The 115,343-nt window shown below is 52.5% G+C and carries 105 protein-coding genes and 1 pseudogene (2 of these 106 cut by a window edge); 49 read left to right on the top strand and 57 right to left on the bottom strand.

What is annotated here, in order from left to right; genetic code table 11:
* Window positions 1–445, bottom strand: the 5' end (the start) of a protein-coding gene (locus IPM52_11310) for a dicarboxylate/amino acid:cation symporter (protein MBK9292198.1). Its footprint begins 848 nt before the window's first position; the window shows 445 of its 1,293 coding nt (coding positions 1–445); the start codon lies at window positions 443–445; its stop codon lies off the left edge, out of view.
* A 145-nt stretch (window positions 446–590) separates the two neighbouring features.
* On the opposite strand from IPM52_11310, the gene IPM52_11305 reads away from it, so the two are divergent.
* Window positions 591–1,133 (top strand): ECF transporter S component, encoded by a 543-nt coding sequence (locus IPM52_11305; protein MBK9292197.1) that lies wholly within the window; start codon window positions 591–593, stop codon window positions 1,131–1,133.
* A 5-nt stretch (window positions 1,134–1,138) separates the two neighbouring features.
* Complete coding sequence (locus tag IPM52_11300; GenBank protein MBK9292196.1) at window positions 1,139–1,462, top strand: cupin domain-containing protein; 324 nt, start codon at window positions 1,139–1,141, stop codon at window positions 1,460–1,462.
* 166 nt (window positions 1,463–1,628) lie between these two features.
* Here IPM52_11300 and zupT read toward each other — a convergent pair whose 3' ends face one another.
* From zupT to IPM52_11280, 4 genes are read right to left on the bottom strand one after another with little or no spacing between them, the layout of a single operon-like run.
* A complete protein-coding gene (gene zupT, locus IPM52_11295) occupies window positions 1,629–2,432 on the bottom strand; it encodes a zinc transporter ZupT (GenBank protein MBK9292195.1) in 804 nt (267 codons plus the stop codon).
* Window positions 2,422–2,736: a hypothetical protein gene (locus IPM52_11290; protein MBK9292194.1), complete on the bottom strand. Its 315-nt coding sequence runs from the start codon at window positions 2,734–2,736 to the stop codon at window positions 2,422–2,424. Before IPM52_11290 ends, zupT begins: the two co-directional genes overlap by 11 nt.
* 43 nt (window positions 2,737–2,779) lie before the next feature.
* Window positions 2,780–3,202, bottom strand: coding sequence for a DUF3995 domain-containing protein (locus tag IPM52_11285; GenBank protein MBK9292193.1), 423 nt, complete (start codon window positions 3,200–3,202; stop codon window positions 2,780–2,782).
* Window positions 3,203–3,226: 24 nt separating this feature from the next.
* The gene (locus IPM52_11280) at window positions 3,227–4,264 is read right to left on the bottom strand and encodes a 6-phosphofructokinase (GenBank protein MBK9292192.1); all 1,038 of its coding nucleotides are present in this window, start codon (window positions 4,262–4,264) and stop codon (window positions 3,227–3,229) included.
* 240 nt (window positions 4,265–4,504) lie between these two features.
* Between IPM52_11280 and IPM52_11275 the strand changes: the two genes are divergently transcribed.
* From IPM52_11275 to IPM52_11255, 5 genes are all read left to right on the top strand, one after another.
* On the top strand, window positions 4,505–5,833 hold the full coding sequence (locus IPM52_11275; protein ID MBK9292191.1) for a hydroxymethylglutaryl-CoA reductase, degradative: 1,329 nt from the start codon (window positions 4,505–4,507) through the stop codon (window positions 5,831–5,833).
* A 6-nt stretch (window positions 5,834–5,839) separates the two neighbouring features.
* Window positions 5,840–6,775, top strand: coding sequence for a GHMP kinase (locus IPM52_11270; GenBank protein ID MBK9292190.1), 936 nt, complete (start codon window positions 5,840–5,842; stop codon window positions 6,773–6,775).
* 61 nt (window positions 6,776–6,836) lie between these two features.
* Window positions 6,837–7,874: a diphosphomevalonate decarboxylase gene (locus IPM52_11265; GenBank protein ID MBK9292189.1), complete on the top strand. Its 1,038-nt coding sequence runs from the start codon at window positions 6,837–6,839 to the stop codon at window positions 7,872–7,874.
* Window positions 7,871–8,719 (top strand): hypothetical protein, encoded by an 849-nt coding sequence (locus tag IPM52_11260; GenBank protein MBK9292188.1) that lies wholly within the window; start codon window positions 7,871–7,873, stop codon window positions 8,717–8,719. Before IPM52_11265 ends, IPM52_11260 begins: the two co-directional genes overlap by 4 nt.
* An 872-nt stretch (window positions 8,720–9,591) precedes the next feature.
* The gene (locus tag IPM52_11255; GenBank protein MBK9292187.1) at window positions 9,592–10,773 is read left to right on the top strand and encodes an RtcB family protein; all 1,182 of its coding nucleotides are present in this window, start codon (window positions 9,592–9,594) and stop codon (window positions 10,771–10,773) included.
* A gap of 27 nt (window positions 10,774–10,800) precedes the next feature.
* Here IPM52_11255 and IPM52_11250 read toward each other — a convergent pair whose 3' ends face one another.
* Window positions 10,801–12,765, bottom strand: coding sequence for a tetratricopeptide repeat protein (locus IPM52_11250; protein MBK9292186.1), 1,965 nt, complete (start codon window positions 12,763–12,765; stop codon window positions 10,801–10,803).
* A 4-nt stretch (window positions 12,766–12,769) separates the two neighbouring features.
* Complete coding sequence (locus tag IPM52_11245; GenBank protein MBK9292185.1) at window positions 12,770–13,837, bottom strand: DUF2891 domain-containing protein; 1,068 nt, start codon at window positions 13,835–13,837, stop codon at window positions 12,770–12,772.
* A 311-nt stretch (window positions 13,838–14,148) separates the two neighbouring features.
* Between IPM52_11245 and IPM52_11240 the strand changes: the two genes are divergently transcribed.
* Window positions 14,149–14,511: a YbaN family protein gene (locus tag IPM52_11240; protein ID MBK9292184.1), complete on the top strand. Its 363-nt coding sequence runs from the start codon at window positions 14,149–14,151 to the stop codon at window positions 14,509–14,511.
* 63 nt (window positions 14,512–14,574) lie between these two features.
* Entirely contained in the window at window positions 14,575–14,763 is a 189-nt protein-coding gene (locus IPM52_11235) for a hypothetical protein (protein ID MBK9292183.1), read from the top strand.
* Window positions 14,764–14,791: 28 nt separating this feature from the next.
* Here the strand turns inward: IPM52_11235 and IPM52_11230 are convergent, their stop codons facing one another.
* The 3 genes from IPM52_11230 to IPM52_11220 form a co-directional block, all read right to left on the bottom strand.
* Entirely contained in the window at window positions 14,792–15,748 is a 957-nt protein-coding gene (locus IPM52_11230; protein MBK9292182.1) for a rhodanese-related sulfurtransferase, read from the bottom strand.
* Between the two features lie 561 nt (window positions 15,749–16,309).
* Window positions 16,310–16,693, bottom strand: a complete 384-nt coding sequence (locus IPM52_11225; GenBank protein ID MBK9292181.1) for a hypothetical protein — start codon at window positions 16,691–16,693, stop codon at window positions 16,310–16,312.
* Window positions 16,694–16,697: 4 nt separating this feature from the next.
* Window positions 16,698–17,795: a hypothetical protein gene (locus IPM52_11220; GenBank protein MBK9292180.1), complete on the bottom strand. Its 1,098-nt coding sequence runs from the start codon at window positions 17,793–17,795 to the stop codon at window positions 16,698–16,700.
* Between the two features lie 148 nt (window positions 17,796–17,943).
* Here IPM52_11220 and mfd point away from each other — a divergent pair, with 148 nt between their 5' ends.
* The 3 genes from mfd to radA all read left to right on the top strand — a co-directional run bounded on the left by mfd (window position 17,944) and on the right by radA (window position 25,659).
* Window positions 17,944–21,315 (top strand): transcription-repair coupling factor, encoded by a 3,372-nt coding sequence (gene mfd, locus IPM52_11215; protein MBK9292179.1) that lies wholly within the window; start codon window positions 17,944–17,946, stop codon window positions 21,313–21,315.
* Window positions 21,316–22,132: 817 nt separating this feature from the next.
* The gene (locus IPM52_11210; GenBank protein MBK9292178.1) at window positions 22,133–24,289 is read left to right on the top strand and encodes a S46 family peptidase; all 2,157 of its coding nucleotides are present in this window, start codon (window positions 22,133–22,135) and stop codon (window positions 24,287–24,289) included.
* Between the two features lie 5 nt (window positions 24,290–24,294).
* Window positions 24,295–25,659 carry a DNA repair protein RadA gene (gene radA / locus IPM52_11205; GenBank protein MBK9292177.1) on the top strand — a complete coding sequence of 455 codons (1,365 nt, stop codon included), beginning with the start codon at window positions 24,295–24,297 and terminating at the stop codon, window positions 25,657–25,659.
* Window positions 25,660–25,665: 6 nt separating this feature from the next.
* On the opposite strand, the gene IPM52_11200 is transcribed toward radA, so the two are convergent.
* The 12 genes from IPM52_11200 to IPM52_11145 form a co-directional block, all read right to left on the bottom strand.
* Window positions 25,666–26,004, bottom strand: a complete 339-nt coding sequence (locus tag IPM52_11200) for an FUSC family protein (GenBank protein MBK9292176.1) — start codon at window positions 26,002–26,004, stop codon at window positions 25,666–25,668.
* A gap of 91 nt (window positions 26,005–26,095) precedes the next feature.
* Window positions 26,096–26,416, bottom strand: coding sequence for an SUF system Fe-S cluster assembly protein (locus IPM52_11195; GenBank protein MBK9292175.1), 321 nt, complete (start codon window positions 26,414–26,416; stop codon window positions 26,096–26,098).
* Between the two features lie 6 nt (window positions 26,417–26,422).
* Window positions 26,423–26,851 carry a SufE family protein gene (locus IPM52_11190; GenBank protein MBK9292174.1) on the bottom strand — a complete coding sequence of 143 codons (429 nt, stop codon included), beginning with the start codon at window positions 26,849–26,851 and terminating at the stop codon, window positions 26,423–26,425.
* Window positions 26,852–26,909: 58 nt separating this feature from the next.
* On the bottom strand, window positions 26,910–28,136 hold the full coding sequence (sufS, locus tag IPM52_11185; protein ID MBK9292173.1) for a SufS family cysteine desulfurase: 1,227 nt from the start codon (window positions 28,134–28,136) through the stop codon (window positions 26,910–26,912).
* Window positions 28,137–28,139: 3 nt separating this feature from the next.
* A complete protein-coding gene (gene sufD / locus IPM52_11180) occupies window positions 28,140–29,561 on the bottom strand; it encodes a Fe-S cluster assembly protein SufD (GenBank protein MBK9292172.1) in 1,422 nt (473 codons plus the stop codon).
* A 19-nt stretch (window positions 29,562–29,580) separates the two neighbouring features.
* On the bottom strand, window positions 29,581–30,333 hold the full coding sequence (gene sufC / locus IPM52_11175; protein ID MBK9292171.1) for a Fe-S cluster assembly ATPase SufC: 753 nt from the start codon (window positions 30,331–30,333) through the stop codon (window positions 29,581–29,583).
* A 54-nt stretch (window positions 30,334–30,387) separates the two neighbouring features.
* A complete protein-coding gene (sufB, locus tag IPM52_11170; protein MBK9292170.1) occupies window positions 30,388–31,836 on the bottom strand; it encodes a Fe-S cluster assembly protein SufB in 1,449 nt (482 codons plus the stop codon).
* A gap of 151 nt (window positions 31,837–31,987) precedes the next feature.
* Complete coding sequence (locus IPM52_11165; GenBank protein ID MBK9292169.1) at window positions 31,988–33,256, bottom strand: U32 family peptidase; 1,269 nt, start codon at window positions 33,254–33,256, stop codon at window positions 31,988–31,990.
* 127 nt (window positions 33,257–33,383) lie between these two features.
* Window positions 33,384–34,565, bottom strand: a complete 1,182-nt coding sequence (locus tag IPM52_11160) for an RtcB family protein (protein MBK9292168.1) — start codon at window positions 34,563–34,565, stop codon at window positions 33,384–33,386.
* Window positions 34,566–34,713: 148 nt separating this feature from the next.
* Window positions 34,714–35,277: a nitroreductase family protein gene (locus tag IPM52_11155; protein ID MBK9292167.1), complete on the bottom strand. Its 564-nt coding sequence runs from the start codon at window positions 35,275–35,277 to the stop codon at window positions 34,714–34,716.
* A gap of 24 nt (window positions 35,278–35,301) precedes the next feature.
* The gene (locus tag IPM52_11150; GenBank protein MBK9292166.1) at window positions 35,302–35,703 is read right to left on the bottom strand and encodes a hypothetical protein; all 402 of its coding nucleotides are present in this window, start codon (window positions 35,701–35,703) and stop codon (window positions 35,302–35,304) included.
* A 95-nt stretch (window positions 35,704–35,798) separates the two neighbouring features.
* Window positions 35,799–37,148, bottom strand: a complete 1,350-nt coding sequence (locus tag IPM52_11145) for a glucose-6-phosphate isomerase (protein ID MBK9292165.1) — start codon at window positions 37,146–37,148, stop codon at window positions 35,799–35,801.
* Between the two features lie 308 nt (window positions 37,149–37,456).
* Between IPM52_11145 and IPM52_11140 the strand changes: the two genes are divergently transcribed.
* Both IPM52_11140 and IPM52_11135 read left to right on the top strand, forming a co-directional pair.
* On the top strand, window positions 37,457–38,881 hold the full coding sequence (locus IPM52_11140) for a HAMP domain-containing histidine kinase (protein MBK9292164.1): 1,425 nt from the start codon (window positions 37,457–37,459) through the stop codon (window positions 38,879–38,881).
* 11 nt (window positions 38,882–38,892) lie between these two features.
* Entirely contained in the window at window positions 38,893–39,585 is a 693-nt protein-coding gene (locus tag IPM52_11135; protein ID MBK9292163.1) for a response regulator transcription factor, read from the top strand.
* A 264-nt stretch (window positions 39,586–39,849) separates the two neighbouring features.
* Here IPM52_11135 and IPM52_11130 read toward each other — a convergent pair whose 3' ends face one another.
* The 13 genes from IPM52_11130 to IPM52_11070 form a co-directional block, all read right to left on the bottom strand.
* Window positions 39,850–41,070 (bottom strand): beta-lactamase family protein, encoded by a 1,221-nt coding sequence (locus tag IPM52_11130; GenBank protein MBK9292162.1) that lies wholly within the window; start codon window positions 41,068–41,070, stop codon window positions 39,850–39,852.
* Window positions 41,071–41,235: 165 nt separating this feature from the next.
* Window positions 41,236–41,763 carry a GNAT family N-acetyltransferase gene (locus IPM52_11125; protein MBK9292161.1) on the bottom strand — a complete coding sequence of 176 codons (528 nt, stop codon included), beginning with the start codon at window positions 41,761–41,763 and terminating at the stop codon, window positions 41,236–41,238.
* A 24-nt stretch (window positions 41,764–41,787) separates the two neighbouring features.
* The gene (locus IPM52_11120) at window positions 41,788–42,705 is read right to left on the bottom strand and encodes a nitroreductase family protein (protein MBK9292160.1); all 918 of its coding nucleotides are present in this window, start codon (window positions 42,703–42,705) and stop codon (window positions 41,788–41,790) included.
* 81 nt (window positions 42,706–42,786) lie between these two features.
* Window positions 42,787–43,161 (bottom strand): hypothetical protein, encoded by a 375-nt coding sequence (locus tag IPM52_11115; GenBank protein ID MBK9292159.1) that lies wholly within the window; start codon window positions 43,159–43,161, stop codon window positions 42,787–42,789.
* A 184-nt stretch (window positions 43,162–43,345) separates the two neighbouring features.
* A complete protein-coding gene (locus IPM52_11110) occupies window positions 43,346–44,410 on the bottom strand; it encodes a low specificity L-threonine aldolase (protein ID MBK9292158.1) in 1,065 nt (354 codons plus the stop codon).
* Between the two features lie 50 nt (window positions 44,411–44,460).
* A complete protein-coding gene (locus tag IPM52_11105; GenBank protein ID MBK9292157.1) occupies window positions 44,461–44,715 on the bottom strand; it encodes a hypothetical protein in 255 nt (84 codons plus the stop codon).
* Window positions 44,715–45,284 carry a cytochrome c oxidase subunit 3 gene (locus IPM52_11100; protein ID MBK9292156.1) on the bottom strand — a complete coding sequence of 190 codons (570 nt, stop codon included), beginning with the start codon at window positions 45,282–45,284 and terminating at the stop codon, window positions 44,715–44,717. The genes IPM52_11105 and IPM52_11100 overlap by 1 nt, the downstream gene beginning before the upstream one ends.
* A complete protein-coding gene (locus IPM52_11095; GenBank protein MBK9292155.1) occupies window positions 45,281–47,044 on the bottom strand; it encodes a VWA domain-containing protein in 1,764 nt (587 codons plus the stop codon). The genes IPM52_11100 and IPM52_11095 overlap by 4 nt, the downstream gene beginning before the upstream one ends.
* 25 nt (window positions 47,045–47,069) lie before the next feature.
* A complete protein-coding gene (locus IPM52_11090; GenBank protein MBK9292154.1) occupies window positions 47,070–47,852 on the bottom strand; it encodes a CbbQ/NirQ/NorQ/GpvN family protein in 783 nt (260 codons plus the stop codon).
* A gap of 73 nt (window positions 47,853–47,925) precedes the next feature.
* Window positions 47,926–49,281 (bottom strand): cbb3-type cytochrome c oxidase subunit I, encoded by a 1,356-nt coding sequence (locus IPM52_11085; GenBank protein ID MBK9292153.1) that lies wholly within the window; start codon window positions 49,279–49,281, stop codon window positions 47,926–47,928.
* Between the two features lie 22 nt (window positions 49,282–49,303).
* Window positions 49,304–49,729: a cytochrome c gene (locus IPM52_11080; protein MBK9292152.1), complete on the bottom strand. Its 426-nt coding sequence runs from the start codon at window positions 49,727–49,729 to the stop codon at window positions 49,304–49,306.
* Window positions 49,730–49,904: 175 nt separating this feature from the next.
* The gene (rlmN, locus tag IPM52_11075; protein ID MBK9292151.1) at window positions 49,905–50,951 is read right to left on the bottom strand and encodes a 23S rRNA (adenine(2503)-C(2))-methyltransferase RlmN; all 1,047 of its coding nucleotides are present in this window, start codon (window positions 50,949–50,951) and stop codon (window positions 49,905–49,907) included.
* Window positions 50,952–50,962: 11 nt separating this feature from the next.
* Complete coding sequence (locus tag IPM52_11070; GenBank protein MBK9292150.1) at window positions 50,963–51,640, bottom strand: oxidoreductase; 678 nt, start codon at window positions 51,638–51,640, stop codon at window positions 50,963–50,965.
* A 120-nt stretch (window positions 51,641–51,760) separates the two neighbouring features.
* On the opposite strand from IPM52_11070, the gene IPM52_11065 reads away from it, so the two are divergent.
* From IPM52_11065 to hydE, 11 genes are all read left to right on the top strand, one after another.
* Window positions 51,761–52,420 (top strand): response regulator transcription factor, encoded by a 660-nt coding sequence (locus IPM52_11065; protein MBK9292149.1) that lies wholly within the window; start codon window positions 51,761–51,763, stop codon window positions 52,418–52,420.
* 187 nt (window positions 52,421–52,607) lie between these two features.
* Window positions 52,608–53,126: a response regulator gene (locus IPM52_11060; GenBank protein ID MBK9292148.1), complete on the top strand. Its 519-nt coding sequence runs from the start codon at window positions 52,608–52,610 to the stop codon at window positions 53,124–53,126.
* Window positions 53,127–53,169: 43 nt separating this feature from the next.
* On the top strand, window positions 53,170–53,634 hold the full coding sequence (nuoE, locus tag IPM52_11055) for an NADH-quinone oxidoreductase subunit NuoE (protein MBK9292147.1): 465 nt from the start codon (window positions 53,170–53,172) through the stop codon (window positions 53,632–53,634).
* Window positions 53,635–53,636: 2 nt separating this feature from the next.
* Window positions 53,637–55,577, top strand: coding sequence for an NADH-quinone oxidoreductase subunit NuoF (locus IPM52_11050; protein MBK9292146.1), 1,941 nt, complete (start codon window positions 53,637–53,639; stop codon window positions 55,575–55,577).
* Between the two features lie 34 nt (window positions 55,578–55,611).
* Entirely contained in the window at window positions 55,612–57,333 is a 1,722-nt protein-coding gene (locus IPM52_11045; protein ID MBK9292145.1) for an iron hydrogenase small subunit, read from the top strand.
* Between the two features lie 27 nt (window positions 57,334–57,360).
* Window positions 57,361–59,349: a 4Fe-4S binding protein gene (locus IPM52_11040; protein MBK9292144.1), complete on the top strand. Its 1,989-nt coding sequence runs from the start codon at window positions 57,361–57,363 to the stop codon at window positions 59,347–59,349.
* A gap of 29 nt (window positions 59,350–59,378) precedes the next feature.
* Window positions 59,379–59,774 (top strand): response regulator, encoded by a 396-nt coding sequence (locus IPM52_11035; protein ID MBK9292143.1) that lies wholly within the window; start codon window positions 59,379–59,381, stop codon window positions 59,772–59,774.
* A 75-nt stretch (window positions 59,775–59,849) separates the two neighbouring features.
* Complete coding sequence (locus IPM52_11030) at window positions 59,850–60,971, top strand: response regulator (protein ID MBK9292142.1); 1,122 nt, start codon at window positions 59,850–59,852, stop codon at window positions 60,969–60,971.
* A 100-nt stretch (window positions 60,972–61,071) separates the two neighbouring features.
* Window positions 61,072–62,499 carry a [FeFe] hydrogenase H-cluster radical SAM maturase HydG gene (gene hydG, locus IPM52_11025; protein ID MBK9292141.1) on the top strand — a complete coding sequence of 476 codons (1,428 nt, stop codon included), beginning with the start codon at window positions 61,072–61,074 and terminating at the stop codon, window positions 62,497–62,499.
* A gap of 37 nt (window positions 62,500–62,536) precedes the next feature.
* Window positions 62,537–63,745, top strand: coding sequence for a [FeFe] hydrogenase H-cluster maturation GTPase HydF (hydF, locus tag IPM52_11020; protein MBK9292140.1), 1,209 nt, complete (start codon window positions 62,537–62,539; stop codon window positions 63,743–63,745).
* A complete protein-coding gene (gene hydE / locus IPM52_11015; GenBank protein MBK9292139.1) occupies window positions 63,742–64,833 on the top strand; it encodes a [FeFe] hydrogenase H-cluster radical SAM maturase HydE in 1,092 nt (363 codons plus the stop codon). Before hydF ends, hydE begins: the two co-directional genes overlap by 4 nt.
* 82 nt (window positions 64,834–64,915) lie before the next feature.
* Here hydE and IPM52_11010 read toward each other — a convergent pair whose 3' ends face one another.
* Genes IPM52_11010 through accC form a run of 3 tightly spaced genes read right to left on the bottom strand, consistent with a single transcriptional unit; the run spans window position 64,916 to window position 68,499 of the window.
* Window positions 64,916–66,454, bottom strand: coding sequence for an acyl-CoA carboxylase subunit beta (locus IPM52_11010; protein MBK9292138.1), 1,539 nt, complete (start codon window positions 66,452–66,454; stop codon window positions 64,916–64,918).
* A 14-nt stretch (window positions 66,455–66,468) separates the two neighbouring features.
* A complete protein-coding gene (locus IPM52_11005; protein ID MBK9292137.1) occupies window positions 66,469–66,930 on the bottom strand; it encodes an acetyl-CoA carboxylase biotin carboxyl carrier protein subunit in 462 nt (153 codons plus the stop codon).
* A 60-nt stretch (window positions 66,931–66,990) separates the two neighbouring features.
* Window positions 66,991–68,499: an acetyl-CoA carboxylase biotin carboxylase subunit gene (gene accC / locus IPM52_11000; protein ID MBK9292136.1), complete on the bottom strand. Its 1,509-nt coding sequence runs from the start codon at window positions 68,497–68,499 to the stop codon at window positions 66,991–66,993.
* A 200-nt stretch (window positions 68,500–68,699) separates the two neighbouring features.
* Here accC and IPM52_10995 point away from each other — a divergent pair, with 200 nt between their 5' ends.
* The 3 genes from IPM52_10995 to fbaA all read left to right on the top strand — a co-directional run bounded on the left by IPM52_10995 (window position 68,700) and on the right by fbaA (window position 71,720).
* Entirely contained in the window at window positions 68,700–70,250 is a 1,551-nt protein-coding gene (locus IPM52_10995; GenBank protein ID MBK9292135.1) for a hypothetical protein, read from the top strand.
* A gap of 15 nt (window positions 70,251–70,265) precedes the next feature.
* On the top strand, window positions 70,266–70,559 hold the full coding sequence (locus IPM52_10990) for a response regulator (GenBank protein MBK9292134.1): 294 nt from the start codon (window positions 70,266–70,268) through the stop codon (window positions 70,557–70,559).
* A gap of 81 nt (window positions 70,560–70,640) precedes the next feature.
* The gene (gene fbaA, locus IPM52_10985; GenBank protein ID MBK9292133.1) at window positions 70,641–71,720 is read left to right on the top strand and encodes a class II fructose-bisphosphate aldolase; all 1,080 of its coding nucleotides are present in this window, start codon (window positions 70,641–70,643) and stop codon (window positions 71,718–71,720) included.
* 105 nt (window positions 71,721–71,825) lie between these two features.
* Here the strand turns inward: fbaA and IPM52_10980 are convergent, their stop codons facing one another.
* From IPM52_10980 to ruvA, 5 genes are all read right to left on the bottom strand, one after another.
* Window positions 71,826–72,500 (bottom strand): energy transducer TonB, encoded by a 675-nt coding sequence (locus IPM52_10980; protein ID MBK9292132.1) that lies wholly within the window; start codon window positions 72,498–72,500, stop codon window positions 71,826–71,828.
* 69 nt (window positions 72,501–72,569) lie between these two features.
* Window positions 72,570–72,950: a VanZ family protein gene (locus IPM52_10975; protein ID MBK9292131.1), complete on the bottom strand. Its 381-nt coding sequence runs from the start codon at window positions 72,948–72,950 to the stop codon at window positions 72,570–72,572.
* 32 nt (window positions 72,951–72,982) lie between these two features.
* Window positions 72,983–73,363: a glycine cleavage system protein GcvH gene (gene gcvH / locus IPM52_10970; GenBank protein MBK9292130.1), complete on the bottom strand. Its 381-nt coding sequence runs from the start codon at window positions 73,361–73,363 to the stop codon at window positions 72,983–72,985.
* Between the two features lie 90 nt (window positions 73,364–73,453).
* A complete protein-coding gene (sprA, locus tag IPM52_10965; protein ID MBK9292129.1) occupies window positions 73,454–80,791 on the bottom strand; it encodes a cell surface protein SprA in 7,338 nt (2,445 codons plus the stop codon).
* Between the two features lie 49 nt (window positions 80,792–80,840).
* A complete protein-coding gene (gene ruvA, locus IPM52_10960) occupies window positions 80,841–81,425 on the bottom strand; it encodes a Holliday junction branch migration protein RuvA (protein ID MBK9292128.1) in 585 nt (194 codons plus the stop codon).
* A 173-nt stretch (window positions 81,426–81,598) separates the two neighbouring features.
* Between ruvA and IPM52_10955 the strand changes: the two genes are divergently transcribed.
* Together IPM52_10955 and IPM52_10950 are read left to right on the top strand one after the other, a co-directional pair.
* Window positions 81,599–83,890 carry an NADP-dependent malic enzyme gene (locus IPM52_10955; GenBank protein ID MBK9292127.1) on the top strand — a complete coding sequence of 764 codons (2,292 nt, stop codon included), beginning with the start codon at window positions 81,599–81,601 and terminating at the stop codon, window positions 83,888–83,890.
* A 21-nt stretch (window positions 83,891–83,911) separates the two neighbouring features.
* The gene (locus IPM52_10950; protein MBK9292126.1) at window positions 83,912–84,511 is read left to right on the top strand and encodes a class I SAM-dependent methyltransferase; all 600 of its coding nucleotides are present in this window, start codon (window positions 83,912–83,914) and stop codon (window positions 84,509–84,511) included.
* 24 nt (window positions 84,512–84,535) lie between these two features.
* On the opposite strand, the gene IPM52_10945 is transcribed toward IPM52_10950, so the two are convergent.
* Window positions 84,536–86,233 (bottom strand): DEAD/DEAH box helicase, encoded by a 1,698-nt coding sequence (locus tag IPM52_10945; protein ID MBK9292125.1) that lies wholly within the window; start codon window positions 86,231–86,233, stop codon window positions 84,536–84,538.
* 172 nt (window positions 86,234–86,405) lie between these two features.
* Between IPM52_10945 and IPM52_10940 the strand changes: the two genes are divergently transcribed.
* The 5 genes and pseudogenes from IPM52_10940 to IPM52_10920 all read left to right on the top strand — a co-directional run bounded on the left by IPM52_10940 (window position 86,406) and on the right by IPM52_10920 (window position 89,611).
* A complete protein-coding gene (locus IPM52_10940; protein MBK9292124.1) occupies window positions 86,406–86,792 on the top strand; it encodes a DUF302 domain-containing protein in 387 nt (128 codons plus the stop codon).
* 99 nt (window positions 86,793–86,891) lie between these two features.
* Entirely contained in the window at window positions 86,892–87,653 is a 762-nt protein-coding gene (locus IPM52_10935; protein MBK9292123.1) for a CPBP family intramembrane metalloprotease, read from the top strand.
* A gap of 113 nt (window positions 87,654–87,766) precedes the next feature.
* Entirely contained in the window at window positions 87,767–88,549 is a 783-nt protein-coding gene (locus IPM52_10930) for a hypothetical protein (GenBank protein ID MBK9292122.1), read from the top strand.
* Window positions 88,542–89,024, top strand: a pseudogene (locus tag IPM52_10925) (hypothetical protein). Before IPM52_10930 ends, IPM52_10925 begins: the two are co-directional and overlap by 8 nt.
* A 146-nt stretch (window positions 89,025–89,170) precedes the next feature.
* Window positions 89,171–89,611: a DUF1801 domain-containing protein gene (locus IPM52_10920; protein ID MBK9292121.1), complete on the top strand. Its 441-nt coding sequence runs from the start codon at window positions 89,171–89,173 to the stop codon at window positions 89,609–89,611.
* A 1-nt stretch (window position 89,612) separates the two neighbouring features.
* On the opposite strand, the gene IPM52_10915 is transcribed toward IPM52_10920, so the two are convergent.
* From IPM52_10915 to IPM52_10905, 3 genes are all read right to left on the bottom strand, one after another.
* A complete protein-coding gene (locus tag IPM52_10915; GenBank protein ID MBK9292120.1) occupies window positions 89,613–89,843 on the bottom strand; it encodes a 4a-hydroxytetrahydrobiopterin dehydratase in 231 nt (76 codons plus the stop codon).
* 91 nt (window positions 89,844–89,934) lie between these two features.
* Window positions 89,935–90,219: a cupin domain-containing protein gene (locus IPM52_10910; GenBank protein MBK9292119.1), complete on the bottom strand. Its 285-nt coding sequence runs from the start codon at window positions 90,217–90,219 to the stop codon at window positions 89,935–89,937.
* Window positions 90,220–90,229: 10 nt separating this feature from the next.
* Entirely contained in the window at window positions 90,230–91,186 is a 957-nt protein-coding gene (locus IPM52_10905) for an NAD-dependent epimerase/dehydratase family protein (GenBank protein MBK9292118.1), read from the bottom strand.
* A 119-nt stretch (window positions 91,187–91,305) separates the two neighbouring features.
* On the opposite strand from IPM52_10905, the gene IPM52_10900 reads away from it, so the two are divergent.
* From IPM52_10900 to IPM52_10875, 6 genes are all read left to right on the top strand, one after another.
* Complete coding sequence (locus tag IPM52_10900; GenBank protein MBK9292117.1) at window positions 91,306–92,796, top strand: cysteine--tRNA ligase; 1,491 nt, start codon at window positions 91,306–91,308, stop codon at window positions 92,794–92,796.
* Between the two features lie 112 nt (window positions 92,797–92,908).
* Window positions 92,909–94,522 (top strand): response regulator, encoded by a 1,614-nt coding sequence (locus IPM52_10895; protein MBK9292116.1) that lies wholly within the window; start codon window positions 92,909–92,911, stop codon window positions 94,520–94,522.
* A gap of 269 nt (window positions 94,523–94,791) precedes the next feature.
* Window positions 94,792–95,400, top strand: a complete 609-nt coding sequence (locus IPM52_10890) for a transposase (protein ID MBK9292115.1) — start codon at window positions 94,792–94,794, stop codon at window positions 95,398–95,400.
* A gap of 541 nt (window positions 95,401–95,941) precedes the next feature.
* Window positions 95,942–97,786 carry a Na+:solute symporter gene (locus IPM52_10885; GenBank protein ID MBK9292114.1) on the top strand — a complete coding sequence of 615 codons (1,845 nt, stop codon included), beginning with the start codon at window positions 95,942–95,944 and terminating at the stop codon, window positions 97,784–97,786.
* A gap of 39 nt (window positions 97,787–97,825) precedes the next feature.
* The gene (locus IPM52_10880; GenBank protein MBK9292113.1) at window positions 97,826–98,731 is read left to right on the top strand and encodes an NTP transferase domain-containing protein; all 906 of its coding nucleotides are present in this window, start codon (window positions 97,826–97,828) and stop codon (window positions 98,729–98,731) included.
* Window positions 98,732–98,737: 6 nt separating this feature from the next.
* Window positions 98,738–99,838, top strand: a complete 1,101-nt coding sequence (locus IPM52_10875) for an aminoglycoside phosphotransferase family protein (GenBank protein MBK9292112.1) — start codon at window positions 98,738–98,740, stop codon at window positions 99,836–99,838.
* A gap of 76 nt (window positions 99,839–99,914) precedes the next feature.
* On the opposite strand, the gene IPM52_10870 is transcribed toward IPM52_10875, so the two are convergent.
* From IPM52_10870 to IPM52_10860, 3 genes are all read right to left on the bottom strand, one after another.
* The gene (locus IPM52_10870; protein ID MBK9292111.1) at window positions 99,915–100,649 is read right to left on the bottom strand and encodes a DUF2807 domain-containing protein; all 735 of its coding nucleotides are present in this window, start codon (window positions 100,647–100,649) and stop codon (window positions 99,915–99,917) included.
* Between the two features lie 83 nt (window positions 100,650–100,732).
* Entirely contained in the window at window positions 100,733–100,918 is a 186-nt protein-coding gene (locus tag IPM52_10865) for a hypothetical protein (GenBank protein MBK9292110.1), read from the bottom strand.
* Window positions 100,908–101,537 carry an RNA polymerase sigma factor gene (locus IPM52_10860; GenBank protein ID MBK9292109.1) on the bottom strand — a complete coding sequence of 210 codons (630 nt, stop codon included), beginning with the start codon at window positions 101,535–101,537 and terminating at the stop codon, window positions 100,908–100,910. Before IPM52_10860 ends, IPM52_10865 begins: the two co-directional genes overlap by 11 nt.
* A gap of 311 nt (window positions 101,538–101,848) precedes the next feature.
* On the opposite strand from IPM52_10860, the gene IPM52_10855 reads away from it, so the two are divergent.
* Window positions 101,849–103,228 (top strand): tryptophanase, encoded by a 1,380-nt coding sequence (locus IPM52_10855; GenBank protein MBK9292108.1) that lies wholly within the window; start codon window positions 101,849–101,851, stop codon window positions 103,226–103,228.
* Window positions 103,229–103,277: 49 nt separating this feature from the next.
* Here the strand turns inward: IPM52_10855 and IPM52_10850 are convergent, their stop codons facing one another.
* Window positions 103,278–103,583, bottom strand: coding sequence for an isoamylase early set domain-containing protein (locus IPM52_10850; GenBank protein MBK9292107.1), 306 nt, complete (start codon window positions 103,581–103,583; stop codon window positions 103,278–103,280).
* Between the two features lie 276 nt (window positions 103,584–103,859).
* Between IPM52_10850 and IPM52_10845 the strand changes: the two genes are divergently transcribed.
* The 4 genes from IPM52_10845 to IPM52_10830 are packed head-to-tail and all read left to right on the top strand — an operon-like array spanning window position 103,860 to window position 106,484.
* Entirely contained in the window at window positions 103,860–104,348 is a 489-nt protein-coding gene (locus IPM52_10845) for a GAF domain-containing protein (GenBank protein ID MBK9292106.1), read from the top strand.
* Between the two features lie 24 nt (window positions 104,349–104,372).
* Window positions 104,373–104,936, top strand: coding sequence for a manganese efflux pump (locus tag IPM52_10840; protein ID MBK9292105.1), 564 nt, complete (start codon window positions 104,373–104,375; stop codon window positions 104,934–104,936).
* Entirely contained in the window at window positions 104,933–106,015 is a 1,083-nt protein-coding gene (locus IPM52_10835) for an endonuclease (protein ID MBK9292104.1), read from the top strand. The genes IPM52_10840 and IPM52_10835 overlap by 4 nt, the downstream gene beginning before the upstream one ends.
* Window positions 106,016–106,025: 10 nt before the next feature.
* Window positions 106,026–106,484 carry a 6-carboxytetrahydropterin synthase gene (locus IPM52_10830; GenBank protein ID MBK9292103.1) on the top strand — a complete coding sequence of 153 codons (459 nt, stop codon included), beginning with the start codon at window positions 106,026–106,028 and terminating at the stop codon, window positions 106,482–106,484.
* 125 nt (window positions 106,485–106,609) lie between these two features.
* Here IPM52_10830 and IPM52_10825 read toward each other — a convergent pair whose 3' ends face one another.
* Window positions 106,610–108,388: a chloride channel protein gene (locus tag IPM52_10825; GenBank protein MBK9292102.1), complete on the bottom strand. Its 1,779-nt coding sequence runs from the start codon at window positions 108,386–108,388 to the stop codon at window positions 106,610–106,612.
* A 102-nt stretch (window positions 108,389–108,490) separates the two neighbouring features.
* Here IPM52_10825 and xth point away from each other — a divergent pair, with 102 nt between their 5' ends.
* The 3 genes from xth (at window position 108,491) to IPM52_10810 (ending at window position 111,050) form a co-directional block, all read left to right on the top strand.
* Window positions 108,491–109,255 (top strand): exodeoxyribonuclease III, encoded by a 765-nt coding sequence (gene xth / locus IPM52_10820; protein MBK9292101.1) that lies wholly within the window; start codon window positions 108,491–108,493, stop codon window positions 109,253–109,255.
* 194 nt (window positions 109,256–109,449) lie between these two features.
* Complete coding sequence (locus tag IPM52_10815) at window positions 109,450–110,445, top strand: aminodeoxychorismate synthase component I (GenBank protein MBK9292100.1); 996 nt, start codon at window positions 109,450–109,452, stop codon at window positions 110,443–110,445.
* Entirely contained in the window at window positions 110,442–111,050 is a 609-nt protein-coding gene (locus tag IPM52_10810; protein ID MBK9292099.1) for an aminotransferase class IV, read from the top strand. Before IPM52_10815 ends, IPM52_10810 begins: the two co-directional genes overlap by 4 nt.
* 163 nt (window positions 111,051–111,213) lie before the next feature.
* Here the strand turns inward: IPM52_10810 and IPM52_10805 are convergent, their stop codons facing one another.
* The 5 genes from IPM52_10805 to IPM52_10785 form a co-directional block, all read right to left on the bottom strand.
* Window positions 111,214–112,179, bottom strand: coding sequence for an electron transfer flavoprotein subunit alpha/FixB family protein (locus IPM52_10805; protein MBK9292098.1), 966 nt, complete (start codon window positions 112,177–112,179; stop codon window positions 111,214–111,216).
* A gap of 21 nt (window positions 112,180–112,200) precedes the next feature.
* Entirely contained in the window at window positions 112,201–112,944 is a 744-nt protein-coding gene (locus IPM52_10800; GenBank protein ID MBK9292097.1) for an electron transfer flavoprotein subunit beta/FixA family protein, read from the bottom strand.
* 72 nt (window positions 112,945–113,016) lie between these two features.
* Window positions 113,017–114,156: an acyl-CoA dehydrogenase family protein gene (locus IPM52_10795; GenBank protein MBK9292096.1), complete on the bottom strand. Its 1,140-nt coding sequence runs from the start codon at window positions 114,154–114,156 to the stop codon at window positions 113,017–113,019.
* A gap of 41 nt (window positions 114,157–114,197) precedes the next feature.
* Complete coding sequence (locus tag IPM52_10790) at window positions 114,198–115,166, bottom strand: nitronate monooxygenase (protein ID MBK9292095.1); 969 nt, start codon at window positions 115,164–115,166, stop codon at window positions 114,198–114,200.
* Window positions 115,167–115,234: 68 nt separating this feature from the next.
* Window positions 115,235–115,343, bottom strand: partial view of a long-chain fatty acid--CoA ligase gene (locus IPM52_10785; protein ID MBK9292094.1) — the final stretch only. It continues 1,712 nt past the right edge of the window; 109 of the gene's 1,821 nt are visible here — the last part of the coding sequence; its start codon lies off the right edge, out of view; its stop codon occupies window positions 115,235–115,237.

The following is a 115,343-nucleotide window of genomic DNA, read 5'->3' as shown; positions in this document are numbered from 1 at the left end:
TATTGTCGGGCACCAGGTCGACCACAAATTGCAGAGGCCCCCGGCTGACTTCAGGTTGCAATGCACTGCGTTCGGCAAAACGCGCCTGGAACTCAGCCGATTTCTCGGGGCTGAGAAAATTTCCCGGACCAATCAGGTTGGCCACCAACAATCCCACTGTGACTGCAACCACTGTCGTAATCAGATACAATGCGATTGTTTTCAGCCCGATTCGCGACAGGCTGCCCACATCGCCCAGTCCGGCAATCCCGCTGATGAGCGAAACCACAATAAGGGGTATAGCGATGACCTTGAGCAGGTTAATAAAGATGGTTCCCCAGGGTTTGATCCAGTCGGTGGTGAACTGATGCCATCCTGCAGCAACGGCAAGCAGGCCAAACAATATGCCCGCCAGCATCCCAAGCAGGATAAGCCAGTGCAGCGGCAAAGCGGTTAGTTTTTTCATATGCGGCAGGCTGAGCGTGCAGGTTCCAAAAGTAAGGAAATCCAATCAGAGAAATCCGGCTTTTTCAGGCTTCGGAATAAACAAAAAGGGTGTTAAGTGCGGACTAAAACACTAATTTTACGACTTGAATTTCTGAACCAAAGCCATGCAGAACTTTTCTGTGTCCAAAAATTTCACGCTTCCCTTTGCAGGAAGCAGGGCGGTTGTATTTCTGTTTGTGTTCATCCTCTCGGCTGTGGCGCTGCCGCAAATTGCCCATCTTGCTGCGCTGCCTGTCAGGTATATCCTGCCCATGCATTGGCCGGTTTTGCTTGCCGGACTTGTTTACGGCTGGAGGGCCGGACTCATTGTTGGCGCAATGTCGCCTGTAGCCAGTTTTATGTTTTCGGGCATGCCCCCCGTGGCTTTTCTTCCGGTCATGGTGCCCGAGCTTGCTGTTTACGGACTTTTAAGCGGTCTGTTCAGGGAAGTGTTCAAGTTGGGCAGCCACCTGGCTCTGGTTTTGGCCTTGATTGCCGGCAGGTTGGCATTTTCCGCTGCATTTGTGCTTTCCGGCATTGCAGCCGAAGGGACAATGAGTGCCCTATCAGCAAGTCTTTTGCCCGGATTGCCCGCAGCCATGCTCCAGTTGATACTGCTTCCGCCATTGGCCTCGTGGTGGATTGAATCGGAGACCAACCAAAACTGAACCACATGGCCGATACCAGGCGTCCGTTTTTTCTGGAACTTCCCAAAGGCACCGCATATTTCGAAATCCTCAGCAGTAGCCAAAGCCATGCCATGCGGTCGGGATTGGTTTGCCTCGAGCCTGGCCAGAGTTGCGGTTTGCATACCACCGGAGCACACGAGGAAGTTCTGGTATTTCTGGAAGGGTCGGGTGAAACCCTGATCGAAGGCCAGCACCCCATCGCTGTGCAGGAGGGCGGCATTGCCTACATCCCGCCACATACCCCACACAACGTACAGAACACCGGCCAGCACAGGTTGTGCTACATTTACGTTGTTTCCACGGTATGATGTTTTTTGCCTGCCCAATCAGGACTGAACGGGACAAAAGCCCAAGCGCCGGACAGTTTATTTGCAACTGTTTCCAAACCAGGATGCATGGCTGTGCTGTGAAACAAGGCTTCCACCAAAAAATATCTTAAAGCCTTGATAAACCGGTCTTTCGCCGGGTGGCAGATCAGGCCATCATCAGCAGGCTGAGGGCCATCACGGCCATTCCCCCGATGAGGCCGTAAATGGCCAGGTGGTGCTCGCCGAAGGTTTCGGCTGCAGGCAGCAGTTCGTCGAGCGAAATAAAGACCATAATTCCGGCAATGACCGCAAAAAGCAAGCCGAATACAAGCGGGTTCATGAAAGGCATCAGCAGGGCAAAGCCAACAATGGCGCCCACCGGCTCGGCAAGGCCGCTGCTGAACGAGAGCCAAAAGGCTTTTTTGCGGCTGTTGGTGGCGTAGTAGATGGGCACGGCCACGGCTATGCCTTCGGGGATGTTGTGGATGGCAATGGCGATGGCAATGGCCACACCCAGGGCGGGATCGTTGAGTGCAGCTGTGAAAGTGGCAAGACCTTCGGGAAAGTTGTGTATGCCAATGACCAGGGCCGTGAGCAGCCCTACACGGCTCATGCGGTTTCTTTTGCTTTCGTCGTCCATTTCCTCCACCTTGCGCACTTCGTGTGGGTTGTCGGGGATAAACTTATCAATGAGGGCAATGAGGGCAATGCCGGCAAAAAAACCGCCTATGGCATACCAGTCGCCCATGCCTGAACCGTATTCTGCGATAAGCAGTTCGCGTGCTTTCTGAAGAATTTCGACAAATGACACATAGATCATCACACCTGCCGAAAAGCCCAGAGCTACGGTAAGAAAACGGGTGTTGGTTCGCTTGGAGAGCAGAGAAATCGCGCTCCCGATGCCAGTCGAAAGTCCGGCAAACAAGGTCAGCGCAAAAGCAAACACGATCTGTCCGCTGCTAATCTCCATGCTCCTGTTCAAGTTGCGACCCGGCCTTCCATCTGGCGTAGGCCGCTCTGGTTTTCATTTTGAGCAATTCCCTGTCCACCACCAGGCGGGCAATCTCCCGCGATCGCTGCGCATCGTCGGGCAGCTGAAGCGCTGCATTGAATTTTCGCTCGTCCACATCGTGACGGTACATGAGCTGACAGAGCCGCCCGAAGTCGTTTTTCAGCAATCCGGCCACAAAATCAGCAATGAGCTGCTCCATGGTCTCGCGGTCCATCTCCGGACGGAGCACTGGCATGGTATCGGAAGGCTGCTGGGGTATCATGGCTTTGTTTTTTGCAAATTTAGTGCTACTCGTTGCGGTGAGCTCAGAACAGCAGAAAAACACTCAGGGCAAACCAGAACAAAAACAAGGGCGTCAGGGCTTTTTTGTCCAAAACCGAAAAAGGATCGGAAGACCGTGGCGCAAAAAAACCAATATACCTGAAGTCGCCTATCACCCTGAAAAACAGCAGGCTGCTGATGCCATAGGTGATATTGTCCATCACGTTATCGCGATGGCCTTGCTGGAGCTGGGTGATGCGCACATACACCAGCAGTGCGGCAACGATGAGCAAAACTGCCTGAATGGCAAACCAGCGACGGCTCTGCCCGGGCCTTAGTCCTGCACTTTCGGGCAGCAGCATGCCTGGCCTGAAGCGGCCGGATGCAAGCAGAAATAATGATCCCAATCCGGCCAGGGCCATCATGGATGCCAGAATATACGCGGCAAGTGGAGCAAAAGGGTTCATCGCTATGTTTTTGATGCAAGTTCGTTAAAAACTGCATTCATCCCCCATACAAATATCCAATGCACGGGCTTTATTGATCAGGCTGTGTTTTTTTGGCACCAGGTTGAGCTTGCCTGCCACTTCTTTAAGCGGAATGCTATCGGTGCTGTTGTTGACGATATTGACCATACGGCCGTATTTTTCCTGTGCGATGAGGTCAACAGCCTTGGTGCCAAAGCGTGTGGCCAGGATGCGATCCATAGGCGAGGGCGATCCGCCGCGTTGCACATATCCCAGAATGGTGGTACGGGTTTCGATGCGGGTTCCATTTTCGATCATTCTGGCCACATAGGCTGCGGCAGAAGTTTCTGTTTCAGGCTTTTCGATACCCTCGGCCACCACCACAATCGAGTAAGGTTTCTTTTTGTAGGCCCTGTCGAGCAGATAGCGGTTGACCACCTGCGGGTCGTAGCCCAGCTCGGGCAGAAGGATCACATCGCCTCCGCCGGCCATTCCGGCGTAGAGTGCCAGCCAGCCCGCGGTGTGCCCCATGAGCTCAATGACCATGATGCGCTTGTGCGAGTTGGCTGTGGTGTGCAACCTGTCGATAGCCTCGGTGGCAATCCATACCGCCGAGTCGAAGCCAAAGGTGAAATCCGTCCCAAAAACATCATTATCAATCGTTTTTGGAATTCCTACCACATTAAGGCCCTCTTCGGCCAGCAATGCAGCCGTTTTTTGGGTGCCATTGCCCCCAATGCACACCAGGCAATCCAGCCCAAGCTCTTTGTAATGCTTTTTGATGCGGTCGGGCTTATCAGTACCCTTGTTGCCGTTTTTCTTGAAAGGCTTCTCGCGCGAAGTCCCCAGGATGGTGCCTCCAAGCGTCAGAATTCCTGAGAGCTTGGCTTCGTCGAGCACTTCATACTCTTTGTTGATGATGCCCGAAAAACCCGAGGAAAATCCGATGACCTCCATCCCATATTTGGTGATGGCCGTTTTGCCCACCCCGCGTATGGCGGCATTGATGCCCGGGCAATCGCCTCCGGCTGTGAGAATTCCTATTCTTTGTGGTTTTCCCATTTGAAAAATTTTGGTGCAAAGTAAGCTACATTCGCCGATCATGCACTACGAAGTTTTCAACACATCGTCAACATTATCAGTATCTTGAAGAAAGAGGGCCTGATAAATTGCGGGAAAAACAGGTTTTCAAACGTTTGCAGGCATCCATGTTTTGTTTGGCGGCATTTGGGTTGCGGATAAAACTTTTATTGCGTTACTTTGTTTCAGATTCGCAGAGCCGTATAAACCAAAAGGTTAACCATGAAAAGAAGACGCGACCGAATCATCAGCGGTTTTTCGAAACTCCTCAAGGAGGAAAAGCTCAAACTTGTGGCCGAGTACTTCGAAAACCCCGGCGAGGTGATCAGTTTGCTCAAGAGTTTCTGGCATTCTGACGAAGAAAAACAGAAGCTGTTCGACGAATTCAGCGAAAACACCCTCACCAATTTCGTCATACCATATGGCGTTGCGCCCAATGTGATGATCAACGGGCAAACCTATCTTGTGCCCATGGTGATTGAGGAAAGCTCGGTTGTGGCTGCTGCTTCGGCTGCTGCCAAATTCTGGAGCGAGCGCGGAGGATTCCGTTCGGAGGTAGTAGATACCAAAAAAGTGGGTCAGGTGCATTTCAGCTGGAGCGGCCAAGCGGCCACCCTGCATGCCCTGATGCCCGAACTGCGCAGCCACCTTGTGAGCGCAGTGAAGCACATCACTGCCAATATGGAAAAGCGTGGCGGCGGTGTGCTCGATATTGAACTGAAAGACTTTACCCGCGAAATAGACAACTACTTTCAGCTGCTGGTGACCTTTGAGACCAAAGACAGCATGGGGGCCAACTTCATCAACTCGGTGCTCGAAGAGTTTGCCCAGGCGCTCAAGGTGTTCATGGCCAATCGCCTGGAACTGCCGGATGAGCAGCGACAGGTGGAGATCATCATGTCCATCCTTTCGAACTATACTCCGGAATGTCTGGTACGCACCTGGGTTGAGTGTCCGCTCAGCCAGCTCGACAATGTGGACGAAAGTCTTGATGGCGAGGCCTTTGCCCGCAAATTTGAAAAAGCGGTGCGCATTGCGCAGGTGGATGTGTACCGGGCAACCACACACAACAAAGGCATTTACAACGGCATCGACGCCGTGGCCATAGCCACTGGCAACGACTTCCGAGCCATCGAAGCTGCCGGTCATGCCTATGCCAGCCGCGATGGACAATACCGCAGCCTCTCGCGCGTGGAGATTGCCGACGGCATGTTCCGTTTCATCCTAGAAGTGCCCATGGCAGTGGGCACAGTTGGCGGGCTCACCAGCCTGCACCCGCTGGCGAAATATTCGCTCGAGATGCTGGGCAACCCCACAGCCCGTGAGCTGATGATGATTGCTTCGGCCATGGGACTGGCCAACAACTGGTCGGCAGTGCGTTCGCTCACCACCAAAGGCATCCAGGCCGGACATATGAAGATGCACCTCTTTAACATTCTCAATCACTTCAAAGCCACAGACGAAGAAAAAGCTGCCGCAGCTGAGTATTTCAAAGACCAGAAAGTTTCGTTTGCCGGGGTAGCCCAATACCTCAGCTCGATCCGCAAATAATTTTTCATGGCCATTGTGTTTCGCAGCAACGGCAAGTTGCTCATTTCGGGCGAATATGTGGTACTGCGCGGCGCGCTGGCATTGGCCATACCCCTGCGTCTGGGCCAAACCCTCGAAGTGCAGCGCGACGAAGCCCATGGTCACCCGCACATCCTATGGAATGCCTTTTCGCCCGGCAACAAACTGTGGTTCAGGGCCAGCTACGAGCTTCCCACATTCGATATCATCGGCACCAGCGACCGCGACAAGAGCGTACGGCTGCAAACCATCCTGCTCACCCTGAACAGCCTCAAACCCGAGGCCTTCGATGCGCAATACAGCTACCGGGTGATCACCCGGCTTGAGTTTGAACCCCAGTGGGGCTTTGGCTCGAGCAGCACCCTGCTGGCCTCGCTGGCACGCTGGGCCAAATGCGACCCCTACACCCTGCTCAACCTCTCCATCGGTGGATCAGGCTACGACATCGCCTGCGCCTCATCCTCAAAACCCATCCTCTACCGCCGCGAGGGCATCAGGCCGGTAATCCGGCAGGCGGCTTTTTTCCCGCCATTTCACGACAAGCTGTATTTTGTGTACCAGGGCCAGAAACAGGACTCCAACCACCAGATTGTCAACTTCAACCGCCTCACCGAAAACCTCGACCTGGCCGAAATCATCGGCAAAGTGAGCGCCATCAGCCAAAAAATGGCCGAAACATCCAGTCAGGCCGAATTTGGCTCACTCATGCATGCGCACGAACAGCTGCTCTCTGGCTTGCTCAAAATTCCGCCCGTGAAAACCTTCTTCCCCGACTTCGAAGGCGAACTCAAATCGCTGGGCGCATGGGGGGGCGACTTTATGCTTGCCCTGTGCGACAAAGGCGACGACTATGTGCAGGAATACTTTGCCGGACAGCAACTCGACACTATATTTAAATACAGCGAATTAGCCCTAAATGGATAAATCAGCCCAAAGCCTCTGGCAACGCTACACCACCATTGCCCGACAAACCTTTCCCGGCCCCATGGACACCGGCACCACGGCATGGCGAAGCCCTTCGAACATCGCCATCGTGAAATACTGGGGTAAACATGGCAACCAGTTGCCCAACAACCCCTCGGTGAGCTTCACCCTCGACAAGGCCCATACCGAAACACGGGTGACCTGGCAATATGCCCCGGCCGGCCCCGAGCTTGATTTCCGTTTCGAAGGCGCCGAAAACACGGCGTTTGCTGACAAAATCCGGAAACTGCTCCAAAGCTTTCTGCCGGCTTTTCCGTTTCTGGCAAACATGAAACTTACCATCGACAGCCACAACAGCTTTCCGCACTCTTCGGGCATTGCCTCCTCGGCCTCCTCGATGAGTGCCCTGGTCATGTGCCTGCTCGATATTGAACAACAGCTCGCCGGAGAAGATGCTCCCACCGGGGAATGGTTCCGAAAAGCCTCCTTTTTTGCCCGACTGGCCTCCGGCAGCGCTTCCAGATCGGTATTCGGACCTGCCGCACTTTGGGGCAAAACACCGTTTCACAGCGAAAGCCATGACGAATACGCCATCCCACTGGAGGATGTTGACCCGGTATTCCGGAGTTATCACGATACCATCCTGATCATCAGCGCCGGCACCAAAGCTGTTTCGAGCCGGGCAGGACATGCACTGATGGACGACAACCCCTTTGCCGGCGAGCGCTACCGTCAGGCCAACCGCAACACCGGAGAACTTTTGCGTGCATTGCACACCGCTGATCTTGAGGCTTTTGTAAACATCGCAGAAGCCGAGGCCCTTCAGCTCCATGCCCTGATGATGACCTCCCACCCCTCGTTTATCCTCATGCAACCCGGCACACTCGAAGCCATAGCCCGCATCCGGGCTTTCAGAAGCGACACCGGCATACCACTCTGTTTCACCCTTGATGCCGGACCCAACGTACACCTGCTCTACCCTGACGCACACAAGCAACAGGTCATGGACTTTGTGCTGCACAGCCTAAAACCCCTCTGCCAGGAAGGCCGCATCATCGAAGACCAGGTGGGCAGAGGACCAGCCCGTATCGGACAATGAATGCCGGACGCATATTTCACGGCAAACTGCTGCTGTTTGGCGAATATACCGTAGTGCTTGGCGATCAGGCACTTGTGGTGCCCAGCACAGAAGTCTCGGGCCGGTGGTCGTTTGCTCACCTTATGGCCGACAAGGCACTTGCAGCCCACAGCAACCAGGCCCTGAGATCGTATGTGAACTGGCTCAGGCAACAAGCCGAAGCCCGGATCATCGACCTGGACCGTTTTGCAAGTGATATCGAAGCCGGCCTCGCCTTCGATTCCGACATCCCCAACGGCTACGGAGTGGGCAGCTCCGGCGCACTGGTAGCAGCCCTTTTCGATGGCTACAGATGCGTTGAAGTGCCTGAAAACCTGTCGGAATTGCGCGTGATGCTGGGAAAACTCGAAAACTATTTCCACGGCAACAGCTCCGGCCTCGATCCCCTGGCCTGCTATGTGGGCAAACCATTGAAAATCAATGACCGGGAAATAGAAATCATCCCGCATTGTCCTGTGCCTCCGCAGCTGCGCCTGCACCTGCACGACACAGGCATCACTTCGCCTACCGGGCCGCTGGTCGAGTATTTCAGGGAACAAATGAAGACTTACTCGTTTTACAAAAAAATCGACCGGCAACTCATCCCGGCCAACCATAAAGCCATTGCAGCATGGATCAATGGCGATACCGACACCGTCTGGATGGCCCTCCGCGAAATCTCTGCATTTCAGCTTCGACACTTCCGGCCAATGATTCCCGAAAACATCCGGCAGATGTGGCAGGACAGCCTGGCTGGCGAACGGCAATGCCTCAAACTCTGCGGCTCGGGCGGTGGTGGGTATGTGATGGTGTTTGAGAGGAGATAAACGGTGACGGGGCGACTTCGGCGAGGGGGTGACTTGGCGAGGGGGAGAGAGGGAGACGGGGCGACAGGGAGACGGGGAGACGGGGAGACAGGGCGAGGGGGCGAGGGGGCGGGGGGTGACTTGGCGAGGGGGCGAGGGGCGAAGGGTTACGGGATGCGTGTTCCGAGTTGCGGGATTGGGATGTGGGAATTCAAAGATTTTGATATTCAAGGATTTAAAGATTAGGGAGGCGACCTTAGTGAAGGGGCGAGAGGGCGAGGCCGTGTCTCGGCGGCGACGATAGGAGCTGACGAGAGGGAGACAGGGTGACGGGTGACGGGTGACTTCGGCGAGGGGGTGACTTGGCGAGGGGGCGAGGGGCGAAGGGTTACGGGATGCGTGTTCCGAGTTGCGGGATTGGGATGTGGAAATTCAAAGATTTTGATATTCAGAGATTTAAAGATTAGGGAGGCGACCTTAGCGAAGGGGCGAGAGGGCGAGGCCGTGTCTCGGCGGTAAGATAGGAGCTGACGAGAGGGAGACAGGGTGACGGGGTGACTTCGGCGAGGGGGTGACTTGGCGAGGGGGCGAGGGGCGAAGGGTTACGGGATGCGTGTTCCGAGTTGCGGGATTGGGATGTGGGAATTCAAAGATTTTGATATTCACGGATTTAAAGATTAGGGAGGCGACCTTAGCGAAGGGGCGAGAGGGCGAGGCCGTGTCTCGGCGGTAAGATGGGAGCTGACGAGAGGGAGAGGGGGTGACGGGGCGACTGGGCGAGGGGGAGACTTCGGCGAGGGGGCGAGGGGGAGACGGGGAGACAGGGCGATGTGGAGAATTGCGGTATTAGTTACGGCGATGGGGTTGTATTTTTGCAGAAAGCACTTTGGCTGATGAGCAGAAAAATTCTCAGCGGTGGTCGTATTCCCGTCAGGCTGTGGATCGACGAGATGGAAGAGGGCGCCATGAAACAGGCCCGCAACCTGTCGAATCTGCCTTTTGCCTTCCGTCATGTGGCCATCATGCCCGATTGCCACGAAGGCTACGGCATGCCCATTGGTGGGGTGCTGGCCACCACAGGCGTCATCATCCCCAACGCAGTGGGTGTGGACATAGGCTGCGGCATGTGCGCGGTGAAAACCAGCCTCCACCACATCGAACGCAGCACATTGCAAAAATTGGTAGGCACACTGAAACAGGTGATTCCTCTGGGATTCTCGCATCACAAAAGTCCTCAGGATGAATCGCTTATGCCTCAGCACCACGATGTGGACAAGCTGCCCGTTGCCTCGCGCGAATACTACAGCGCCCGCCATCAGGTTGGCACCCTGGGCGGCGGCAATCACTTTATCGAGTTTCAGCGGGGCAACGACGGCCATATCTGGATTATGATACATTCGGGCAGCCGCAACATTGGCAAGCAGGTGGCCGACCATTACAACCGCCTGGCCGGCAAACTGAACGAAAAATGGGGCTTCCCGCAGTTCAAACAACAGCAGCTGGCCTACCTGCCGGCGGATTCGGAGGAGGGGCAGACCTACATTGGCGAAATGAACTACTGCATCGATTTCGCTTTTGCCAACCGCAGCCTCATGATGAAACGCAGCCTCGAAGTGCTTGCCGACATGGCCGGAGCAGATGTTGTGCCTTTCTGGGGACACGAAATGATCAATATTGCACATAATTACGCCGCGCTGGAGCGTCATTTCGGCAAGGAAGTGTGGGTGCACCGCAAAGGCGCCACCCGTGCAGGACACGGACAGCTCGGCATCATCCCGGGGAGCCAGGGTACCAAAAGCTATATCGTGCGCGGCAAAGGCAACAGCGAGAGCTTCGAAAGCTGCAGCCACGGCGCCGGAAGGGTGATGGGACGCAACGAAGCAGTGCGCAGACTCAGCCTCGAGGAAGAGCGCAGAAAACTGGAAGCAAGGGGCATATTGCACAGCCTGCATAGCCCACGCGACCTGGATGAGGCCGCAAGCTGCTACAAAGACATCGACCGTGTGATGGAATTGCAAAGCGACCTGGTGGACATAGTGATCAGCCTCGAACCACTGGCCGTGATCAAAGGCTGAAGCAGTTTCGGTAAAGCACGCTGCCCGCTATCCCCCGATCTGATCGAGGAGATTGCGAATGTCCTGCCGCGCGGGGGCAAGATGCATCGCCCGCCTCAACAAAGGCCGGGCCAGGCCGGGCATACCGGTCGAAAGGTGATAACCGGCCAGATTGAGCAAAGCCTGAAGGTTGTCGGGATTGAGCTGCAAGGCTTTGGTATAGCTTTCGTGCGCAGCAAACATCCTCCCCTGCTGCTGCAAACACCAGCCCAGATTCACATGCGCCATATCGTTGAGGGGGTTCTCGGCAATCACCCCGGCAAACACCTCCGCAGCTTCGGCATACCTCTCAAGCCTGGCCAGCAGGCTGCCATAGCGATTCAGAAAGTCGAGCTGGTAGGGTGCCAGTTCAATCGTCTTACCAAAGAAAACCAGGGCATCGGCGGTTAGCCCTTCGTTTTCGAACGACTGCCCGATGCGGTAGGCCGTCCAGGCATGCAGGTTGTCGTACGATGCCCGGTGAAGCATCCGCGCCACTGCCTCGCTGCCTCCGTTTCGTTCGACCAGCCGGATAACGTTTTTGAACTCCTTGCGCAGGAAAAAATATTGCACAAAAGCAATCAGGCTGGCGGTGTCGGTCCTTTTGGGCGAGGGACGAAGCAGGCGGGCAGCAGAATCAAGATAGGCCGGATTGGCATGGTAGGTTTCATATTCGCGCAGGTAGCCAAGCCCTTTGGTAAAGGCGTCCACCCGCGGATTGTTGATGGCCTTGAGGCCTTTGAATGCACGCGGCCGTTTGTCTTCCCTTTCGGGATTGATAATCTTGTGGTCGGTGATCATCACGTGGGGGATATCGCGGCTTTTTCGCACGGGCATATGGCACAAGGCACAGTCGTTGTTTTTGGCCAGGCGCGATGCTTCGTCTTTGCTGCACACCGAATTGGTGGCGGCATGATGACAACTGATGCAGGCCTTGTTGAACCGGCTTCGGGGCGTTTCCTTTACACTTAAATGCGGATTGTGGCACTGCATGCACGAGAGGTCGCCGCCGGAGGCCATAAAACAGCGGCTCTCCATCATGCGTTCCACATGCGATGCCATGATCAGATCCTCCGTACCTCCTTCAAATACAGGTAGAAAAACATCCATTACCGTGGTGAGCGGAATACCCGGACGGTAATCGTAAAACGAGCGGTTGTTCTTGAGCACTATCGTGCCCTGCAGATGACAACGCGCACAAACGTCGTTTTGCAGTTGCTTGGGCAGCCATTTGGGATTGACGATGGAATAGTCGGCAAATCGGGCAGTATCCACCAGAATTCCCTTTTTCTTCAGGGCCACATGGATGCTGCCCGGACCATGACAGCGCTCGCAGTCGATGCCCTCTGGCATGTGCACGTATTTGTTTTCGGAACCCGGAACAAGCTGAGGAAGCCCGTTGTGGCACGAGATACACTCCAGCCCGAGGCTGCGGCCAAAACGGCTGTTGTGTCCGCCTTCGAAGCCGGGCGGCAGGTCGAAACGGTGCACCTGGGTGTAGTAGGTAAATGGTATCTGATAGGCATATCCATTTACCACATAGATATGCGAATTGGTGTGATGGCCCGAACCTACAATGTAATCGACCTGCTGCAGGCGGCGATGGACTGTATCCCCGTTTTCGATGCGGAACTCCTCGAGCATCAGGACATCGCCCTGCCAGAAAGGCCTGTACCAAAGGTTGCTGTACTGGTCATAGATGAGGCTGTCGGGACCAATAATGCTGGCACTTTTCGATGGCGTGGCCCGGCCAAACGACCTGCCCATGCCGGTGCGCATGTAGCTGTCGTAAATGAGCGGATGGCACTCTCGACATTGTTGCATGCCCACATACCGGGCGCTGTCGTGGTGGTTCATGAAAGCTTCCCAGACAAGGGGTTCCTGAACGGCTTTTTCAGGCCGCGTGCAGGAGAACGCAATGGCCAGAACGGCCAGAAAACAACTCAGTATTTTGAAGTTCGTTTTGCAGCCCATCATTTTAAAAATCTGCCATCTCAAGCTTGATGAGCGCCATAGTGGCAAACGAAGCCAGCCAGTGTGCGCCGGCATATTCGCCCTTATCCATCTTGCTGAAAGAGTGATCGAAATGGTCGTGGGCCAGTTTCAGCAAATCCGGATTGTTGGTTGCCGTGGCGAGTTCGGCCAGGCACCAGGCCCTGTTGAAGTTGAGTCCGTCGAGGTGGGCCATCTTGCCATCGCTGCGGTCGGGTGTTTCAGCTGGGGCAATGGCAGCATTCGGGCAGGAAAGCATCCCCGGCAGGAAGTCCGAAAACCATTGGTCGAACTCGCTGCTTTCCAGAACTTTGGACATAAGAGCAGCTTCCTGCAGGCAGGGCGAAATGAAATCGAATCCACCGGGTTCCCAGGTGATGGGGCAATTTTTGTCGTTCAGAAAATAGTCGCGGGCGCGCTGGCGGATGGCGTTTGCAAGATCCTGATCATACTTATCGGCCCAGTCGAGCGAGAGCGACATGGCAAAAGCGATGTTGGTGTGCTCGCCTACCCTGATGGGATGGTTAAGCTTGCGCAGAAATTCGTTCATCTTACCGGCAATCAGTGCAGTGAGGGGTTGCAGGTTGGTGTGAAGCGGTTTTGTCCAGGCCTGCGTGCTTTCGGCCAGGGCTTCGTCGAGCTTGAGCAGCCATGCCCAGCCATAGGGCCGTTCGAAATCGCGGTTGTGGGGGTCGTCGAAATAGGCCACCTCCTGCAGGATATTTTCGCGACTAAGCAGTTGGCCGAGCATGGCCTGAATTTCGCCCGCATCCGACTGACCGGGATAGCGGCTCAGCAGGGTGACCAGGGTCCAATGCCCGTGCACCGCCGAGTGCCAGTCGAAACAACCATAAAAAGCAGGATGCATGATGCGCGGAGGCAGGAGCGAGCTGTCGGAACCCAGCACATGTCCGGGCTTGTTCGGATATTCTTTGGTGATGCATCCGGCTGCAAAGCTGCTCAGGTAAGCGGCCCGCTCTGGCGTGAGCCTTGATTGTGCACTGAGGGACGCAAGTTGCAAAACACACAAAAGGAAGCAAAAGCTGTGTTTCATCTTCGTCGCAGTTTGGCACCGAAAATAATGTAATTTATTACAATGCTTACCGACAAAACCCCTGGGATTTCGCTCCGCCTCAGGCAAACCGGAATCCCAACCCTATTTTTTCTGCCATCTCCAGATTTTAGTCGGATACTATTAAATTATCACATTACCCGACCTGCGGCATACATTGGCGCAATTTCAGACAGGAAGATGCAGAGGCAAGTCTTAAAAAAATGAAAAAAGCGCGCGTTTTGCCCGGTTAGTGCTTACGGCAATTGTTTCGTGTGCTGGTTATATACCCGTTTTCCGGATTTTTGCACCGCATGCTCAAAAAATGGCTTTTTATTGCACTGGGATTTGTTTCCCTTTTTCTTGGGATCCTGGGCATTTTTGTGCCCGGATTGCCCACTACCATCTTTCTCATCATTACTGCCTTTTTTTGGCTCAGGAGTTCTCCGGATTTGCACAGCCGGCTTCTTAACCATAAAATTCTTGGTGGCTACCTCAAGCAGGTGCAAAACGGCATGAGCCGTCGGCTGAAAATCAAAGCCATTGGCACCATGTGGACGATGATTATCCTTTCGTCCTACTTTTTTATTGAGAGCTGGACGTGGCGTGGGGTGCTGATTGTTGTCGGAATCATCGGCACCATCAGCATGGGCATGCAGCCCGAACCGGAGGAGTGATGGGCTGAAACACCCGCTCACAGTGAGCTATTGTTGCATTTCTGATTAACACTGATTACGAACATGCCATCCGTCTGGCCATCTCCATGGGTGGAAGAAAATGATACCATTGCCTGCATCACCGGAGGCTTGGCCTTTGCTTGCTACAAAACCATGCCCGAAAAGTTGGAACACTTTGTGGCCGGAAAGCTGCCTCAGGAGTTTCAGGAGCTCATCAGCGCATTCGACCAAAAGTTTAAGCCATTGGGATAAAACTACTTATCAAGGGCCTTTCGTCAGCTCACCCTGCTGTTTGTTGTGACAACACTTTCAGGTTTTTGGCGCAATCCTCGCTGCAACATCCCTCAAACTTTTCGCGGCAGGCATCGCACTGAATGAACAATTTATGGCAAGGGTCCCAGGCACAGTTCACATGCGTATCGGCAGGCTGTCCGCATTGGTGGCATCTGGCTATGATGTGCGGGGTGATGCGCTCGCCCATGCGCTCGTCGAACACGAAGTTCTTGCCGATGAACCTGCTTTCGAGGCCTTGCTCCCTGACCTGGCGGGCGTAATTGATCACTCCGCCTTTGAGCTGATACACGTTTTTGAATCCTTTGTGCCTGAGGTAGGCCGAAAACTTCTCGCAGCGGATGCCACCGGTGCAATACAGCATGATGTTTTGGGGCTGCTGCTGTTCGATCATCGCGACGATCACCGGCACCGATTCCTTGTAAGTTGAGACTACGGGAAGCACAGCCCCCTCGAAATGTCCCACCTCATGTTCGTAACAGTTGCGCAGGTCGATGAGCATGGTGCCGGGTTCGTTCAGCTTCCGGTTGTAAGCCACAGCATCGAGGTGCTCGCCCACATCGTAGATGTTGAAGGTGCTGTTGTCGAGCCCATCGGACAGGATCTTGTGCTTTACCATCACCTTGAGCATAAAAAACGACATTCCGTTGTCGTCTATGGCCCGGTTGAGCAACACATTGCCAATGTAGGGATGTTGGCGCACATACGATTCAAATTCCTCAAGGCGATGCTCAGGCACACTCAGCTGCGCATTGATGCCTTCGTGGGCCACATAGATGCGGCCAAGCACCTGCAACTGGCTGAACCTGAGGTATAACTCATCGCGAAAAGCCTGAGGATCGTCCACTTCCACAAAGCGGTAAAACGACATGGTGATGCGCCTGAAATGCTCTTGCCTGAGCCTCAGCCGCAACTCCTTACGGTTGACACGATTGTGTAGAATCATTCTAAATAGTTTTGGCCGGCAAAGATAGTGATTTGGGTGCTGGGGGCTGGGTACTTGTTACTGGGTACTTGTTACTGGGTACTTGTTACTGGGTACTTGTTACTGGGTACTTGTTACTGGGTGATGGGGGCTGGGTGCTTGTTACGGGTTGCGGGTTACGGGTTGTGCGATTCAAAAATTCAAAAATTCAAGGATTCAAAAATTCAAGGATTTTGGGATTGTCTTGTCTTGAGATAGGTTCAGTAAGCTGGGATGGGTTGGACTTCCACAGGCTCAGCGGAGGAAAATTCACGCCAGCAAGGTTTTGATTAATCCTTTATTTGATAAGCTGTTGGCATGACACACCGAATTTACGGTTTATAATTGAATTGCAAATTCATTGGTGTTTCGGGTGGCATTGCAAATGCCGCGCAGCCGGGAAAATAAACACCCTGATTTTAATCATTAACTCCATGCTCAACAAAAAACGCATGAAGGATTTATTAGACGGTAAAGTAAAACTGTATTAAAACATAAAAGCCACCGTGCAGGTGGCTTTTAAGTTTTAGATTTATATAAAATTTACAACTTTCCCTGATTTTGAAGCATCTTTAAAATCCAACCTGCGTTAAACAAAATAAACGCTATCAAAGGGAATAAAATAGCTCCCAAGCTGCTTTTGTTTGTTGCATCACTCCTTTTCAATACTTCCTTGTATTTTCCTTTGTGGACTAATAAAAAATAGAACACTACCAACATGAAACAAAATACCACAAGATAAACTGCCGCATTCACTTTTGGAACATGTATTCCGAACATAAAGTTTAAAAGCATAAATAAGGATATTATATAAAGGAAGGTGCTAAAAACTATAATGAGCATGGCACTAAACGGTGCAATATCACGATGCCCGATTCGGGCCTGAAATGCATAATACTTGCAATATAAATATTCCAATGTTCTCATAAGCCTATGGTTTAGTACTGCCAAATCCTCCAAAACCTCTCGTGGCATTGTCAAGCATAAAATAGGTGGCACTGATGCCAAAGCCTATCGGTCCAAAGAACGCTGCTCCTCCCATTATTATGTCAAGTGTTGCTTTTGCTCCTACTTGCCAATCGCTGCCATTCTGATTGAAATAATAATCATATGCAGTATATCCAGAATATCCTGCACCTGCAACAAAACCAGCCGTACCTAATCCTTTTGCAAATTTCAAATACGAAGCACCTGTTTTTCCTAAAGTGTTGGTGGTTCTCCAAGCCTGTTGAGTAGGTCGTAGCTTATTAAACTCGCCCCAGGTTTGTGCAGACTTGTAATTGCTTCTTATTGCATAATCCATTAGCTCCGTTTTTAAACCATTTGCAACTCCAAATGCTCCTACTCCGGTATTAACATCACCCATCCATCCGGGAGCACCCCCATTACCTTGATCATTCCCCTTCCTAAAAAACGTTCCAATTCCATCAATTGTATGGCTTAGGATGTTACCATCCTTATCCGTAACATAATAGCCCGAAAAGCCAGGCTCGCTTAGTTGTTGGGGCGACATTGAAAGAACAGACAGCACCTGCCTTTGTTGGTGCTCCTGCGCTCTGTTTTGTGCAATGTATTTCTTCTTAAGTGCAGGATCTGCCCCCGGCCTGGATGCCTCCAACCATTGATCATGTGTTAAGCCGTCTGCCCCTACCGGGTTCATTCCCAGAAAATCAATATATCTTATTGGGTTATTGGCAGCATAAGTATATGGAGACTGGAAAGAATATGTTTCTGCCAGCGGGTCAACAGTATGAAACCTGGCCATCTGCGCATCATAAAACCTCGCCCCGTAATCCAGCCACTTCCCCGGCATGGGTTGTTCTTCCTTGCCGTTGTAGAGGTAGGGGTTGTTGCGCGTGAGGGTTGGGCTGTCGTCTTCAACGGCGCGCTCGTCAATGCGCAGCATTTGCAGCTGGTTTTCGTGGCGGTGCAGGCTGAAATCTGTGGTGTAGGCCATGGGGCGTTGGGGCATTATCCGTTGCTGCCAATAATGATGTGCTTGGGCCAAATGTAGGAAAAAGTGCGGCATGGCACGCGCTTCCAACGGCTTTGCCGGGGGGGGATTCGGGCAAGGGGGGGGGTACTTAGATGTATGCTGTCGGGTCATGCTGTCCTCATTCCTTTTCAAACAGGCAGCACAACGCAAACATGCCAAAGTTGTAACTTTGCCACACTTTATGAGTGCACCCCAACATTCGGTTTTGCTGCAGCTTTATCGCGCTTTGCCTCATATCGGGCAACTTGCCGGCAAGCTTGCGCTCAGCCGGCGTGCAAAGCTCATCGGGCTGCACGGCTCCTCATCGGCGCTCTACATGGCCGCCATAGCCGAGCTCAACGGCGGTCAGCACCTGGTGGTATGTGCCGACAAAGAATCGGCAGCCTATTTCTACAACGACCTCGAGAATCTGCTGGGCGACCGCGACAAAGACTACAGCCGCAAGCTGGTGCTTTTTTATCCCACCTCGTATAAGCGCCCCTATCAGCCCGAAAAAGCCGACAATACCTACATCCTCTCGCGTGCCGAAGTGCTTGGCCGCACGAGCAACAGCAGCCGGAAAACATTGGTGGTGAGCTATCCCGAAGCACTGGCCGAAAGGGTTGTTACGCGTAAGTTTCTTAAAACCAACACCCTGAGCCTTAAGGCCGGCGAAAAAGTTTCGCTCGACTTTGTGGCCGATGTGCTCAGCACCTACAACTTCGAAAGGGTGGAGTTTGTGGTCGAGCCGGGTCAGTTCACCATACGCGGCGGCATTGTGGACGTGTTTTCCTATGCCAACGACCTGCCTTACCGCATCGAGTTTTTTGGCGACGAGGTGGAAAGCATCCGCAGCTTCGATCCGGCCACACAGCGTTCGGTGCAGAAGCTCAGCCAGCTCAACATCCTGCCCAATGTGCAGGACCGCAGCAGCCAAACCGAACGCGAAAACTTTATCAACTACCTGCCTCAGGGCGTTGTGGTCTGGCTTCACGAAGCCGATGCCCTGCACGAACGCATCACCGCCGAATACGAAAGAGCCTCGGAAATCTTCGGCCGGATGGACGAACAGCTCGACAATCAACGCCCTGAAATGCTGTTTGCCGGCGGAGCCGAGATCCTCAGTGCGCTGGAAAAGCGTCAGCTGGTGGTTTTTGGCAAAGCAGACAGCATCGACTGCTCCTTTGAACAATCATTCGGCATCGCACCTCAACCCTCATTCAACAAGAACTTCGAGCTGCTCATCGCCCACTGGCGCGAAAATCAGGAAAAAGAATACCAAAACATTCTTTGCGCCGACCAGCCCAAACAGCTCGAACGCATACAGACCATCATCCACGACCTGCAGGCCGGCCTGCCGCAAACACAACGGGCAGGTTTTACCCCCATCAGTCACAGTCTTCATGCCGGATTTACCGACCACCTGGCGCGCCTAAGCATCTTTACCGACCATCAGATTTTCGAGCGCTACCATAAGTTTCAGCTGCGCGAAGGCTATGCGGCCAAAGAGTCGCTCACCATCAAAGACCTGTATGCGCTCAAGCCCGGCGACTATGTGACGCATATCAACCATGGCATCGGCCGCTTCGACGGGCTGGAGATCATCGACAACAATGGCCGAAAGCAGGAAGCCATAAGATTGATCTACAAAAACGACGACATCCTCTACGTCAGCATCCACTCGTTGCATCGCATTGCCAAATACAGCGGACGCGATGGCGCCCAGCCCGAGCTGAGCAAACTCGGCAGCAACGCCTGGAACAAACTGAAAAACAAAACCAAGAGCAAGGTCAAAGATATTGCCCGCGACCTGATCCGACTCTACGCCAAACGCAAGGCCAGCAAAGGCTTCGCCTTTATGCCCGACACCTACCTGCAGGCCGAGCTCGAGGCCTCGTTCATCTACGAAGACACTCCCGACCAGCTCAAAGCCACCCAGGATGTGAAAGCCGACATGGAGCAGGAAATGCCCATGGACCGCCTGATATGCGGCGACGTGGGTTTTGGCAAAACCGAAGTGGCCATTCGGGCTGCATTCAAAGCCGCCGCCGACAACAAACAAACCGCAGTGCTGGTGCCTACCACCATCCTGGCCATGCAGCACTATAAAACATTCAGCAACAGACTTAAGGATTTTCCTGTCAAGGTAGAATATATCAACCGCTTCCGGTCGGCCGCCGATCAAAAACGCATTCTGCAGGAAGTGAAAGAAGGCAAGGTGGACATCCTCATCGGCACCCATCGCATCATCAGCAAAGATGTGGAATTCAAAGACCTGGGACTGATCATCGTGGACGAAGAGCAAAAATTCGGTGTGGCGGCCAAAGAGCGCCTCAAAGAGCTCAAAGCCAATGTGGACACGCTTACGCTCACGGCCACACCCATCCCGCGCACCCTGCAATTTTCGATGATGGGCGCCCGCGACCTGAGTATCATCAATACGCCCCCACCCAACCGCTACCCGGTACAAACCGAAATCAGACCCTTTTCGGAAGAGGTGATCCGCGAAGCCATCAAATTCGAAATTGCGCGCGGCGGACAGGTGTTCTTCGTACACAACCGCGTGCAGAACATCCTCGATGTGTACGAGATGCTCAGGCGTTTTGTGCCAGGCGTAAGGATTGGCGTGGGCCACGGACAGATGGAAGGCCACAAACTGGAAGAGGTGATGCTCGGATTTATCGAAGGCGAGTTCGATGTGCTGCTCTCGACCACCATCATCGAGTCGGGCCTCGACATCCCCAATGCCAACACCATCATCATCAACGATGCGCAAAACTTTGGCCTGAGCGACCTGCATCAGCTGCGCGGCCGTGTGGGCCGGTCGAACAAAAAAGCCTTCTGCTACCTGCTCACCCCGCCCATCGCCACCCTCACCACCGAAGCCCGCAAACGGCTCAAAGCACTCGAAGAATTCTCGGATCTGGGCAGCGGATTCAACATCGCCCTGCGCGACCTCGACATCCGCGGCGCCGGAAACCTCCTGGGTGCCGAACAAAGCGGTTTTATCAGCGATATCGGCTTCGAAATGTTTCACAAAATACTCGACGAAGCCATCGAAGAACTCAAAGAGGAAGAGTTTGAGGATGTTTTCGACAAAAAGGAAGACGACAAACCCTTTGTGCGCGAATGCGTTATCGAGTCGGACCTCGAGCTGCTCATCCCGCCATATTATGTGGACTCGTCCACCGAGCGCATCGCACTCTACAACCAGCTCGACCACGCCAACACCGAAGCCCAGCTCGAAGCCTTTACCGAGCAGCTTATCGACCGTTTTGGCCCCATCCCGCCCCAAACCCTCGAGCTCATCAACACCATCCGCATGCGATGGCTCGCCCGCAGCCTGGGCTTCGAAAAACTGGTGCTGCGCAACAAAACCCTTATCGCACACTTTGTGAGCAATCCCGAATCGCCTTTCTACCAGAGCGACCGCTTCGGAAAACTCATCCAGTACATCCAGGCCAACCCGCGCAAGTGCCGCATGAAACAAACCGGCGACAAGCTCATGCTCTACATCAGCCCCGTAGCCACCGTGCAACAAGCCCTCGAAGCACTCAGGGAAATGGAACAATGACCACCCAGCGGCTGCCATCCGGCAACAAAATTACCCGCAGCAAAATCGTTTCCCCCTCCCCCGAATCTTTGAATTTTTGAATCAGGAATCCTTGAATCCCCCTGACAACCCTCTCCCGTCTTATTAGTACCTCTAAACCAGAAGTTTTTTTTCTTGTTCTTTTGCTGGCCCAAAAGAACCAAAAAGCGTGTCCGCCTCAGGTGGAGCCTTGGGCGAACGAAGCTACCACCCCGCTCTGCATCAAGGGCGCAAATCTAAGTGAGGAGTGCATTACAGCATGCCATTGTTCATCCTCCTACCCGCATTGAGCTGGAGCAAAACACTTTACTGGAATTTCATGCACGCATGCTGTAACGCAAACAGCCCGCGCTGGGGCGCGTGCTGCCTCACAAGATTTGCTGCCCTTGCTGCATTCACACCGGACGCTTCCCGCCGTTCGCCCTTCCTCCCCGCCCAACCCGGTGAAAGTACCAAGTATTTCTGCTTGAGTGCTTTAAGTATAATCTATCTCTTAGAATAAATTTTATTTCATTACTAACTCACAACCCACGGAAACTTGCACGCTAAACTGAACTATGACAACAACGACAACTCCCACAACAACGAAAACTCCCGTAACCCGAAACTCGCCTCCCGAAACTCGCCTCCCGAAACTCGCTTCCCCTGAATCTTTGAATCCTTGAATCAGGAATCTTTGAATCCCTTTTCCCGTCACTCGGTCACCCGTAACCCGTAACTCGCTTCCCGTCACTCGGTCACCCGTCACCCGTCACCCCTCTCCCCTCTTTTTCCTATCTTTACCCCCAAAGCTCAAGCCATGAAGCGTATTATCCTATTTCTTTTCATAGCACTCAGAATCAGCACAATCACGGCCGGCGAAGGCATGTGGGTACCCATGTGGCTCAGCCAGAACGAAGCCGAAATGAAAGCCATGGGCATGCGCATCAGCGCCGAAGACATCTATTCGGTCAACCAGGGCAGCCTCAAAGACGCCATCCTGCAATTCGGACGCGGCTGCACCGCAAGTCTGATTTCGTCGCAGGGGCTCATCCTCACCAACCACCACTGCGGTTATGGCGAGATACAAAAACACAGCAGCCTGCAAAACGATTACCTCACCCTGGGTTTCTGGGCTGCAAGCCAGAAAGAAGAATTGCCCAATCCGGGGCTCACAGTCACCCTGCTGGTCAGGATGGAAGATGTTACCGACGCCGTGCTCGAAGGCCTGAAGGCCGGCATGACCGAGGCACAGCGGGCCGAGCTGGTGCGCAACAACAGCCGGAAAATCATCGAAGAAGCCCGCAAAGCCAGTGGACTGGAAGTGAGCATCCGGCCGTTTTATTATGGCAACCAGTATATCATGATGTACAACAGGGTTTTCAAAGACGTCAGGTTGGTGGGCGCTCCGCCCTCAAGCATCGGGAAATTCGGGGGCGATACCGACAACTGGATGTGGCCGCGGCATACCGGCGATTTTGCCCTGTTCAGGATCTACGTCAGTCCCAAAGGCGAGCCGGCCGAATACCATCCCGACAATGTGCCCTACCAGCCGGAAAAGTGGTTGCCCGTTTCGCTCAAAGGTGTAACCGAAGGCGACTTTACCTTTGTGTTTGGCTATCCGGGACGCACCAGCCAATACCTGCCGGCTGCAGCCGTAAAGCTCATCACCGAAGTTTCGAACCCCCAACGCGTGATGCTGCGCGGCACCCGCCTCGAGATTTTCAAGCACTACAGCCAGAGCGACCCGCTGGTGCGCATTCAGTATGCCGTGAAAGATGCCCGTGTAGCCAATGCCTGGAAAAAGATGATGGGCGAAACCAAAGGAATCCGCCGGCTCAACGGCATCGAACGTAAGCAGGAACTCGAAACCCGTTTTGTGCAATGGGCTTCGGACAATACTGAGCTGCAACAAAAATACGGCGGCATCGTCGGGGCATTCAACCAGAACTACAGCCTTCTGGAGCCGCTGACCCTGGCCATGGACTACCTGAGCGAAGCGGGGATGGGGATCGAAATTTACCAGCTGGCTTCGCGTTTTATCCCGCTGGCCGAGGAAGTGGCGAAGCCAAGACCCGACACATCCAGGGTCAACAACCTGATAAAGAACCTCAAAACCCTGGTCGGGGAACACTTCAAAGACTACCACCAGCCCGTGGACCGAGAGGTGGCCACTGCCCTGCTTCAGCTTTACCTGAAAAACCAGCCAGTAGGTTTCCGTCCCGACTTTCTCGAGGTCATCCCAAGCCGTTTTAAAGGGAATGTGCAAGCCTACGTGCAGCACCTCTTCGGACACAGTATGTTTGTTTCGCAACAGCAGCTCGGGCAATGGCTTGAGAAACCCGACAAGAAAAGTCTGAAAAAGCTCGAAAAAGACCCGGCCTATGTGGCTGCGCTGAGCATGCGAACCTTCAACAACAGGCAAATTGAGCCCGCCATGCGCCCCCTGCAGCAGGCCAACGACAGCCTGATGCGCATCTTTATGACAGGTCTGATGGAAATGCAGACCGATCGCCGCTTTTATCCCGATGCCAACAGCACCCTCAGGGTAACCTACGGCAAGGTGGAGGGCTACGAACCGGCCGATGCCGTCAGCTACCGCTATTTTACCACCCTCGAAGGCATTTTGGAAAAGGAGAACCCCGACATTTACGACTACGTGGTTGAGCCCAGGCTGAAAGCGCTTCACCAGAGCGGCGACTTTGGTCCTTATGCCGCCTCCGACGGGCGCCTGCGCGTGGCCTTTGTTGCCTCGAACCATACCACCGGAGGCAATTCGGGCAGCCCGGTGCTCGATGCCGACGGTTACCTCGTGGGCCTCAACTTCGACCGTTGCTGGGAAGGCACCATGAGCGACCTGATGTACGACCCGGCCATGAGCCGCAACATCTCGGCCGACATCCGCTATGTGCTGTTTATTGTGGACAAATTTGCAGGCGCCAGGCACCTGATCGACGAAATGACCCTCATCCGCTGATTGCCGTGGCCAAAACCAAAACCTTGTTCTTTTGCCGCAACTGCGGCCACGAATCGCCCAAATGGCTGGGCAAATGCCCGGGCTGCGGCGAGTGGAACACCTTTGCCGAGGAAACTGTCGTAACAGGTAAATCTGCAAAAAGCACTCCCACAGGGCTTGTCCACCGCATGGACGCCCCCACACCCGTCAGGGAGATTGAAAGCAGCAACGAGAAACGCCTCGACACCGGCATGAACGAACTCAACAGGGTGCTCGGCGGTGGACTTGTGCCAGGCTCACTGGTGCTTATAGGAGGCGAACCGGGCATTGGCAAATCAACGCTCATGCTGCAGGTGTCGCTCAAACTTGCTGGAAAAAAAGTACTCTACGTTTCGGGCGAAGAAAGCCGCCAGCAAATCCGAATGCGCGCCGACCGCATCGGCATCAGCAACGACAACTGCCTGATATACACCGAAGTATCCACATCGGCCATCATCCAGCAAGCCCTCAGCGTGCAACCCGATATGCTGGTGGTCGATTCGATCCAGACCCTGCAATCGGAACAGTTCGATGCCACAGCCGGAAGCATCACCCAAATACGCGAAAGCGCCGCCGAGCTGAACCGCCTGGCCAAAAGCAGCCAGATTCCGGTGGTGCTTATCGGGCACATCACCAAAGACGGGGTCATCGCCGGGCCAAAGATTCTGGAACACATGGTGGACACGGTGATACAGTTCGAAGGCGACCGGCACTATGGATTCCGCATCCTGAGGGCCATTAAAAACCGCTTTGGACCCGCATCGGAGCTGGGCATTTTCGAGATGCTGCACAACGGACTGCGCGAGGTGACCAACCCCAGCGAGCTGCTGCTGTCGCAACGCGAAAAACCTGTGAGCGGCACCTCCATTGCTGCCATGATCGAGGGTTTGAGGCCCATGATGGTCGAAACCCAGGCCCTGGTCGGACAAGCCGCCTACGGCACACCCCAGCGCTCTGTGACCGGTTACGACCTGCGGCGCCTGAACATGTTGCTTGCCGTGCTCGAAAAACGCGCCGGCATGCGCCTGGGCAGCAAAGACGTGTTTCTGAACATCGCCGGCGGTCTGCGCGTGGACGACCCCGCCATCGACCTGGCCGTGGTGGCTGCCCTCATCTCCTCGGCCAACGATATCCCGCTGCCCGAAAAAACAGCCTTTGCCGCCGAAGTGGGCCTCTCAGGCGAAATACGCGCCGTCAACCGCGTGGAAGCACGCATCAGCGAGGCCTCCCGTCTTGGTTTTGAGGAAATTTACGTGTCGCGCTTCAACCAGCGGGTCCAAACAAAACAAACAGGTATTCAGGTAATTACCGCAGGCGACGTGAACGAACTGCTGGGCAAATTGTTTGGCTGAACATGCTCAGGCCAAACCACGCGCCTTCAACATCTCCTTCACCACCTTGTACCTTTTGTTTCGGGGGTCGTTTACGAACGCTTTTATCAGAAAGACAGGAATGAGCATGAACAAGCCTTTGGCGCTGTAAAAAATCCCAAAGAGCAAGATGCCGATAACAAAGCCGATAAGAAAGCTGTTCAGCGTGTAGGCAGGTTTAAGCTTCCTGGCCTCCTCAAGGAGCTGCTTATCAGTGAGTTGTGCAAGGTCGTCGTTTTCACCGGTCGTTGAGTTATAAGTTTGTAAGCATTTAATTGCTTCACTGGCATTGCACAAGGCCCGATAGTCGTTGCATCCAGCTGGCAAATCGGAGCAATAATAAAGCAAACCGGCTTATTGAACATGGCAACAAACCGGTGCAAGACAAAGATTTACAATACTTTAACTTAAGAGCTGGTTAAAGGAATCCCAGTTCGAGTTTTGCTTCGTCCGAAAGCATGCTCTGGTCCCATGGGGGATCGAAAGTGAGTTCGACCTCGCAATTGCGCACGTCTTTCACCATTTCCACGCGCATTTTCACGTCGCCGGGCATGGTTTCGGCCACCGGGCAACTGGGCGAAGTGAGGGTCATCAGCACCCTGACGTCGCCTTCGTCGCTCACATTGATCTCGTAAACCAGGCCAAGGTCGTAGATATTTACCGGTATTTCGGGATCGAACACCGTGCGCAGCACAGTGACCACATTTTCTTCTATTTCGCGTTTTTGCTCGGGCGTCATGGCTTGTCAGTTATTGGCTTTGAGTTTAAAAACCTGTGCATATAGCTTCATCTGTCTGATCATCGCAACCAGTCCGTTCGATCTGGTCGGCGAGAGGTGTTCGGTGAGGCCGATGGCATCCACAAATTGCAGTTCGGTGTTGAGGATTTCGTCGGGTGTGCGTCCGGAAAGCACCCGGATCAGCAGGTTGACCATTCCCTTGGTAATCACCGCATCGCTGTCGGCAGTGAAATAAATCCGGCCGTCGTCGCGCAGCTCGGCATGCAGCCACACACGGCTCTGGCAGCCATTGATCAGGTGGTTGTTGGTCTTGTGCCTGGGATCGATGGCCGGGGTGTCTTTGCCCATCTCGATGAGCAGGTTGTATTTGTCGAGCCAGTCGTCGTAGGCCGAAAACTCTTCAATGATTTGCTGCTGTACTTCTTCTGCAGTCATGGTATCCATATTTTCGGGCAAATTTACCCAATCGCAGCAAAAGGCCTGTTTGGTTTGGTTACGAAAGCATCATTGCGGCCTTTTTGACGGCGGCTGCAAATTGTTCCATTTCGTCCGGGGTGTTGTACACAGCCATCGAAGCACGCACCGTTCCCGACACTCCCAGCACATCCATCAGCGGATGCGCACAATGGTGACCCGTGCGCACGGCTATACCCATCTTGTCGAGCAAAGCGCCCAGGTCGTATGGATGCAAAGCACGGATATTGAACGATATCACTGCTTCCTTATCGTGCGTCAGGCCGTAAAACTCAATACCCGGCACATCGCTAAGCAGCTGATGGCCAAGCCGGGTAAGCTCGTGCTCGTGATTGGCAATAGCCTCGTATCCAGTCTTTTGAATAAAACTCAGTGCGGTTTCCAGGCCGAGAACGGCCCCCACATTGGGGGTGCCTGCCTCGAACTTGAAAGGCAACTCGTTGAAGGTGGTGTGGTCGAAACTCACCCGGTCAACCATTTCGCCCCCGTATTGGTAGGGTGGCAGGCGCAGCAGCCATTCTTCCCGTCCGTAAAGCACGCCCACACCCATTGGCCCGTAGGCCTTGTGGCCGGAAAACACATAAAAGTCGCAGCCGATGTCCTGCACATCCACCGGCAAATGGGCAATGGCCTGCGCTCCGTCCACCAACACCGGAATGTTGCGCTGATGTGCCAATGCCGTGATCTCCTTCACAGGATTTACCGTGCCCAGCACATTCGACACATGGGTCACGGCCACCAGATCGGGCTGCTGATCGAGCAGTGCGGCAAAGTGTTCCAGGTCGAGGCTGCCATCGGGCAGTAGCCTGGCCACCAGCAGGCTGCCGCCGTTTTGGAGCACCCATTGCTGCCAGGGCACCAGGTTGCTGTGGTGTTCCATGGCCGTGATAAGCACTTTGGGCGCTTTCCTGGCCGCATAACGGGCAAAAGAGCTGGCTATCAGATTGATGGACTCCGTAGTACCCCGGGTGAATACCACCTCGTGCCGGTGCAGGGCGTTGATGTGACAGGCAACCGTGGTGCGGGCATTTTCGAACGACTGGGTGGACAACTGGCTCAGGTAGTGCACCCCCCGATGGATGTTGGCATTTTCGGCTTCATAATACTGCTTCAGGCGACTGATCACCGACAGAGGCTTTTGCGTGGTGGCAGCATTATCGAGGTAAATCAGCGGCTTGCCATACACATGCTGCTGCAGGGCCGGAAAAGCCTGCCTGAGGGCATCCACATCCAGAAGGGAGGTCATGGCTCAGATTTTGCTGTAATCGATATCGAAATGTATTTCCTTTTCGGGGGTGCTGCAATGCAGGATGCAGTTTTCGCACACCGAAAGCTCGCCGCGCAGGCGTTTCTTCACCATGTCGTCGATGCGGATGCGCAAGGACTCTATCTCAATTTCGTTCACAATATCAGCCGCAAAGGCATACATGAGCAGCAGGCGGGCATTGGCTTTGCTGATGCCGCGCGAGCGAAGGTAGAACATGGCATCTTCGTCGAGCTGACCGATGGTGGCTCCGTGCGAACACTTCACATCGTCGGCATAGATCTCAAGAAAAGGCATGGTGTCCACCACAGCCGTAGGCTTGAGCAGGATATTGCGGTTGTTCTGGTAAGCATTGGTTTTCTGGGCATCACGGGCCACATAAATGTATCCGTTGAACACAGCCGTAGCCTCGTCGTCGAGTATGCCCTTGAACAGCTCATTGCTGGTGCAGTGGGGCTGGTTGTGCATCACACGGATCTGATTGTCCACATGTTGCTGCTTGTCCATCAGATACAACCCCATCAGGTCGGCATGTGCACCGCGGCCATCGAGAAAGGTTTGCACATTGTTCCGGATATAGCCGCCATTGAAGGTCAGCGCCACAGTTTTCACATTGCTGTCGGCCAGCTGGCGGATAAAGGTGCTGTTGACCAGTCCGGAATTGTCGTTCAGGTTTTGCAGTTTGTAGATTTCGAGCCGGGCATTTTCCTGCACCAGCACTTCGGTCACAGTGTTGATAAGGCTGGTGTGGTGGTTGATGGAGTCGTCGCAGTGCATCAGGCTCAGGTGGCTGTTGCGCCCCAGGATGATGAGGTTGCGGTTCTGCACAAAATGGGTTCCTGCCCTATCGATGAGCTTGAGGATCTGGAGGGTTTTTGGCACCTCCACATTATCAGGCACATAAATGAATACCCCATCCTGCACCAAAGCCGTGTTGATGCTCACAAAAGTGTTGTGCTCGCTGTGGGCAATGGTGCCGTAGTGTTTGGCAACCAGCTCCGGAAATTGTTGCATGGCCTTGCGCAGGCTGCTCACAATAACGCCTTCGGGACTGATATGATAGCCGCCGTTGGAATCGTAATACCAGCCATTGAGCACCGAGATGATCTCGGTGTTGAAGTTGTGCACCTCGCAGCGAAACATTTCGCTGAGGTTCTTGTTGCGCACATCATCGGGTTCCAGGCTGTGGGCAAAGTTTTCTTCAAGGAGGTCGGTAATTCGCGAAAAACGCCACTTCTCCAGTTCGTTATGGGGGAAGCCACGGCTCTTGAAATCAGCAAAATACTTATCGCGCAGGGCCGTCACCTCGGGCAGGTCGTGTGCCGTAATCAGGTGGCGCTGCTCCCTGAACTGCTGCATCAGCAGCTCGTCGAGCGGCAGGGTATGTTGTTCTACAGGATGCGACATGGTTGCAAGGTATTACAGATTAAGCCAGACTGTATTCCTTCAGCCACTCATAGCCCTTCTCTTCGAGCTCGAGGGCCAGATTCTTGCCTCCCGACTTCACAATGCGGCCGTCGTAAAGCACGTGCACAAAGTCGGGCACAATATATTCGAGCAAACGCTGGTAGTGGGTGATGATCAGAAATGCGTTCTCGTTCGAGCGCAACTGGTTTACGCCGCGGGCAACAATCTTCAGGGCATCGATATCGAGGCCCGAGTCGGTTTCGTCGAGTATGGCCAGGGTAGGCTCGAGCATGGCCATCTGGAAAATTTCGTTACGCTTCTTTTCACCACCCGAAAACCCTTCATTTACAGAGCGGTTGGTGAGTTTGGCATGCATGTCCACCAGCTTCTTCTTTTCCTCCATCAGTTTCAGAAACTCAGCAGCGCTGATGGGCGGTTGTCCGTTGAATTCGCGTTTGGCATTCAGGGCTGTGCGCATAAAGTTGGTCATGCTCACCCCCGGTATTTCCACCGGATACTGAAAGCTGAGAAAGATGCCTTTGTTGGCACGCTCATCGGGTTCGAGCTCGATGATGTTTTCGCCTTTATACCAGATCTCGCCCTCGGTAATTTCGTAACCCTCGCGTCCGGTGATGGCAGCAGCCAGGGTGCTTTTTCCGGTACCATTGGGTCCCATGATGGCATGCACTTCGCCGTAGTTGATGCCCAGATTCAAACCTTTGATAATCTCTTTGCCATCGATGGACACATGCAGATTTTTTATGTTAAGCAGCATTTCTATTGTGTTTTTCGTTGATTTTAAATATGTTATATCTATTCTTTGCCATTATCCCACACTGCCTTCGAGCGAGATGCTGAGCAGTTTCTGCGCTTCCACGGCAAATTCCATGGGCAGCTTGCTCAGCACTTCCTTGGCATAGCCGTTCACAATCAGCCCGATGGCCTTTTCGGTATCGATGCCACGCTGGTTGCAGTAGAACAGCTGGTCTTCGCTGATTTTCGAGGTTGTGGCTTCGTGTTCCACGATGCTTGATTCGTTTTTGGCTTCGATATACGGGAAGGTATGTGCCCCGCACTGGTCGCCAAGCAGCAGCGAGTCGCACTGCGAGAAATTGCGTGCGTTGGTGGCTCCGGGCAGTATTTTGACCAGCCCACGGTAGCTGTTGTTGCTTTTGCCCGCCGAGATGCCCTTGCTGATGATGGTGCTCCGGGTGTTTTTGCCAATGTGGATCATTTTGGTTCCGGTGTCGGCCTGCTGGAAGTGATTGGTCACCGCCACAGAATAGAACTCGCCCACCGAATTGTCGCCCATGAGCACGCAGCTTGGATATTTCCAGGTGATGGCCGAACCGGTTTCGACCTGCGTCCACGATATCTTGGAGTTGCGTCCTTTGCAGAGACCGCGCTTGGTCACAAAATTGTAAATACCTCCGTTTCCGTCCTTGTCGCCGGGATACCAGTTTTGCACGGTACTGTATTTGACTTCGGCATTGTCGAGGGCCACAATTTCTACGATGGCGGCATGCAGCTGATTTTCGTCGCGCATGGGGGCCGTGCAGCCTTCCATGTAGCTGACGTAGCTGCCCTCGTCGGCCACAATCAGGGTGCGTTCAAACTGCCCGGTATTGGCTGCATTGATGCGGAAATAGGTGCTCAGCTCGAGCGGGCAACGCACGCCTTTGGGGATGTAAACAAACGAACCGTCGGAAAACACAGCCGAATTGAGCGCAGCAAAAAAATTGTCAGTATAGGGGACCACTGTTCCCATGTATTTGCGCACCAGCTCGGGATGATTGCGCACCGCCTCGCTGAAACTGCAGAAAATGATGCCATGCTTGGCCAGGGTGTCCTGAAAAGTGGTCTTTACCGACACGCTGTCAATCACCGCATCCACCGCTACCCCTGCCAGGCGCTTCTGCTCGTCGAGCGAAATCCCCAGCTTGTTGAAAGTTTCCAGCAGTTCGGGGTCAACCTCATCCAGACTCTCAAGCTGCTTTTTTTGTTTGGGAGCCGCATAGTAGTAGGCATCCTGATAGTCAATTTTGGGATAGTGGAGGTGCGCCCACTCCGGCTCGGGCATCTGCTGCCAGTGCCTGAAAGCTTTCAGGCGAAACTCGAGCATCCATTCCGGCTCTTCCTTTTTGGCCGAGATGAACCGGACGACATCCTCGTTGAGGCCTTTGGGGGCAAACTCCGTTTCGATATCGGTGTAAAAACCGTATTTGTATTCACTTTGCGTGACTTGTTCGAGTATTTCGTTGCTGTCGGTAGCCATGTGTCAGCTTATTTAGAATGTATTTAAATAGGGTTGCAAAGATAGCATTTTCAGCGCCTCGGAGCTGTTAACAACTGATAAAACGCCTGGCGGGCGGCAATGTTCGGTCATTAGCTGGTTAATTGGGGTTCATTTGCTACGATCTTGGATATCAGGCATTACCCAATACAATGGCTGTTTCGGTTTGTTCGTTTGCAACCACTTTATAAACCTTATCGCCTGTGCGCACAGCCGAGGGCACAGGAATGGAACAGTGCTCGCCTTTTATCGTTTTTCCCACCGGCAGGAGCTCTACCCTGATTTCGTTGAGGTGCGATTCGACAACCCCCGTGGTTGGGCCGATGATATATACCTTGTCGCCGGTGTTCAGGTCGTGGCTGTCCATACGCACTTCGGCCACGCCGATTTTTGAGAAATAGTTTTCGATGCGACCTACGTAAATCTTTCGTTCGGTGGCCTCGCTGCCGTGTGTTTTCGACCATTCGCCCATGCGGCGGCCAAGGTAATAGCCGTCCCAGAAGCCGCGGTTGTAAACCGAAGCCAGGCGCGCATTCCATTGTTCAATGCGCTCGGGGGTGTAATCGCCCGACTGGATGGCAGCCACGGCCTCGCGATAGACCTCCGTAACCACCTTGACATATTCGGGTGAGCGGCCGCGCCCTTCAATCTTGAGCACCTGCACTCCGGCATCGAGGATCTTGTCGAGGAAAGTGATGGTATTCAGGTCTTTGGGCGACATGATGTATTCGTTGTCCACTTCCAGTTCCACCTCATTGTCGCGGTCGCGAACGCTGTAGCCCCTGCGGCAGGGTTGCAGGCAGGCGCCCCGGTTGGCCGACGAGCCAAGGGTGTCGAGGCTGAGGTAGCATTTGCCCGAAATAGCCATACACAATGCTCCGTGAACAAAGATTTCGATGCGCACCGGTTCGCCCGAGGGGCCTTTGATCTGCTGTTGTTCAATTTTTTGGGTGATCACCTTCACCTGATCGAGGTTGAGCTCGCGGGCCGTTACCATTACATCAGCATATTGCGACCAGAAACGGACGGCTTCGGTGTTGGTGATGTTGGTTTGGGTGGACATGTGGACAGGCATTCCCAGGCTGTGAACGTATTGAATAACAGCCAGATCGGAAGCAATGACCGCATTGATGCCGGCCTTTTTTGCCCGCTCCACCAGTTGGCCCATCTCGGCAATTTCTTCGTCGAATATCACACTGTTCACTGTGAGGTAAGTGCGCACCCCTCGCTCGCTGCACAGTGCAGCAATCTCGTCGAGGTCGTCAAGGCCAAAGTTTTGGGTGGAACGCGAACGCATATTGAGCTTGCCCACCCCAAAATAAACCGAACCGGCCCCGGCCTGCAGGGCGGCCATCAGCGACTCGCGCGAGCCCACCGGCGACATGATTTCGATCTGTTTCATGCTGCAAAGGTAAGCCTATTGCGTAAGCTGGCAGCAGCCCGGCAGATCGTGCAGGGTTCGGCTACGTTGCATCAAATTCTCCATGAAATTCAGGAGGACATTTGTCGAGCCTTGTTTCACCGTGGTTTCAGCCTTTAATTACAGCAAGAGGTTCGAGGTTCAGCACAACGTCCACCAAATCCTTTTGCTGCTCCATGACCAGATCGATGTCTTTGTAACAACCTGAAGCTTCATCAAGGTCGCGCTGTGTATGCAGGCTGTGCAGTATGCCTTTGGCTTCCAGCTTTTTGCGCTCTTCATCCAGATTGAGTTTCCGCATGGCCTCATTGCGGCCCATCAGCCGGCCTGCCCCGTGGCTGCAGCTTTCGAAGCTTTCCGGATTGCCCTTGCCGCGAACAATATAACTTTTGGTGCCCTGGCTGCCGGGAATGATGCCCAGCTGGTATTTTCCGGCTTTGGTGGCACCCTTGCGATGCACCCAAACCTCCTTGCCGTAGTGCACTTCACTGGCGGCGTAGTTGTGGGCAATGTTGATCATGTCGCGACCTTCGAACGACAGGGCCGCGGCTCCCGTATGCTCGCTGAGCACCTCCAGACAGCGCTGCATCATCAGCCGGCGGTTGGCCAGGGCAAAGTCGATGCAGTAGCGCATCTCAGCAATATAGGTCTGCCCTTCATCGGAATCTACCGGCAGGTAGGCAAGCTGTTGCTGTTTGTATTGCGACAGTCCCCATTGTTCGTTGAGCCTGCCCGCCAGCCGGTTGTAATGGTCGGCCACCTGCTTGCCGATGTTGCGGCTGCCCGAGTGTATCATAATCCAGATGTGGCCGTCGCCGCCTTTCTGGAACTCAATAAAATGGTTGCCTCCGCCAAGCGTTCCCAGCTGATGAAGGGCGCTTTGGTATTCGCGCTGGGTTACCGGCATGTGTCGCAAATTGTAGCCTTGGGGCATAAGCGCCTCGTCCTGAGGTTTTTTGTGGTGTGCAAAACCGAGGGGAATAGTTTGCTTCAGTTGTCCGACCACTTGCTTTAGTATGTTGCGGTCAATTTGCTGCAGATCGGTTTTAACGGCACACATGCCGCAACCAATGTCAACCCCCACGGCATTGGGGATGATGACACCGGCTGTGGCCAGCACCCCACCTATGGGCATGCCGTAGCCTTCGTGGCAATCGGGCATGATGGCCACATGACGAAAAGCAAAGGGCAGATTGGCCAGGTTGCGCGCCTGTTTCAGCGCTCCTTCCTCCATCTCGTCGAGCCACAGCCTGATGGGAATACGTTCGCTTTTGATGATTTTTCGGCCCATAACCACTCCTTCGCAAACAAAAATAACAAAAGACATCTTTTAGTCCCCTTTGACCGGATTCAGCAGCCAATACCGGTGGAGGTATTTAAGATCACTTACCGGAGACAATCATTGGCGGGAAGCTTTCCGGTCTGGCGCCGTTGAAGCCTTAACGCCCTGGATATCTGTTGAAGGCGACTACTTCGTCAAACGATTTACGCACTTTTTTGCGCAGGGGATAATCCTCAGGGGCATACCCAAGGGTGATGAGCAGGCCGATGGTTTTGTTTTCGGGGACATTCAACAAGGTTTTCACCCTGGCTTCGTCGAACCAGCCAATCATACAGGTTCCCAGGCCAAGTGCTTCGGCCTGAAGGCAAAAATGCTCGGCGGCTATGCCGATGTCAATCAGGGGATACTCCTTGTTTTTTACCCTTCCGCCCATTTCGGTGATCATCTTTGGTTTTTCGAGCACCATGGTCACAATCACCGGGGCTGTGGCGGCAAACCGGTTGAACGTGCCCAGCGGACCGCGGCATGCTTCGCCCAACGATCTGACCAAAGCAGACTCGGTAGCCACCACAAAGGTCCATGGTTGCGAATTGCTGGCCGAAGGGGCCAGACGGGCCGCCTCGAGGCAAAGCCGGAGCTTTTCCTCTTCCACTGGCCTGGCATCGTATTTTCTGACGCTCTGACGGCGTTTAACCAAATCAAGAAAACGAAATTCGTCCATTAGCATCAGGGAATAAATGCGGAACTACAACCGCGTACAACCAATCTTTCTGAATCTGAATTCTTTAGACTTGTTTCCGGCCATGTTCTCTGTACGGGCAAAAAGCAAGGTGTCGGCCTCCAGCTTGTAAATGATACGGTTGGGGTAGTCGTGCTCCGCATTTTCGAAAACCATGGCTTCTTTTGCGTCTGTCATCGGAAACCGGACAGTTTTCCCCTCGTTCTGACCGGCAACCAAAGCCTGATAAATCCAATTTCCTCTCATTTGCCTGAGCTCCATGGTTTCGAGCATCAGGGTATCGTTGCCGTTGATGCTGAACGACTTACCCATAAGAGTGCTGTCGTCGATGATCCACCATTCTTCATAAAGCCTGATGTTGCCCGTGCTTTCCCACAATCCGGGCAGGAAATGCGGATGCTGCGTCATGGGTTCGGGTTTTGGCGAACAGGATTGGAAGCCCTGACCGGCAACAAGCAGAAAGATCAGAAAATGAATTATCCGGAATATGAAACGCGAAGCAATCATATTCCCAGCCTCTTGCGCAGCGTGGCCGTCTGCTCCTCGAAACCCTTTTTTCCCAGCAGGGCAAACATATTCTTTTTGTAGGCCTCCACGCCGGGCTGGTCAAACGGATTCACTCCGAGCATATAGCCGCTCAGCGCACAGCCCATCTCGAAGAAATAGATGAGCTGGCCGAGGTTGTAGGCATTGATTTCGGGAACTTTCAGGCGGATGTTGGGCACGCCTCCGTCCACATGGGCCAGTATGGTGCCAAGCTCGGCCATGCGGTTCACTTCGTGCAGACGCTTGCCGGCAATGTAGTTGAGCTGGTCGAGATCGGCGTTGGCATCGGGAACGGCCAGCTGGCTGTTGGGTTTATCGACCGTGACGATGGTTTCGAACATCATGCGCAGGCCTTCCTGAATATATTGCCCCAGCGAATGCAGATCGGTGGTAAAGCCGACACCGGCCGGAAAAATCCCCTTGTTCTCTTTGCCTTCGCTTTCGCCGTAAAGCTGTTTGAACCATTCGGTAAAATAGAAAAGGCGGGGTTCGTAGTTGACCATCACCTCCACAGTTTTGCCGGCCTGGTATAAGGCCTGTCGGGTGGCTGCATACATGGCGATGGGATTGCCGTGTATGTTGCTTGCCGCACGGCTGTAGTTTTCTACCATGCGGGCGCCTTCGACCAGCGCCTTGATGTCGGCACCGGCCACAGCGATGGGCAGCAGACCCACAGGCGTGAGCACCGAATAGCGGCCACCCACATCGTCGGGCACTACATAGCTGACATAGCCTTCGCTGTCGGCCAGTTGCTTGAGCGCACCCCGGCTTTTGTCGGTGATGGCCACAATACGCCTACGCGCCTCTGCAAGGCCGTATTTCTTTTCAATATGCGCTTTGAGTATGCGGAAGGCGATGGCCGGTTCGGTGGTGGTGCCACTTTTCGAAATCACCGCCATGCTGTAGTCCTTGCGGTCGAGCAGGTCGAGCAGGTCGGCCAGGTAATCCTCGCTGATGTGCTGACCTGCATAAACAACCAGTGGTTTGCCGCCGGTAAAGCCCATGCTGGCAAAATGATGCTGCAAGGCTTCGATCACAGCCCTTGCACCCAGGTAAGAACCCCCGATGCCAACTACCACAAACACTTCCGAAACGGATTGCAGCTCGGCAGCGTGGGCATTGATACGGGAAATAAATTCATCTGTAATGCCCGACGGCAGATCAACCCAGCCGAGAAAATCGTTGCCTGGGCCGGTTTTATGGTAGATGTGCCGGTAGGCACTTGCCACCGGCTTTTCGAATGACAAAATCTTCTCTTTTGGGATAAATCCGTAAACCTGTTCGAGATCGAGCTTGATTTGCAGCATGTTGTAAAAATTTTGGTATTGGGCAAAAGTATTGGAAATTTGTCTGCCGGCACAAACCCCTTCAAGTCGTCAGACAAAAAAAGAAACAGCCGCTGGGTGCGACTGTTTCTCCGAACCAAAAACCAAAATTTATGAAAACCTTCAACGCACAATGATAGTGAAGTATTTACTGCAACTATCCTTTTGTTTTGTTGAGCTACAATACAAAAATAACAGCGCTTGCCACGCCGGCTTGTTAAGGAACGCTAATGCTTGTTAAGATATGTTAACTATCTGTTTTTCAGCTAATAGATGAATACTTTTGCGTCATGAACCGTAAGTTGATTGTATTCATTATTGTGTCCATGACGGTGGCCCTGCTTGGAATGTTGGGCATTCAACTTTACCTTGTAGGCGAGGCTGTTAAGGTGAAGGAGGCCACCTTTGTGCGCGACGTGAACCAGGTGATGCAGCAGGTGGTGATGCGGCTCGAAAAAGAAGAGCTGAAGCGGCAGTATGAGCATCATATGAGCGTCATGAGCCGGCGCTCGGGCATCATGTCGGCCTACGATTCAATAAGCAAAAGCATGATGGAAGAACTGCAGCGACCCATGACCGCCGAGGAATACAGCAATTTTATGCGCCGGGTGCTCATTGCACAGGAAATGCTTCAGGATATGATGCTGGGCTATTCGGAAGAAAAAGGAGGCAGATCTGCCGAGCCGGTGCGCATCGACTCGCTCGTGAAAGCCGAACTCAGACGCAGCGGCATCGACACCGAATACGAGCTGGGCATATACAGCCCAACGCGCAATGCCTTGTTGTTTCAGAAAACCGGACGCTATCCGCAAAAACTCCTTGAGGAGGCCTTTGCTTTCGATATGTATCCCACCATCACTCCAAGCCAGTATGCAGACAAACTACTGATTTTCTTCCCTCACGAAAAACGATTTATCATCGGCCAGCTCAGCGACCTTTTTGTGCTCTCCGGCATTTTTGTGGTTATTATCATTCTGGCCTTTGCCGCAACCATCTTCACCATCTTCAGGCAGAAGCAGCTTTCGGAAATGAAAAACGATTTCGTGAATAATATGACGCACGAATTCAAGACGCCTATTTCGACTATTGCATTAGCATGTGAAGCACTCAGGGACAACGACATACAAAAATCGGAGGCCCTCTATAACGTTTATATCAACATGATTGATGAGGAAAACAAGCGCCTTGGCGCCATGGCCGAACAGGTGCTGCAATCGGCGGTTATGGAGAAAGGCGAGCTCACGCTGCGCAAGGACAGGGTTGACCTGCACGAAGTGCTTCGTCAGGCCGTAGCCAGCAAACAGCTGATGGCCAAATCGCGCAACGGCCATATTTTTATGGAGCTCAAGGCCGATAATGCCGAAGTACTTGGCGACCGGGTGCACCTTACCAATGTGATGCTCAACCTGCTGGATAATGCGCTTAAGTATACCGAAGAAGCCCCTCAGGTGGTGGTGCGTAGCCGCAACATCCCGAATGCCGTTGAAATCAGCGTGCAGGACAATGGCATTGGCATCAGCAAATCGAATCAAAAACGTATTTTTGAAAAACTTTATCGCGTTCCCACCGGCAATGTGCACAATGTAAAAGGTTTCGGCCTTGGACTGAGTTATGTGAAAGCTGTGGCCGAAAAGCTTGGCGGCATGGTGGGTGTGAACAGCGAACTAAAAAGAGGATCAACATTTTACATTAGATTACCATTGTTTCATTCATAATACCCGAAGTCATGGAAAACCAGATCAAAGTGCTGCTCGCCGAAGACGACAAAAACCTTGGCACCATTCTGAAAGCCTACCTCGATGCCAAAGGCCTGCCCACCACGCTGTGTAGCGATGGCAGCGAAGCCCTCGAAAAATTCAAGCGCGACGACTTCAATTTCTGTATACTCGATGTGATGATGCCCGTGATGGACGGTTTTACCCTGGCAGCCGAGATCAGGAAGATGGATAAAAAAGTTCCCATGCTCTTTCTTACGGCTAAAGCCCTTCAGGAAGACAAACTCAAAGGTTTTGAGCTGGGGGCCGACGACTATATGACCAAGCCCTTCAGCATGGAAGAGCTGCTGCTGCGCATCAAGGCCATCATCCGCCGCTCAGCCGAAGACACCGTGAAACCCACCGTTTTCAAGGTAGGGCGGTTCACCTTCGACTACAACCGGCAGCTGCTCACTCTCGACGATGGCGAGGAAAACAAGCTTACCTCAAAAGAATCGGAACTGCTGCGCCTGCTTTGCGAAAACATGAACCGTGTGCTCGACCGGTCGGTGGCCCTCAACAAGATCTGGTACGACGACAGCTATTTCAATGCACGCTCGATGGATGTTTACATCACCAAGCTGCGCAAATATTTCAAGCCCGACCCCAATGTGGAGCTCATGAACGTGCACGGCGTTGGCTTCAAGCTGGTGGTGAACGAATAAGCGACCCTACACTTTGTTTCCTGCAATAGGCTGGTTTAAACAACCGGCATCTGCTGCCTTGCTTTTAACGTCAGCCATGCTTCATGAAAAAACGCGACCCTGCCCCGGGCATGATAAGCATTTGTCATCCAACATCATTGAAACGCCCTGCCCCGCAATCCATAACCAACCTCCTGTCCCTTGTCCCATGTCCCCAAAAAAACCCGCAACCAATAACCCGTAACCCTCAACAAATTCCCAGCATCCAGCACCCGGATTCCCTCCTCACTCCCTCCACTCGCGCCAAAACTGGCTGTGGTTGGCGCTGGCATCGGGAAACACCACCCGCATATCTTCGATTACGCGCCAGTAATAATTTGAACCAGGGCCTGAGGATTTATTGGTAAGCACAATCATCACGCGGTCGTTTTTGAGGTCGCGCAGGAAATAGGTGCGAAAACCCTTCCACCAGCCGTAGTGATATACGGTGCTGTCGGCACCGGCCTTGATGCGCCAGCCAAAGCCATAGTTGTCGCTGATTCGGCGCTTTGGGCTTCCGGGGCTGTAGGCTTGCTGAAGTGTTTCGGGCTTGAGCAGTATTCCGTTGCCCAGCGCTACATGAAACTGATATAGGTCGCGGGCGGTGGCGTGCATGATTTTATCGCCCATCACGCCGTTGAGGTAATCCTCGGGTACGCGCTGCAAGCCTCTCCGGCGCACATCGTAGCCCGGCACCACATCCTGCCTGAATTCGACGAGCTGCTCTTCGGAAGGCATACGGTATATGCCCGCCTTATACATCCGTGCGGGCCCGAACAACCTTTCGCGCATATACACATCGAAGGGCAAGCCGCTCACGCGCTCAACAATGCTGGCCAGCAGTGCATAATTGGTATTACAATAGTTGAAACCGTTACCGGGCGGAAAATAGGGCGCGGGTCTGTGGCTCGCAAACAGGCGAATCATGCGCTCGTTGGTCAGCGGCTTGGTCTTGTCGGGCCAAAATTCATCAGCAACATACTCGTAACGCGGCATGCCCGATCTGTGCGTGAGCAGGTGCCGGACGGTGACTCCGATATAAGGCCACTCTTTTATATACTGCCTGATATCGGTATCCAGATCCACCAGGCCCTGTTCGTAAAGCATTAAAACTGCCGTGGCGGTAAATTGTTTGGAAACCGATGCCAGCTCGAAGAGGCTGCCAGGGGTAAGCGGCCCACGCTTGCGCTGTGGATCTTCGTATCCAAAAGCTTTTTCGTAAATCAACCTTCCCTTTTCAGTGTAAAGCACAACCCCGTTGAGTCCTTCGTTGCGGTGAAGCTTTTCAAAAAGGCTGTCGAGCTGACGGTAGCGCTCGCGGATAAGCCGCTGTTCAAGGTTTTTGTAAATTTCCGTGGCCGGCATAATGCGGTAACGCTGCAAACTCTCTACAGGCGGCTCAGGACGATTACAAGCCGATAACACAAAGGAGAGAATAAAAACCAAGGCAAGCAGCGTACGTTTCATCAAACCGTCGTTGGGCCGGCAAAAGTAAGGCGATTGGCTGGCAGCATCAACGCGCTCCGTACTAAAAAAATGAAAAACCATTTTGGCTATCCAATATCCCTGTCCGCAAAAAACTGATTTAAGGGTTTTTAAGCCATGTAAATGGCGCCAGACTTTCAACGAAACTTAGGGTTTTGTTCTTCGGATAGCGTAAATGAGTTCATCCAGCAAAACCTCATTTTTGATCAGTGCTTCCTTGAAGCGAGCCTCAAGCACAAAACCATTCTTTTCGAGCACCCGCTGCGAGGCACGATTTGTTCCGAAAGGGCGGGCAAAAATGCGGTTGATCCCGAAATTGGCAAAAGCGTATTGAACCATCTGGTTTACTGCCGATGAAACAATCCCCCTGCCCCAAAAAGGTTCGGCGAGCCAATAGCCCATCTCGGCATTGAGCCGGTGCACGTCGCTTTGCGGAAAAACACCTATTGCACCCACAGCCTCTCCATCGACATCGATGGCCATCACGCGGACAGGATTGTCCTCCGAAACCGCATTGATAAATGCCTCCCCATCGACCCGGCTGTAAGGGCTTGGAAACTGATCAGTCAGGTTGGCCGCCACACGCGGATTATTGGCATAGCGCACAAGGCTGTCAAGATCGCTGAGGCGCCAAGGCCTGAGGGTGCATTTTGCGCTGTGATTTTCAGGAATCATGGTTACAACGGTTAATGTCCTCAATCAGGAAATATGAAAAGAGGCGAACGATCTTTTCAGGCCTTTGGCATATTTGACCGAAGGATAGCCGAAAGCCACAAAAATTCCTTCCCTGCTTTTGTATTTGATATGGTGTTTTTTCCGGAAAGCAGCCGCCTTTGGTCCATTTTGAATGAACGGATGCACAGCACCCAGCATGCATGAGCCCAGCCCGAGCGATTCGCCGGCAATCATGGCGTAGGTGGCGGCCACAATAGGATCGGCCGGATCGGTATAGGGCGAGCCGTAAAAATACATCAACAGCGGAGCGTCGTAGTTTATATAGTTGTTGCCATGGGCAAACTCATCGGTGAATACCCTGAACAAGGGACTGACAAAGGCACGAAACATCTCGTCGTTGGCTTTTCCCCAGAAAGGTCGCATAAGTGTTAGGAACAAGGGTGAAGTCATATACTTCATTCCGCTCAGGTAAGCCGAAAAATCGGCGGCAAAAGCTCTCGACTTTTCTTTGCCCAACCAGACATTGACATTAACATCGGAAGGCGGAATACCCATAGGCGCCGTTGCGGCGGCATCAAGAATCTGATTTACAAGGCCGATATCTACATTCCTGTCGGCAAACTCCCTGATGCTGCGTCGTCGCTGCAGCAAATGAAGCAGTTCGGAATAGCCGGCGGCATTTTCTTTGGCAGGCAGCGGGAAAAGATCATCCTGGCTAAGAAATCTGCCTGTGACCGTGATTGCACCCGTGGGACAAACAGCCATACAATGACCACAGGCCACGCAGCCGAACAATGGGTTATTGCTCAAAACTGCTTTATCGTCGCGTATCTCAAGGCCGAAATCCTTGCACACTTCTGCACAATTGCCACAGCCGGTGCACAAATTGATGTCGATGCTGACCAAAGCCCGCTCTTTGGTTCTGGTTGTTGGAATAGCCATAAGGATATGTTCTGACAGTTTTGAATAAAAGACAGGCAGCTTTGGGATAGGTTTAATACAATGCCGGTAGAGGCAAAAAATTTATAGCCCCAACAGCCTTGCATCCACAAAAAATGTAGCCTCAAGGTCAATATGGTGTTCCGAAGCAATGAGCTTGTCTGTAACTGTGCTCACCCTCATAGAAATCCGCTCTTTCATGACATAAGCCTTCAAGTCGGCATTGGTGGTTTGCAGATCAAGCTCTTTACCCACATTATCCGGGATATTTTCTCGCCATGCCACCAGGGTTTCGGGCAATCCGTCGGCCGAGAGAAAGATTTTCACCGAGTTGAGAAAACTGAAGTCGGAGTTAGAAGGCGCGGTCAACTTAAGACGAAGCTGGCGTAATTCGATACGCTCTACAAGACTTGAATTGGTATTGTTGCGCTCGAATTCGGCCACCGAATTGGTGGCCATGGGCGGTGTGTTGATGTTAAACGGGAGGTTAATACCAACCGTGGATGGAATGATAATTGTTTGGTTGAATTTCAAGGAAAACTGCGTAAGTTTCTTCACTGCCTTACAGCCCGGCAGCAATAGCACCGTTATAAGCAATAAGACTGAAGCAAAAGCAGCTCTGACACCCATATTTCTGGCAATTTTAGCGATCATCAACGTTTTGCATTAAACGTCTGGCCGCATGAACCAACCCATCAACATCCTCCCTCGAAGTATCAAACGAACACATCAACCGCACTTCGCCGGTATCTTCGTCCCAAACGTGAAAAAAATATTCTTTTTGAAGCCTGGGAATGAGCTTCTTAGGCATGACAGCAAACACGCCATTGGCCTGCACCGGCCTGCTCAGACTGATGCCCGGCACTGAGACGATCGAATCGGCAAGCAAACGGGCCATGTTATTAGCCTGTTCGGCATTGCGTTTCCACAAACCGTTGCCCAGATAAACGATGAATTGAGCCAGAATAAACCGCATCTTGCTGGCCAGCTGCATTCCCTGCTTGCGGCTGTATTCAAAACCGCGCGCCAGCTCCTTGTTGAGGAATACCACAGCTTCGCCAAACATCAATCCGTTTTTGGTGCCCCCGAACGAAAGCACGTCCACACCGGTGTCGACAATCATTTCCCTGAAGCTCACATCCATGGCTACTGCCGCATTGGCAATGCGGGCACCGTCAACATGCAGAAACATATTGTTTTGATGGGCAAAACGGGCCAGTTCGGCAATTTCCCCGCAGCTGTAAAGCGTGCCCTTTTCGGTGGACTGCGAAATGCTGATCAGGCGCGGCTGCACATGATGCTGAAAACCAATACTGTTTAGAAATGGTTCCACATCAGCCGGACTGATTTTGCCATCTTCGGTGTGCACGGTTAGGATTTTACCACCTGTAAACTTTTCGGGAGCTCCGCCTTCATCTTCGTTCAGGTGGGCCGAGTGCGGGGCTACCACGGCTTCCCAGGAGCGCAGGAGCTGCTGCACGGCCAGCACATTGGCCCCTGTGCCGTTGTAAACAAAAAACGTTTGACTATCAGGCCCGAAATGTTGCCTGAACAGCTCCTGAGCTTGTTCGAGCAACGGGTCGTTTTCGCCGTAGGCGGGATGATGAGCGTGATTGACTGCCTGAAGCGCCTCCATCACCTCGGGCGAAACGCCCGACCAGTTGTCGCTGGCAAAGCCTTTTCGGCCACCAATTCGAAATTCCGTCATTTTATGAACCGTTTCCGCAAAATTACAGATTGTCGAACCGATTATCGCCCTTAAAAGGCAAACAAATACAGGCTAAGAATTAATAATGCAGGAAAGGCAATGACAAAGAGCTTCCAAAAGATATGTGCGCTGCGGGCCTCCAGAAAAAACAGTCCAACAAGCACAAATTTCAAGGCTGCCAACGCAAGAATTGCTCCGTTGGCAATCAAGGTATTCGTTTGAATTTTTAGCAACAATGCTCCGCTAAGTGTAAGCAGGCTAACGACAAAAAAAACACTGATAAGCAGACGAATATGATTTTTCATTACCATTGAATAAAGTACAATACGGGGAAAAGAACAAGCCAGATGAGATCGCACATGTGCCAAAAAGATGCTGTGGCTTCCATGCTTTCCATGCTAAGTCTGCCTTTCAAATTATTGACAATGGCAACAACAATAATCACAAGGCCGGTAAGGACGTGCACCAGATGAAAACCTGTCAGCAGCCAATAATATAGGAAAAAAGTATTGTAATACAGCCCGATACCCGCTGCCAACTTGCTGTTATATTCTATTCCCTTGATCAACGCAAATAAAGCACCCGTAAGCACTGCCAGCCACATCATGCTATTGGCGGGTCGACTTTTTCCCTCGCGTACATTTTGCGCCGCAACTGCCATAAAAAACCCACTGCTGAGTAGTAGCAATGTGTTGGCAATGCCAGCATTACGGTCAAGTAATTTAGTCGACCCGACAAAGCACTGTCGATCGTGTAACGAGGAATTTCCAAATCCGATCAGCGCCAGTCCAAAAGTCATTAATTCGACAAAGATGATAATCCAGATCAATAATCCGCCGGGAGGATAGGCAATGTTGGCGGCAACTCTTTTCATAGCTGCTTGATTTTCGCGTAAAGCTTCACGAGTGCCGCCATCATTTCGCTGGGCTTGGTAAGTATCTGAAAATGTGAGGCTCCAAACATTTGTGGCAAATAGTAACGGGCCTGTGCCTCAATAGCAAATGCAAAAACGTTGATTTGCTGTTGATTAAGTTCCTTCAGCGCCTGCTTCACGTCAGCAATGCCGTATCGCCCTTCATACCGGTCGTAATCATTGGGTTTTCCATCCGAAAGCAAAATCAGCCATTTGTTTTTAGCCTGACGTGGCATTAGCTTTGCGCCCGCATGTCGCAATGCCACCCCAATGCGGGTATACCCTTCCGGTGAAAGCGATCCGGTATAACCGGCCGCTGACGACCATTTTTCATCAAATCCTTTGAGTAGGGTAAAATTGCTGTGGTTGCGGGTTTGCGAACCAAAACCTGCTATCGCAAAGTCAATATTGTTTTCGTTTAATATTTCGCCAAACAAAGTGGCAACCTGCTTCTCAACTTCAATCACCTTATTCCCTGCTGCATAGCTGTCCGTACTAAGGCTATTGTCGAGCAGTAGCATGATGGAAAGTTCTTTATCAATTTTTCGATCGGAGAGATAGAGCTTTTCCGAAGGAGTTTTGCCAGCCACTAAATCAGCGTATCCATCGATCACTGCATCCAGATCAAAGTTTTCGCCCGAGCTTTGCTTTCGCACCTGACAACGTCTGTTGTTCAAATTTGCAATCATTTTTCGCATAGTTTCCAGAACTTGCATGTTTTCTTCAATCACGCGCTTCCTAAAGCCGGTGTTGTACTTTTCTGGTCGTCTCTCGTAAATCCTGCAATAATCCTTGCGGTATTCCTTTTTCTTAAAGTCCCACTCGTCGTAAACAAAACAGCTTTTCAAGGCCGGAACAGTCTCACTCTCGGCAACAAGCGTATTTTCAGTGAATTCGGCCTGGTAAATTGAATGTGTCGGGTCGTTGGTGCGCACAACCCAACGCATATTCAGCTCATCGAGTGCATCGCGGTGCTCGCTGAGCTGATCGTTTCCGTCGAAATCGCGCCACACTCCCTGAAACTCCTCTGCAGTTTCAACCTTTTCGAAATTATGGGTGAGCACATAGTCTTCCTGCTGCTTCTTATCAATGCGGGCAATTTTGATATCTTCCACAGCTTTTGCTTTTACTACAGTTTGTGCATCATGCGGTGCGATTCCGCTTCTCGAGTCTTCTGCTAAGTTTATACTGGCGTTGTTCGGATTATTGCCGTTGACGCTCATCCATCTTCCGTATAGCCATGACACGTCGGGTGTTCTGCCTTTTAATGCGCACAGCTGCAATGCTTCTGTCAACTCATGATGCAGGATCGCTATTTGCGGATATTCCCCGATCAAATAATCGAGTACAGCTTGATGCGTCTCGTATGCCTTTCGTTGCGAAAGCTCTACACTGTGATCGGTTTGAGAAGACCAGTTCAAGCCGAGCTTGTATTGCCCTGAAAGATACAGCACCCTAAAAAGGTAAAACCTTTCATTAAGCGACCTATCGGGCAAGAGATCGAATTGGGCTGGTAAAAACCAGCTCAGCCCTTTACTGCCTCCTTCTCTTTCGGCCGGAAATAATTCGACCGGTTGAGCTGTAAATGCCCTGGCCAGTATAGTCAGCCTGTGTTTCAACGCTTCAAGTTCTACCCTCCTGCCTTGCAAGGCAGCATCAGGGCGGCGCACTGCCCTTAGTGCTTTAATCGCTTTTGCAAACAGAAACTCATCCAGTGCCATACAATCGTTTTTGGGATTAGCCCAATCAAATCATCAGATTACTTAAATCGGTGAGTGCTTCGATCATCTGATCCTCGTCGCTAAGTGGTTCAATTACTGCTGATTTTACTGCCAAACGCTTTGGCAGGCCCGACTGTATAAGCTTTGCAGCATCAACAAGCAACCTGGTCGATACCGTCTCAGCCAATCCAAGATCCTTTAATCCGCGAATTTTGCTACCTATCGCTACAAGGCGTTTGGCAATTTCGCTCTCCACCCCCGATTCGTGAATCAGGATTTTTTGCTCGGCATCGGATGTTGGATAGCCAAAAGGTATGGCCACAAAGCGTTGCCGTGTGGAGGGTTTAAGTTCTTTAAACCCTTTTTGATAACCCGGATTAAATGATGCTACCAGCAAAAAATCATCATGCGCGTTTATAGTTTCTGCAAGCTTATCGATGTACAGCTGTCTTCTGAAATCAGTCAAGGGGTGAATTGCCACAATGACGTCAGGCCTGGCCTCGGCCACTTCATCAAGATAGATAATGGCGCCGTTTTTTACGGCCGTAGTTAGCGGCCCGTCGAGCCAAACTGTCTCGGAGCCCTTGATTATAAAACGCCCGATAAGGTCGGTGGCCGAGGTTTCTTCGTGGCAGCTGATGGTGAGGAAAGAACGCCCCAGTTTCCATGCCATATACTCGACAAACCTGGTTTTACCCGTGCCTGTCGGCCCCTTAAGCAATACCGGTAGCCTATTTGCTGCGGCATGCTCGAACACTTCTATTTCCTTGCCCGCAGGCAAATAAAATGGTATAATGTTATCAAGCATTATGAATCATCATTTTTAAAACAGGGCAAACAGGCCGGCTAGCCGACCTGCTGCCCAAAAAACAAACATGGAGCTAATAAATAGTTTTTAAATCTTCTTCCATTCCTATAGCCTCATCCTGAGGTGATCCGTACCGGAAAAATTCGATGATATACAGTAAAATCCCTGTGGCAAACATGGTTGCCGTGAGCACAAGTACAAAGAAATGTACCTCAAGCTCCTGCTGCACTGCACCGAATTCAAGCCCGGTTTTTCGTTCAAGATAAACCTGTGCCACGCCGGCAACTCCAAATGCCATTGTCATGCCAATCATGCCAATATTCGAAAGCCAGAATGCGAGCTGTCCGTTAACCGTATCATACAGCCTTCTCCCTGTAAGATTGGGCATGGCAAATGTGATGAAGCTGAAAACTATCATCCCGTAGGCTCCCCAAAAGGCAAGGTGACCATGCATTGCGGTTACCAGCGTTCCGTGTGTGTACATATTTACCTGAGGTAAGGTATGGGCCATTCCGAGCAGGCCTGCGCCTGTAAATGCCATAATGGCTGTACCCAAAGTCCAGTATAGCGCCATTTTGTTTGGATGTCGCTTTTCCCCTTTGCGGTACATCGCTACTGCAAACAGTGCCATGGCCAAAAAGGCAAGTGGCTCAAGCATCGAAAAAATGCCGCCGACAATGAGCCAAATTTTACCTACACCTATGTAATAATAATGATGACCTGTTCCCAGAACACCTGAAAGGAAGGTTAGACCAACAATGACATACAGCCACTTTTCAATTACCTCGCGGTCAACACCCGTAAGTTTTATCAGCAGAAATGCGAGAATACCGCCCATGATGAGCTCCCAAACACCTTCGACCCACAGATGCACAACCCACCAGCGGAAAAACGAGTCCATGGTCTGATTGTCAAACCAGATCATTCCCGGCAAATAAAGCAAGGCAGCAAAAAGCAGGCCCATTGCCAATACCATCGCAGTAGTGGTGCGCGTCTTTCCTTTATAAAGTGTTGTTAGTATGATCCCCAAAAAAGTCAGCACATTCACCACCACGAGCCAGTCGAGCGGTCGTGGTATCTCCAGAAACTTGCGACCTTCCCAATAATTGAGGTGGTAGCCGATGATGGCAACAACTCCCACTAAAAGAAAGGAAATGAGCTGAGCATAAGCCAGCTTGACTGCAACAAGCTCGCGCTGTGCTTCTTCGGGAATAATATAATAGGCTGCTCCCATAAACCCTAAAAGAATCCAAACAACCAAAAGGTTTGTGTGTGTTGCTCGGGCTGTATTGAATGAAATGAACTCATGGAGCCCGTCATACCCCATTCGGGCAAATCCCATGATGAATCCGTAGGTGATCTGAAGTGACAGCAATAGGATAGCCGCTGCAAAAAACCAGTAAGCAACTTTTTGTGATTCGTATTTCATGACTTTGTGTTTTGGTTGGTTATTAACGCTTTACATCGGGTTTTGGCGGAAACCCGTTCAAATCAACTTCGCCTGCCCATTTTAGAAACGCAACGAGGTCGTTGGCCTGCTCTTCCGAAAAGCCGTAGGCTACCATTTTGCGACCGCGCGGTGCCCAGGGCACTTTCGACATTAATGCAGCCTTGATGTATCCCTCACCCCGGCGTTCGTAAACCTTGGTGAGCTCTGGAGCATAATAGGCTCCTTCGCCAAAAATGGTATGACAGCCCATGCAATTGTTCTTCTCCCATAAGGCTTTGCCACGTACCACTTCAGCGTTAAGAAGATGTGCATTGGTTTGAGTTGGAACTTCATTGACCAACGAGTTCCACGATAATCCCAGGAAAATGGCAAAAGTGATTGCCGTTCCTCCCAGAAAAAAAGTGCGTGCTTGTGATTTCGACAACATAGCGATGGTTTTTGGTTAATGCTTATATTACTGAGTGTTATGATTTAAGTATTGGATTATTTAGGAATACCAGTACTTAATTTCGACAAATGTAATACAGAAATAAGTATTTCGGTCACGTAATTCCGAAATATTTTTAATGAAGATTCATTTAATTGAAGGGAGTCTGATTTCTTTAAAAATCCGGTGCCTGCACTTTCACCAACTCTTTGGTGCTGAGCAGTCCGCAGGCAGCAAAGATGTCCTGCCCGCGTGAGGCACGCACAGTAGTGCGAATGCCTTTTTTCACCAAAGCCTCTCTGAACTGCTGAATCGTTTGCTCGTCAGAGCTTTCCAATGGGGTGTCGGGAATAGGGTGATACCGGATGAGATTAATGCGACAGCGTAATCCGTTGAGCAGTTTTGTGAGTCCTTTCACGTGCCGGGGCGTGTCGTTGAGGTTTTTAAACATAATGTATTCGAACGAGATGCGTCGCTGCCGGCCAAGATCGAAGGTTCGCAGTACCTCGATGACCTCCTCGGCTGGGTAAACATTCTCGATGGGCATGAGCTTGCGCCTTTCGTCATGAAAAGGACTGTGAAGGCTGATAGCCAGATGGCATTCGGAATGTTCGATAAAATGCTTCATCGCCGGAATCATGCCAATGGTCGACACGGTGATACGGCGCGGACTCATGCCAAAACCCCATTCGGCAGTAAGTATTTCGAGGCTTCGCATCACTTCTTCCAGATTGTCGAGGGGCTCGCCCATGCCCATGTAAACAATGTTGGTAAGCTTGTCGCGCTCGGGCAGACTGCTGATCTGGTTGAGAATTTCGCCCGCCGATAGCTGCGACTGAAATCCCTGCTTGCCGGTCATGCAAAACAGGCAGCCCATCTTGCAACCCACCTGCGACGACACGCATAGCGTCGCCCGGTCGTCGTCGGGTATGAATGCGGCTTCAACAAAACGGTTGCTGCCACCCCGGTAAAGGTATTTTTTTGTGCCATCGGCCGAGACCTGCACACTGGTGGGGGCGCTTTTGCCCATCACCACATGTTCGTTGAGCAATGCCCTGGCCTCTTTCGAAAGGTTGCTCATCTGATCGATGCTGTCCGCGTGCTTTTTGTAGAGCCAGTCGGCAATCTGGCCTGCAGCGAATTTTGGGAGGCCTAGCATGCTCGTCAGCCCGGCAATCTCGGCCAGGGTCATGCCAAACAGCGAAGGTTTTTGCAGTTCCATAGCTCAGGGCATTAAAAGTAAATTTCGGAAAGGATGCGATCTATGGGCACCCCCCTGCTGATCAGCAAGTCGCGCACCTCGACCACCATTTCGGCGCTTCCGCACAGATAGTAATTCTGGCTGCTGTCGTACTCAGGTTGCTCAGCCAGCCAGCGTGTGAGTCGTCCGGGATAGAGTCCCGGACCGGTTTCCTGCGAGCAGCAGCGCACATAGCGCACTCCCAGGGCGGCAGTAATTTCGTTTTCGAAGTAAAAGGAATTCACGGTGCGTCCTCCATGGATGAGCATCTTGTTGTGCGAGAGTCCGGCCCGGGTCATCGACCGGAAAGGGGCTATACCAGTGCCGGCAGCAATCCACCAGGCAGGATGATCGTCGCCAAGAAAAGCGCCGAATGGCGCCGACAATTGCACGGTATCGCCCGGTTTGAGCCCGGCCAGACGTGGCGTAAGCTGCCCGTCGGGCTTCACATTGAAAAGCAGTTCAAGGTGTGCATCATCCGGTGCACTGGCAATGCTGTACAACCTGGGTGGAAGACCATCTACACTTATCCCCACCACCTGACCGGGCAGAAAACTTCCCTGGGCAGGAAAGCTAAGCACAAAAACCCCGGGGCTGAGCTCGGCCTTGTGCACCAGCTGCACCGGTCGGAGCTTTAGATTCTTCAGAAAGTTGCGGAGTCCGTTGTCCATGCGTAAGTTTGCGCGCACAAAATTAATGCTTTATGGCAGAGGGCCGCTCTCTAAAAAAGACTGCCGGTTCGCGTTCAACGTTATAATGATTTACTTTTGTTGTTAGTAAATGAACAGCCGATGGATCCGGTGATCAGGGTTACTGTGGTTGACGATCACGAAATTTTTCGCAGCGGACTGCGCATGGTCATCAACAAGATGGGTTATGCAAAAGTGGTGGCCGAGGCCGGCGACGGGGAAGAATTTCTTCGGCTTCTGCCAGAGCTGGAAACCGACATCGTGCTGATGGATATAGAGATGCCCGTGCTCAATGGGATAGAAGCCACACGTAAGGCGCTCGAAATCAGACCAGACCTGAAAGTGATTGCCCTCACCATGTTCAAAGACGATGCCTACATCCAAAGCATGATAGAGGCCGGAGTCAAAGGATTTCTGATTAAAAACATCCGCAAAGAGGTGCTCGAACGGGCATTGCAGGCGGTGTATAACGGAAAAACCTACTACAGCGAGGAGCTCTGGGACTATTTCACGCGCAGCCTGACAAAAGACGACAAGAAAAGCGAACGGGATGCGGCCGCTGAACTTGCCCTTACGCGCAGGGAAATCGAAGTGCTTCAGCTGATGGCCGAAGGACTGAGCAACAAGGAAATCGCTGAGCGCCTGTTTGTCAGTGAACGTACGGTGGTGGGTCACAAGTCGAACCTGCTGGCCAAAACCAATACCAAAAACACTGTCAGCCTGCTGGCTTATGCCTTGCGCAACGGTCTGATTGACTTTTGATTAGCACACCCCCTCACTTCCGATTGCGCATTTACGCAAAACACCTTCCTTTTTACGCAAGGCGGCTTTCCTGTAAAGGAAAAACAACTATTGTGAAATTAGTAACAATCTACCTTTTTCTAAGGAGAATATGGTTATATTTTTGTGATGTGATTGTTAGAATATTCACACATAAAAAAATAGAGCCATGAAAAAAGCAAAGATTCTCGTAGTGGACGACGACATGGATGTGATCAATGTATTGGAACCCATGCTTACCCACGAAGGTTATGAAGTTTTTACTGCTTACAACAAGCAGGAAGGTATTGAAGTGGCCCGGCGCGAAAAGCCCGACCTGGCCATCCTCGACGTGATGATGACCACCCAGTACGAAGGGTTCGAACTGGCAAAGGAATTTGTGGACGACCCCGAACTCAGGGGCATTGCCACCCTGATGGAAACCTCCATCGAGGTGCTGATGACCACCAAACCCAGCGTGCAGGCCATGGCCCGTGAGTTTCGCAACGACCCCAATTACAAAGAGTTGCAGGTCATTCTGATCCGCGACATCGTGACAGGCAATGCGGGCATCGACTACCGCGCTGAAGACGGCCGCTCGGTGTGGGTGCCCGTGGATGGTTTTATCAGGAAACCTGTGGACCGCAACCGCCTGCTCCCGGAAATCGAGCGTATCCTCAACAAAAAAGCCGAAGCAGCCAATGCGTAAGCGGCATCCCGAATCAACAAAACCCTCAATGCATGTCTAAGCCATGAGCGAAGTAGTAAAAGAAATTCTGAAACAATATCCCGACGCCGGACACGACAGCCTGATCCCCATACTGCAACAGGTGCAGGACAAGATAGGATACCTTTCGGAAGAATCGGTGATCGAGGTGGGTAAGCACCTGAACATGCCGGCCAGCAAGATATTTGGAGTGGCCACCTTTTATAATCAGTTCAGGTTTACCCAGCCCGGAAAGTACCATATCCAGATATGCCGCGGCACAGCCTGCCACGTGCTGGGATCGGCCACCGTGCTCGAAGAACTCGAAAAACTGCTGAAGATTAAGTCGGGACAAACCTCCCGCGACAAAATGTTCAGCATGGAAGTGGTGGCCTGCATTGGCGCCTGCGGATTGGCTCCGGTGATTAGCATCAACGGCGAATTTCACGCCAAAGTAACCACCGAATCGCTGAAAAACATCATCGAAAACTATCGCAACAGGGAGGCTTGATCATGATTGCAGACAAAACATACCTTATCGAAAACACCCTGAAAGTGAGCGAACGCTCCAAAGTTTCGCCCGAAACCGAACGTAAGCTCCGCTATATCAGGCGCGAAGAAAACCTCAAGCCGGTCATCTTTGTGGGTGCAGGCACCTGCGGACTGGGCGCCGGGGCTGCCGAAACCATTGCCAAAACAAAGGAATGGTTGCAAATCAACCAGGTTGATGCTGATGTGGTTCCCGTGGGCTGCATCGGACTTTGCTCGAGCGAGCCATTGCTCGACGTGAAGCTCCCGGGCAAAAAACGCATTTCGTTCGAAAAAGTAACCGGCGACAAGGTGGAATCCCTGCTTTCGCAGATTTTTGCAGGTCAGATGCCCGAACAACCGGTGCTCGGTCAGTTTGAAGCGCAGGAAGGTCAGGAGCCCTGGCCGGGCGTAAACGACATCAACAAGCATCCCTTTTTCAAACCGCAGGTGCGCATTGTGCTCGAAAACTGCGGCATCATCGACCCGGTCAGCATCGAGGAATATATCGCCCGCGGCGGCTACAAAGCCTACCTGAACACCCTTAAGGTATTCACCCGCAGCGAATTGTGCGATTTTGTAGAAAAAAGCGGTCTCCGCGGTCGCGGAGGCGGAGGATTTCCCACCGGCAAAAAATGGAAATTTGCCCTTGCCACCGAAGCCGACCAGAAATACCTGATCTGCAATGCCGACGAAGGCGACCCCGGTGCTTTTATGGACCGTGCCGTGATTGAAGGCGACCCGCACCGTTTGCTCGAAGGCATGATGATTGCCGCCTACGCCATTGGCGCCACCAAAGCCTACATTTACATCCGTGCCGAATATCCGCTGGCCATCGAACGCCTGGTCATAGCCATCGAAAAAGCCAAGGAATATGGCCTGCTGGGAAAAAACATTTTCGGAACCGGCATCAACCTGGATATCGTCATTAAGAAAGGTGCAGGCGCTTTTGTATGTGGCGAAGAAACCGCCCTCATCCACAGCATCGAAGGCAAACGAGGTATGCCAAGACCACGTCCGCCATTCCCCGCTGTGAGCGGTTTGTTTGGCAAGCCCACCATTATTAACAATGTGGAAACCCTGGCCAACCTGCCCACCATCATCAACAAAGGAGCCGACTGGTTTGCTGCCATGGGCACGTCAACAAGCAAAGGCACCAAAGTATTTGCATTGTCGGGCAAAATAGCCACTACCGGTCTGGTCGAGATACCGATGGGCACCTCCATCCGCGATATCATTTACAAAATTGGCGGTGGCATAGCAGGCGGAAAACGCTTCAAAGCCGTGCAGATGGGTGGCCCCTCGGGTGGATGTGTAACCGAAGCCAACCTCGACATTCCCGTAGATTATGAGAGCCTGATCAATGTAGGCGCCATGATGGGATCGGGCGGCATGGTGGTGATGGACGAAGACACCTGCATGGTGGATGTGGCCAAGTTTTTCATGGACTTCATCCAGCGCGAGAGTTGTGGCAAATGCATCCCCTGCCGCGAAGGCACCCGCCGCATGCTCGAAATCCTGGAAAGCATCACCACCAAACCCAAAAACCGCGAAACGCACGAGCCATTGGCACGTTTCAAAGGCGTGATGCAGCTCGAACAACTCGGCAGGGTGATCAAAGACACCTCCCTGTGCGGACTCGGACAAACTGCACCCAACCCGGTGCTTAGCACCCTCCAGTGGTTCCGCGAGGAATACGAAGAGCATGTGTTCGACAAAAAGTGCCGTGCAGGCGTCTGCCAGAACCTTCGCGAATACTCCATCGATGTTGAAAAATGCACCGGCTGCACCGTATGTGCAAAGAAATGCCCGACCAACGCCATCATTGGCAGCCGCAAAAGCCCGCACTACATCATCCCCGACAAGTGCATCAGCTGCGGCGCATGTATGGAGGCCTGCAATTTCGACGCCGTAAAAGCAAGCTAATCAAACTTTTGTGAAACACTAAAGCTCAGCAACGATGAACCTCACTATAGAAGTTAACAACAACATACTCGAAGCACAGCAAGGCGACACCATTCTGGAGGCCCTCAACAGGCACGGCATGAGTGTGCCCACCCTTTGCCACATGAAAGGCCTCTTGCCTACCGGCTCGTGCCGCATGTGCGTGGTGGAAGTGGAAGGCAGGCGCAACCTTGTGCCCGCATGCTCCGAACCAGTGACCAGCGGCATGCGCATCAAAACCCACTCGAACCGCGTGGTAGAGTCGCGCAAGACCATTGTGGAACTGCTGCTGTCCAACCACCCCGACGACTGCTTGTATTGCGAACGCAACGGCAGCTGCGAATTGCAGAAACTGTCGGAAGACCTCAATGTGCGCGAAAGGCGCATCAGCGGCAACAAGAACAACTACAAGCTGGATGTGTCGAGCGCCAGCCTGGTGCGCGACCCGGCAAAATGTATCCTCTGCGGCCGTTGTGTGCGGGTGTGCGAGGAGATCGAAGGTGTTTCGGCCATCGACTTTGTGGGCCGCGGCAGCAAAACCCTCATCAACACATCCTTCAATCACGGGCTCAACCTGAGTACCTGCGTCAACTGCGGACAGTGCATCATGGTTTGCCCCACAGGCGCCCTCAAAGAAAAACCCCACATCACCGAGATCAAGGATAACCTCAACAACCCCAGAAAAACGGTGGTGGTGCAATACGCCCCCAGCATCACGGTATCGTTTGCCGAAGAGTTTGGCATGAAACCCGGCCAGAACGTCATCGGCCTGCTCAATGCCGCACTCCGGCGCATCGGATTCGACTATATCTTCGATACCTCTTTCTCGGCCGACCTTACCATTATGGAAGAAGCTTCCGAACTGGTGCATCGCATCACCACCGGAGGCACCCTGCCCATGATCACCAGCTGCTGCCCGGGTTGGGTGAAATACGCCGAAGAGTTTGGCCACGACATCCTGCCCAACCTCTCTACCTGCAAATCGCCCCAGCAGATGATGGGCGCCATCATAAAGAGCTACTTCGCTCAGGTAGAAGGCATTGCGCCCGAAGACATCTATTCCGTGTCGATCATGCCCTGCACCGCCAAAAAATTTGAGCAGCAGCGTGAAGAAATGACCCAGAATGGAATATCGGATGTGGATGCCGTGCTCACTACCCGTGAGCTTGTGCGCCTGATTCGCCTTTATGGGGTGGACATCAACAAACTCGAACCCGAAATAGCCGATTCGCCCCTGGGCACACGCTCATCGGCCGGCAAGATCTTCGGCGCTTCGGGAGGGGTGATGGAAGCTGCCATCCGCACAGCCCACTTCCTGATCACAGGCAAGGAGATGGTGAAGTTTCAGGTTAAAGCCGTGCGTGGGCTTGAAGGACGCAAGGAAGCCAGGCTGAAGATAGGCGATCTCGACGTGGGCGTGGCCGTAGTAAGCGGCCTGAAAAACGCATCTGTGCTGCTCGACGAAATACGCAACGGCCGCAACGACATCCACTTCATCGAAGTGATGGCTTGTCCGGGCGGCTGCATCAATGGTGGCGGTCAGCTTATCGGCACCAACGAAGAAGCAGTGAAGGCACGCATGAGTACGCTCTACGACATCGACGAAAAAGATGCCATCAAGGTGTCGCACAAGAACCCCTACATCGTGGAGCTTTACGAGAAATTTCTGGGCAAACCGCTCGGTCACAAGAGCCATCAGCTGCTGCACACCCACTACCAGAAGCGTGAAGTTTTTTAGATAGATTCCTGACCTGCCCGGACACTCATGGCCCACAACAGCGAAATAAAACAACTGGTTTACACGGTGAAAGACCTGTGCCGGATGTGTTTTACCTGTGTGCGTGAGTGTCCGGTGAAGGCCATCCGCATTGCCAACGGTCAGGCCGAAGTGGTGAGCGAGCGCTGCATCGGATGCGGCAACTGTGTGCGGGTGTGCAGGCAAGGCGCCAAAAACTTTGTACGCGGCACAAATCAGCTCCTCGATATGCTCGGGCGCGGCAAGCGCCTGGTGGCTATGGTAGCTCCCAGCTTTCCGGCCGAGTTCAACGAACTCGATCATCCCGGCAGGCTGGTGGGTATGCTGCGTGCCCTGGGTTTCGAAAAAGTCACAGAAGTGGCATTCGGGGCCGACCTGGTTGCCAGAAAATACAGGGAGCTCTTTCTCGAAGGCAAGCAAAAAGCCCTCATCTCGTCCGACTGCCCGGCCATAGTGTACTATGTGGAACATTACCATCCCGAGCTTACCGAACATCTGGCTCCTTTTGTATCGCCCATGGTGGCAGCCGCACGCAACCTGAAACGAAAATATGGCGACGATGTGACCATTGTGTTTATCGGGCCGTGCATTGCCAAAAAAGCTGAGTCGGACGAAGTGCGCCACGCCATCACATTCAGTGAGTTGCGCGAGATGTTTGCCCTGAAAGACATCAGGCCCGAAAACTGCGAAGTATCGGACTTCGACCCGCCGAAGGCCGGCAAAGGAGCAGTATTTCCGATCAGCCACGGACTATTGCAAAACATGGGAGTGTCGGCCGACCTCACCCGTGGCGATGTGGTGGTGGCCGAAGGAAGGGTGAACATCAAAGACGCCATCAACGAGTTTGCACACGGAGCCTTGTCGGCCCGTCACCTCGAACTGCTCTGCTGCGAAGGCTGCATCATGGGGCCTGGCATGAGCCAGAAAGGCAACAAATACCAACGCCGTAGCCAGGTTTCGGCTTATGTTTCATCGAAACTTGAATCGTTCGACCAGCAAGCCTGGGAAGCCGAAATGGCTGAGGCAGAAGACCTTGATTTGAACACCACCTTTGCCCCGCGCGACCGCAGGATGCAAAGGCCCGACAACGAAGCTATCCAAGCCGTGCTTTTGAAACTGGGGAAGACCAAACCCAACGACCTGCTCGACTGCGGCGCCTGCGGCTACGACAGCTGCATCGAACATGCCGTGGCCGTGATTCAGGGACTGGCCGAAGACGAGATGTGCCTTCCATACACCATCGAAAAGCTTCACCAAAGCATCGAAAACCTCAACCTCTCGAATGCCGAGCTGGCCAACGCCCGCGAAGCACTCCGTCAATCGGAAAAATTGGCCCATATGGGACAGCTCTCGGCAGGCATTGCCCACGAGCTGAACAATCCGCTGGGCGTGATCACCATGTACAGCAACCTGCTGCTGGATGATGCTCCTGACGACCAGATGCGCAACGACCTGCAACTGATTGTGGAACAAGCCGAACGATGCCGGAAAATCGTTGGCGGATTGCTCAATTTTGCCCGCAAGAACCAGGTGCGCCTCATGGAAACCGACATCGAAAAACTGGTCAACCGCAGCCTACAATCGGTGGTGATTCCCAACGGCATCAACGTTGAGGTGGAAGTGGAACTTACTGATCCATACGTATTTCTGGATGCCGACCAAATGATGCAGGTGCTCACCAATCTCGAAAAAAATGCCGTGGAAGCCATGCCCAATGGAGGCACACTGCGCCTGATGCTGAAAGAAGACAACGGGCATGTCAGCATCTGCATCTGCGATACCGGCACAGGCATCTCGCCCGAAAACATGGACCGCATCTTTACACCCTTTTTCACCACAAAGGAAGTGGGCAAAGGCACCGGCCTTGGATTGCCCCTGTGCTATGGAATCGTGAAAATGCACAAAGGGCAAATCCACGTGAGCTCAAACAACCAGCCCGAAAAAGGACCCACAGGAACCACATTTACAATCACATTACCCCGTAAACCCCTTACCTGATAAAACAGAATTCAAAAAAATAGAAAACCATGAGCAACGAAAACAAACTGATCCTCATTGCCGACGACGACGCCGACTACCTCTACCAGATCGAGATGATGGTGAAGAGCTTCGGATTCAGGGTAAAAACAGCTGAAGGACAAGCCGAAGCCGAAAAAATTCTTGAGACCACCAAACCCGATCTGGCCATTTTTGACCTGATGATGGAACAGGAAGACAGTGGCTTCATCCTGGCCTACAAAGCACGTCGAAAATATCCCGACATGCCCATCATTATCGCTTCGGCCGCAACAGCCGAAACCGGCTACAGCTTCGATCTGTACGACGAAGGCAACAAAGGCTGGATCAAAGCCGACCTCTATCTGGAGAAAGGCATCCGCCCCGATCAGCTTCACCGCGAGATCAACAAACTGCTCAAAATCTGAAAGCCGTTCAGGGCATGGCCGGCATTGCCTACCTTTGCCAAAACAACCCTAAAAACAAGCGCAACCCAATCTCCTATGGCAACACTGCAGGTGCTGGTGGTGGACGATGAACCCGGAATCCGCTCCGGTGTGGTGCGGATTCTGCAAAACTTCACCGTTGGCTATCCGTTTATGGACGAGGATTTCGACTTTGCCGTGATTGAGGCCGGAACAGGCGAGCAAGCCATCGAACTGCTCAACAGCCGGCCAATTGACGTGGTTTTGCTCGACAACAAACTGCCGGGCATGGATGGCATAGAAGTGCTTGAATATATCAACAAACAGAAGTACGACCTGGCCGTGATGATGATCACTTCCTATGCCTCGCTCGACCTTGCCATCCGTGCCACAAAAAATGGCGCCTACAACTTCATGCCCAAGCCCTTTACCCCACAGGAGCTGAGGGCCAGCATCGAAAATGTTGCCAAACACCTCTTCCTCAAGCGCATGACGCGCAAGATGCAGGCCGAAGGAAAACAAATCCGTTTTCAATTCCTCTCGGTACTGTCGCACGAACTCAAATCGCCCCTCAATGCCGTGGAAGGCTACCTGAAGATGATGCAGGAAAAACAACTGGGCGACAACATCGACAGCTATGCCACCATGATCGACCGCTCGCTTGCCCGGCTCAAAGGCATGCGTAACCTGATCATGGACCTGCTCGACCTGACACGCATCGAATCGGGCAAAAAAGAGCGGCGCCTGCGCGAAACCGAACTTCCGGCCATCGCCCGCCAGGCCATGGACACTATGGAACCCTACGCCATACAGAAAAACGTGAAAATGACCCTCCAGAGCAAGGGCAATACCACCCTGCTTGCCGATGCCGACGAAATGGAAATCATTTTCAACAACCTCGTGTCCAATGCCGTGAAATACAACAAAGACAACGGACAGGTGAACGTGCTCATCGAAGATCAGGGAAAAGAAATTTTGATCAGGGTGAGCGACACCGGCATAGGCATGAGCAAAGAGGATACCCAGAAAATTTTTGAAGATTTTGTGCGGATTAAAAACCAGAAAACCAAAGAGATCACCGGAAGCGGACTGGGCTTATCCATCCTTAAACGTATGGTGGAACAATACAATGGCACCATTGAGGTGGAAAGCGAACCCGATGTGGGATCCACTTTCACCGTGCGCATCCCGAGGCAATAAATATCCGCCATGCAATGCCACCTGTCGGAAAACGTTAACATCTTTGGCAACAGAATTAATCAAGTATTGAAGAACTTAATTCCATTATAGACCAGCAACCATGAAGTTTTATCCTGAAACATACCTCATCCCCGACGAACCGATGAAGCCATTTATTGACGACGGGGAAATCTGGGATTACCTGAACCAGGCTGTTGCCGATCCGGTGAGGGTTCGCGAGGTGATCGGCAAAGCCCTCTCCAAACAGCGGTTGAGCCTGGCCGACACTGCCATCCTGCTCAAAGCCGAAGACCCCGGCCTGGTAGAAGAAATCAAGCAAGGCGCGCGGACACTTAAGGAAAAAGTGTACGGCAAACGTATTGTGCTCTTTGCTCCGCTCTACGTAGGTAATTATTGCTCGAACAACTGTCGCTACTGCGGATTCAAGGCCTCAAACAAGGAAGCCGTGCGCAAAACCCTCACCCGCGACGAGCTCATTGCCAATGTGAAAGCCCTCGAGGAGCATGGCCAGAAAAGGCTCATCCTGGTGTTTGGCGAGCACCGCACCTATTCGCCGGAGTTTATTGCCGAAACTGTCCGCGAGGTGTATAAGGTCAAAAAAGACCATGGCGAAATCCGGAGGGTAAACATCAATGCTGCCCCGTTCGATATTGAAGGCTTCCGGACGATTGGCCAGGCCGGAATAGGCACCTATCAGATTTTCCAGGAAACCTATCACCACGAAACTTATGCCAATTGCCACACCTCCGGCAAAAAGTCCGACTACGACTGGCGCCTCACCGCCCTCGACCGCGCCATGGTGGCCGGCATCGACGATGTGGGACTGGGCGCTTTGTTTGGCTTGTACGACTGGCGCTTCGAAGTGTTGGCCCTGCTGCGACATGTGAATCACCTGGAAGCCTGTTTCAATGTAGGGCCGCATACCATTTCGTTCCCACGCATACAGGACGCACTCGATTACGACCTCGATGATAAATATGCAGTGTCGGACGATGAGTTTACGAGGCTTGTAGCCATTCTCAGGCTGGCTGTACCCTACACCGGCCTCATCCTCACCGCCCGCGAACCTGAAAGAATCCGGCGGGAGGTGCTGGCCTTCGGTTGCTCGCAAATCGATGCCGGAACCAAACTCGAGATTGGCGCTTATGCCGAAAATCCGTCTGTGGACCAGAACCTCACCAAAGAACAGTTCAAAATCAACGACGACCGCACGCTCAACGAAGTGATCGACGAGCTGCTCGAGGCCGACTACATCCCCTCGTTTTGCACGGCATGCTACCGCAAAGGCCGTACGGGCGAGCACTTTATGGAATTCAGCGTGCCCGGTTTCATCAAACGTTTTTGCACCCCCAATGCCCTGCTTACCCTGGCAGAATACATCGAGGATTATGCCAGCCCGGCCACAGCCGAAAAAGGCTGGCGGGTGATTGAACGGAATCTGGCTGAGATGGACGACCCACGCTACGAGCAGCAGGTGCGCCAGCGCATCGAACGCATCCGGCAGGGCGAACGCGACCTGTATTTCTGATTAACCACAATAACTCCAACCAACGAGCTAAAAATCTATGGCCAAAGGAAAAGACCTCAAACCCCACATCGGAATATTTGGCAGACGCAACAACGGCAAAAGCTCCATCATCAACCTGATGGTCAACCAGGAAGTGGCCATTGTGTCGCCTGAACCGGGAACCACCACCGACCCTGTGAAAAAGTCGATCGAGATATTCGGCATCGGGCCGGCCATTATAGTTGATACCGCGGGCATCGACGATACCGGTGAGCTGGGCGAAAAGCGCGTCGAAAAAAGCATGCAAACCATCAAAACCATCGACTGCGCCATCCTTGTAATAACCGAAAACCAGTTTGGCTTCTACGAACGCGAGCTGATCAAACAGTTCAGGGAACATCAGGTGCCCTACCTCATTGTCCACAACAAGAGCGACATCAGCCCGCTGGAACCCATCACCCGCGAAAAAATCCGCGAATTCAGCAAAGCCGAAGTCATCGACTTTACCACCACCAACCGCGACCACCTGGAAGAGCTGATTCAAATCCTGAAAAAAACCATACCTGAAACTGTGTACCAGAAACCTTCGCTTTTTGGTGGCATAGTCGAACCAAACAAAGTGATATTGCTGGTTACGCCCATCGACTCCGAAGCTCCCGACGGCCGCATGATTCTGCCACAGGTGATGGCCATACGCGATGTGCTCGACAACGACAACATTTGCGTAGTGCTCAAGGAAACCCACCTGGAGCAATATTTCCGCGAGGGCATACCCAGGCCCCAGCTTGTGGTCACCGACAGCCAGGCCTTCGGGTTTGTGAGCAGGATTGTGCCTGAGGATGTGCCTCTTACCAGCTTTAGCATCGTGTTTGCCCGTTTGCGTGGCGATTTTGAGCATTACCTGCAAGGCACACCCGCCATATCAGAACTTCAGGATGGCGACAGGGTGCTCATCCTCGAATCGTGCACCCATCAGGTGAGCTGCGAAGACATTGGCCGGCACAAACTGCCCCGCTGGCTCAGGGAATTTACCGGAAAAGATATCCATTGCGATATCGTGGCCGGCCTGGCACAGGTGAACGACATGCACCAATACAAACTTGTGATTCAGTGCGGCGGGTGTGTTGTGACACGCAAACAACTGATCAACAGGCTTAAACCTGCAGTAGATGCAGGAGTTGCCGTGAGCAACTACGGCATGGCCATCGCCTGGATAAACGGAATCTTTGATCGCGTTACCCAACCCTTCCTTAAACTTTATCAATGAGCCACATAAAAGACCTGCTTGAGCTTCAGCAACACGATGTTGCACAACTTACGCAATTGCTTTCTGTTCCGCCAGGCGAGCAAACCAACCTTATTCTTGAACGGGGTTTGGCTGTTAAGAGCGAAAGCGTCGGACGCAAGGTATATCTGCGCGGCCTCATCGAACTCACCAACCGCTGCAGGAAAAACTGCTTTTATTGTGGCATACGTGCGGGCAATGCGCTGGCTGAGCGATATACCTTGACCGACGATCAGGCGCTCGAATGTGCACGCTTTGCCTGGGAGCAGGGCTTCGGATCGCTTGTGATTCAAACAGGTGAGCTGACAAGCAAGGACTTTGTTGTACAGATCGAAAACCTGCTCAGGCGCATACATCGCGAAACACGTGCCGAGCTCACCATCACCCTGTCGTGCGGCGAACAACCTGCCGAGGTTTATCGCCGGTGGTTCGAAGCCGGAGCCAGCCGATATCTGCTCCGCATCGAAACCAGCAACCGCAGGCTGTTCGAAACTATCCACCCCAGGGACGAAGACCACCGTTGGGAGGATCGCATTGCAGCTCTGGAAAACCTGAGGCTTGCCGGCTTTCAGGTAGGCACTGGGGTAATGATCGGCTTACCCGGGCAAACCCTCGAAGACCTGGCCCGCGACCTCCTGTTTTTCCGCCAGATGGACGTGGATATGGTTGGCATGGGACCTTACATCGAGCATATTCAAACCCCCATGTATGCCCGCGTAGGCGAGCTTTGGCCTGGATCCGAAAGGTTCAGAATAGCCCTGCTCATGATTGCCCTTTTGCGGATCAATATGCCACTGATCAACATTGCCGCTTCCACTGCGCTGGAAACCCTCGACCCGCTGGGCCGGCAAAAAGGACTGCTGGCAGGTGCCAATGTGGTGATGCCTAATCTGACGCCCGTCGAAAACCGTAAAAAATACCTGCTCTACAGCAACAAGCCCAATCTGGACAAGGATGCCGCACTGAGCGCCCGAAGCCTGAGTGCAGTGATCAGCGCCATAGGCGAAGAAATTTGTTACCACCAGCCCGGAAACTCACAGCATTTTGTGCACCGCACATCAAGGCAATAAACAACATTATCAGGCACAAAGAAAAAGGCTGCCTCACTTTTGAGACAGCCTTTACTCATATTGGGTGAATATTGGTCAGGAATCAGAGCGGGATGTTGCCGTGCTTTTTCGAGGGGTTGTTCACCACCTTGGACTGGGTCATCTCGAGGGCTTCGATCAGTTTGCGCCTGGTCTGCCTGGGGTAGATGATTTCGTCGATATAACCCAGGGCGGCAGCCTTATACGGGCTGGCAAAGCGGCGGCGGTATTCGTCAATGGCAGCTTTGCGTTCTTCTTCCGAATTGAGCTTGTTTTTGTAGATGATGTTTACGGCTCCCTCCGGACCCATCACGGCAATTTCGGCTGTGGGATAAGCCAGGTTGACATCGGCCCCGATGTGCTTGCTCGACATCACATCGTAGGCACCCCCGTAGGCTTTGCGGGTGATCACAGTGATCTTGGGCACGGTAGCTTCGGCAAAGGCATAAAGCAACTTGGCTCCGTGCTTGATTATGCCGCCGTATTCCTGCACAGTTCCGGGCAGAAAACCGGGCACATCTTCGAAGGTGATCAGCGGTATGTTGAAGGCATCACAAAAACGCACAAATCGTGCAGCCTTCACCGAGCTGTCGATATCGAGCACACCGGCCAGCACCGAGGGTTGGTTGGCCACAATGCCCACAGGGCGGCCGCCAAGGCGGGCAAAACCCACGATGATGTTTTTGGCAAAGAAAGGCTGTATCTCGAAAAAGATCTTGTCGTCCACCACCCTGCTGATGATCTCGTGCATGTCGTAAGGCTTGTTCGGATCGTCGGGCACAATGGTGTCGAGGCTTTCGTCTTCGCGCAGCGGATTATCGGTGCAGGCCTTGACGGGCGGGTCTTCGAGGTTGTTCGAGGGCAAAAAGCTCAGCAGCTCACGAATCATCATCATGGCCTGGGTGTCGTCGTCGGCCATCAGGTGGGCCACGCCGCTTTTGCTGTTGTGGGTCATGGCTCCGCCAAGCTCTTCTTTAGTCACCTCTTCGTGGGTAACGGCTTTGATGACATCGGGGCCGGTTACGAACATGTATGAAGTTTCCTTAACCATGAGGATAAAATCGGTGATGGCGGGCGAATAAACCGCCCCACCTGCACAAGGGCCAAGGATGGCGCTGATCTGGGGGATGACCCCCGACGACATTACGTTGCGGTAGAAAATATCGGCATAACCGGCCAGGCTTTCCACTCCTTCCTGAATGCGTGCACCCCCACTGTCGTTGAGTCCGATTACAGGCGCACCCATCTTCATGGCCAGATCCATGATCTTGACAATCTTGTCGGCATTGGCCCGGCTGAGCGAACCGCCAAACACAGTGAAATCCTGTGCAAACACATAGACCAGCCTGCCGTCAATTTTTCCGTAACCGGTAACCACCCCGTCGCCAAGGTATTTCTGCTTATCCATGTCGAAGTCGGTGGCGCGGTGGGTCATAAATTTATCCACCTCCACAAAGGTGTTGGGGTCGAGCAGGTCGAGCAGGCGTTCGCGGGCTGTTTTACGCCCGGCTTCGTGTTGTTTCCTGATACGGTCTTCCCCGCCGCCCAGTTCGGCCAGACGGTTAAATTCTTCGAGCTGTCTGATTTTTTCTTCGAGTGACATATCGTTGTGTTTTTTTATTCAAAAATCACCATTGGCTGGTCGCTGCTCACCGTGTCGCCCTCTTTTACAAGTATGCGTTTGATCACACGGTCCTGTTTTACTTTGTATTCGCTGTCCATCTTCATGGCCGAAACTACAACCACAGTCTGTCCGGCTTTCACTTCATCGCCTTCGTTGAAAAGTACCTTGACGACCTTGCCGGGCATGGGCGAAACAATCACATTGCTTTCATCGGCCTCGGCGCTGCGCCTGTTGAGCTGGTATTTGGCCTCGGCATCGATAATATCCACCTCAAACGAGGAGAAAAAGGTGTTCACAATGTACGACTTGCTGCCGCGGTGCTCCACCAATTCCACATTGAATGAGCGGTTGTCGTGAAGCACACTGTACACCCCCTGCTCAACCTCGATGATGTCGAGTTCGTACACCTTGTTGTCGATGGCAACCTGGTAATTATTGCCATTGCGGCTCAGGATTTCGATATTCCTGACCTTGTCTTCAATTTTGATTTCGTAGGCCATACTTCATAAATTTTTTCAGAACCTGAGTACCCCGCGTTTGCGACCAAAATCTTTCCAGTTGTTGGCCAGCTGCTTTTGTGTGGCTGGTGGCTGAAGCTTTTCAATCTTGTTGATGTAATCCACAAAAGCTGTGATGGCAGCGATGTCCACGGCCCTGTCGGTGCAGGTGCGTTTTGGTTTGAGGTATTCCTGATTTTCTTCGATGAAATGGGTGTTGTAACGGCCCTCGACAAAGGCAGGCACGTCGAGTATGCGCCTGAGGTATGGGATCGATGTCTTAACGCCGGTTATCTTGTACACATGCAAGGCCCGTTTCAGTCGCGCTATGGCTTCCGGCCGGGATTCGGCCCATACGATAAGCTTCGAAATCATGGGGTCGTAAAACATCGGGATTTCGTAACCTTCGTAGGCATAACCGTCGTGGCGCACGCCAAAACCCAGCGGATGGGTGATGTGTTTGATCAGGCCGGGCGAAGGCATGAAGTTGTTGTCGGGGTCTTCGGCATAGATGCGCACTTCGATGGCATGACCGTGCTGGCGCAGATCTTCCTGCCTGTAGGTCAGTGGCAGGCCATTGGCTATGTTGATTTGCTGTTTTACCAGGTCGATGCCCACCACACGTTCGGTAATGGGATGCTCCACCTGAAGGCGGGTGTTCATTTCGAGGAAGTAGTAGTTGAGGTCGTCGTCCACAATGAATTCGATGGTACCCGCTCCGTAATAATTCACAGCCCGGGCTGCGGCCACGGCTGCTTCGCCCATTTTGGCCCGCACTTCAGGAGTCATGATGGGCGAGGGTGTTTCTTCGATCACCTTCTGATGGCGGCGCTGCACCGAGCATTCGCGTTCAAACAGATGGATGATATTTCCGTGTTTATCGCCAAGCACCTGAAATTCAATATGGTGCGGCGAGCTGATGTATTTTTCGATATAAACGGCATCATCGCCGAATGCGGCTTTGGCTTCGGATCGGGCAGCGCTTATGGCGTTGATGACGTCTTCCTCGCGCCTGACAAGTCGCATGCCTTTGCCACCACCGCCTGCACTGGCTTTGATCATCACCGGCAAACCAATCTCACGAATCACCTCGAGGGCTGTTTTGATATCGCGTACGGGTTCGGTGGTGCCCGGAACCACCGGCACTCCGGCTGCAATCATGGTTTTGCGGGCCGTGATTTTGTCGCCCATGGTTTCAATGGCGTGGGGCGAGGGACCGATGAAGATGATCCCCTCCTTTTCGCAAAGTGCCGAAAATGCAGCATTCTCGGACAGAAATCCATATCCGGGATGGATGGCATCGGCACCTGATTTTTTGGCTACTTCTATGATGCGGTCCATCCTCAGATAGCTCTCGGCCGAAGGCGCCGGACCGATGTGGTAAGCTTCGTCCGCATAGCGCACGTGCATCGACTTCCGGTCAACATCCGAATAAACGGCCACCGATTCGATGCCCATCTCACGACACGAACGCATCACACGTATGGCTATCTCTCCACGGTTGGCAACGAGTACCTTTTTTATCATAAGTATTGGTTTTGTGGCAATTGCGTGCTAAACTTCTCTCAAAAAATCCTGTAAATATATGCAAAAACTTAGATGCGCTTATTCAGTCTAAATAAACACGCCTGACAAACCCATAACCTTCCCGGAGGCTTGGCATCCTCTTTTTAGGGTTTCAGACCCAAAGTACACTACATTTGTTCATCACTTATCTTTCATCATCCATGAAGCCGAGACGAACGTTTGTCAGCTTTTTGTTTGTGCACCTGTTGTTTTTCTCAGCCGGCATTTTTGGCCAATCGTTGCAGACCATCATGCTGATCGACAGCCTGAGCAGTAGGCTTGCCCACGAAAAAGGAAAGGCCAGGGCAGAATTGCTGCTCAGGCTTGCCGGGCTTTCGGGCGAGTACGACAACAACGAAAAAGCAGCTTACCTGCTGCAAATAACTGCCATGGACGATGCCGGTCTGGAAGCCGAGCAAACGCAGGCCTGGATCGAACTGGCCCGCACCTACACCCAGATGGGCGACACCACCAAAGCCGCGCAGGCACTCAAGCAAAGCGCCATCAGGCTATCGCCCGGAACAGGCGTACAAACCGGGACGGAAACGCATATTGAGACCCACTTTGACCTTGAGGCAGATCCATGGAAAAGTTTCTGGTCGACGGGCAAAAGCATTGCAACCCTTGCTGCCCTGCTTTCGGTTGTGGTGGTGCTGATTGTTCTGAATAACAGACGGAACCGCCTGAAAACCCAGGCAGCGAAACTATCCGCCGAGTTGGACCGGCTGAACAAACAGATAGAAAAACAAGAGGAAATCATTGAGCAAAAGGTCAAAGAAAAGACTGGTGAGCTCGAAGCCCAGTTGCAGGAGATCCGTGCCAAAGACCTGGAGCTCAAAAAGGCATTGAAAAAAGCCGAAGAAGCCAACTACCTCAAGAATGCCTTTCTGGCCAATATGAGCCACGAAATCCGCACCCCGCTCAATGGCATCATCGGTTTTTCGAGCCTGCTGCAAACCGAGCTTGCGCTCATGGAGAACCAGGAACTCTACGAATATGCCACCGGCATACAGGAAAGCGGCGACCGCCTGCTCAACCTGCTGACCAACATCATCGACATTAGCCGCATCGAGGCCAACGACCTTGAAGTGGAGATCCATCCCTGCAACCTGAACCAGATCGTCGAAAACGTTTGCATGCTGCACACCTTCAACGCCAACGAAAAAGGGCTGGCATTCCGCTGGAAGCTGGGCGAGGTGCCTGAGGTGCTGGCCGACAACACGCGGCTGATGCAAGTGATTAATATTGTGGTAGATAATGCCATCAAATATACCTCTGCCGGTTTTGTGAACATCACCACCGAGTTTCTGCCCAAAACCGGCGAAGCCCTGCTGCGTGTGAAAGACACCGGCAAAGGCATGACCGATGAATTCAAAAAACACCTCTTTGAGGCCTTTAGCCAGGAAAGTCTGGGTTACGGACGACAGTTTGAAGGGGCCGGACTCGGATTGCCACTGGCAAAACGCCTGCTTGACCTGATGGAATCGCGCATCCAGATTGAGTCGATCCCTGATGTGGGCACCACAGTCGAAATCAACATCCCAACCAAAGACCACGTGAAGGCCAAACCGGCCGAAACTGACGAAAATGCTGCTGCAGCTCCACAAAAAGGATACGACATCTTTATCGTGGAAGACGACCGCATGAACCGCATGGTGTTGCAAAAAATGCTGGCCAAAACAGGACAGCTCACTTTGGCAGTAAATGGCTAGGAAGCTTTGCGCATTGTGCGCGAACGCCATAAGCACAAGCATATTTTTGAGGTGATGCTGTTCGACATCAACCTGCCTGCTCCCTGGGACGGGCTCAAGCTGATGCAGCAGATCCGGCGCGAAATGCCCGAATACAACCAGGTGCCATTCATTGCACAAACAGCTTATGCCATGACCGGCGACCGGGAACGTTTTCTGGAAGCAGGCTTCGACGATTATATCGCCAAGCCAGTAAACCGCAACGAGCTGATTACCATCATAAAACGGCAGGTTCAGCGATTTAATGCAGGCAGACCAGACCATGCCTAGTCAGCCATTTTGTTTACCTTTGTGCTTCCGGTAAAAGGAATAATATACCGGGCAAGTTAAGTCCATTAAATCCTGAAAAATATGGCAGAAAAACTTTCTAATCTGGTTGGCGCCGGTGTAGCCAGTGGCGACGACCTGCAAACCATTTTCCGGGTAGCCAAGGCAGAGCGTTTTGCCATGCCGGCTGTCAATGTGGTGGGCACCAACTCGATCAACGCAGTGCTCGAAGCCGCAGCTGCGGTCAAGTCGCCCGTCATCATTCAGTTTTCTAACGGCGGTGCAGCTTTTTATGCAGGCAAAGGCCTGTCGAACGAAGGCGAGAAAGCAGCCATTGCCGGTGCCATTTCCGGCGCGCTGCATGTGCACCAGATGGCCGCCATGTATGGCATTCCGGTCATCCTGCACACCGACCACGCCGCACTCAAGCTGCTTCCCTGGGTTGACGGTTTGCTCGAAGCCGGCGAAAAATTCTACAAAGAACACGGCAAACCCTTGTTCAGCAGCCACATGCTCGACCTGTCGGAAGAGCCGCTGCACGAAAATCTTGAAATCAGCAAGCGTTACCTCGAGCGGATGTCGAAAATGGGCATGACCCTCGAAATTGAACTGGGCATCACCGGAGGCGAAGAAGACGGCGTGGACAACACCGGGGTTGACAACTCGCGCCTTTACACCCAGCCCGAAGAAGTTGCAGAGGCATACAAAGAACTCAGCAGTGTGAGCGACCGTTTTACCATCGCTGCCGCCTTTGGCAATGTGCACGGGGTGTATAAGCCCGGCAACGTGAAGCTGCAGCCCAAAATCCTGCTCAACTCACAAAAATACATCCAGGAAAAATTTGGCACAGGCCCCAATCCGGTCAGCTTTGTGTTCCATGGCGGCTCTGGTTCCGAACCCGAACTCATCCGCGAATCGCTCGACTATGGCGTGGTGAAGATGAACATCGACACCGACACCCAGTGGGCATTCTGGGATGGCATCCGCCGCTTCGAAGCCAAATACCACGACTACCTGCAGGGGCAAATTGGTAATCCAGAAGGCGAAGACGTCCCCAACAAGAAATATTACGACCCCCGCAAGTGGCTTCGCGAAGGCGAAAAAGCCATGGTAGAGCGCCTCAAGGTTGCATTTGCCGATCTCAACTGCCTGAATCGTTACTAAGACAAAAACATAGTTTGCTAAAACAGCTGCTTCCCCGGACAGCTGTTTTTTTTGCAAAAAAAATCCGGCCTTTCGGGCCGGATTCTAGTTTCTATGATGTCATTTCTACTGGAGGGTAAACCTTACAGGCAGGTTGAACGAAACCCTCACCGGCTTGCCACGCTGGCGACCGGGCGTCCACTTGGGCATGGACTGGATCACGCGAACTGCTTCTTCGTCGCAGCCACCGCCAATACCACGTATCACCTTCACATTGCTAACCGAACCGTCGGGCTCAACCACAAAGTTTACAAATACACGGCCCTGAATGCCGCTCTCGCGGGCAAGTGGCGGATATTTGATATTGCGGGCGATGAACTCGAGCATGGCCTGCTGCCCACCGGGAAACTCGGGCATTGATTCCACAATGGTGAAGATTTCCTGCTCCACAATTTCTTCCTCTTCCTTCACCGGAGGTACATAAACCTCAATCACCGTTTTTTGGTCAACTTCCACGTCAATTTTCACGTCCTGCACTTCGGTATTGTCGTCCACCACAGTGAGCACAGTAACCTGCTGTGGCGGTGGCGGTGGCGGTGGTTTCACGTTTTGCTCGGTAATGGGTATAATTTCCTCCGGCACTTCTTCGGCCACACGTTGTTGCAGATTGATTGTGCGCTTGTCGTAGCTCTTGTATTCGAATGCAGCAAACACAATCAAAAGCGCAATCACCAGACCGATTTGCCTGAACAGAATCTTTTTGTTCTCAAGATCTGCTTTAGGTGATTTCTTTAGTTCCATAATTCTGGTCTTTATGCCTGAACCTGTTTTTAATCAGGGGGCTAAATTAGTAATTAATTGTGTTTTCGCTTACCGCTTGTCACTTTTTTTAGTGTGCGTGGTGATATATATAATCATTCCAAAGATCGTGCCGATTATGTTGGCCAGTGCGTCATATATGTTGCCACTCCGGTTTATAAAGACATAATGTTGAAGCAGTTCCGTTGCAGCCGACAATATTGCCCCGCTTAACAGGACCAATACAAACAAACGCCCGCGATTGCGGTGATATTGTGCAGGGTTTTGCCGGAGAATGAGGTAGGCCCATACCCCAAACAAGACAAGGTGTATCAGTTTGTCGGGTTCGAGCCATTCCCAGAAGCTGCTGATTTGCGGAAAACGGTTGCCGGGAATACCCATAAGCAGCACAATAAGGGCTGTCCAGAGAATTCCCGGCAGGTTACGTCGCAAGGAGGGAAATTGTCTCAAGCTGCAGCTTGGGTTTATCCCTGAATCAACGCACTGTAGGCGGCTGCGTCGAGCAGTTCGCTCAGGTCGGCGCCTTCTTCAATGCTTATTTTGACAATCCAGCCTTCGCCATACGGATCACGGTTGATGAGCTCCGGGGTTTTGGCCAGTTGTTCGTTGAATTCTGTCACAGTAGCCGCAACGGGCATGAACAGGTCGGATACAGTTTTCACGGCTTCGATGGTGCCAAATGTCTCGCCTTGTCCGATGGTTTCGCCTACGGTTTCAACTTCAACAAACACAATATCGCCCAGTTCCTTTTGGGCAAATTCAGTAATACCCACAGTGGCGGTATTTCCTTCGATGCGGATCCATTCGTGGTCTTTGGTGTACTTGAGGTCGGAAGGAATATTCATAACGCAGTAAAGTTTTTTGGTTTTATCTTCAAATGTATGGCATTTTTCAGCAGCCTTTTCAAGCGGATAATAAATTAAAACGATTCCATTCTACTGTGCCAGGTTGAACCGCATGGTAATCCCGGCAAAGGTGTTCACATTGCGGAACTGCGAAGCCACAAAAGGATCGGACATATCGCGTTTGAAGAAGGCCTGCATGTTGAGTCTGTTGTTGATGGTATAATCGGCTGTAAAGTAGATGTTTGTTTTGAACTGCCCTGCAGAGATCTGGTTATCGCCCAGGTCGAGGCGCCTGAGGGTCGTTTTGTCGGTGCGGAATCCAAGATCGAGCTTAAGCACCAAATCGTTGGCAGTTCGCGTGCCGGCGCCTCCGCTGATGGCCGAGAAAATCAGGGCCAGGTTGCGGAAGCGGTAACCTGTGCCGATGACTACCTCGTCGCCCACAACCTCGGTGAGCTGGTTGTTGATGAAGCTCAGGGTGATGTTGCGCTGCTTTTTATATTCCACCCTGGCAGTCATGCTGTTTTGCAAGCCAACATCCACACCCAGCAGGGGCGAGAATTGTTCGGTGACTGTAATCTGTCCCAGGTCGTACTGGCTGATAAACAGGTTGCTGTTGGGATAGGTTTTGGTGGTGTTGTTGGGGTCGTATTCGATATTGGTGCGCCATGCATTGACCGAATAGGTTGAACGGTAGGCATGGTTGATATTGACGGTGCGGAATATCTTTTGCACGGCCGGGATGTTGCTCAGGCCGTTGTAGCTGAGTGTCCAGTTTGGATAGGGTATTCTGGGGAAGGTAATAAGGTTCAGCGTTTTAGCATCGGCTCCGCGGTATGCAGCCACAAAGGCGTGGAGCACAACTTCCTGCGAGATTGCGCCATAACCAAAGGGAAACATATCGCGGGCCACACTGTCGTAAACAAATCGCTCGCCTTCGGCCACCCACTTTGCATTGTTGTATGCCAGGCGTTCGGCCACAATCTTGCGGTTGGCAAGCAGCTGATCGAACAAAGCGGAGGTTTCGTCGCTGCGGGCTTTAGAGAATGAAGTTTTCCAGAGCAGATACGACATGCTAAAGCTGCCTGACTCGGAAGGGGTGAATGCACGGAACACCCCATCGGCTCCTGCCCTGAAGTATTCGCTAAAGTTGGAAGCCGAGGTCAGATCGCTGCTGATGTCGAGGCGCATGCCGGGCAAAGGTTCAAGGTTGAAGCGATATCCGTAGTTTTCGGTATATCTCTTCATAAACGCTTGGTTTACAAGTGTATCGGCCGACAACCAGCGGTTGTTCACCGCCATGGAGCGGATATCGTTGTTGCTGCCGAACACAAATCCCCAACCCGGGGCGTAGGCATTGGCAAAGCTCACTCCAAGGAGGTCGGGTTCGGGCATGAAGCCGGGGATGAAGAGGCCGTTGTTGCGTGTGTAGTTGATGCTGCCCCTTTTGACACTCATGGCCAGCTTGAGCACTTCGTCGGCCACTTTTTTGGCCACCACCAGTGCCGGGTTACGTTGGGTGGTATCTTTGGGCGCCTCTTCTTCAGGTTTCACCTGGGTACCCGGGCGGGGCATTGCTCCGGGCCTTGGCATGGCGCCTCCCCCAAAACCGGGACGTGCAGGTGTACTGAGCTTTTGCAGATACCCTATCTTGCCATATAGGCGCACAAAGTCGAAATTGCCATTGAGCTGCTGGCTGTTTTGGTTCTCGATGGTGTTGCCCACACGTTGCTTCACACTCAGTGGCGAACTCTGCCAGGTGTACATAGCCTGATATCCTGCAGTTACGTTCACCCAGTTGAACAGTGGTATCTTATTGACAGGCAGGTTATAATTGAGTCGGATGTTGTGGTTGAAACGGTTTTTGGTGCCCAGGCGAAGAATGTCGTTCCAGATGGTATCGCGGTGTCGTTCGTAGAGCTCGGTGCCGCGGTCGGGATTTCCGGCAGGTTCATACACAAATGCATTTACACCAGCCGTGTAATCGAGGCTGATGCTGCGGGTGAGGTCGAACCGGAAGTCGTAATTGCGGTTCCAGTCCCATTGCCTGGCCAGGATGGGATAGGTAATGATATCGCCCTCGCTCTTGTTGCGGAATTTTTTCTCGTTGTTCATGCGGTTCATCTCGGTGCGGAAAGCGAGGTTGCGGGGCAGGTAGTAGAAATTGAAATCTTTGAACAGCTGCATCACCGGACTTTTGGCCCATCGTGCGGTGGCAAAGGGTTGCACGTTTTTGGGGTTGGTGGTATAGTTGTAGCCAAGTCCTCCGCGGTAGAGCAGGCGGCGATCGTACTCAACGTCGATGTTCCGCTGGTATATTTCGCTGTAGGCATACGAAACATTCCAGTTTTCGATGTCGTAGATGCGGGCTTTGGTCAGGTTGCCACGCCGTTCCTTGCGCACATTGATCAGGTTGAAGTTGCGCCGCATCGTGAAGTCGTTGATGATATTTTTAATGGAGTCTTTCTCCGCCTCTGTTTCGAACGATTGCAGGAAATCGCGTTGTTTGATATCGGGTTCAAGCGGATTGTATTCAGGTCGGAGGTGCGACTCACCATAGTCGAAATGAAGCGGTAGCCTTAGTCCGACATTTTCGGGGAAGAACTTGCCAAGGTCGATATCGGTGGCCACGTCGAAGTTGGTGGCGCGCTCGAGCGATGTTTCGTTGACTTTCATTTCGAGGCTGCCAAATCCGGCGGTGCTGTGCGAACCTGTGAGCACCACACGGCCCAGGTCGGCCAGGGTAGTTTCGATGCGGGCATTGGCAGCCCAGCCTCCGCTGTTGTCGAAGTCGGTCACACGCAGCTCGTTCACCCAGATGATGGCGCTTTTGGGCTGTCCATCGTCGGTAGTGTTGGTGCCGGGTCGGCGTTTGGGGTTGCGCACCCCGATCATGATACCTTTTACGTCGCTGATGTTCGGATTACCTATGACGCGCACCGTATGGCTTCCACGCTGTTCTATGTAGGGATAGTTGAGCCTGATGCTGCTGTTGGGGTTGCGCATGGCGATGTTGCGGTTCTGCTTCACCTTGACCAGCTCCTCGAGGTCGATGTTGAACTGGTTGGCTTCGGGCCAGATGAGGTCGGGCCTGGTAAAGGAGGTCCCCCAGGGAGTGAAAGTAAGGGGGATTTCGTATTCGTAGTAGTTTTCAGTGAAGTCGGACCCCATTCTTACGAACACGGTGAGGTCACCATATTGAAGCTCCTGGTCTGCAAAGAATTTCTCCGCATGCACAAACATGCGCAGTTTTTTGTAGCGCCTGAAGTCGAAGTCGGTGGTTTTGAAGGCTGCGCGGGCGTCGCCGTCCAGCAGATCGGTCACAGCAAGCTGCATCGATTGCTCGTTGAGGCGCACCAGGCTGGTGGTGCCATAATTTATTTCGCGTTCGATGCCCGGAGGAACAACGTATGGGATGGGTTCGCGCCGGCCGTTTTCCTCGATGTTGACCGCCGAAATTTCGAATGTAGTGTTGTTTCCCTGGTCGCCGGACACATATTCGCCCGGAGCCAGCAGGCTGTTGCGATATTTGCGCCATTCGCCGCGCACGAGCTGAAGCGTGGCAAAACGAAGCACCACCGGTTGTTCGAAACCACGCATAAACATACGCATAAAGCGCACCGAACGGAAGTCTTCGATATTGCCGACCACCCGCTCGGGCTGGCTGACGGGAATGCGGAACTGATACCACTTCACCTCGCCCACGGTGCCATTGGCAAGCGGGATTCCTTTTGCTTCGCGGATGTCGGAGATGAAGTTTTCGCCCACACGCATGTTTTGCGGATCGAGCCGCACGCGGTACTGGAAATAACGTTCGGCCTCGCTCAGTGTGTTGTCGCGGTTGATGTCTTCCACGTGGGGCATGGTGCTGTTGCTGATGGGGTAGTTTTCGGGGTTCATGTCGTCGGTGGGCGAGTTGCCATCCGGCCCGTTGAACCGCTTGTAACGCTCAAGCACACTGCTGAATCTGGGGTCGGTGTCGAGGCGCGAACCCCTGAAATACTGATAGTTGTCGGCCGAGGGATCGGCAAGAGCCTGCGTGTAGACTTCCGAATCTTCGCCAAAGGCAAGACGGATAGCTTCAAGGTAATCAGCCCTGAACGAACGTTCGTCATCGTCGTTCAAACCGTCAAAACCCACATCCTGAAACTTGCGCGAACCCGGGATATTACTGAACGATTCGACCAATGCCTGCAAACGTGGCACGCGTCCCCATATGGTAGTATCCACGTTTTCAACTTTTTCTGAAACGGGCAGTCCATGTTCAAAAAACCTCCGTCCATCGCGCAGGATGTCTTCGGAGATGTCGCCCAGGTTGATGTAGAGGTCGCCCTTGTTATTTATGTCAGGATTTTCCGCAAAGGGGTCCATCATCCAGAACTCGATATACTCGATGTTGGTGGCTTCGAAGTCGGGGGTTTCCACGCGGCGCATGATGCCGCCCCAGCGGCTGCGCGGATCAGCAAGACGGCCATCGGCAAGCAACCCCCGGCTGAATGCGGTGGGGTTCACATCGTAGTTGTATGGTCCGCGCTCGCCAGGATAGAATGCCAGGTTGAGCACGGCGATGTTGGTGGGTGTGCCTGAAGGTATTTCCTTATTTGGAAACACCTCGGTCTCGAGCACCTGACGCACACTGTGGCGGCTCAGTTCGTTTTTGTCCACATTTGGCGGACGCAGCGAGCCAAAGCGGTCGTAAAACATGGGGTCGATGATGTACCAGGCCAGGCGCGCGCGATTGAATCCATAAGCCAGACCTGTGCCGGGTGCTGCTTCGGGGAAGATATCGGGCTGGCCCTGGGGTGTGCTGGCCATGTGCCAGCTGCTCACCTGACGCAGGTCGATGGTTGATTTGGCGCCCTCAAAATCATCAATGTAGGAGGTTCCTGTTTTGCCCACAGCACGCGAATGTCCGGGCAGAAAATGTGCAAACTCTGCATCCACATTGATGCGCGAAGCCTGTTTGGTGCTGTAGAAAGGCAGCTTGTCGATCATCCGGCTCAGCCAGAGCGACTCACTTCGCCAGCTCAGGTCGAGGCCGTAAATGGTATTCGAGATGGGATCGTCGCCATAGTTTACCTTGCGGGTGAGCGGACGTTCGTGCAGGTTGAGCAGGGTGGCCCCCAGGCGAAAATCTTTGTTGAGCTCGTGGTCAACACGCAAACCCATCATGCGTTTTTGCTGCAAGCTGAATAGTGAGTTGCTTTCGAGCGAAATGTTGATGGGTGTGCCGGAGCTCATGATGCCTTCGTTGATGATGCGCACCCGACCCAGGGTGTAATCCACCGTATAGTCAACGTTTTCTACCAGCGGCACACCGCCGGCAGTCACACGCACCGAACCCTGGGGCACATTAAGTGCATTGAGGCTGATCTCGCTGCCCGACTGCGATTTGTAATACCCCTCGAGGATGAACTTGTTTCGTTCGGGAAACTGCTCGGCTCCGGTTTTGGTCAGGGTATAGAGCGAGTCGTAGGCATAACGGTTGGCCAGCTCCGGGTCGTTGGGGAAGATGCGCTGGCGGATATGTTTTCCAAACGGCTCAAGCACAGGGAAATAGATGCGTCCGTTGCTGGAGTTGATGGTGCCACCTGCGGTGGCGGCATTATCCAGAAAGTCGAACACCCCATCCCCTCCGGAAACCGGGTTGCCCTGCATGTTCAAAAAGTCCACGTTCATCAGGTGGATGAGCGGCACGCCCCGCACATTGTCGTCACCCTCAGTAAAATAGCCGGTCGGAACGCCGTTTTGGTTTCCTGAGTATAGGATGTTGAGCGTGAAGTCGTCGCGGTTGACCTGGAATGCCTTGAGCGAATACACGTTCTTCATCATCAGGTTCCACATGGGCATGCGGGTGTTCAGGGTAGTGCTCTTGAGCAGCTTGACCATGAGGGCGTTGGGTGCATTGATTCCCTGGTCGGAAAACTCCCCCACCTGAAACACGCTGTCGTATCCGATGATGGTGTACTGGTAGGCCACAGCCAGGGTTTGGTCGGGACCCAGGTTGGTATTGAGCGAGATAAAGCCCAGTTTGGGATTGAATGAGTATTCGGTGGGGCTCAGCTTGCGTGCGTTCTCAATTTTTTCAAAGTCCTGCCCGGCCACAAAATACCCGTTGCGGCCTATCCTCAGCGGGTCGCCGAGCAGGTAGTTCGAAACGGTGTTGATGTTGCGCACGCTGGCCGTATCGAGCCTTTCCTTAAGGTTGTTCACGCGGTTCGAGGGGAGAGGCGGACCGGAATTGGGATGAATCTCTCTGTTGAACAGCCATTCGCGGCGGCCCTCGCCAAGGTCGGTAAAAGCCACCAGGTTGCGGTTGTCCTGCACTGCCGGACCGATGTTGGTAATCCACACTTCCACCCGGGTAATGTTGACATCGGAGGTGACGACGGGGAGCGATTGCAGCGCCCTTTCGTAATTGTCGCGGAAATACTGGCTTAGGAAAAAGTGGCGGTTTTCCTCGTAGTCGAGACTGGTGAGCCTGAAGCGGTTGGCCTGTGCCCCGCCCTGTACGGTGATGTTGCGCGTTTCACTTTCCTGTTGCGAAAACACGGCCGTCACCGAGGTACGTCCAAATTGCATCTTGGTCTTCACACCAAAAAGGGCCTGGCTACCTCTGATCAGGGTGGTGTTGAGGGGAAGGCTGACATTACCTGCTTCAACAAGCTTCAGGATCTCGTCTTCTTTGCCTTCGTACTTCAGCGCGAGCCGGTTTTCGAACTGAAAAATGGCATCGGTGTTGTAGTTTGTCCTGAACTCAATTTTGTCGCCGATCTTAGCCACCACATTCATCTGGATGCGCTGGTCAAAATCAAAATTGGTAACCCTGCGCTGGCGGATGTTGAGCTGTGGGTCGTCGCGCAGCATGCTGCGCACCCCAAAGGTCACTTCGGCGGTACCCTGCGGGCGGATGTCGATGGTGTTGCTCCCAAAGATCTGGTCGAACACTTTGCCTCCCACGTAAATGGCAGGGATGATGGATGCACCGGAGGGTGCTGCTGTCTGGCCCGAACGTTGTTTCCAGAATTCCCGCTGGCTCTTGCGCGCCTGATAATCAAGATATTGCTCCTGAGTGAGCACCGAAGGACTGCGGTAGGTGAAATCGCCTATGCGTTCGTAAAATATGTAGCGTCGTGTTGCAGGATCATAAACCACCTCGCGCCGGATGTTTGGTGGGTCTTTGAGGTAGAGCGGCGACTGGTTTTCAATCTGGTTTAACGGGTTTCCGTCGTTTTTAGGCACAGGAAACCTGGGTCTGGCGAGGCTATCGGGTTCGTCGGGCAGCAATTCAGGAGCTGCAGCAACTGTGTGTTGCCCGGATGCCACAGGTTCGCCAAGCGGCCTGGCTGCAAACATGCTGCCGAGCAAAAAAAAGCCTGCCGCGCACAACATCACAATGCGCGAGATGTATCTGTTCAGGGATTTCAAGTATGTGGTCTGGTTCGGTTTATCTCCCAAAGTACTTTCAGATATTTGTTTAAAGCTGCCTGAGGGCTTCCCGTATGAGTTTGTCCACCGCCATGGAAGGGTCAGTGCGCAACAGGCCGGCAACCACTTTTTCGGCGGCCGAACGCTGGAAGCCCAACACCAGCAGAGCTGATAACGCTTCCTCTCCTGCACTATTGTATATTTCGGGGCTTTTTTCGGGCAGTGCAGATGCGGCCTTGCCTACCTTGTCGCGCAAATCGACCACAATGCGCTGGGCTGTTTTGGCGCCTATGCCTTTGATGCGCTGCAGGGTTTGCACATTGCCGCGGGCTATGGCCTCGATGGTATCGCGCGTGGAAAGCGACGACAAAATCATCCTGGCCGTGCCTGCCCCCACGCCCGAAACAGACATAAGCAACTGAAATACTGTCCTTTCCTCCTGATCGAAGAAACCATACAGCACATGGGCATCCTCTCTGATGGAAAGATGTGTGTAGAGCCTGACCTGCTCCTTGCCGTTAATGGCGCTGTAGGTGTTCAGGCTGATCTGAAGCATATAGCCGATGCCTCCTGCCTCGATAACTACCCAGGCAGGATTGATGGCTGTCACTTTACCCGAAATGTAATCGTACATCCTTGTTGCTTAAGCCCTCCATGCGGGCCGGGCAAAAATACGAATTTCGCTACTTAACCAGCCATTCGGGCAAAGCCTCACCTTATTTAAACCGAACCTTTGTCAAAACGCACTCAGCATTTAGCTTATGGCATGTTTTTGCCCTACCTTTGTTATTATCAAACACTACAGCTATGGATAAGCTTTTTTTCAAAGATGCCCTGAACTATCACGCCCTTGGCAGGCCTGGCAAGCTGGAAGTTGTACCTACAAAGCCCTACACCACACAACGCGATCTTTCGCTTGCCTATACCCCCGGGGTGGCCGACCCATGCCTGGCCATCAACAAAAATCCCGACGATGTGTATAAATATACCGCCAAAGGAAACCTCGTGGCTGTAATCAGCAATGGCACGGCTGTGCTTGGTTTGGGCGACATCGGCCCGGAAGCCGGCAAACCCGTCATGGAAGGCAAAGGACTGTTGTTCAAGGTGTTTGCCGATATTGACGTGTTCGACATCGAAATAAACGAAAAAGACCCGCACAAGTTTATCGAGATTGTGAAAGCCATCTCGCCCACCTTCGGAGGCATCAACCTCGAGGATATCAAGGCGCCCGAATGTTTTCTGATTGAAGACGAGCTCAAAAAACAGCTCAATATCCCTGTGATGCACGACGACCAGCACGGCACAGCCATCATCACTTCGGCCGGCCTGCTCAATGCGCTCGAAATCAACGGGAAGAAGATAGAAGACATCAGAATTGTGGTGAACGGAGCCGGAGCTGCTGCTATATCCTGCACCAAGCTCTATGTGAAGCTGGGCGCGAGGCCCGAAAACATCCTGATGTTCGACAGCCGGGGCGTGCTCAACACTTCGCGTCAGGACCTCAACGAAACCAAGCGCATGTTTGCCCGCGATGTGCCCAACATCAGCCTGGCCGAAGCCCTCAAGGGCGCCGACATGTTTCTGGGCCTTTCAGTTGCCGGAGTGCTCAAAAAAGATATGCTCCTGGCCATGGCGCCCAATCCCATCGTGTTTGCACTGGCCAACCCGGTGCCCGAAATCTCGTACAACGATGCCATGTCAACACGCGACGACATCATTATGGCCACCGGGCGAAGCGACTTCCCGAACCAGATCAACAACGTGCTTGGTTTTCCGTACATCTTCCGAGGCGCCCTCGACGTGCGTGCCCGCGAGATCAACGACGAGATGAAGCTGGCAGCCTCGCGCGCACTTGCACAACTGGCCAAAGAACCTGTACCTGAAGAGGTTAACATCGCATTCAATGTGAACAATCTGCGCTTCGGTCGCGAATACATCATCCCCAAACCCTCCGACCCACGCCTGATCGAACGCGTAGCTCCGGCTGTAGCCAAAGCCGCCATGGAGAGTGGTGTGGCCCGCAGTCCCATCAAAAACTGGGACGCTTACCTCGAGGAACTCCGCAAACGCCTCAAAACCAACAACCCCATCAAGCGGCAGATGAAAACCCGCGCCAAACACAACCCCAAGCGGGTCATTCTGGCCGATGCAGAGCATTACAAAATGCTCAAAGCCGCCGAAATTGTGCTCAACGAGGGCATAGCCGAACCCATCCTTCTAGGTAATGTGCTGAAGATTAAACAGATCATCCAGGAGCACGAACTCGAACTCAGCGGTGTCGAAATCATCGATCCCCGTTCGAACGAACAAAACGGACGCCGCAAGCAGTATGCCGAAATGCTCTTCCAGCGCCGTCAGCGCAAAGGCATGACCTTCAACGCTGCCCGGAGCTATATGATGCACCGCAACTATTTTGCTCCCATGATGCTCGTCACAGGTTATGCCGATGCCATGGTCACGGGGCTCACCCGCAACTACCCCGACTCGGTGCGTCCGGTGCTTCAGGTGATCGACAAAAGTCCGGGCAACAAAGTCGTTTCGGGCATGTACATCATCAACGGGCCGGAAGGACCGGTTTTCTTTGCCGACTGCACCGTAAATATCGACCCAAGCTGGGAAGAGCTGGTCGAAATTACCCTGCAAACCTGCCGCAGTGTGAAAGACTTCAAAATCACACCCCGCGTGGCCCTGGTGTCTTACTCCAGCTTTGGCTCGTCGGATGGCGAAGTGCCTCAAAAACAGCGTAAAGCAGTGGAATACCTGCATCAACATCATCCCGATATGATTGTTGACGGTGAAATTCAGGCCAATGCTGCACTCAACCCTGAGCTGCTGGCCGAAAACTTCTCGTTCAGCAAGCTGATGGGCGGCCCGGCTAATGTGCTCATCTTCCCCAATCTCGAGTCGGCCAACATCGCCTACAAACTGATGCAGGAGCTGGGTAAGTTCGAGGTCATCGGACCTATCCTTAACGGGCTGAGCGAGGCTGTTCAGGTGCTTCAGATGGGCGCCTCGGTTGCCGAAATTGTTAACATGATCACCGTGGCAGTGATTGATGCCCAGATCAAACAGGAAAAACGCCATCGCGAAATCAGGTAACCATCAGCACGTTGAGCCCGAATGAAAGCCCTCTGGGATGCTCGTTTTGCAGGCGATGAGTACGTTTATGGCACGGCGCCCAATCGTTTCTTTGCCGCTCAGATTGTGCAGACCGAGCCAGGCAGGCTTTTGCTGCCCGGCGAAGGCGAGGGCCGCAATGCCGTTTTTGCCGCCCTGAAAGGCTGGCAGGTGGATGCCATCGACTTCAGCCATGAAGCACGTAAAAAAGCCCTCGCGCTGGCTGAGCAATCCGGGACCAAACTCCAGAACTACCTGGTTTGCGACCTTGCAGAAGCCACCCTTCCGGAGAATTCCTACGATGCTGCGGCCGAAATATTTGTCCACCTGCCCCCGGAGCTCCGGAAGCAATGGCACAGGAAGCTGTCCGGATCGATTCGCCCGGGCGGACGGCTCATCATCGAAGCTTACCACCGCGATCAGCTCAGTTACGGCACAGGCGGACCGCAGCATCCCGACCTGCTTTACACGGCCCACTTGCTCGCTTCCGACTTTCCGGATTTCGAAATGCTGATGCTCGACGAAACTGTGGATACGCTCAACGAAGGCTTGTTGCACCAGGGTTTGTCGGCCCTGGTGCGCCTTGTTGCAGTAAAGCGCTGAACTAAAGCGCTTTATATAAAATGTCTAGTATTTTCTGGCTTTTTTCCAGGCTGGTTTCGATGATCTGGACGACGTCTTGCCACCTTCTCTGGGATCGGCAGGGTTCACCCTGACCCCCGTTTTGTTGCGCTGCTTGTTCGCAAAGGCTTCCACCACCATATCCACATGCTGGTTGTCCACATCCACAAACGAGAAGTTGTCCATGATATCAATGCGGCCGATGCTCACATCGCGCGAGCGGGTGACTTCGTTGATCAGGCCGATGATGTTGTGCGGGCCGGTGCCGTCGCGCCTGCCAATGCTGAAAAACAGGCGGGTAAAGCGTCCCTGGTCGTCGCGCCTTTCGATGGGGCGGCTTTTGCCTTTTTCGCGGTATTCCCGCTCCGGGCCGCGCTCTTCCACATTAAGGTCGGGCGCATTGCGGTAGTATTCCAGAAAGCGGTTGAACTCCAGGGCCACAAAACGGCGAATGATGTCTTCGCGGCTCATCCACTCCAGCTTACGGAAAATTACAGGCAAGAAGGCGTCGATTTCCTCGTGATTTATCTCCACCTTTTCCATGCGGTCGATGTGGTGAAACAACTGTTTTTCGCACACCTGGACGCCTGTGGGCACTTTTGCCTGGGCAAACTCGCGCCCCACCTTGCGTTCGATGATGCGCAGCTTGCTTTTCTCCCTGGTGTGGATGATGCTGATGCACACCCCTGTTTTGTCGGCCCGGCCGGTGCGTCCGCTGCGGTGGATATACACCTCCGGTTCATCGGGCAGGTTGTAGTTGATCACATGGGTCAGGTTGTTTACATCCAGACCTCGCGCTGCCACGTCGGTAGCCACCAGCATCTGCAGCGAGCCCTGACGGAAACGGTTCATCACATGGTCGCGCTGGGCCTGCGAAAGATCACCATGCAACGCATCGGCATTGTATCCGTCGCGGATCAGGTTGTCGGCCACTTCCTGAGTTTCAACCCTGGTGCGGCAAAACACGATGGCATAGATGGCCGGGTTGAAATCGGCTATGCGCTTGAGGGCTGCATAACGGTCCTTGGCCTGCACCACATAATACATATGTTTCACATTGGCCGTACCGGTATTGCGTTTGCCCACCGATTTCACCTGTGGGTTGGTCATATACTTGTTCAGGATAGCCTCCACTTCTTCGGGCATGGTAGCCGAAAAGAGTAAGGTGTGGTGGCTTGATGGCATGGTTTGCAGGATGGTGTCCACATCTTCCTGAAAACCCATGTCGAGCATTTCGTCGGCTTCGTCGAGCACCACCCACTGCACATGGCTGAAGTCGGTTTTTCCGCGGCGGATCATGTCGTTGAGCCTGCCTGGGGTGGCAACAATGATCTGAGGCTTCTGGGCCAGTTCGCGCAACTGTTTTTCGATCGAGGCTCCGCCATACACGGCCGAGATGGCTATCGAGGGCATGAAACGGGCAAAATTGGTCAGATCGCGCGAGATTTGCAGACAAAGTTCGCGTGTGGGGCACAAAACCACAGCCTGCGTTTGCCTGAGCGATGCATCAATGTGATGAAGCACAGGCAGGCCAAAAGCGGCCGTCTTGCCTGTACCCGTCTGGGCCAGGCCTACAAGGTCGGATGGCTGTGCAATGAGGGCCGGTATCACTTCGGCCTGAATCGGCATGGGCTCGCTGAATCCTAAGGCTTCAACAGCCCGCAAAAGTTCCTGACGCAACCCAAGTTCTTGAAAACTAATCATGAAATGGTATTAAAATTGGGCTGCAAAGGTAGGCTTTATTTCAGGGCAAGGCTGTTTTGCAAGATTATTTTTTTGTATTTGAAGCACTTACACCTCAAACTTGTCCGGTTCATGCCTACGAAAAGAACTAATCGTTGTATCTTAGTTGCCAAAACCAATACAATTTCGGCTCATGCAATACTATATCAGCAAGACCGTGAAAGGCGATTTCGATCAAACCATACAGCAGGTTACAGAGGGCCTTAAGGCCATTGGCTTCGGGCTGGTTTCGGTGATTGATGTAAGCGCCACACTCAAAGAAAAAATCAACGACGATTTCAAGCCCTATGTAATCCTGGGGGCATGCAATCCGCATTTTGCCAGCAAGGCGCTTCGTATGGAAGACAAACTGGGTGTGCTCCTGCCCTGCAATTTGGTTGTGATTGACCAGGGCGGGGGAAATATTGAAGTGGCTGCCATGGAACCGCTCGAAATGATTGCCGCCATGGGCAAACCCGAGCTCACCAGCCTGGCCGGAGAGGTTAGCGCCAAAATGAAAGCCTTTGTGGAAAGTCTTTGAAAAATGCGTAGATGTCCTGCCCGGCATTCGCCAAAGCATTGTTAAAAATCTTTGCTGGTCAGGCCCTTTTCCTACTTTTGGCCAACCAATAACAGGCCAATGCACCCAAAAGCTGCCATTCGATCAGTTGTCGTGATCGTAATCTTTTTACTTTCACTTTATGGCAACAGACTGATTAACAATATATTCGATATTTCAATCCAGCATAGTTACCTGCGGATGCTCTACACCTACTCCTGGTGGTTGGTTCCTGTGGGACTGGCAACAGCAGCAATCTTTGGCATATCCCGTGTACCGGCTGTACTCGGCTTGAATCATAATCCCTGGAAAGCCTTTGGTTTTGCGGCTGTTGTGGTTTCGCCCATGCTGATAAGCTCGGCACTGGCCGGAAGGGTGCCCGACGATCTTACGGTCATCAGGTTAATTCAGGCTACCTTGCTGGCAGGGTTGATGGAAGAATTGTTGTTCAGGGGGTTCCTGTTTGGCCTTTTGTTTCGGTTTTGCGGCTGGGGTTTTGTGCCGGCTTCGCTTGCCGGTGCACTGGTATTCGGCCTGAGCCACTTGTACCAGGGCTCCAACCTTGCTGAGGCCAGCGGTGTTTTTCTGGTTACCGCCATGGGGGCCGTTTGGTTTGCATGGCTCTATATCGAATGGGACAACAACCTGTGGGTGCCGGTTTTCCTGCATATCCTGATGAACCTTTCGTGGACACTCTTCGATATGAGCTCCAATGCACTGGGTTCGGTCTATCCGAATATTTTCCGTATTCTGACCATCGCCCTGAGTATCATCATAACTCTTAAAAGCTTTAAAGACAGGGGAATGCACATCAAAAAAAGCAACCTCCTTATTAATAATTGATCAACATCCGACCCTATAGAAACACTTTGAGTCGGTTCTCAAAGAATAGAGACGTAAAAAAAGGCTATGATTCAAATGGCCAAACGGTTACAAAATCCACTTAACTTTGTGATATGGAAAAAATTGGCTTCATAGAGATTAGTATAACTGGCTCGCAAGGGAACCTTGACCTTTCGCCCGACATTTATGACATTCGGGACATTATCTCTATTCTTGAAAATGCTGAAGACCTGCTTTTCCCCGGTGAAAAAAGGAACAGACCAACTATAAGCTACAAAATTGAAGAAGGTTCAGTAAAGCATATTTTTAAAACTTCAATTCAACATATCATTGGCTTTAATGCCATCATTGGACAGGTAAATCAAGTTCAAAACATTGACTTTCTTGACTTATCAACAGCAAAAGCATTTGAAAACATTCAAGATATTGCCACAAAACGTAATTACGTTTTCAGCATCCGAACATCACTTGATAATACAAACGAAGTTAGAATTGATAAAACCACAAGTTACTACAGAACAGAAGCTGTCTGGGCAGATGCTGAATTTTATTTTTATGGAAAAGTGACCAATGCAGGCGGAAAAGACAAAGCTAATATTCACCTCGTTACAGAAGAACTCGGAACAATAAGAATTCAGACACCAATAAGCTTTCTTGAGCAATATGAGGAAAATCTGCTATACAAGACATTTGGAATCAGAGCAACAGGAAAACAGCACTCAGAGACAGGTGAAATTGACCCATCAACATTGAAATTTATTGAATTGGTTGAATATCAGCCAATATATGATGAAGCGTATTTAAAAAATTTACGGGATAAAGCAAAAAAATCCTGGCTCGGCACAATAGACCCCGACAAATGGTTAAACGAGTTAAGGGGCAGATATGATGCATAAAGCAGTATTACTTGATACAAGTTTCTTTATTCGTTTTCTTAACGATAACGACCCTCTTTTTGAAAACGCCGATGGATATTTCAGATACTTTTTACAAAAAGAAATTACAATGATGATTTCAACAATCAGCATTGCGGGATATTGCGTTGGTGGTGATGTAAATGAGCTGCCTTTGAGAAATTTACAAATAGTTCCGTTCAACTTAGATCATTCAAAAAGAGCAGGAGAGTTTGCAAGAATTACATTTAAGGCAAAGAGAAACGGCAAATTAGAGGTCGCAAGCAGAAAGATCATTTCAAACGATACAAAACTTTTTGCTCAGGCCGACTGTGAAAAAGCAATTGAATTTTACCTTTCATCAGACAGCGAAAGTTAAAAAATTTACAACTTGCTGAGAAAAGAAGCAGCACCAAAATTTCAGTTCATCGACCTTAACATTCCTCATCATGAAACATTCGGACTGCTTGACCTTTAACGAAGAAACCATAGCGAACGAACACTTGCGTTTGGCTCAAGTCGTGTGAGTTGTCTATATTGAATATGCACCCGAATCAGATTTTGAGGTTAATTGATCGATTTTTGCACCTGAATCCACCACTAATTCAAGTCGATTAGTCAGCAATGGCTGAAAACAAAACCAAACCCACAGGGGCAAATGTGAGCGCGTTTATTGAGGCATTCGCCGACAGTGCGCAGAAGAAAGCAGACAGCCATGCACTTGTGAAGCTGATGCAAATCTGGTCGGGGCACGAACCGGTGATGTGGGGGCCATCCATCATCGGATTTGGCACATACCATTACAGATATGCCAGCGGCCACGAGGGCGACATGCCTTTGGTCGCATTTTCGCCCCGCAAAGCGGCGCTCACTTTGTATGTCAACATTCCTTACAACAACTTTCAGGATGAGCTGCTGCAAAAGCTCGGAAAATTCAAAATGGGCAAAGGCTGCATCTACATTAAAAAGCTGGCAGACATCGACCTGAATGTGCTCGAAGCCCTTGTCCGTTCGACCATTGCATTTCTGCAGGCCGAAAAACCGGAGAACGACCGTAAAGCATAATTCAGAGGAGCCTGTCTATTGCTTCGGCCAGCCGCAGGTCTTTGTCGGTCACCACATTGCCGGCATCGTGCGTGCTGAGCCTGATGGTCACCCGGTTGTACACATTGGTCCATTCGGGGTGATGGTTCATCTTCTCAGCCACAAAAGCCACTTTTGTCATGAAGGCAAAAGCCTGGACGAAATCGTCGAATACAAAGTTCCTGACGAGCTGATTGTTTTCGGTGGTCCACATGGTAGAACATTTTGACCTTAAACAATCAACTTTCAACAGTGTTCGAATGTGGCCCGGCAAAAGGGCGCCTCAGGCAAATTTACTCTGCCAATCAGGAAGGAAAGTCGTAATGCTTCCTGACCGCTTTGAGGATTTGCCAGCGGCATGCCAGCCCTTTGTGAAAGGTAACCAGTTGTCCGGGCAGGATTTCGACGGGTTCGCCGCCTTCGGGCGTTACGATGATGTGGCCTTCGAGGATATAGCACACCTCGGTTTCGTCGTAAAACCAGGGAAAATCGCTTTCCTCTTTCGTCCAGACGGGCCAGCTGTGCACGCCCATTGCGTTGAGCTTTTCGGCCGTAGGCTCTTCAACGGTAATTAGTCTTTCTATACTCATTTTCGATGCTTTAATCCTGGCTGGCAAGTTTTTTTCCAATTTCGCGGAGCATCACCTCGGTCATAGAGTCGAGGTTGTAGCTGTCGGACAGGCCCCAGTCGCGGCGGGCCACACTGTCGTCGATGCTGGCGGGCCAGCTGTCGGCTATGGCCTGGCGGAAGTCGGGCTCGTAGGTTATCTGAAAATCAGGCTTATGTTTGCGGATGGCGGCAGCCACATCTTTTGGGGTAAAGCTCATCCCACCCACATTGTAGCTCGATCTCAGCGAGAGTTTGTCCGGGTCGGCTTCCATCAAACGGATGGTGGCATTGATGGCGTCTTCCATAAACATCATCGGAAGGGCTGTGTCTTCGCGCAGGAAGCAGGTATAGCGGTTGTTGCGTATGGCTTCGTAATAAATCTCGACGGCATAGTCGGTGGTTCCGCCACCTGCCTCGGTTTTGTAGCTGATCAGGCCGGGATAGCGCAGGCTGCGGAAGTCCACTCCATAGCGCCGGTAATAATACTCTCCCCAGCGTTCGCCGGCCAGCTTGCTGATGCCATAGACCGTGTTGGGCTCCATCACCGTGAGTTGGGGTGTGTTTTGCCTGGGTGTGGTTGGCCCGAACACTGCGATTGAGCTGGGCCAGAACAGTTTTTTGGCATCCGAATCACGGGCCAGCTCAAGGGTATTCATCAGGGCACGCATATTGATGTCCCAGGCCTGTTGCGGAATCTTTTCCGCATTGCCCGAAAGCACGGCCGCCAGGTTGTAAACCTGAGTGATTTTGAAACGCACGGCAAAGTGCAGCAGGTTGTTGTAGTCGAGCACGTCGAGCAGATAGAACGGACCGGTCTCTAGAATGTCGGCGGGGGGCTGCTTGATATCGGTGGCAAACACATTTTTGTTGCCATAAGTTTTCCGCAAAGCCAGCGTAAGCTCCGAGCCGATCTGTCCGGAACAGCCAATAACCAGAATTCTTTCCATTTTGTGAAACGATTAACAATTAAACAGCAAAGGTAGGCCAAAGCGCTGAGCCTTACAAGGATGTCCAAAGGGCCAAAGCGCAATTTTTCGTTACTTTGCAAACGAAAAATGAAGCAGGGATGCAGGATCAGGGAAAAGAACATAAGCTATTCATTTACAACACTTTAACCAGAAAAAAGGAGTTATTCCGGCCGTTGGTACCCGGTAGGGTTGGCATGTATGTGTGCGGCCCGACGGTGTATGGCGATGCCCATCTGGGTCATGCCAGGCCGGCCGTTACTTTCGACCTTGTTTACCGTTTTCTGGGTGCTTTGGGCTACAAGGTGCGTTACGTGCGCAACATCACCGATGTGGGTCACCTTGAAAACGATGCCGACGAGGGCGAAGACAAGGTGGCCCGCAAAGCCCGGCTCGAGCAGCTCGAACCCATGGAAGTGGTGCAGCACTACACCGTGCGTTATCACAAAAATATGGACCAGCTCAACGTGCTCAGGCCATCCATTGAGCCGCATGCTTCGGGCCACATCATCGAACAGATCGAGATGGTCAGGCGTATTCTTGAGAAAGGCTATGCCTACGAGGTCAACGGTTCGGTGTATTTCGACGTGGAGCGCTACAATCGCAGCCACAACTACGGTGTGCTGTCAGGCCGCAGGCTGGAAGAGCTCATCAGCAACACGCGCGAGCTGGCCGGCCAGAGCGAAAAACGCAGCAGCGCCGACTTTGCCCTCTGGAAAAAGGCTGATCCAGAACACATTATGCGGTGGCCTTCTCCCTGGGGCGAAGGTTTTCCGGGCTGGCACCTCGAATGCTCGGCCATGGGATGCAAATACCTGGGCGAACAATTCGACATCCACGGAGGAGGCATGGACCTGCTTTTTCCCCATCACGAATCGGAAATTGCCCAAAGCACCATCGCCAACGGCAAAAGTCCTGTGCGCTACTGGATGCACAACAACATGATCACCATCAACGGGCAAAAGATGGGCAAATCGCTGGGCAATGCCATGAGCCTCGATGATATATTTGCCGGCAACCACCCCCTCCTGGCTCAGGCTTACAGCCCCATGACCATCCGGTTCTTCATCCTGCAGGCCCACTACCGCAGCACCCTCGACTTCGGCAACGAGGCGCTTCAGGCTGCCGAAAAAGGCCTTGCACGCCTGACCGAAGCCGGAAAAACACTCAACACTTTGCAGGCCAGTCCCGATGCGCCCCAACTGGGCATCGACAAACTGCAGCAAGCCGCATGGGATGCCATGTGCGACGATTTCAACAGCCCGGTGGCCATCGCCCAGCTCTTCGAAGCCGTGCGCATCATCAACAGTGTTGCCGAAGGACATGCCAAAATCAGCCCTGCCGAGTTGCAAACCCTGCAGCAGTTCTACCACACTTTCACGAGTGAAATCCTTGGGCTGACCGAAGAAAATGCCGGCCGTAAGGACGAAAAAATCATCGAAGGCCTGATGGAAACCATTCTGGAGCTGCGACAGGAAGCCCGCAGCCGCAAGGATTTCGCCACCAGCGACAAAATTCGCGACCGGCTCGCCAGCCTTAACATCGTGGTCAAAGACGGGAAAGAAGGCAGCAAATGGCAGTTCAGGTTGTAAAATGCAATATTTCGGTCATTCTTATCATGTTGACTTTCGGTACTCGTTTGCCTTATCTTTGAAAATTCTGCCTGACTTTTGCCTGAGTTGAAACAACAAAACAAGTTTGCAGTTGAAAGAGGACATTGAACAACTTAAAGCCCGGTTGAACGCCCTGCAGGACGAGCTTTCCCGCCTGCGATTCAATGCCGAACGCGATCTGAATCATCGGCTGACGCTTACCATCAACCACATCCCGCTGGCCATCGTCAACATCGACCGGCATGGGTACATCAATGCTGTGAACCCCGCCTTTCAGCGAATTTTTTCGGTTTCGGCCGTTGAGCTTGTTGACAAGCAGAACATCCGACATTTTGAGCCCTTCGTCCACAATCCCATCCAGCCCTACATTGAGGAACTGGTGGAAAAAGGCATGGAGTTCGACATCGAAATACCCTTCCATCTGGCAGGCAAAGATGTTTTCTTCCGCTGCAGAGGCATCAGGATAAGCAGCCAGATGAGCGATGAACTGAGTTACCTGATCATCATAGGCGATATCACCAAACGCAAAACCACCGAGCAGGAGCTCATCAAAGCGCTTCAGCGGGCCGAAGAATCCGACAGGCTCAAGACAGCTTTTCTTGCGGCCATGAGCCATGAGATCCGTACCCCGATGAACCATATCATTGGTTTCACCGAGTTGATGAAAGATCCGGGAATCGACCAGGCAGAACGCGAAGAATACAGCCAGATCATCTACGAAAGCGGCCAGGCTCTGCTCCGGCTTATCGAAGACATCATCGACATTGCCAGGCTCGAATCGCGGCAGATGATTCCCAACCCAAGCGTGTTTGCTGTTGACACATTTATACGCGATATCTATCAGTCTTTTACCCGCCATCTGGCAAAAAAAGGGCTTCATCAACTGGAATTTATTTTGCGACCCCCGGAAAATACCGCGGCACTGTATATCAAGACCGATGCCATGCGCCTGCAGCAGATTATTGATAACCTGCTCGACAACGCCTTCAAATTCACTTCCGAAGGACAGGTGGAACTTGGCTACAGGACGCAGGACGGAAAGCTGGCCGTTTATGTGCGCGATACCGGCCCCGGCATCCCGCCCGAAAAACATGAATGGATATTCAAGCGCTTCCGACAGCTCGACTACAGCATCAACAAAAAATACGGAGGCACCGGCCTCGGGCTGGCTCTGGTGAAAAGCCTGGCCGAACTGCTTGAAGGCGAAGTACAACTGGAGTCAGAACCAGGAAAAGGAGCTATATTTACAGTCTTAATCCCCGGACTCATTATGCAACAAACCCCATCCAACGAACCAAATAACGACACAAGTCGTAAAGACTGGTCGTCATACACTTTTTTAGTGGTCGAAGATGAGCGCTCGAACTACAACCTCATCAACATCCTGCTAAGGCCCACCAAGGTGAAACTCATCTGGGCAAAAGACGGCAACGAGGCCATCAGCCTGTTCGAACAGTTCAAAGACGCCATCCACCTGGTGCTGATGGATATCCGCCTGCCCGGCATCAACGGCTATGAAGTTACCCGCCACATCAAACAAAGCAGGCCGGAATTGCCCGTAATTGCTCAAACCGCTTATGCCATGGAGATCGAGATCATCAAGGCCAAGGAATCGGGTTGTGACGAATACATCACCAAACCCATCGACCGCCGCCTGCTGCTCGATATGATCAGCCGGCACCTGCCGGATCCTGGCCATGGCTGAAAGCTATGGCTAAGTGACCCCTCCGGGAATCCGATTTTCTTACCCCCCCGCTACCGCACGATTCCACCGTGTGGTAACGAATAAAACACCCCCAACCCCCTGCTGTACTGCCCGGAGCCGTTTTTGCTGCTGAAAAAAACCGTTGTATTGTCCTGTTTATCAGTATGTTGAAAAATATCTGAAAAAAAGTTCAAAATTTTTGATGCGAATTTGGCATTGAGTGGTACTAATAGATGTAAAAAGAAACAATGCCTGCATCAAAAAGGTACATGTTGCCTTCACGCTACCGCACGATTCCATCGTGTGGTAACGAAAAAAACACCCCCCAACCCCCTGCTGTGCTGCCCGGAGCCTATTTGGCTGCTGTGAAAAACCCAAACGGCACGGAAAACATACGCTACATCCAAAAAGACCATGCTTCGACTTCGCTCAGCACAGGTCTTGGCTCATGGCACACCATTACCGACGAAAACGGCAACCTGCTGCAGGAACTGAGTTTTGACCCCTGGGGAACCCGCCGCAACCCTGCCATCTGGCGCGCCTTTACCGGCACACCGCCTGAGCCGCTCTTTGACCGTGGTTTTTCCGGGCATGAGCACCTTTACGGCTTCCAACTCATTAATATGAACGGCCGCATGTACGATCCGGTAGTTTCGCGCATGCTCTCGCCCGATAACTTTGTGCAAGCACCGGATAACGCTTACGTTGAACGATTCTTCAGAACCATCAAATACGAAAAGATTTATATTGAACGTCCTGAAACCGGAAAGGAGCTTTACCAGGTTTGCGAACACTTTATTCACTATTACAACGAAAAACGGGATCATTCCTCCATCGGGGATGTCCCGCCAATGTTGATCTATAGGAGGGCAGCATGAGTTATAAACAAAAAATAGAAGTTATGAGTCTCCCTCCGCCCCCCCTCTACCAACAAAACAATTATCTTTGTTGAAAATATTGTCCAGCCTAATTAGACCATCTCACTTCTACCCTCATTAAGCAGGCGCAAAACACTTTATTGGAATTTTACGTTCGCATGCTGTAAGGCAAACAGCCCGCGCAAGGGCGCGTGCTGCCTCACAAGATTTGCTGCCCTTGCTGCATTCACACCAGGCGCTTCCCGCCGTTCGCCCGGCCTCTCCGCCCAGCCCGGTGAAAGCGTCAAGTGTTTCTGCTTAAGCGCTTTAATTACAATATAAAATTATAAAAGGAATTCTGTTCGAAATAATTTCAAATCGCATTGAAACTGGCAAGCTGAGCTGAACCATGACAACAACAATGACAACCACCGACAACAACGACAACAAAAACAACAACCACCGACACCCCCCTCCCGTGCTGGTTGTGCTTACACAATTATTTTAACCCTCATGGCAGAAATTTACACACCCCTTGCTACTTTAGCCAAAAAATGACCGCATGGTACTTCAAGGCATCGACTGGCTGATTATCGCATTGTTTTTTGTTGTCCTCATCGGCATTGCCATAGCATCGTCGCGATCGGCCGGAAAAGGATATAACGAGTTTTTCCTTTCGGGCCGCAACATGCCCTGGTGGCTGCTGGGCATCAGTATGGTGGCTACCACCTTCTCGGCCGACACCCCAAACCTTGTAACTGATATCGTTCGGCAAAACGGTGTGGCCGGAAACTGGGCATGGTGGGCTTTCCTGCTCACAGGCATGCTCACGGTGTTTATCTACGCCAAACTATGGAACCGCTCCAAAGTGCTCACCGATCTGGAATTCTACGAATTGCGTTACAGCGGAAGTATGGCGGCATTTCTGCGCGGTTTCAGAGCCATCTACCTGGGCTTCTTTTTCAATGTGATGGTTATAGCCAGTGTTTCGCTGGCTTTTATCAAGCTGGCCGGCATCATGATGGGCATTCAGCCTGCCCCTGCACTTATTGTAGCCGCCGTGATTGTGGTATTCTACAGCAGCCTCGGCGGCTTGAAATCCATCCTGTGGACCGATCTTTTTCAATTTGGTTTTGCCATGTTTGGCGCCATCATAGCCGCAGTACTGATTGTTAACGGGCTGCCCGACGAAGTGAACGGACTTTCGGGTTTGCTTGCCCACGAAAATGTGGCGGGTAAGCTCAACCTCTTCCCCAACATAAGTCAGACAGATCAACTGCTTTACATCTTCATCATACCTGTTGCTGTGCAGTGGTGGGCCGTCTGGTATCCGGGTGCGGAGCCTGGTGGCGGAGGCTATGTGGCACAACGGATGCTTTCGGCCAGGAACGAACAACATGCCATGGGCGCCACCCTTTTGTTCAACTTTTTCCATTACGCATTGCGACCCTGGCCCTGGATTATTGTGGCACTTGCTTCGCTGGTAGTTTTTCCCGACATCGATTCCCTTAAAACTGCCTTTCCAAATGTGGCAGCGCAATACATCCGCGAAGACTTTGCCTATCCGGCCATGCTTCGCACCTTCCTGCCCGCAGGCCTGCTCGGGCTGGTGGTGGCATCGCTTATTGCAGCTTTCATGTCCACCGTGGCATCGCACCTCAATTGGGGCTCATCGTATCTTGTAAACGACTTCTACCACCGTTTTTACAACCCCAACGCCAGCGAAAAGAAACTCGTGCTGGTGGGCAGGATAAGCACGGTGCTCCTGATGATATTTGGCGTATTGCTAGCTCTGGTGCTGCAAAATGCCCTGCAGGCATTCCAATATATTCTGATGATTGGAGCAGGAACCGGACTGATTTATATCCTGCGGTGGTTCTGGTGGAGGATTAATGCCTATTCCGAAATTTCGGCCATGGCTGCCGCAACACTGTTTTCGCTGGCATTTATTGTAATGGAAAATTTCTTCATGTCCGAAACAGCCGACGGTATTGAAGTGCTTGGCATGCTTACCACGCCCACCTACTGGAACATCATCAAACTGCTTGGTGTGGTAGTGCTGACTACTGCTGTCTGGCTCAGCGTTACTTTTCTCACCCGGCCCGAGGACGATGCTACTTTGTATTCCTTCTACCGAAAAGTCAGGCCCGGTGGTCCTGGATGGGCAGCCCTGCTCACAAAAGCCCGCGCACAAGGCATCGAACTGGACCCCACGCCCGAAGCAGCCTGGGATGTGCCCATCGGATTGCTCTGCATGATGCTGGGCAGCACCACGGTATATGCCGCACTCTTTGCCACCGGTTTCTGGCTATATGGCCAATGGGTGCCGGCTTCTTTACTCTCGGCCACTGCCCTCCTTGCCGCATTGCTGCTCGGCCACACCTGGACAAAACTGCGTTTCAACTGATGTCGGAAACAGCAAATCTTCCCCTCAATTATCCGGCGAATGTCACCACCCACATTACTCATCCTTGCTGCGGGCCTGGGCAAACGGTTTGGCGGAAACAAACAAACCTGCAAAATAGGTCCTGCGGGCGAAGCCATCATTGATTATTCCATTTACGACGCAATCAGGGCAGGGTTCGCGAAAGTGGTCATCGTAGTGCGTCAATCCATGGCTGATGAGTTCGAAAAAACCATTGGCCGGAGATGGCATACCAAAACACAACTTCAGTATGTTTTTCAGGAGCCTGATAACCTGCCCAAAGGTTTTTCGATACCTGAGGGGCGCATCAAACCCTGGGGAACTGCCCACGCCATCATGGTGGCCGAAAAAGCAATTCACGAGCCGTTTATGGTGATCAATGCCGATGATTTTTACGGCCGGGAAACTTTTGAAACAATTGCCAGCTACCTGAAATCCAACACAAACCATCAGCAACACTGCATGGCCGCTTTCGAACTGAAAAACACCCTTTCGGATCACGGACCTGTGTCGCGGGGCATCTGCCTGTGCGACAACAATATGCATCTGAAAACGATCACCGAAATCACTCAGATTGCCCGTAATGAAATTACCGTGGGCTACATGGACGACCATAAAAACTGGTTGCCCCTGGACGAAAACACCCCGGTTTCGATGAATGCCTGGGGATTCTATCCCGGCATTTTTGGCACACTGCACAGAGGGTTCGGCAAGTTTCTCCGCAAGTGCAGCAATCCCCTGCATGATGAATATTTCATTTCATATCCCCTGAACAGCATGATCGCCCGGCAAGAGGGCAGCATCAAGGTGCTCCGGACCAGTGCACGGTGGTTCGGGCTCACCTATCCCGGCGACCGGCAACCAGCAATGCAGCAGCTGCATCAACTGATTGCTGCAGGCGAATACCCTTCTGACCTTTTCACCTGATCTGCTATGGTTCAACAGCTTATGCAATCCGATCCTTCAGGCGCAATCCGGAACTTTCGCATTTCGGGCGAGGCCACCCACATCGGCAAGCTGGGCCAGGGACACATCAACGATACGTTTCTGGTGCTGACCAATACGGAACAAGCATACGTGCTTCAGCGGATTAACCACATGATTTTCAGGGACGTGCCCTCGCTTATGCACAATATCAGCCGGGTGTGCCGCCATCTGAATGCCTGCGCACAGTCACCATCGCCCGAACAACGTCTGCTGGCGCCCGAAATAGTTGAGGGTTTGGATGGCCGGCCCTTTGTTTGTGATGCAGGCGGCAACTACTGGCGATGCATGACCTACATTGCCCACACACCCCCCGGAGCGCTGACAAGCCATTTGGCACGTGAGGCCGGCCGGGCCATTGGCCTGTTTCAAAACAAACTCTCTTCCCTGCCCGGCGAGCCACTTGCAGATACCATCCCGAATTTTCACAACCTGCAGCTCAGGCTCCACGCCTTACATCAGGCCATTGCTACCGACCCCGCAGGGCGCAAACAGCATGCCCTGAACGAGATGAATGCGCTGCTGCGCAGACAAACCGAAATGCTCAGGGCCGACAGGCTGCTTGCCGAAGGAACATTGCCGCTGCGCGTAGTGCACAACGATACCAAGCTGAACAACATCCTGTTCGACGAAAATGGCAAAGCCATCGCTATTGTTGACCTGGATACCGTGATGAATGGCAGTGTGATATACGACTTCGGCGATGCCGTGCGCACCCTGTGCAATACGGCCGGCGAAGACGAAAGCAGACTGGAGCTTGTTGGCTTCGATCAGGCGCTTTTCGGGGCATTTGCCGAAGGCTACCTGATGCAAACTGCCGGCCTGCTCCAGGATGCGGAGATTGAACATCTTGCATTCGGTTGCAAACTCTTGCCTTACCTCATGGCGGTGCGCTTTCTGACGGATTATCTGCTCGGCGACGTCTATTACAAAATAAGCAGCCCGATGCAGAATCTGCACCGGGCTTCGAACCAGATCAGGTTTGTGGAATGTATCGAGAACAGCTATCCGGCATTAGAGCAAACCATCAACCGGATTTTGGGGAGATAGTCAGGCATGAATAGCTGTGGTGTGGTACAAAGTTTAGTTTATTTGTTGTTAAATTACTGAAGTTTAACCAACAGGCTCAGGATCGGATCACCCTGCCCGAACCTGTAATCTGCTGCCGGACAGCAGGATTGCCGCGGTAATACACATTGCCGCTGCCGCTGATGCTCACATCGAGCAGCTGCGCGACACGCACATACATATTGCCCGAGCCGCTGATCGAGGCGTAGCATTCCTTTTGCACAAATCCGTAGGCTTCCACATTGCCCGAGCCGCTGATGCGGATGTCGGAATAATCAGCCAGGCCGGTGAGCCAGATGGTTCCTGAGCCGCTGATGCGCGCATCCAGGCTCTTCACATCCGCATCGGCCTCAATGGTTCCCGAACCATTGAGCTGGAGGCTCAGGTTGTCGAGCATAAGGTTATCCACTTTGATCAGGCCGGAACCGTTGAGTGTAAACGACTCTACATAAGGCACATACACATGGACTATCATGCTCATGCCCGGATTGATGCAATGGCTTCCCTTGGTTTCGATAAAAAGCCGACCGCCCGAAACAGTGGTGCGGATATAAGGCAAAAGGTTCGACTCTGCATCTATTTCCACTTCGTGACGTTGCGAAGGATGCACATAAACTTCAAACGAGCCGTTGCTCACCACTCCCGTAAAGGGCTGAACCGAACGCAGTTCGGTGCGGGGCATGCCGTTGCCCTGAATGCAAACGCCATCGTAATAGCATCCCTGGAGCAAAAAGAGCGATGCCAACAACAAAAACAGACCAAAAGTTCTGAAATAATTTGCGGAGGTTTTCATAATCATTACCGGTGTTTTGGTTTTCTTAATTCATTCAGGTTCTTTTGCTTAAAAACCAGAATCATGCCAAAAGGCCATGTGCTTCATTTTTGCCCATCATTCTTTTCTTTATCGTTGATCTTCAGCATTCCGGAGATTTCATCCGGATTCAATAGCCTTTGATGATTCAGTTTTTGGGCAATGCGGATCCAGAGTTTTTCGCCGGGCACAAGTTCGTCGAAAAGGCTTCGGTTGTTGCGGATAAATTGTTCGAGGGGGTCAGGCTGCATATCCCTGTTGCATAATGATTTCTTTGACGCGCTGCCGGGCACGCATGTATTGAGTTTTGGAGTTGGAAACCGAGATGTCGAGGATTTCGGCAATTTCGTTGTGGTCGTAACCTTCGAGCAGGTAAAGCGAGAAAATGGTGCGGCTGCCGGAGGGCAGGCTGGTCATGGCTTTTTTCACCTGCTCCACGCTCAGGCCGGTTTCTTCGGGAGCCTCATCGGGAATGCCGGCAAATGCCTGCATATCGTCCAGGTATTGCAAGGGCAACTTCCTGCGCCTGAGGGCATTGATGCATCTGTTGATTACGATGCGTTTAAGCCAGGCCCCAAAAGTGCTTTCAAACCTGAAACGGTGCAACTTGTCGAAAGCTTCAAAAAAAGCCTCCTGCAACACATCTTCGGCATCTTCGCGGTTTTGAAGCATACGGTAGCTCAGATTAAGCATGGCCTTGGCATATTGCTGATAGAGGGCATATTGCGCCCTGCGGTTTCCGTCGATACACTGCAGGATGAGCTCGCGTTGGGTGTGGGTGATAAGCTGTTCCACGGTTCGAATGTTTTTGGTGCTCACCTGCCAGATAAAAAGACATGCCAAACTTTTTGGGGTTGTAACCAAGCTCATGTGCGAAAGCAGTCCTGCACAGCAGAACAAACCACATTCCGGACAGGGGAAACAGGCAAAAAATCATTTCAAATTACAACTTAACACATTGTTTTTATGATATTTAACCCTTGCCCTTGACAATCGCAGCGGAATAATTAACTTTGTCGGAAATCAGTTTTTCGACCCCCATGGTTTTTCAACCGAGCGCAAAATTTAACTTTCTAAACCTGAAAGAGCGCGACAGGTTTCGGGCCACTGTGTACGCTGGCGGACAGTATTCGTCCAGCACAGGACAGTGAATCATATTTCCGGAACCATAATATTTAACCATGGAACTTCCATTTGCCGAAAACTATAAGATCAAAATGGTTGAACACATCCGGCGCAGCACCCGGGAGGAGCGCGAACGCTGGATCGGTGATGCCCGTTACAACTTGTTCAACCTTCGGAGCGATCAGGTGTTTGTTGACCTGCTCACCGACTCGGGCACAGGGGCTATGAGCGACCGCCAGTGGGCGGGCATGATGCTGGGCGACGAGTCGTATGCCGGCGCATCGTCGTACTACAAGCTCAAAGAAGCCATCACCGAGATTACGGGCTTTCCTTATTTTTTGCCCACCCACCAGGGCAGAGCTGCCGAAAATGTGCTGTTCAGCACCCTGATCAAAGCCGGACAGGTGATACCAGGCAATGCCCATTTCGACACCACCAAAGGCCATATCGAATTCAGGAAAGCCACAGCCATCGACTGCACCATTGACGAAGCAGCCGATACCACCCTCGACCATCCTTTCAAAGGCAATATCGACCTGGCAAAGCTGCAGAAGGTCTTCGACACCTATCCACTGGAGCAAATTCCCTTTGTGATCATCACCATCACCTGCAACACCTCGGGCGGACAGCCTGTTTCGCTCGAAAATATGCGCCAGGTGAGCGCCCTGTGCCGAAAGTATGGGGTAAGGGTGATCTTTGATGCCGCCCGTTTTGCCGAGAATGCCTACTTTATCAAATTGCGCGAACCCGGCTATGCCGGCAAGTCCATACGCGAAATTGTACGCGAGATGTTCAGCCTGGCCGATGCCATGACCATGAGCAGCAAAAAGGACGGTATCGTCAATATGGGTGGATTTATCGGCTTCCGCGAGGAGGATTTATTCCGCCAGGCCAGCGTGTACAACATCATGTTTGAAGGATATATCACCTACGGAGGCATGTCGGGACGCGACATGAACGCCCTGGCCATCGGGCTGTACGAAGCCACCGAGTTCGAATACCTCGACACTCGCATCCGTCAGGTGGCCTACCTTGGCCAGCAGTTGCGCGATGCAGGCATACCGGTGCAGTATCCTTTTGGCGGGCATGCCATTTTTGTGGATGCCCTCAGGTTTTTGCCGCATGTGCCCCGCGAACAGTTTGTGGCACAGACGCTTGCCATCGAGCTTTACCTCGAAGGCGGCGTAAGGGGAGTAGAAATCGGCACAATCATGGCCGACCGCGACCCGGTGACCCGATTCAACCGCTATCCCCCGCTGGAGCTGGTCAGGCTGGCCATCCCGCGACGTGTTTACACCAACAACCACATGGACTATGTGGCCGCATCGCTGAAAAATGTGTACGAGCGTCGCGACAGCATACGCACAGGCTACCGCATTGTGAACGAAGCACCCATACTGCGCCACTTCACTGTGGAGCTGGCAAAGGTGCGTTGAGGAGTATATCGAAAACAGGCAGCGGCAGGTGCCGTTGCCTGTTTTGGTTTTAGCAATTCAACAGATTGTTGGCAGCGCCAAATTCGCCTGCCTCCACGCCATCGGCTTCGGCATCGTCGAACCAACGGCTGCCGTCGGCCAGATAACGGAACCTGTAGGTTTTGCCGGATTCAAGTTCCAGGGTGAGACTGAACGACCCGTCTTTGAGGGCATTCATTGCTCCGGCTTCGGGATTCCAGCCGTTGAAATCGCCCAGCACAGCTACCTGTGCGGCACCGGCGGCCTCCTCCTTGCTCACTTTGAAACTTACCTTGCAAACAGGTTTGCTCTTGAGAAACTGCTTTTTAATGCTCATGATTGTTGATTTAGGTTGCGAATTAGGTTGTTTGCCATTTGGCCTGGCAAAGATATCCCTTAAACGAAGCTAAGCAAACTAACTGAATATTAAGGTTTTGCAATTTTTTCCTGATTGTCAGACATTTAAGTTCTTTTCCGCAGAATGAGATTTTTTATTTCAATCGTTTTCGGAAATGCTTGAAATTCATGAATTTGTGTTTCATGGATCGGGGACAAGACCCGGCCGGCTGACCAAAACTGTGTATTTTTGTCGCATCATCCTATTATGCAACAAATGATCAAACCAGATAAAAAAGCCCAGCGTTATCAGCGGCTTTACGACCAGATTGCCGCTTTGCTTGAAAAAAGCAACAACCCCATATCGAATATGGCCACCATTGTGGCTGTGTTGCACCATAAAATGGAATATTTCTTCTGGACAGGCTTTTACCTGCTTCAGGATGGCCGGTTGCAAGTGGGGCCATATCAGGGATCGCTGGCTTGCATCGACCTGAAAAAGGATACCGGCGTTTGCTGGGCCGGAATCAATGCGGCAAAACCAGTGGTGGTGGATGATGTGCATGCCTTTCCGGGCCACATTGCCTGCGACAGCCGCTCGAATTCGGAAGTGGTTGTGCCACTGCGTGATACCCATGGAAAGATTGTGGGTGTGCTCGATGTGGACAGCACCCTGCATGCGGCTTTCGACGAAACAGATGCCCAATGGCTCGAGAAAATTGTTGCCCTGGTATATCCCCATCCTCAACCGAATACACAACAATAACCCTCTGCCCGAAAAATTCAGGCCATGGCGCACATCTTCAACATCCTGTTTGTCATCGCCCTCGCTTACAACACCTTTCCGCTGGCGCTTGGTCAAAACCGTGACCATCGCAACAGCCACCTGAAAAACCTGATCATGGCAGGCATATTCGGGCTGATCCAGGGTGTGATGTATCATCTGGGCGATGTGCTGGGCCATACCTTTATGCATCTTTTTGTGAAAAGATACAAATGGGTGGTGTTTGGGGTGCTTGTGGCGGTGGCAGTGCGTATGGCCATGGAGGCTTTCAACATCAGGCGGGGTGCCAAGCTTTTTTCGTTCGACAACTATTCAAAGTTCGTCATCATGGCCGTTTCGGCTGGCATCAACACCTTCATAGTGGGCATGACAGGTTACCATTTCATGCCATACGGCGCCCTGCTGCCCGCTTTGCTTGTTGCCGCCGGCTTTGCCTGGTCGATAGCAGGCATCAGCATGAACATCTCGCGCACGAACATCCTGCTTTCGAGCTTGTTGCAGTTCTTTTCGGCAGGGGTGCTTTTCATCATCGCATTTCTCTACTTGCTCACCAACCTTTGGGCATCATGAAACGATTATACTCAGCATTCGTCCTTGTTGTTTCTTTGCTTATCCTCAGATGGCCCGTTGCGGCGCAACCTCCGGCAGGTTATTACGACGCTGCCGAAGGCCTGAGCGGACAAGCACTGAAAACAGCCCTGCACCACATCATAAAAAACCATCAGGCGCTCACATACAGCGCATTATGGCAGGCATTCTATCAAACCGACCGCAAGCCAAACGACAAGGTCTGGGACATGTATTCTGATGTTCCTGGCGGGACACCGGCTTATGAATACACCTTTTTTGTTAACCAATGCGGCAATTATAATGCTGAAGGTCAATGCTATAACCGGGAACACTCCTGGCCGGCCAGCTGGTTCAACAGCCAGTTGCCCATGTACACCGACCTTTTCCACATTGTGCCAACCGACGGCTATGTGAATAACCGCAGGGCCAATTTCCCTTACGGTGAGGTGAACAACCCGGTCTGGACTTCGACCAACGGCTCGAAGCTGGGTCCCTCGATCACACCAGGCTACACCGGCACGGTGTTCGAGCCTATTGATGCTTACAAAGGCGATTTTGCCCGGGGATTTTTTTACATGTCGGTGCGCTACACGGGACAGGATGCAGGCTGGGCAGGCAGCGAGATGACTCAGGGCGCCGAAATCAGGCCATGGGCTGTGAACCTTTTGCTGCGCTGGCATCAGCAAGACCCGGTTAGCCAGAAAGAAACCGACCGCAACAACGCAGTGTATGCCCTTCAGCAAAACCGCAACCCCTTTATCGACCGGCCGGAATTTGCAGCCCTCATTTGGGATCCGGCTGCCGGCCAATATGAAATGATCGACCAGAGGCTGTCGGTCAGCACCTGGCCCAACCCGGCTTCGGATTTCACCATTGTGCATTGCACCGGCTGCACCGAAGGCCCTGTGCAAGTTGAACTGCTCGACTCCCGCGGCAGGTTGATTTCGCGCCAGAACCTCCTCATCGAAGCTGGCAGTGCACCCATCAACCTCCACATGCTGCCATATGGTTTCTATCTGCTTCGCCTCAACCAGGCAGGGCAAATGACCGGTACCGGAAAACTGTTAGTAAAACCCTGATTATACTCCAATGACTGCAAAAGCAAAAATTCGCATCACCAAAGAGTTTAAATTCGAGATGGCCCATGCCCTGCTGGGCTACGACGGTCCGTGCCGCAATGTACACGGGCATTCCTACGAATTGAGCGTAACAGTGATAGGTGAGCCCATCGAAACCTCCGGCCATGTGAAGCTTGGCATGGTGATGGATTTTGGCGACCTGAAGCGCATCGTAAAAGCTGAAGTCGTGGATAAGTTCGATCATGCACTGGTGCTCAACCGCGAAATGCCCGAACACATCACCCACAATCTTGACAGTGCTTTCGAAAAAGTTATTTTGCTCGATTACCAGCCCACCAGCGAGCTGATGGTCATCGATTTTGCCAACCGCATAGCTGCCCGCCTGCCCGACAACCTGAAGCTTCACAGTTTGCGCCTTCGCGAAACCGCCACCAGCTACGCCGAGTGGTTTGCCGACGATCAGCGCTGAGCCGGTTTGTTGCTCCATTGCCCGTTTCGGCCACCAAACGCTCACAGTCAGCCCGACTTGATGGTTTGGGTTTCGTGAAGTGAAAACGAGTTTGATTTCAACCTATTCCCCTGCATGTCATCCACTTAATCCTGCGATAGGTCGCTTAGCTTCCTGCGGTAGGTGAGAAAAACATTGGCACGCGAAATGTACCCAAGGTAGCGGTCGCCATCCAGCACCACAATGTTGTATTTTCCCGAATTCTGAAATTTGGCGGCCACTTCTTCCATCGGGTCATCGGGACGAATCACGTTGTCGGGAAACACCATGATGCTTTCGACCGGGGTATCGTAAAGTTCGCGGTCGAACATGATCTGCCGGATGTCGTCGAGCAGGATATGTCCCAGAAAACGGCCGCCGTCATCCACTACCGGAAAGATATTTCGTTTTGAATCGCTGATAACTTTGACAAGGTCGCCCAGGGTTTGTCCGGGCCGTATGGGGTGAAAATTGGTCTCAATCAGGTGGCCCACCTTCATCATATTGAGCACGCTGCGGTCTTTGTTGTGTGTGATGAGCTCGCCCCGCCTGGCCAGCTGATAGGTATAAATCGAGTTGGGGAGTATGGTTCGGGTAATTGCAAACGAGATGGTCGAAACGATCATCAGGGGGATAAACAAGCTGTAGCCTCCGGTGATTTCGGCGATTAAAAAGAATCCGGTGAGCGGGGCATGAAGGATACCGCTGATCATGCCTGCCATGCCGACGGCAGCAAAAATTCCGGGGTGAATGCCGGTGGAAGTGAACTGCGAAAGCGCCGTGGCATAAAACAATCCGAGAAACGATCCCATGAAAAGTGCGGGCGCAAAAATGCCCCCTACGCCTCCGGCCGCAAATGTGAAGGCCGATGCAAAAGGCTTAAGGAAGAGAATGATAGCAAAAAGCCCCATGATCACACCAAGGTTTTCGCGGTAAGCCTCAAAGATGCTGCGCTCGTACAGAGAGTTGTAGTTGCCTCCGAGCATACTGTTGATGGCATGATAGCCTTCGCCATAGAGCGCCGGAAAGAAAAATATCAGCACACCCAACCCTAGGCTACCCCACAAAAAACGCATCTGCCAGGAGGAGATCCGGTGGGCAAAAAATTCCTCCACCCGCATCATCACCCTTGTAAAATGCACCGAAAGCAGGCCGGCAAGCAAACCTAATCCTACAAAATACAGGGTGGTGTGGGGGTCGAAACGCAACTCTTCGCCCAGCGGATACATCACCGCCTGACCAAGCACGAAATAGGAGGTGATCACCGCGGTGAGCGTAGCAATCAACAAAGGCACCATCGAAGCCACAGCCAGATCGATGGCCATCACCTCGAGCGCAAACACGATGGCTGCCACCGGCGACTGAAAAATTGCCGCCATGGCTGCGGCGCTGGCCAGCCCGATCATCAGGATGATCTGACGGTGATTGAGCCTGAGCGCCTGTCCGATGTTCGACCCCACAGCGGCGCCCGTGCTCACTGTAGGCCCTTCCAATCCGACCGAACCACCGAAGCCCACCGTGAGCGCACTTGCTACGATGGCCGAGTAGGTATTGTGAAACCTGATCAACCCGTTGCGCCTTGCAATGGCATGAAGCACGCCCGGTATGCCATGCCCGGGTTCCTGCCTGACCACGTAACGCATGAACAGCACCGCAAGCAATATGCCTGCTGCCGGATAGAAGAAAAATAAAAAATAATCGTACTGACTTGCAAACCAGCTTGTTAGCAGATACTCAATGAATTGTGCCGATTTTTTGATGACGATGGCCGCAATGGCAGCTGCGATGCCTGTCACAATGCTGAGCAGGTAGATGTACTGACGCTCGTTGATATGCCTGACACGCCAGGCATGAAAACGGGCAAGCAGCATATTACGGCGAACCATAGGATAAGTTTGATGGGCTAAAATAGGAATTATACGCTGGCCCTCCAAGCCGGAGGCAACCTCTTTGGCGCACAATTTCTATTTTCGCACAAAAATCGCATGATGCGCATCGTCAGCTACAATGTCAACGGCATCCGGTCGGCTATGACCAAAGGTTTGCTGAGCTGGATTGACCAGGCCAGGCCCGATGTGGTTTGCCTGCAGGAGATTAAAGCCAGTCCGGATCAGATACCGCTATACGAAATTGAGATGCTTGGATATAAGCACTATTGGTTTCCGGCCGAGAAAAAGGGATACAGCGGCACAGCCATCCTGAGCAAAGCCAAACCCGATAAGGTGGTGCTGGGCATGGGCATACCGGAATACGACGCCGAGGGCCGTTTTATCAGGGCCGATTTCGGGGGATTGTCTGTTATATCGGTTTATCATCCATCCGGAAGCAGCGGCGACGAGCGCCAGGCTTTTAAGATGCAATGGCTCTCCGACTTTGAAGATTATGTGGAAGAGCTCCGGAAAACGCGTCCCTATCTGGTACTATCGGGCGATTACAACATCTGCCACCAGCCCATCGACATTCACGATCCCATCCGGAATGCCACGGTTTCGGGCTTTCTGCCGGAAGAACGGGAGTGGATGAGCGGATTTCTGAACCGTGGCTACATCGACACATTCCGGCACCTCAACAAAGCGCCCTACCACTACACCTGGTGGAGCTACCGGGCCAACGCCCGCGCAAAAAACAAAGGCTGGCGCATTGATTACCACATGATTACAGATAACCTGCTGCCCAAGCTCCGCGCTGCACGCATCTTTCCCGAGGCCGTGCATTCCGACCACTGTCCGGTGTTCGTGGAAATCGACTGGTAACCAGTTGCTTCATTGATCTATCGGAGATTTCAATTCAAAACAAATCAAGCCTTGTTATTCCCTGAGGTGGATTATTTTACGCGGGCATGTTGAAAGTTTAAGGAACAAACATAACCGGACAATGCGATAAGTCCGTCTCCGGACTTACAAACATGCGCAGCCCCAAATCGAAAAGCGATCCCTATTTTTGCAGCATGAACCCCTGGCACGTTACCGCACACAAAATCAACCGCCTTGGCTGTGCCGGCACGCCTTTTTTGTTTGCATTCGATTTCGGCGGCAACGAATCTTTTGTTTACCCGCTCAGCCAGGTAGATCCGGCCACCATCCTTTACGACATTGCCGGAATTTCGAACCGCTCACAACCCGATACCAGCCTCCCGCACAACATCAGCTTTGTGCGCCACGCCTTGTGTGAGCAAACCTACAGCAATGCGTTCAGCAAGGTGATGTATCACCTCAGGCGGGGCGACAGCTACCTGCTCAACCTGACCTTTCCGGTGGAAATCGAAACCAACCTGAGCAGCAGAACGATATTCGACCATGTGCAGGCACCCTTCAAAATGTGGTACAATGACCGTTTCGTGGTGTTTTCGCCTGAGTCGTTCATCTCCATCAGCGGGCACCGCATCCACACCTTTCCGATGAAAGGCACCATCAAAGCCGGTCAGGAAGGGGCTGAACAAATCTTGCTCAACAATGCCAAGGAGCTTGCCGAACATTACACCATTGTCGATCTGCTGCGCAACGACCTGAGCATGGTAGCATTGCAGGTGCGGGTGGAACGGTTCAGGTATGTGCAGCCTATTGAAACCCTCAACGGGCAACTGCTCCAGACCAGTTCGCACATCAGCGGACAACTTTCGCCGGATTGGCCCTGCCGCATCGGCGACATCCTACTGAAGCTGTTGCCGGCCGGTTCGATCAGTGGCGCACCAAAACAACGCACGGTCGAGGTTATCCGTGAATCTGAGATGGACGACCGGGGTTTTTACACTGGCGTAATGGGCCTGTTCGACGGAAAAAACCTGCACAGCGCCGTGATGATCCGTTTTATTGAAACCCGCGCCGACAGGATGTTTTTTCGTGCCGGGGGCGGAATTACCGTCAACAGCACTTGCCGGGAAGAATATGACGAGCTGATGCAAAAAGTCGTACTTCCGATTGCAAAAAAAACACCCGGTTTATGATCGGCGATTTTCCATTGCTCGAAAGCATCCGCTGCGAAGATGGCCGGTTTCCGTTGCTCAATGCACATCAGGAGCGCATTGCGCGAAGTGTTGAACGGCTGTGGCCGGGCGAGCCCATACCCAGCCTTGCTGCACACCTCAAAGCACATCCTGCACCCGGGTCCGGACTCTTTAAGTGCAGGATTCTGTACGGAAAAACACTCTCAGCGCCTGATTATCAGCCCTATGTGCTCAAACCTCCGAAGCAGCTGAAACTTATTGAAGACAACACCATTGATTATGCGCTGAAATGGGCCGACAGAAACCATCTCAACCACCTGTTCGGATTGAGAGGCGCGTGCGATGATGTGCTGATTGTGCGTGATGGGCTGATCACAGACACCACCTACTGCAACATTGCATTTCTGAGTGATGGCAGCTGGTTTACCCCTGCGCTTCCTTTGCTTGCCGGCGTACGCCGCAACGATCTGCTGGATAAGGGAATCATCAGGTTGATGGAAATACCGGTAGCCGGATTGCCGGCGTTTAGCCATTTCAAAGTGTTCAATGCCATGATAGGATGGGAGGATAGCGAGCCACAACCCATAGGCATGGTATTTGCGTAATTATCTATCGCAGGCCTGAACTGGTGCTCTCCACCGTGGAGCCCCCCAATGAAAAGCAAAGTCAATAGGAACGCTATTGCCTTTGCCACGATGAAGCCGGATGGAAGAATCCAATATTAAAAAGGAGGGACAATGGCGACCACTGCCCCCTATGCCTGACAGTTTAGCCTTTTTTCAGCTCTTTTACAGCTTCGATAAACTCGGGAAGCACTTTCAGGGCGTCGCCAACGATGCCATAGTCGGCTGCTTCGAAGATGGGTGCTTCAGGGTCTTTGTTCACTGCCACAATCACTTTCGAACCGCTCACGCCGCCAAGATGCTGAATGGCGCCCGAGATACCAAAGGCGAAGTACAGGTTCGGGGCGATGATTTTTCCGGTTTGTCCCACGTGTTCGCTGTGCGGGCGCCAGCCTTCATCCGACACCGGACGCGAGCAGGCTGTGGCAGCACCAAGCAATTCGGCCAGTTCTTCGATAGGCTTCCAGTTTTCGGGGCTTTTCATCCCACGGCCACCCGACACCACAATCTCGGCTTCGCTCAGCAACACTTTGCCGGTCACTTTCTGGGTCTGCTGCACATTTAGCACAAAGTCGGAAGCACTGCATCCACTGTCGAAGGCCTCAACTGACACATCAACAGGTTTTTCGTGCACACCAAAACTATTGTAGGCCAAAGTGAGCACTTTTTTCGCGGTCAGGATCTCGGCATGTCCGATGGCTTTGCCGGTAAACACCACCTTGTTTACCAAAAAAGGTGTGATGCTTTGGGGCAGGCCGGTGACGGCACTCACGTATCCGGCTCCAAGCCTGACAGCCAGGCGCGGAGCCACACCTTTGCCTTCGTTGTTGTGCGCCAGCACAACCACCTCAGCCTGTGCGGCAGCCGTGGCCAGGGCTTTCGCGCTGGCCCTGTTATCGAGCTGGGCAAACAAGGGATTGGCATCGTGCATCACCTTGCTGATGCCATATTTACCGAGCTTTTCCAGTTCGTCTCCGGCCATCGGTCCAAGTACAACGGCAATGGCTTCCTTGCCCATATTTTCTGCCAGGGCTGTGGCGTAGGATGCCAGTTCAAAACCAGCTTTTTTGATGATTCCTTCCTGATTGGGGATATATGCAATGACTGACATAATCTCTGTGTTTTTGTTGTTTTAGAGCACTTTAGCTTCGTTGCGCAAGGCATGAATCAGTTCACGGGCCTGTTCTTCGCCAAACTTTTTGCAGGCAGCTTTTGCCGGTGGCAGGTCGAAGGCAGCATATCTGGTGCGGGCTTCTGCTGCGGCGGGTTGCACAACCTGGAGTGGTTTGGTGCGTGCCATCATGATGCCGCGCATGGCCGGAATACGTGGTTCTTTGGCTATGCCTTTCTGCACAATGGCCAATACCGGAAGCGGAGCTTCGACAATCTGGCTGCCTCCATCAATTTCGCGGGTAAACACCGGCCTGCCATTTTCCACATTAAAGCCAGAAACCCCGGCAATGGAGGGGATATCGAGCATTTCGGCCAACATCGGGCCAACAGCATTTCCGTTGTAGTCCGATGCTTCCACGCCAGCAAAAATGAGGTCGTATTCCTTGCAATGGGGCGCCAGCAGCGAAGCCACAGTGAAGGCATCAACCGGGTCGGCATCAATGCGGATGGCTTTATCGGCACCGATAGCGAGGGCCTTGCGCAGGGTGGCTTCAGTTTCGGCCCTACCCACGTTGGCAACCGTTATCGACTCGATGGCGCCGGCATTGGCTTCCTTGACTTCTAGGGCACGGGTAAGCGCCAGCTCATCCCAGGGATTGATGATCCACTGCACACCGGCGGTGTCGAATGCCGTGCGGCTGGCGTTGAATTTCACTTTGGTTGTGGTATCGGGCACATTCCCGATGAGGATAAGTACTTTCATTGATGTATCAATTGTTAAATTATTAACAAATTTGAGGCGCTAATTTAAGGCAATTTCGCCAAGCTCCGGACATCATTTCAGGAGCTCGCGCGAGATGATGATCTTCTGAATCTCGGAGGTGCCCTCGTAAATCTGTGTCAGTTTGGCTTCGCGCATCAGGCGCTCCACGTGGTATTCCTTCACATAGCCATAACCGCCGTGAATCTGAACAGCTTCGGTGGTGACTTCCATGGCGATGTCGGCTGCGTATTGCTTGGCCATGGAGCTTGCAAAACCGTAAGGTTTACCCTGATCTTTGAGCCATGCGGCCTTGAGGCAGAGGTTGCGGGCATTTTCCACTTTTACGGCCATGTCGGCAAGTTTGAACGCGATGGCCTGATGGTTGGCAATGGCGGTGCCAAAAGCCTTGCGCTCTTTGGCATAGGCGATGGCACGTTCGAGGGCGCCGCTGGCCAGGCCAAGCGCCTGTGCAGCAATGCCAATGCGACCGCCTTCGAGGGTTTTCATGGCAAAGGTGAAGCCGAAACCCTCCTCGCCAATACGGTTTTCCTTGGGCACTTTTACGTCGTTGAACATCACCGAATGGGTGTCGCTGCTGCGCATGCCCATCTTGTCTTCGTGCGGGCCGATGGTGATGCCCTCGCTGTGCCTGTCGACGATAAAGGCGGTGATGCCCTTGTGTTTTTTGGCGGGATCGGTCTGTGCGATAAGCAGATAGGTTGAGGCGCTGTTGCCATTGGTGATCCAGTTTTTGGTGCCGTTCACCAGGTAGTAGTCGCCCATGTCCACTGCCATGGTGCGTTGGCTGGTGGCGTCCGAGCCGGCTTCGGGTTCCGACAATAGGAAAGCGCCAATTTTTTCGCCTCTGGCCAGGGGCTTGAGGTATTTTTCGCGCTGGGCATCAGTGCCATATTTCTCGAGACCATAGCATACAAGCGAGTTGTTGACCGACATGATCACACTCACTGAGGCATCCACCTTACTAAGTTCCTCCATTGCAAGCACATATGAGATGGTATCCATGCCGGCCCCATCCCATTGGGGGCTCACCATCATGCCCATGAATCCGAGTTCGGCCAGGGCTTTCACATGCCTGTGCGGAAATTCGCCGGTGCGATCGCGCTCCAGTACATCGGTGATCAGTTCACGCTGGGCGTAATCGCGCGCAGCCTGTTGAATCATCAGTTGTTCTTCAGTAAGTTCAAAATTCATTGGAAAATTGTTTTTTTTCTTGCAAGTCAAAAATACGCATTTCAATCGTTTGCAGAAGTTGCCGCCGCGAATCCGCACAATTCTTTTGCGGCATAGATAAACTCGTCCATCATATCCCTGAGAATATCGGCTGCCGGGCGGATATCGCTGATAATGGCGGCCACCTGACCAATTTCGAGTTCACCCTCATCAAGGTCGCCTTCAAACATGCCTTTTTTTGCTCTGCCGCGTCCGAGCAGTTGTTTGAGTTCCTCGGCTCCGGCCCCACGGTTTTCGGCCTCGCGCACCAGCTCATAGAATTTGTTTTTGAGCAGGCGCACAGGCACTAGCTTTTTCATCATGAGTGCGGTGTCGCCATCGCCGGCTTCCACAATTTTTTGTTTGAAGGCCGGATGAGCCGACGATTCCACGCTGGCAGCAAAGCGCGAACCCACCTGCACGGCATCGGCGCCAAGGGCAATGGCGGCCAGCATCTGACGGCCTGTGGCAATGCCTCCGGCAGCAATGAGGGGCAGGTTGGTGATTTGCCTGACCATTGGGATAAGGGTCATGGTGGTGTTTTCTTCCATGCCGTTGTGCCCCCCGGCTTCGAAGCCCTCGGCCACAATGGCATCCACACCGGCTTCGGCAGCTTTGAGGGCAAAACGGCGGTTGGCCACCACATGCGCCACTTTGATGCCATGGCTTTTGAGCATCGCTGTGTATTTGGCCGGATTGCCCGCCGAAGTGAATACAATGGGCACCTGATATTGAATAACCAGCGCAACCAGTTCGTCGGTCTGGGGATAAAGCAAGGGAATGTTTACACCGAAAGGTTTGCCGGTGGCTGCCTTGCATTTGATAAGATGCTCCTCGAGCACATGCGGATACATCGAACCTGCTCCGATGAGGCCCAGTCCGCCGGCATTGCTCACGGCCGAAGCCAGCTTCCACCCGCTGCACCACACCATGCCTGCCTGAATCACAGGAAAACTTATTCCAAATAATTGACAAACAGGGTTTTCCTTCATATATCCCGGATTTTAAAAAACCAGCCGGCTACCGGCCGGCTGATTGACATAATGGATGTTGAACAGTGTTATTCGCTGAGATTGGGATTGGGCATGGGGGTTTGCAGGTGCCCGTCGGCATCGGTGTAGCCATAGATGCGGTCGAGCAGCACCTTGTATTTTTTCTTGACGATGTTG

Source organism: Bacteroidota bacterium (genome assembly GCA_016715945.1).
Lineage (GTDB): Bacteria > Bacteroidota > Bacteroidia > Bacteroidales > F082 > JALNZU01.
This window is presented reverse-complemented; position numbering and strand designations above follow the sequence as displayed.

Bases quoted from the DNA above. Each gene is read 5' to 3' on its own strand.
- IPM52_10830 (MBK9292103.1), top strand. From the start codon at position 106,026: ATGACTGCAAAAGCAAAAATTCGCATCACCAAAGAGTTTAAATTCGAG.
- hydG (MBK9292141.1), top strand. From the start codon at position 61,072: ATGAAGTTTTATCCTGAAACATACCTCATCCCCGACGAACCGATGAAG.
- IPM52_11160 (MBK9292168.1), bottom strand. From the start codon at position 34,565: ATGGGCCGAAAAATCATCAAAAGCGAACGTATTCCCATCAGGCTGTGG.
- IPM52_11250 (MBK9292186.1), bottom strand. From the start codon at position 12,765: ATGGGCTGCAAAACGAACTTCAAAATACTGAGTTGTTTTCTGGCCGTT.
- IPM52_10930 (MBK9292122.1), top strand. From the start codon at position 87,767: ATGGAAAAAATTGGCTTCATAGAGATTAGTATAACTGGCTCGCAAGGG.
- IPM52_11165 (MBK9292169.1), bottom strand. From the start codon at position 33,256: ATGAAACAGATCGAAATCATGTCGCCGGTGGGCTCGCGCGAGTCGCTG.
- IPM52_11270 (MBK9292190.1), top strand. From the start codon at position 5,840: ATGGCCATTGTGTTTCGCAGCAACGGCAAGTTGCTCATTTCGGGCGAA.
- fbaA (MBK9292133.1), top strand. From the start codon at position 70,641: ATGGCAGAAAAACTTTCTAATCTGGTTGGCGCCGGTGTAGCCAGTGGC.
- IPM52_10790 (MBK9292095.1), bottom strand. From the start codon at position 115,166: ATGAAGGAAAACCCTGTTTGTCAATTATTTGGAATAAGTTTTCCTGTG.
- IPM52_11190 (MBK9292174.1), bottom strand. From the start codon at position 26,851: ATGACTGCAGAAGAAGTACAGCAGCAAATCATTGAAGAGTTTTCGGCC.
- hydF (MBK9292140.1), top strand. From the start codon at position 62,537: ATGGCCAAAGGAAAAGACCTCAAACCCCACATCGGAATATTTGGCAGA.
- IPM52_11290 (MBK9292194.1), bottom strand. From the start codon at position 2,736: ATGATACCCCAGCAGCCTTCCGATACCATGCCAGTGCTCCGTCCGGAG.
- sufS (MBK9292173.1), bottom strand. From the start codon at position 28,136: ATGACCTCCCTTCTGGATGTGGATGCCCTCAGGCAGGCTTTTCCGGCC.
- IPM52_11210 (MBK9292178.1), top strand. From the start codon at position 22,133: ATGAAGCGTATTATCCTATTTCTTTTCATAGCACTCAGAATCAGCACA.
- IPM52_10860 (MBK9292109.1), bottom strand. From the start codon at position 101,537: ATGAGCTTGGTTACAACCCCAAAAAGTTTGGCATGTCTTTTTATCTGG.
- IPM52_10870 (MBK9292111.1), bottom strand. From the start codon at position 100,649: ATGAAAACCTCCGCAAATTATTTCAGAACTTTTGGTCTGTTTTTGTTG.
- IPM52_10910 (MBK9292119.1), bottom strand. From the start codon at position 90,219: ATGAGTATAGAAAGACTAATTACCGTTGAAGAGCCTACGGCCGAAAAG.
- IPM52_11100 (MBK9292156.1), bottom strand. From the start codon at position 45,284: ATGAAAAGAGTTGCCGCCAACATTGCCTATCCTCCCGGCGGATTATTG.
- IPM52_11095 (MBK9292155.1), bottom strand. From the start codon at position 47,044: ATGGCACTGGATGAGTTTCTGTTTGCAAAAGCGATTAAAGCACTAAGG.
- IPM52_11155 (MBK9292167.1), bottom strand. From the start codon at position 35,277: ATGGACGAATTTCGTTTTCTTGATTTGGTTAAACGCCGTCAGAGCGTC.
- IPM52_11305 (MBK9292197.1), top strand. From the start codon at position 591: ATGCAGAACTTTTCTGTGTCCAAAAATTTCACGCTTCCCTTTGCAGGA.
- IPM52_10795 (MBK9292096.1), bottom strand. From the start codon at position 114,156: ATGAATTTTGAACTTACTGAAGAACAACTGATGATTCAACAGGCTGCG.
- IPM52_10920 (MBK9292121.1), top strand. From the start codon at position 89,171: ATGGCTGAAAACAAAACCAAACCCACAGGGGCAAATGTGAGCGCGTTT.
- IPM52_11150 (MBK9292166.1), bottom strand. From the start codon at position 35,703: ATGACGCAGCATCCGCATTTCCTGCCCGGATTGTGGGAAAGCACGGGC.
- IPM52_10890 (MBK9292115.1), top strand. From the start codon at position 94,792: ATGTTGCCTTCACGCTACCGCACGATTCCATCGTGTGGTAACGAAAAA.
- IPM52_11090 (MBK9292154.1), bottom strand. From the start codon at position 47,852: ATGCTTGATAACATTATACCATTTTATTTGCCTGCGGGCAAGGAAATA.
- IPM52_11145 (MBK9292165.1), bottom strand. From the start codon at position 37,148: ATGCTGCAAATCAAGCTCGATCTCGAACAGGTTTACGGATTTATCCCA.
- IPM52_10955 (MBK9292127.1), top strand. From the start codon at position 81,599: ATGGATAAGCTTTTTTTCAAAGATGCCCTGAACTATCACGCCCTTGGC.
- zupT (MBK9292195.1), bottom strand. From the start codon at position 2,432: ATGGAGATTAGCAGCGGACAGATCGTGTTTGCTTTTGCGCTGACCTTG.
- IPM52_11105 (MBK9292157.1), bottom strand. From the start codon at position 44,715: ATGAAAAATCATATTCGTCTGCTTATCAGTGTTTTTTTTGTCGTTAGC.
- IPM52_11240 (MBK9292184.1), top strand. From the start codon at position 14,149: ATGCTCAAAAAATGGCTTTTTATTGCACTGGGATTTGTTTCCCTTTTT.
- IPM52_10875 (MBK9292112.1), top strand. From the start codon at position 98,738: ATGGTTCAACAGCTTATGCAATCCGATCCTTCAGGCGCAATCCGGAAC.
- IPM52_11135 (MBK9292163.1), top strand. From the start codon at position 38,893: ATGGAAAACCAGATCAAAGTGCTGCTCGCCGAAGACGACAAAAACCTT.
- IPM52_11130 (MBK9292162.1), bottom strand. From the start codon at position 41,070: ATGAAACGTACGCTGCTTGCCTTGGTTTTTATTCTCTCCTTTGTGTTA.
- IPM52_10855 (MBK9292108.1), top strand. From the start codon at position 101,849: ATGGAACTTCCATTTGCCGAAAACTATAAGATCAAAATGGTTGAACAC.
- IPM52_10800 (MBK9292097.1), bottom strand. From the start codon at position 112,944: ATGAAAGTACTTATCCTCATCGGGAATGTGCCCGATACCACAACCAAA.
- IPM52_11265 (MBK9292189.1), top strand. From the start codon at position 6,837: ATGGACACCGGCACCACGGCATGGCGAAGCCCTTCGAACATCGCCATC.
- IPM52_11040 (MBK9292144.1), top strand. From the start codon at position 57,361: ATGGCCCACAACAGCGAAATAAAACAACTGGTTTACACGGTGAAAGAC.
- accC (MBK9292136.1), bottom strand. From the start codon at position 68,499: ATGATAAAAAAGGTACTCGTTGCCAACCGTGGAGAGATAGCCATACGT.
- IPM52_11045 (MBK9292145.1), top strand. From the start codon at position 55,612: ATGAACCTCACTATAGAAGTTAACAACAACATACTCGAAGCACAGCAA.
- IPM52_11220 (MBK9292180.1), bottom strand. From the start codon at position 17,795: ATGCCGCACTTTTTCCTACATTTGGCCCAAGCACATCATTATTGGCAG.
- IPM52_11060 (MBK9292148.1), top strand. From the start codon at position 52,608: ATGAAAAAAGCAAAGATTCTCGTAGTGGACGACGACATGGATGTGATC.
- IPM52_10885 (MBK9292114.1), top strand. From the start codon at position 95,942: ATGGTACTTCAAGGCATCGACTGGCTGATTATCGCATTGTTTTTTGTT.
- IPM52_10880 (MBK9292113.1), top strand. From the start codon at position 97,826: ATGTCACCACCCACATTACTCATCCTTGCTGCGGGCCTGGGCAAACGG.
- IPM52_11245 (MBK9292185.1), bottom strand. From the start codon at position 13,837: ATGAAACACAGCTTTTGCTTCCTTTTGTGTGTTTTGCAACTTGCGTCC.
- IPM52_10825 (MBK9292102.1), bottom strand. From the start codon at position 108,388: ATGGTTCGCCGTAATATGCTGCTTGCCCGTTTTCATGCCTGGCGTGTC.
- hydE (MBK9292139.1), top strand. From the start codon at position 63,742: ATGAGCCACATAAAAGACCTGCTTGAGCTTCAGCAACACGATGTTGCA.
- IPM52_11255 (MBK9292187.1), top strand. From the start codon at position 9,592: ATGAGCAGAAAAATTCTCAGCGGTGGTCGTATTCCCGTCAGGCTGTGG.
- IPM52_11110 (MBK9292158.1), bottom strand. From the start codon at position 44,410: ATGACGGAATTTCGAATTGGTGGCCGAAAAGGCTTTGCCAGCGACAAC.
- IPM52_10915 (MBK9292120.1), bottom strand. From the start codon at position 89,843: ATGTGGACCACCGAAAACAATCAGCTCGTCAGGAACTTTGTATTCGAC.
- IPM52_10995 (MBK9292135.1), top strand. From the start codon at position 68,700: ATGAAGCCGAGACGAACGTTTGTCAGCTTTTTGTTTGTGCACCTGTTG.
- ruvA (MBK9292128.1), bottom strand. From the start codon at position 81,425: ATGTACGATTACATTTCGGGTAAAGTGACAGCCATCAATCCTGCCTGG.
- rlmN (MBK9292151.1), bottom strand. From the start codon at position 50,951: ATGGAACTGCAAAAACCTTCGCTGTTTGGCATGACCCTGGCCGAGATT.
- IPM52_11050 (MBK9292146.1), top strand. From the start codon at position 53,637: ATGATTGCAGACAAAACATACCTTATCGAAAACACCCTGAAAGTGAGC.
- gcvH (MBK9292130.1), bottom strand. From the start codon at position 73,363: ATGAATATTCCTTCCGACCTCAAGTACACCAAAGACCACGAATGGATC.
- IPM52_11030 (MBK9292142.1), top strand. From the start codon at position 59,850: ATGGCAACACTGCAGGTGCTGGTGGTGGACGATGAACCCGGAATCCGC.
- sufB (MBK9292170.1), bottom strand. From the start codon at position 31,836: ATGGCTACCGACAGCAACGAAATACTCGAACAAGTCACGCAAAGTGAA.
- mfd (MBK9292179.1), top strand. From the start codon at position 17,944: ATGAGTGCACCCCAACATTCGGTTTTGCTGCAGCTTTATCGCGCTTTG.
- IPM52_11140 (MBK9292164.1), top strand. From the start codon at position 37,457: ATGAACCGTAAGTTGATTGTATTCATTATTGTGTCCATGACGGTGGCC.
- IPM52_11235 (MBK9292183.1), top strand. From the start codon at position 14,575: ATGCCATCCGTCTGGCCATCTCCATGGGTGGAAGAAAATGATACCATT.
- IPM52_10840 (MBK9292105.1), top strand. From the start codon at position 104,373: ATGGCGCACATCTTCAACATCCTGTTTGTCATCGCCCTCGCTTACAAC.
- IPM52_11195 (MBK9292175.1), bottom strand. From the start codon at position 26,416: ATGACGCCCGAGCAAAAACGCGAAATAGAAGAAAATGTGGTCACTGTG.
- IPM52_11225 (MBK9292181.1), bottom strand. From the start codon at position 16,693: ATGAGAACATTGGAATATTTATATTGCAAGTATTATGCATTTCAGGCC.
- IPM52_10805 (MBK9292098.1), bottom strand. From the start codon at position 112,179: ATGTCAGTCATTGCATATATCCCCAATCAGGAAGGAATCATCAAAAAA.
- IPM52_11115 (MBK9292159.1), bottom strand. From the start codon at position 43,161: ATGGCCACCAATTCGGTGGCCGAATTCGAGCGCAACAATACCAATTCA.
- IPM52_11285 (MBK9292193.1), bottom strand. From the start codon at position 3,202: ATGAACCCTTTTGCTCCACTTGCCGCGTATATTCTGGCATCCATGATG.
- IPM52_11275 (MBK9292191.1), top strand. From the start codon at position 4,505: ATGAAAAGAAGACGCGACCGAATCATCAGCGGTTTTTCGAAACTCCTC.
- IPM52_11230 (MBK9292182.1), bottom strand. From the start codon at position 15,748: ATGATTCTACACAATCGTGTCAACCGTAAGGAGTTGCGGCTGAGGCTC.
- IPM52_11070 (MBK9292150.1), bottom strand. From the start codon at position 51,640: ATGGACAACGGACTCCGCAACTTTCTGAAGAATCTAAAGCTCCGACCG.
- IPM52_11080 (MBK9292152.1), bottom strand. From the start codon at position 49,729: ATGTTGTCGAAATCACAAGCACGCACTTTTTTTCTGGGAGGAACGGCA.
- IPM52_10935 (MBK9292123.1), top strand. From the start codon at position 86,892: ATGCACCCAAAAGCTGCCATTCGATCAGTTGTCGTGATCGTAATCTTT.
- IPM52_10950 (MBK9292126.1), top strand. From the start codon at position 83,912: ATGAAAGCCCTCTGGGATGCTCGTTTTGCAGGCGATGAGTACGTTTAT.
- IPM52_10815 (MBK9292100.1), top strand. From the start codon at position 109,450: ATGAACCCCTGGCACGTTACCGCACACAAAATCAACCGCCTTGGCTGT.
- IPM52_10940 (MBK9292124.1), top strand. From the start codon at position 86,406: ATGCAATACTATATCAGCAAGACCGTGAAAGGCGATTTCGATCAAACC.
- IPM52_11280 (MBK9292192.1), bottom strand. From the start codon at position 4,264: ATGGGAAAACCACAAAGAATAGGAATTCTCACAGCCGGAGGCGATTGC.
- IPM52_11085 (MBK9292153.1), bottom strand. From the start codon at position 49,281: ATGAAATACGAATCACAAAAAGTTGCTTACTGGTTTTTTGCAGCGGCT.
- IPM52_10835 (MBK9292104.1), top strand. From the start codon at position 104,933: ATGAAACGATTATACTCAGCATTCGTCCTTGTTGTTTCTTTGCTTATC.
- IPM52_10900 (MBK9292117.1), top strand. From the start codon at position 91,306: ATGCAGGATCAGGGAAAAGAACATAAGCTATTCATTTACAACACTTTA.
- IPM52_11125 (MBK9292161.1), bottom strand. From the start codon at position 41,763: ATGATTCCTGAAAATCACAGCGCAAAATGCACCCTCAGGCCTTGGCGC.
- IPM52_11120 (MBK9292160.1), bottom strand. From the start codon at position 42,705: ATGGCTATTCCAACAACCAGAACCAAAGAGCGGGCTTTGGTCAGCATC.
- IPM52_10810 (MBK9292099.1), top strand. From the start codon at position 110,442: ATGATCGGCGATTTTCCATTGCTCGAAAGCATCCGCTGCGAAGATGGC.
- IPM52_10945 (MBK9292125.1), bottom strand. From the start codon at position 86,233: ATGATTAGTTTTCAAGAACTTGGGTTGCGTCAGGAACTTTTGCGGGCT.
- IPM52_11035 (MBK9292143.1), top strand. From the start codon at position 59,379: ATGAGCAACGAAAACAAACTGATCCTCATTGCCGACGACGACGCCGAC.
- IPM52_10865 (MBK9292110.1), bottom strand. From the start codon at position 100,918: ATGCAGCCTGACCCCCTCGAACAATTTATCCGCAACAACCGAAGCCTT.
- IPM52_11300 (MBK9292196.1), top strand. From the start codon at position 1,139: ATGGCCGATACCAGGCGTCCGTTTTTTCTGGAACTTCCCAAAGGCACC.
- IPM52_11010 (MBK9292138.1), bottom strand. From the start codon at position 66,454: ATGTCACTCGAAGAAAAAATCAGACAGCTCGAAGAATTTAACCGTCTG.
- sufD (MBK9292172.1), bottom strand. From the start codon at position 29,561: ATGTCGCATCCTGTAGAACAACATACCCTGCCGCTCGACGAGCTGCTG.
- IPM52_11065 (MBK9292149.1), top strand. From the start codon at position 51,761: ATGGATCCGGTGATCAGGGTTACTGTGGTTGACGATCACGAAATTTTT.
- xth (MBK9292101.1), top strand. From the start codon at position 108,491: ATGCGCATCGTCAGCTACAATGTCAACGGCATCCGGTCGGCTATGACC.
- nuoE (MBK9292147.1), top strand. From the start codon at position 53,170: ATGAGCGAAGTAGTAAAAGAAATTCTGAAACAATATCCCGACGCCGGA.
- IPM52_10850 (MBK9292107.1), bottom strand. From the start codon at position 103,583: ATGAGCATTAAAAAGCAGTTTCTCAAGAGCAAACCTGTTTGCAAGGTA.
- IPM52_11260 (MBK9292188.1), top strand. From the start codon at position 7,871: ATGAATGCCGGACGCATATTTCACGGCAAACTGCTGCTGTTTGGCGAA.
- IPM52_10980 (MBK9292132.1), bottom strand. From the start codon at position 72,500: ATGGAACTAAAGAAATCACCTAAAGCAGATCTTGAGAACAAAAAGATT.
- IPM52_10845 (MBK9292106.1), top strand. From the start codon at position 103,860: ATGATCAAACCAGATAAAAAAGCCCAGCGTTATCAGCGGCTTTACGAC.
- IPM52_10905 (MBK9292118.1), bottom strand. From the start codon at position 91,186: ATGGAAAGAATTCTGGTTATTGGCTGTTCCGGACAGATCGGCTCGGAG.